This window comes from Mesorhizobium sp. CAU 1732 (assembly GCF_039888675.1).
Taxonomy (GTDB): Bacteria; Pseudomonadota; Alphaproteobacteria; order Rhizobiales; family Rhizobiaceae; genus Aerobium.
Genome location: NZ_JBDQQR010000003.1, coordinates 55,253 through 166,653, shown reverse-complemented (window position 1 = coordinate 166,653; position 111,401 = coordinate 55,253). Strand labels below are relative to the sequence as shown.

Genomic DNA, 111,401 nt, shown 5'->3' with positions numbered 1-111,401 from the left:
ACCTGACCGGTGTACTCGCCGGCCATCGGGAACGGACCCTTGCCGATCAGCTTCGTCGTGCCGCCCGCTTTGTAGAGCATCGACCCGAATGCCTGCTCGATGTAGTCCGGCTGGCCTTCCTCGACGACGAGAACGGCTTTCTTGTCTTTGCAGAAATCGAGGAATTCGCTGTCGATGAGAGGATAGGTGACGTTGAGCACGTAGAGCGGAACATCGGTCTCGCCATAGATGTCCGCCAGCCCGAGCCGTTGCAGGCTGCGCAGCACCGAATTGTACATCCCGCCTTGCAGCACGATGCCGACCGAGGATTTTTCGGGGCCGAAGAACTCGTTGAGCTTGTTTTGCAGGATGTAGTCGATGGCGGCGGGGAGGCGCTTCCCGATCTTTTCGTGCTCGTGTAGGAACGAGGCCGGCGGCAGCACGATGCGTTTGGTGTCGCGCCTCGGGTTTTCGAGCGCGTCGCCGACCGTCATCGGCGGACGAACATTGTCGCGGGCCGTGAACGAGCCATGCACGTGGCAGCAGCGGATGCGCACCTGCAACATGACCGGCGTGTTCGACGCTTCCGAGAGTTCGAAGCCGTGGCGCACGGAATCGACGATGGAGGGCAGGTTGGGGCGCGGATCGAGCAGCCAGATCTGGCTCTTCATCGCAAAAGCGTGGCTGCGCTCCTGCATGATGGAGGAGCCTTCGCCGTAGTCTTCGCCAACGATTACGAGTGCGCCACCCGTCACGCCGCCGGATGCGAGATTGGCGAGCGCGTCCGATGCGACGTTGGTGCCGACGGTGGATTTGAAGGTTACCGCGCCGCGTATCGGATAATGGACCGAGGCTGCCAGCATCGCGGCGGCGGTCGCCTCCGACGCGCTGGCTTCGAAATGGACGCCCAGTTCGCCGAGAATGTCCTGCGCGTCGGCCAACACGTCCATCAGATGGCTGATCGGAGCGCCCTGATAGCCGCCGACATAGCCGACACCGTTCTCCAGCAGCGCCTTTGTCAGCGCAAGAATGCCTTCGCCGTGAAAGGTTTCGCCTTCGCCCATCCGCAGCTTGCGGACTTCGGTCGCAAAAGAGCGTTCGGCCATGTCGTCTCCGGCTCGCTGCGGGTCCGGTCACCATGAGCGATGGCGGCAGGAACCTCTATAAATATGCAAATGCATATTCTGGGATATGCCTGGCCGCGTCAAGGGAAGAGCTGAGGAAACTCGCCTAGATGTCGTGTTTTCTGATGTTGCGCAGGATCTTATGAAGTGTGCCGACGAAGCGCTCGCGCTCCTCCACGTCGATGCCGGTGAACATGGCTTCCGACGATCTGAACATCGTCGGCCACAAAGCGGAGAACGTTCCCCGGCCTAGGTCCGTGATGAAGATGTGGCGAACCCGATTGTCGTCTGACGGGGCTTCGCGCCGGATCAGTCCCTCTGTTTCGAGCGCGTCGAGGGAGCGGCTGAGCGTCGACTGTTCGACGACCGCGTAGACCGCCAGTTCGTTGATCTTCAGGCCATCCATGATCGACAGGATCGCCAGCGCACGCATCTTCGGCGTGGTGAGGCCCGCGCTGGACAGTTCGTCGCGCAGCGTGTGGTTGTAGCGGCCCATGATGCGGTTCATCAGGTAGGGCGCAAATTGCTGCAGGCCGATCTCGCCCAGGCTTTTGGTGGATATCGGATCGGCGTCAGATGCGGCCCGTTCCCCGCCGTTCTGGCTCGAGTTCTTGTTCAGTCTCGAAGCTTTCGCGCCCGCCATGGCCGTTCCTTCTCACCTTGAGATTTCGATGCGTCAGCATCGCGGCTCCCCTGGCGATCCGGCTGGAAAAATCCGCTTGCATACGATTCCCCTATACGTCATCGCGCGGGCTCCTGTCGAACGCCACGGCCGAGGGCTGCGATCGCACGGAAGATCAGACGTCGTCGGATGGGCCTGAAATGCCCGCAGGGGGTGGATTCACAATCCTTCTCTTGGATGTATTTGGGTCTAACGTTCCGAAAATCGGGTGACAGCGGAATGTTCTTCTCTCTACCGGGATGCAAAAGCTCTCTAGCTTGGAATGCAGAGACTATCGCTTCCTCCGGAGACATCATGAGACACCTTCTTCTCGCTGGCGCCGCCATCGTCACGCTGCTTGCCTCACCCCTTCATGCGCAGGAGCCCGACAAAATCCTGAACGCGTCATACGACATTGCGCGCGAGCTCTTCGTCAATGTGAACGAGGCGTATGTGGCCGCACATCCCGGCAAGTCGATCGACCAGTCGCATGCAGGCTCGTCGCGACAGGCACGCGCCATCCTTGAAGGTCTCGAGGCTGATGTCGTCACGTTCAACCAGGTGACCGACATCGACGCGCTGGTGAAGGGCGGCTTCGTCTCGGCCGACTGGCAGAGCGAATTCGCCAACAACGCGTCGCCTTATTATTCGCTTCCGGCGTTTCTCGTGCGCGCGGGAAATCCGAAGGGTGTGAAGGACTGGAGCGATCTCGTTCGCGACGACGTCAAGGTGATCTTCCCCAATCCCAAGACATCCGGCAATGCGCGCTACACCTATCTGGCGGCCACTGCCTACGCCAAGGAAGCGTTCAACGATGACGCGGAGAAAGTCGCCAAATTCGTCGGCAAGCTCTTCGACAACGTGCCCGTCTTCGACACGGGCGGCCGTGCCGCGACGACGACCTTCGTCGAGCGTGAAATCGGCGATGTGCTGATCACCTTCGAAGCCGAAACGCGCGGCATCGCCAAGGAGTTCGGCGAGGATAAGTTCGACATCGTCGTGCCGCCGGCCAGCCTTCTGGCGGAATTCCCGGTCGCGATCGTCGACACGGTTGTCGACAAGCGCGGATCGCGTGAATTCGCGAAGTCCTACCTTGATTTCCTCTACACGCCGGAAGGCCAGAAGATCCTCGCCGAGAACGGCAATCGGGTGAACGACGAGGCCGTGGCCGCTGAATTCAAGGATCAGTTCCCGGAGGTTCGCCTGGTGACGGTCGAAGACGTGTTCGGCGGCTGGGACAAGATCCAGGAAGAGCATTTTGCGTCCGGCGCGCTACTCGACCAGATCTACGGCGAGCGCTAAGGTTCACCACACCTAACGATGAGCCGGCGGCCCTCTGGCTGCCGGCTCTCCTGCATTGAAAGACCGTTCCATTGAGACGCCGCGTCCTGCCGGGCCTGCCCTTGTCGCTCGGTATCACCCTCTTTTACGTGGCCCTGATCGTGGCGCTGCCGCTCGGCGCGTTGATCTTCAAGGCCGCAAGCCTCGGGCCTGAGGACTATTGGCGCATCGTGTCGTCCGCCCGCGCGGTGGCGAGCTATCGTGTCACCGTACTGGCCGCCGCCGCGGCGACGGCCTTCAATCTCGTCTTCGGGCTGGCGCTCGCGTGGGTGCTGGTTCGCTACAATTTTCCCGGCAAGCGCCTCGTCGATGCGATCGTCGATCTTCCTTTCGCGCTGCCGACCGCCGTCGCCGGTATAGCGCTGACGACCCTGTTCGCGCCCAATGGCTGGTTCGGCGGTCTGCTGGCCGAGGCAGGCATCCGCGTCGCCTACACGCCGCTCGGCATCATGATCGCCATGGCGTTCACCAGCCTTCCATTCATCGTGCGGACGGTTCAGCCCGTGCTGGAAGACCTCGATCCGGCGCTCGAGGAAGCCGCGCAATCGCTGGGCGGTTCCGACCGGACCATATTCCTGCGCGTGATCCTGCCGCTTCTGACACCGGCACTTTTGGCGGGCATTTCGCTGTCCTTCGCGCGCAGCCTCGGTGAATTCGGCGCGATCATCTTCATCGCCGGCAACCAACCCTTCCAGACCGAAATCACGGCCTTGCTCGCCTTCATCCGGCTTGAGGAATACGATTATCAGGCGGCGGCTGCGATCGCGTCCGTCCTGCTGATCACCGCCTTCGTCATGCTCGCCGTGACCAACATGCTGCAGGCGCGCGCCCTGCGCTACACGGCGAGGAATTGACGATGAGCACGAACCGCATCGGCAGGAAACCGCCGCGCGTCGGCGATTCACCGGCTGTCAGGCGAACCCTGATCAGCTTCGTGCTGGTGACCGGCGCCATCCTTGTCCTCGCGCCGCTGGTGGTCATCTTCACGCAGGCTTTTTCGCTCGGCGTGGATACGTTCACGTCGACGATCGGGCACCCGGATACGCGTCACGCGATATTTTTGACGGTGGCGACAGCCCTGATCGCAGTGCCTTTAAACACGGCGTTCGGCGTCGCGGCTGCGTGGGCGGTCACCAAGTTCGACTTCTGGGGAAAGCGCTTCCTGATCATCGTGATCGAGATACCGTTTTCGATTTCGCCGATCGTCGCCGGCGTCGCCTATCTCTTCGTCTACGGCCTGCAGGGCCTGTTCGGCCCGGCGCTTCAGGCGGCGGACGTCAAGGTTCTCTTCGCCTTGCCCGGCATCGTGCTTGCTTCGATGTTCGTCACCGCGCCGTTCGTCGCGCGCGAGCTCATCCCGCTGATGCAGGCACAGGGTCGCGATCTCGAGGAGGCCGCAACGTCGCTCGGCGCGTCGGGCTGGCGCACCTTCTTTTCCGTCACGCTGCCCAATATCCGCTGGGCGCTGCTTTACGGCGTGGTGTTGTGCAATGCGCGCGTCATGGGCGAGTTCGGCGCGGTGTCCATCGTATCGGGCAACATTCGCGGACAGACGAACACCCTGCCGCTCCATATCGAACTTCTCTATCACGACTATCAGACGGTGGGCGCCTTTGCCGCCGCGTCGATCCTGACCGTACTGGCTCTGGTGACGATCGTCGCCAAGGTCATCCTCGAACGGCGTGGCGCCGGGCGGGCAGGGCGGCCGGCGCTTGCCGGGGCGGCACCGCTGGAACAGGGAGCCAAGCCATGAAGATCACGCTCGACCATGTCGTGAAGACGTTCGACACGTTCCGCGCGGTGCGCAACGTGTCGCTGGAGATCGAGAGCGGCCAGCTCGTGGCACTTCTCGGCCCGTCCGGCTCCGGCAAGACCACGATCCTGCGCATGGTGGCCGGTCTCGAATATGCCGATGGCGGCCGCATTCTCTTCGGTGATCAGGACGCGACCGATATTCCGGTGCGCGACCGTGGCGTCGGCTTCGTGTTCCAGCATTACGCGCTGTTTCCGCACATGACGGTGGCCGAGAATATCGGCTTCGGCATGAAGGTCTCTAAGACCAGACGCGATCGCGGCCAGATCGCCGCGCGCGTCACCGATTTGCTGTCGCTTGTGCGGCTGGAAGGGCTGGGCGATCGCTTCCCCAGCCAGATTTCCGGTGGCCAGCGGCAGCGCGTGGCGCTTGCGCGCGCGCTGGCCGTCGATCCCAAGGTGTTGTTGCTCGACGAGCCGTTCGGCGCGCTGGACGCCAATGTCCGGCGTGATCTGCGGCGCTGGCTGCGCGAAATCCATGACGAGCTCGGCATCACGACACTCTTCGTCACCCACGATCAGGAGGAGGCGCTCGATCTCGCCGACCGCGTCGTGATCCTCGATCAGGGCCGGATCGTGCAGGAAGGCACGCCCGAGGAGGTTTGCCGACAGCCCAACTCGCCCTTCGTGACCCGGTTTCTGGGCGATGCGCACCGGCTCGAAGTCGATGTCCATCAGGGCGTGGCGAGGCTGGGAAGCGGAACGCTGCCAGTTGCGGATCTGCCCGATGGAAAGGCCGAAATTTTCGTGAGGCCGGCTGATCTGCGGTGGGATCAGAATGGCGATATCGCGGCCACGGTCGCGCGCGTCATCGACCGCCCGGAGGCCCGCCGCGTGCTGGCGCGGCTTGAGGATGGAACGATGGTCGAACTGGATGTCGCGCCCGAAGTGTCTGTCCGCAAGGACGATGCGGGGCGCATCTCGGTCGTGCGTGCCCACGCATTTCCCATCGCCTGACAGCGGGCGCTGAGGGGCGTAACTACCGGTCGATTGCCATCAAGTTGGCCGAGCAACGAGTGGCGCGACGTGCCTGTCGGAAGGCCGTTCGCTTGCGGCCAAACCACCCGCCACGCCCTCGCGATCGGCGGCGGGGCGGTTCTGGCTCATCTTGCGTTTGCCCTCGATACGGCTGATGGGAATCCTCAATCCGACGATGCCCTTGAGCTGCGACTTGATGAACATCTCGGGTGCGTCCGTCACCCCCCACGGAGCTTCCCGGCTTCCCTCGTGCAGGTCGGTGAGGCGGGTGACCATGTCGAGCAGGCGATCCTCGTCCTCGAAGAACTCGGCCTGCCCATAGGCATGGACAGCGACGTAGTTCCATGTCGGAACCACTTTGCCGTGCTCCTGCTTCGTCGCATACCATGACGGCGTCACATAGGCGTCCGGGCCGGAAAAGATGACGAGCGCCTCGCCTGCCGCAGGTGTTTTCCATTGCGGGTTGGCTTTTGCGAGGTGGCCGCACAGCACGCCATGCTCGCCTTCGTCTTCAAGAAACAGCGGCAACGGCGTCGCGAGGAGACCGTCGGCAGTCATCGTGACGAGCGTTGCCAGGCGCGCTTCGCGCATGATCCGGCGCAATTCCACCGGGTCGTCTTCACGAAAGGCTGGCGGCACATACATCGTCTTGTCCTTGCAAACTCATCCGGCGAACTGGCGGCTGCAGTACGGCAGCCGCCTCGCCACCATCGGCGAGGAAAGCTGCCCTTGCAACAGGATTGAGTCGCGAAGAGCCCGGAAGTCTCCTGGATGTGGCACGCCGCTACTGGTTGATCTCGGGCTCGACGAGTTTCGCGAGCTTGCGCAGGGATTCCTGCCAGCCGAGATAGCAGGCCTCGGCGGGGATCACATCCGGCACGCCTTCCTGCTTGATGTTGACTTCCGTGCCGACAGACACGGCCTTCAATTCGACCGTAACCTTCATTTCACCCGGCAAATTGGCGTCGTCGAATGTGTCGGTATAGACGAGCCGTTCACCCGGAACGAGTTCCAGGTAGGTGCCGCCAAAGGAATGGCTGTGCCCCGTGGTGAAATTCCGGAACGACATCCGATGCTTGCCACCGACCTTCGCATCCAGCTCATGGACGGTACAGACGAAGCCAAAGGGTGGAAGCCAGCTCGCTACCGCATCAGGTTCGAGGAAGGCGCGATAAAGCTTGTCGGGCTTGGCGGCGAAGACGCGGTGAAGACGGATCGTGCTGGGCATGGGTCTCTCCCTGGTTCGGTTTCGGTTGGATAGTTCGGTTCCGCGGGCGGCCATTCGCCGCCTGCTATAGTAACGACGAACGGAACTGCGGGAACCCGACACCAAGTCGGAAAAATACAGGGCGTCGGCTGACACGGTCATCGGTTCGCTCCCGACCTCGGATATTCGAGCTGCATCGCGACGATATCGGTGGTTCGTTCACCATAGCGTACCGCGATCGCGTCGAGCGTGAGATCAAGCGCGTCGGCGGGCTTGCGGTCGGGAAAGGTCGAGACGCGCCGCTCTTCGGGCATGCCGGCGTCGACACGGTCGGGAATAAGGCGTACGCCGTTGCGGCTCTCCACCGCGTCCGTCCCGGCAAAAACCGCCACATTCGAGCGATAGGTCCGCGACCACGCATCGGCCACCAATGCAAGCGACACCTCGTCCATGCCCGGCTCGAGGGAGATGCCGAGCTCTTCCCGGTTCCAGAAGGCCATTCTGTTGGCGAGCACCGTCGTCGCGAAGGGGCGTGTGAACCGGAACGCGCCACTCGCGTGCCGGGAATCCCACCTTTCGATGCCTAGGTCGCGCGCAACTGCTTCAGCCCTGGTGCGTCCGGCGATCGCCTCGATCAGCGTCAGCATCATGGGCATGGAGGCGGAGATTCCGGTCGTCGTGACCACGCTCCCGTCCGCGACCATGCGCCGGTCGGCGACATATCGAACAGTCGGGCTGCGCTTCAGCATCTCATCGAGATAGTACCAGTGCGTCGTCGCGCGCTTGCCGTCGAGCAGGCCAGCCGCCGCGACGACCTTGGCGCCGGCACAGATGCCGAGGATCGTCGCGCCCTTCTCCGCTTGACTATGCAGCCAGGCGATCACTGCGGGATCGTCGTCACGGCTCATGGCGGGCACGATCACATAGTCCGCGCCTTCGGGGTGCGCTGCATCGAACGCCGCGATGGTCGCGTCAGGTTCGACAATGAGCGCGGGGTAGAGCCGCACCGGTCCCGGTCCGGTCGCCAGCAGCGTCACGTCGGCCACGTCGGCGCGGCGCAGAATGCCGGTCGGCATCAGATAGTCGGTCGTCTCTGTGGCGTCGTTGATGCCGATTACCGCCACCAGCGGGCGCTCGCGTTTCGCGGGCTTGAGTGAGATGAGCATCGCGTCCGCCTCTTCCTGTGGTACCGGCGGCGCCTCGGCGGATGCCGTCGCGGACGGGAGGCTGAACACCCAGCCGCCGAAACCAGCCAGAGAAAGCGCAATGAGAGCGAGCCCACCCCAAAAGAAATATGATCTCGACATCACCGGGTCTCCTTGGATGAGACGGACTTTACGGTTCAATTGGCCGGCTGGTCTTTCCGGCGCTTGCCTATCTGGACTCTATCGGAAGCGACGCCTGGCAGAAATGACAAAGAGCTGGTAATTTCTGCCAATGCATCACGTCGCCTTCATCGTCTATCCGGGTTTCGAACTGCTTGACGTCTCAGGGCCTGCATCGGTTTTCAGCGGCGCCAATCGCGCTCTGAGCCAGCGCGGGAAGCCGGCATTCTACACGGTCTTGCTCGCATCGGCCCAGGGCGGCAGCGTCGAAAGCAGCAGTGGGGTCACGCTGGAGACACGGCCGATCGCAGACCTTCGACCCGTGGATGCCCGAACGGTGCTGGTTGCGGGAGCAGAACGCGAACCCGTCATGCGGGCGGCGGAGGATTCTGCCTTGCTTGAAGCCCTCCCGCGCCTCGCAGGGGAGGCGGAGCGCTTCGGCTCGATCTGCACCGGCGGCTTTGTCCTGGCCGGACTCGGGCTGTTCGATGGCCGCCGCGTCGCGACGCACTGGGATTCCTGTGAGCCTCTTGCGAAGACTTTTCCCAAGGCCGCGGTCGATCCCGAGGCGCTTTATGTGGTCGATGGCCGCCTCTGGACATCGGCCGGAGTGACCACCGGCATCGACATGGCTCTGGCGATGGTCGCGCAGGATCACGACGCCTCGATCGCCGGGGAGGTCGCCAAAAGGCTGGTGCTTTACGCCCGGCGCCCGGGCTATCAATCCCAGTTCAGCCCGGTTCTCAAGGCGCAGGTGAAGGGGGATAGCCCGTTCGCCGACCTGATCGGGTGGATGCAGGCGAACCTTGACGCGCCGCTGGACGTGCCGTCGCTCGCTGAACGTGCCGGTCTGTCGGAACGAACCTTCCATCGCAAATTCGTGGCGGCGATCGGCGAGACGCCGGCCCGCTTCGTGGAGGCCGCCCGGCTCGATGCGGCGCGCATGCTTCTGTCGCGTGGACTATCACTGAAGTCGGTCGCGACGCAGGTGGGACTGTTCCCGCCAACGCGCCTCGCGGAAGCCTTCGAGCGCTGCTTCGGCGTCGCGCCGCGCCTGTTTCGGGACATGCATGCCGAGCTGTGAGCCCGGCCTCTTCGAGCCGACGGGAGCTGCAGCATTTCAGCGGGATGTGATGAAATGCTCCAGTTTCCCCAGCGTTTGCAGGCCCAGTTCCACGGCACCGAAGCCCTTCGCGTCCTGGAACTCGGCAGCCGTGCTGAATACCATGCCCAGCGTGACTTTCGTCGCTCCGTCCTGAGCCTCGAGCGAGGCCCAGGCGTCGGCATGCTTCGGTCCATTCTCTCCCCATAGCAGCGTATAGCGGATTCTCTCCTCGGGCCTGACCTCGGTGTACAGGTGGTGGTTCGGGAACACCGTGCCGTCAGGTGCGATCATGTCGAACACCCATTCGCCGCCCGTTCGCAGGTCGATCCGCTTGGTCCGGCACGAAAACCCGTCTGGCCCCCACCATTGCGGCAGCGCCTCGGGGTTCATCCAGCTATTCCAGACGATGGATCGCGGTGCCCGTATCACCCGTTGCAGCACCATCGTTCGTTTGGCCGCCCCTGCGAGATTGTCCAATCCCGCATTGAAACCCTGCCGATAGCCGGCCTCCATGTTCTCGGCCTGTGCGGAAAGCTGCACCGTCACGACCAGCCGGCTGCGCTCGTCAGTGCCGGAGAAATCGGCCGTCACCAGCGCCGCCGATTGCGTCACTCCCTCGGATGAGATCACTTCGTAGTTCACGCTGCGCAACTCCGGCTGCAACTCAAGCCAGCCACACTCGCAGCGGATATCCGGCTGGCCCTCGCTTTTGCAGAGCGAGACTTCGCGTCCACCCACCCTGGTATCGGCCTCCAGAAACTCCACGACGACCGAGGGTGTGGGAGCGGACCAGATCGTCCGCGCGGCTGGAGCGGTCCAGACCTGCCAGAGTGCCGACAATGGCGCGGCCACCTCCCGCTCGAAAGTCAGCGTCGCAAAGCGGCTTTCCGCACGATCGTGTGCAGCAGGCGTGTGCTCAGGGTCCGATTTCGATATCATTTCGTGCTTTCCTTCATCGTCTTCATCGCAAATGCATCCAACCGGTCGAGCCGGGCCTCCCAAAGGGTGCGCTGCTCCTTGAGCCATGCGTCGACCATCGCGAACTTGTTCTCCTCGATGATGCAGGTGCGCACGCGCCCATGCTTTTGTGTGCGGATCAGGCCGCTGCCTTCGAGCTGCCGGACGTGTTTCATGAATGAGGGCAGGGCCATCTCGAACGGCTTCGCGAGGTCGGTAACGCTCGCTGGCCCTTTGCCCAGGCGCGCGATGACGGCGCGACGCGTGGGATCGGCCAGCGACTGAAAGATGGCGTCGAGGTTTTCCGTATACTGATCCATAAGGCTAAGTATCATGGCGCAAGACTTAGCGCAACGGCTAACTGTATGGATGGCCATCCGGGCATCGCTCACAAGCGCATTCTGTTCAAGAACGGCTCATAGTTCTGTCCTGAAGCGGCGCGCCGCGCCGTGCAATCAAATGGAACGCGGGCCGATCAACCCTCGCTTCGGTTTCAATGCCGCAGCGCATCGACGATCACCTTGAACGCGGGAAGATTCTGGCGGCGGCTCGGATAGTAGAGGAAATAGCCATCGAAGAAGGGCGACCAATCGTCCAGGACCTGCACGAGCAGGCCCGCAGCGATGTGCCGCTCGACGATGTTTTCTGGGACATAGGCGATGCCGTAGCCGTTCACCGCGGCATCGATCATCGCGTACGAGTTGTTGAAGGTCAATTGTCCGTTTACCCGGACACGCAACGCCTGCCCATCCTTTTCGAATTCCCAGGCATATAGGCCCCCGGCGGTCTCGTGACGCATGTTGATGCAGACGTGCCGGACCAGATTCTGTGGGTGCTCAGGCACACCATGCGCAGCAAAATAATCGGGAGAAGCCACGGCCACCAAACGCCAGTCCGGACCAATTCGAACCGCGATCATGTCCTTTTCGACGCTCTCCCCCAACCGCACGCCCGCGTCGAAGCCCTCTTCGACGATGTTGCGGAACATGCTGTCCAGGATCAGTTCGACGCCAATATCGGGATAAGCGGCGAGCACCGGCTTGAGCTTTGGCCATACGACGCTTTCCAGTGCGTGGTCGGACAGGGTCAGCCTGATCGAGCCCGATGGCTTCTCGCGAAAAGCCATCAAGGCGGCAATTTCGTCTTCGATTTCGCCGATACGTGGTGCGATCGTCTGGAGAAGTCTTTCGCCTGCAAGGGTCGTCGCGACATTGCGGGTCGTACGTGTCAGCAACCGTATCCCCATACGCTCCTCAAGTTGCTTGATCGCATGGCTGAGCGTTGATTGCGACACGCCGAGCTTCGCTGCCGCCTTGGTGAAGCTGCGCTCCTCGGCAACGGCTTGAAACCAGGTCAGTTGGTTAAGGTCGGTCTTGACCATAAAGGCCCTTCGCCTCTCTCACTGTGTCTTGATTGTTCGTCTGTGTCGATAAGTTCATGCGGATTTCTACGGCTAATCGCATGATGGCTCAAGGATTACCTTGACCCTGCACGTTCAAGCAGGGGCCGAGGATGCTCATCACGACCACATCCAACATACGCAGCGAGCCATCCACCGCCTGGGGGGCGGTGCTTTCCATGACGCTCTGCGTGGCGATGCTGATCGCTTCGGAATTCATGCCGGTCAGCCTGCTTACGCCGATGGCAGAAGGGCTAAACGCAACCACCGGACAGACGGGGCAGGCGATTTCGATCAGCGGCCTCTTTGCGATGGCGGCCAGCATGATCATCACCACGGCCGCCGGGACGCTGAACCGGAAATGGGTGCTGGTCGCGATGACCGCCCTGATGTTGCTGTCACTGGTTCTTGTGGCGACCTCGCCGAATTTCGCGGTGCTCATGATCGGCCGCGCGCTGCTGGGCATCTGCATCGGCGGCTTCTGGGCGTTGGCCACTGCCGTCATCATGCGGCTGGTTCCCGAGAGTGACGTGCCTCGTGCACTCGCCCTGATGTATGGCGGGCAGGCCATCGCGGCGGCCTTCGCTGCGCCGATAGGCAGCTATCTGGCCGATATGTTCGGCTGGCGCGCGGTGTTTTGGGCACTGACGCCGATCGTCGCCGGCAATCTGGTCTGGCATATGGTGGCGCTGCCGTCACTGCCCGCAAGCCGGCGCCAGGACTTCAGGACCATGACCGATCTGCTCAAGCGCCCTTACTTCCTGCGCGGGTTGATCGCGGCGATGCTGTCCTGGGGCTCCGCTTTCACCATGTTCACCTATCTGCGCCCGTTCCTGGAGCAGGTGACGGGCGTGGGGGTTGGGACGCTGTCGATCCTTCTGCTCTTACTGGGCTGCGCCGGTTTCGTCGGCACCTGGGCGGCGGGTCGTTTCGTGAGCGGCGATGTGGCACCCCTGCTGCGGCTGCCGGCGCTACTGATGGGCGGCTGCACGCTGGGACTTCTGCTTCTTGGCGGTTCGGTTGCCGCCGCCGGCCTGTTCCTCGCTCTTTGGGGCGCGATGAACACTGCCATGTCGGTCATCTGGATGACATGGATGTCGCAGAACGCGGCCGATGCGCCCGAGGCTGCCGGCAGCCTCATGGTTGCGGCCATCCAGGCCTCGATCCTGCTGGGCGCGGTCATTGGCGGGCTGCTTCTGGACGGCCTGACGATCATCGCGACCTTCATCGGCAGTGTGGTTCTCGCCGGCTTCGCAATCAGCCTCATCGGCACTGGGCAGCGGCTGCTCAAGTCTGACTGTTCACAGCCATAAGTCATCCAACCAAAGGTTCGTTCCAACCAGGCAGGAGATCCAAAATGCCTACGAATACCTCTGAAAAGAATCCATCGCCTCACGTCGTTCACCGACGCGAGCTTCTGAAACTGACTGGCGCGGGCGTCGCCGCATTCGGCGTAGCTTCGACGTTCAACACCCTCAAAGCAAAGGCTCAGAATATGTCAGACGAATGGGATAAGGTTTTTCCGCGCAGTGAGCGTGTCGATCACGAGAAGGTCACGTTCAAGAACCGCTACGGCATCACCCTGACAGGTGACCTCTATCTGCCGAAGGATCGTGCCGATAACCGCCTGCCGGCCATTGTCGTCAGCGGACCGTTCGGTGCGGTCAAGGAGCAGTCATCGGGTCTCTATGCGCAGACCATGGCCGAGCGCGGCTTCGTCACGCTGGCTTTCGATCCGTCCTTTACCGGCGAAAGCGGCGGTGAGCCTCGCAACGTCGCGTCGCCAGACATCAACACCGAGGATTTCATGGCGGGGGTGGATTATCTCGGTCTGCACGCTTCCGTCGACCGCGAGCGTATCGGTGTCATCGGCATCTGCGGCTGGGGCGGCATGGCGTTGAGCGCCGTAGCTGCCGACAAGCGCGTCAAGGCGATCGTTGCCAGCACCATGTATGACATGACCCGCGTCATGTCGAAGGGCTACAACGACAGCGTCACCCTGGAACAGCGCTCGGAGACGCTGGAGCAACTGAGCCGGCAGCGTTGGGAAGACGCAGAAGAAGGCACTCCCGCTTATGGTCCTGTCTCGCTGGAGCTGAAAGGTGGTGAGCCGCAGTTTGTCGTGGAATACGCTGACTACTATAAGACGCCCCGAGGTTTCCACCCGCGAGCCATAAACTCGAATGCCTCGTGGAGCCTGACGACTCCGCTGTCCTTCATGAACATGCCGATCCTGAATTACATCGCCGAGATTTCGCCGCGCCCGGTCCTCATCATTCATGGCGAGAAGGCCCATTCGCGTTACTTCAGCGAAACGGCCTTCGCCGCTGCGGCGGAGCCGAAGGAACTCATGATCATTCCGGGCGCCAACCACACCGATCTTTACGACAAGGTGGACGTGATCCCGTTCGACAAGCTGACCAGCTTCTTCAGTCAGCATCTCGCTGCGTAAGTGGCGAGTGAGCCTGCCCTGGTGGGCAGGCTCACTCTGAACAGGTCAGCGAACGCGGCAAAGCCGCGGCGCCGAAGACCGGCATCGGGCTGGCTTCACCAAGCACATGCATTGATTTGAAAGCGCTTTCATAATGTGCCCTCCCTGTGGTTGGCATCGGACCAGACGCGGAGATATTCACAAAGGCCGAACCCATGTCCGCTGTCGGGACCGGCGTGGATGAGGTGTGCATCCATCGTCCGCGTGGAACAACCCGCGGTTCCTTCGTCCCGTATCCTATCAGGATTTTCCCGAAAGCCTTATGCCTGCAGTTTTGAGGTGAGGCCCGGAGCGCGACGTTCGGTGCATCCGACGTCGCGCATATGGTGCGGCTAGCATGCGTGAAGCGATCAGCGGGGTCAGGCCCGCCAGCGACAGCGCCTCCGCGAGTTGCCGGTAGACCATTTCCCCGGATATGCGCGACAGGCACGTACTGGGCGCTGCGTGCTTCCAGGCAAAGGCAGCGCCCGCCTTCACCTCAGCTTGACGACGACCTTGCCTTTCGAGCGTCCCGTTTCGATGTAAGCCAGAGCTTCGTTGGCCGCTTCGAACGGGAAGACCCGGTCCATCACGGGGCGGATAGTGCCGGCTTCGATCAGCGATGTGATCTGGCTCAACTGCGCGCCGCTCGCGCGCATGAACAGGAACGAATAGCTGACCTGCCGTCCCTCGGCCTTTCTCCGGATGCCGAAGCTCAGAAAACGCACGACTTGCCGCGGCAACCAGTTCAGCCCTTGTTCTTTGGCAAAATCAGGGTCCGGCGGACCGGAGATCGAGATCAGCCTGCCGCCGGGCTTCAGCACGTTCAGGGACTTTTGAAGCGTATCTCCGGCCAGACTGTTGAGAACCACATCATAGTCGGACAGGATTTTTTCGAAGTCCTGGTTTTTGTAATCGATGACGACATCGGCCCCGAGGTTTTTGACCAGCTCGGCATTCGCCGCACTCGTGGTCGTCGCGACGGTCGCGCCGAGATGCTTCGCCAACTGTATGGCGAATGTCCCCACGCCGCCGGAACCGGCATGGATGAGAATCTTCTGCCCTTTCGCCAGCCTGGCTCGATCGACCAGCACCTGCCAGGCGGTCAAACCCGCCAAGGGAATGGAAGCCGCTTCCTCCATGGTCAGGTTTTTGGGTTTCAGCGCCATGTCGGCTTCGTTGACGGCAATGAACTCAGCCAAGGCCCCGATCCGGCCATCGCGCGGCCGGGCATAGATTTCGTCGCCCGGCCTGAAGCGCTGGACGTTCGCGCCGACACGAACCACAACCCCGGCCACATCGTGTCCGAGAATGAGAGGCAGTTTATATGGGAGGATGAGCTTGAACTCTCCATCGCGAATCTTGGAGTCCAAAGGATTGAGCCCAGCCGCGTGGACCTCGACCAAGACATCATCGTCGGCCAGCGCCGACTCCGGCATATCGCCGAAGCGCAGCGTGCTCTTCTTCTTGTATCGATCCAGGATGAAGGCCTTCATGATGATCCGCTCTCCGTTTTCCGCCAATGCCTACGACAGCGAAGCCATTGCGATGGCGGGGTAGTCAGTATAGCCGGCAGCGCCGCCGCCGTAGAGAGTTGCCTGATCGAATGCGGCGAGCGGTGCGCTGGTCTTCAGCCGTTCGACAAGGTCGGGATTGGCGATGAACGGGCGTCCGAAGGCGAACAGGTCGGCCTTGCCCTCGGCGAGCCGGGCCGCGGCGAGCCCGAAATCGTAGCCATTGTTGGCGATATAGGTGTTTTTGAAGCGCCGGCGGAGCGATCCGAAGTCGAATGGCGCAACATCGCGCGGTCCGCCGGTGGCGCCCTCGACGACATGGATATAGACGATGCCCAAGGCGTCGAGGTGATCGACGATATAGTCGAACTGCGCCTGCGGATCGGTGCTTGCGATGCCGTTCGCGGGCGAGACAGGCGAAATCCGGATGCCCGTGCGCTCGGCTCCGATCTCGTCGACGACCGCAGCCGTGACTTCCAGCATCAGCCGGGCGCGGTTCTCGACAGAGCCGCCATAGGCATCGTCACGGACATTCGCGCCGTCCTTGGCGAACTGGTCGAGCAGATAGCCGTTGGCTCCGTGAATCTCGACGCCGTCGAAGCCGGCCGCAATGGCGTTCGCGGCCGCCTTGCGGAAATCGTTGACGATTCCCGGAAGCTCTTCGAGCTCAAGCGCCCGGGGTTCCGACACCTCAACGAAGCCGTTGTTCACGAACGTCTTAGTCGCGGCTCGGATCGCCGAGGGGGAAACGGGCGGGGCACCGCGCTCCTGCAAGTCGATATGCGAGACGCGGCCGACATGCCAGAGCTGCAGGAAGATCCGGCCACCCTCGGCGTGCACGGCCTTTGTTACCCTGCGCCAGCCGTCGATCTGCGCTTGAGAGTAGATGCCGGGGGTGTCCTGATAACCCTGTCCCTGCTGAGAGATTTGCGTGGCTTCAGAAATCAGCAGGCCGGCCGATGCGCGCTGACTGTAATACTGCGCGGCGAGATCGCCTGGAACGAAGCCCGGGCCAGCGCGATTGCGCGTCAGGGGCGCCATGACGATCCGGTTGCGGAGCGTCAGCGAGCCGAGGGCATAGGACCCAAAGAGTGGATTGTTGGTCACGGGTTCACCTATTCGTTTGCGTTGCGGTGCTTCTCGCCGGCAGTTCGTCTCGATGGCTTAAGGGGCGGAGCGATAGCGCGCTGCTGCGTGGACCTGGGCAAATCCGGGGAGCATGGTCTGCCGTGCGGCCTGATAGGCGTCCCACTGACCGGCATCGGAAAGCACGGGGATAGTGACGGCTTCGCGGCGGTCGAAGCCGATGAGGGCGGCATCCACCAGTTCGCCGACGTCCATCATCGCCGGCAGCGCATTGGTGTCGGCGCCAGCACGCTCCCAGATTTCGGTGCGGGTTGCGGCGGGAAGCACCGCCTGCACGTAAACACCTTTCGGCGCGAGCTCGAAGCTTAGTCCTTGAGACAGGAACAGGACGAACGCCTTGGTCGCCCCGTAGACGGTCTGGCCGAATTCCGGAACGAGCCCGACCACCGAACCGATGTTGATGATGGCTCCTTCGCCCGCCTTCACAAAGCGCGGCGCCACGGCGCTTGCGAGCCGGACGACGGCGGTCGTGTTGAGCGTGACAAGTCGCTGTATGTCGTCGCTCGGCTGCTGCTCGAAGCCGCCCGCAAGGCCCGCCCCGGCATTGTTGACGAGAATCCCGATACGACGATCGTCGCGGAGCCGCGTCTCGACCGCAGCGAGATCGCCAAGGTCGGTGAGATCTGCCTGCAGGATGTCGACAGCCACGCCACTGTCCCGGCGCAGACGGGCCGCGAGCGTCTCCATGCGCGCCTTGTCGCGAGCAACCAGCACCAGGTCGTGGCCGCGCCGGGCGAAGCGTTCTGCATAGGCGGCGCCGATGCCGGAAGAAGCTCCGGTGATGAGGACGGAGGGAATGGAGGTCATGGGATTGTTCTCTTCTCTGATGAAACCTATATTCATGATGGTCGTCATGATTGATGACAAATATGATGACCATCATGAATGTCAATGGCGCAGTCGGAGAATTTTGAAATGAGAGTCAGTCGAGAACAGATGGCGGAGAACCGCCGCCGGATCTTGGATGAGGCTAGCCGGCTGTTCCGCGAGAAAGGTTTTGAGGCGGTCACTGTTGCCGAAGTGATGAAGGCCGCAGGCCTCACCCATGGCGGGTTCTATGGCCATTTCGGCTCAAAGGACGACCTTGTGGCCCAGTCTCTCGCCCATGTCCTAGCCCAGGACACAGCCGGAGGAGACGATCTTCGTGCCTATCTCGACGCCTACCTTTCGCCCAAACATCGCGACAATGCTGCCGATGGCTGCCCGATGGCTGGTCTAGCCGCGGACATACGCCACCAGACCGCGGCGGCACGCCTGGCGATGACGGAAGGTCTTCGATCGCAGATCGACCGTATCGGCGAAGCACTCCCGGATATGAACGTGGCCGACAGGCGTCGCGCGGCAATCGGAAGCTGGGCGGCGATGGTAGGGGCGGTGATCCTCGCGCGGGCGATCGACGACGCGGCGCTTTCCGATGAGGTGCTGGAACAGACGCGTGCCTGGATCGATGCCGGGATCGGCCAAGCGTCAGCCAGCTAGGTGGCTTTGTCCGGAGTCCGGCGACGGCCGAATCCGGCTCGAGAACTACGATGTCTACTGCACGGCGATAAAGTTCGTCGAGCAGATCAGCCGTATTGAGCCGACAGCTATCCCCAAGGGGCAGATCGAATGGTAGGGCATACGTTCACGACATCATTGGTAATGTCGAAAAGCCGCATCTTGTTGATTGTTAAGAGAAAGCAGATCAGCTTGTGAAGCAATCGGCGGTATTTGGCGCGCCGGCGCGGGTGCTTTCCCCCGCCGTGACCGACACATCGAGGGACCCCAGTCAGGCCTCTTAAGCCGCGTCGTAGTGCGTTTGGGCAATCTTGATGTCGTCGATCCGCCGGCCAATCCATTCCGATACCTGGCGCAAAGGTTCGGATACCTCCTCGCCAAGACGGGTGAGCTCGTAGGACACCTTCGGTGGCACGGTGGGTTCCACATGCCGCACGACCCTGCCGTCTCGCACCAGCGTCTTCAGGCTTTGCGACAGCATCTTCTCGCTTATTCCCTCCACGCGGTCCCGCAGCGCATGAAAACGCAATACGCCATCGCTGAGAGCCAGCAGCACGAGCAGAGACCACCGGCTGGTCAAATGATCGAATACCACTCGACATGGGCAGTCAGCGGTCAGCGGGCCGTCGTTGGATATGGCAGCGGTGCGGCTCATGGGCTTACCCTGAGGTACGTTCTTGCAAATTGTTATGACCATTTCCAATGGTTAGTCCATGCTGCCCCGAGCCATCGCGGGCGTGCCTGGAGAAACCGCATGGACAATCAATTCTATTCGATCATCGACTATAGCGTCGACAGCGCCGAGACCCAGGCGGCCGTCATATCCGCCTTTGCCGATATCCAGCGACAATGGGTTGCCTCATATCCCGGATACGGATCGGCCAGGTTCCTGGCCAGCCCGGACGGGACGCGCGTCCTTTGTATCGTCGGTTGGGCAAGCGAAGCCGACTTCGCTCATTTTGAAGCCGTATCGGACAGTGAAGGACGGACGGCCGCGATTCGGAATGCTTTGCAGGACCTGTCGTGCAGCGCCGGGCGGCAATCGTATCGGCTTGCTGAGACTGTCAAAGCAACAAGCGGGGAAGCACCGGCGCCTGGCGGCTGAGCACCACGGGCAGGTGGCACGTGAACGCCGTCTTCCTGCTGGTCGATCTGGAACCGACGTCGGTCGTCGGCGGCCGCTTGTCCGGTGGGCGCCCGAGGAATCTCGCCAGGCGTCCGATATCGCGGAGACAGTCGCGCTGTGTGCCTTTCTTCATCGACCAATAATAGCCGTAGGTGGGGCAACAGATGCGTTGCTCTTCCCCGTCCGCTTGATCGTTTCGCGCGATCTGGTCCTTGAGCCCCATGAGCGTCCGCAATGGCCAAGCTGAAACCGGCGAACCCGGATCTATGGCTTCTTTGCGTCTTGCACGCGGCGAGCATTGGGAAGACAAGGGGCGGACATATTCAAAGTTTGACTGCCAGTGGAGCCCTATGATGGACAGTGCAAAATTTTCCGCGGAGATCGAAACACATCTGAGGGAAATTCTGCCAAGCCTGGTGGAAACACGGCGCGACCTGCACCGTCACCCCGAAATCGGCTTCAAGGAAGTGCGGACGGCTGCCATCGTCGCGAACAGGCTGCGTGAGATGGGTCTCGAAGTGACGGAAGGTATTGGCGGGACAGGCGTTGTCGGCACACTGCGGGCAGGCACGGGCAACCGCGCCATCGGTTTCCGGGCGGATATGGACGCGCTGGCAATGAACGAGGCGACCGGCTTGCCGCACGCCTCTACCATTCCCGACATGATGCACGGCTGCGGCCATGACGGACATACGACAATGCTTCTGGGCGCCGCCGAGGTTCTGGCAAGGAACCCGGCTTTTTCGGGCACCATTCATTTCATTTTCCAGCCAGCCGAAGAGGGGTTGGGCGGCGCGCCGGCCATGATGCGCGATGGTCTTTTCGAGCGGTTTCCTGTCGATGCGGTTTATGGCTTGCATAACAAGCCGAACCTCCCGGAAGGGTCGTTCAACGTTACCATCGGTGCGATGCTTGCCGCAGCCGACACGTTCACGGTCACGTTCGGCGGACAGGGCGGACATGGCGGTTCCGGTGCCTACATGTCGGTTGATCCTACAATGGCCGCAGCACAGTTCGTGACCAACCTGCAGGCGATCGTCGGACGCAATATTTCGCCGTTCGACCAGGGTGTCATCAGTGTCGGCTATATCGGTGGCGGCAATTACGATGCGCCGAACGTGATCCCGTCGCGTGTGGTGATACGTGGCACGGTACGCAGCTTTTCGCCGGCAACGCGCGATCTACTTGAGCGGCGGCTGAACGAGGTGGCGAACGCCGCCTCTTCCGCCTTCAACACCACGCTGGAAGTAAACTATGAAAGGCTGTTTCCGTCGCTCCACAATCTGCCGGAGGCGACGAACAAGATCGTATCCGCGCTTCGCGCGCGCTTCGGCGAAAGCCGTGTGGATGACAAAATGGTGCCGGTCACCGGCGCGGAAGATTTCGCCTACATGTTGGAAGAGGCGTCCGGTTGCTTCTTCTTCATTGGTGCCGGCACCGGGCCTACGCTTCATTCAGACCACTATGACTTCAACGACAACCTCATAGCGGACGGCGTGCGCTACTGGGTTACCATTGCACAGGAAGAACTGGCCGCGTGAACCAGCGTCAGCTCATGGCATTCCGGGCAGCTATGGTGCTCGGATCCATCACAGCGGCTGCGAAGGAGCTCAACGTTTCGCAGCCAGCCGTGAGCCGCCTTATTGCCGATCTCGAGTTCAGTCTTGGCTTCCCCTTGTTCACGCGGCAGACCGGTCGCATCGTGCCGACGCGCGAAGCGCAGGAGTTCTTTCGCGAAGTAGACATGATGTTTTACAGCCTTGATCGGCTGGCGACTGTCGCCGGAGAAATCCGCACGCTTTCGCGCGCTACGGTGCGTTTTGCAACACTACCGATGTTGTCTTTTCAGATCGTGCCGCGAGCGCTGAAACGGTTCCAGATCCATTATCCGCGAGCACGGGTTCTCCAGGACGTGTTCACATCCGCTCGCGTTGTCGAACTGGTCGCCTCGCGGCAAGTGGAAATTGGCGTCGCCCAGACGAATGTGCGCCGCGAAGATATCGATATACTCCGTGCCTATCACGCGCGTTGCGTGTGTGTGCTCCATCCGGATCACCCGTTGGCAAATTCCAGCGTCCTAACTCCCGCCGAATTGCGCGGTGAGCTTCTGATCACGCTGGCTCGGCACACTATTTCGGCGAGCTACATCACCAATGCTTTTGCCGATTTTGGCATTGCTCCCAACATCATCGCGGAAAGCCAGCCATCATTTGCGGCAGCCTCTTTGGCGGCTGAGGGGTGCGGCATAGCAATCGTGGACGAATTCAGCGCCACTGCGATGGGCGAAAGGGTGGCAGTCGTGCCTTTCGAACCTATGATTCCGTTCGACATTTGCGTGCTCAAACCCCGTGAAATCCCGCTCTCGCGTGCTGCCGGAGCGCTACTCGACGAAATTACAGCCGAAATCGAAGGCTTTCTTCCCCAGCCTTGATGGTCATAGCATTTGTGCATGACCCTTTCCATTTTTTGTATTTGCCGGCCATCAATCACGGCCCCACAGTATCCGGCATGTCAGTGGAATTGCGCGAGCAAAGGTCCAGGAGAATACGATGACTCATAAGAAACCCGAAGGCTCTTTCGTCGCCCTCGTCACGCCTATGAATGCGGACGGAACTATCGACTATGAAGGGTTTCGTACCCTCCTGAACTGGCACCAGGAGCACGGCACCACCGCAGTGCTGATCATGGGGTCGACCGGTGAAGTGTCGATGTTGTCGCCGGAAGAGCGCCGCGAGATCGTCGAAACGACCGTCAAGATGCGCCCAGGAAACATGCAGATGTATTATGGCTGCACGGGCAACAATACCGACACGACAATCGGCTATGTGCGTCATGCCAAAGCTTCGGGCGCTGACGGCGCGATCGTTGCCGCACCCGCCTATATCGGAGCGGATAACGACGCGATCACCGATTTCATGTTCGAAGTGCTCGACAGCACCGATCTGGCGATGGGTTTCTACAACAACCCGCCGCGCGTGAAGACTGACCTTCACTGGACCGATGTTCTCAAGCTTGCGCGGCACGACAACATGGTCGTGCTCAAGGAATCGACCACCCGCGTCGGTCAGGTTGCGCAGGTCTGCGCGGCAAAGCCGGACATGTCGATCATGTGCTGCTGCTCGCCAAATCTCGGTCTGGTCGTACCCACGATGTCGCTTGGCGGACATGGCACGGCCAATATGACCGGCAACATCATACCGGCGGAAATGACCACGATTTCCACGCCGTGGCGCAAGGCTGGCGACGCCGATGCATTCCGCGACGCCTATCTGCGCAATCTGCCGATTCTGCACTTCGTGTATTCAGCAATCAATCCCGTCGCCACCAAGACGATCATGCGCGCGCTTGGGCTGCCGTCGGGACCGTTGCGCAAGCCGCTGAAGCCGCTGGCGCCAGCGGCGCTGGCGGCAGGGCTGGATGCGTATCGGGAACTCGGTCTCGATCGCAAATATGGCCTGAACATCCGCCCGGCGCTAGCTGCCGAGTAGCCCACTGCAGGGAAGGGCGCGACGCTCCACAGTGCCGCGCCAATGAGGACGAATGATGGATCTGGGGATTCGCGGGCGCAGAGCGCTGTTATCGGGAGCGAGCAAGGGCATGGGCAAAGCCTGCGCCCTCGAAATCGCGCGCGCCGGCGTCGACATCACGATCGTTGCGCGCACCGAGGCCACGCTGATCGCGGCGGCCGACGAGATCAGGAACGAGACGGGCGCACACATTACCACTGTCGTTGCGGACATCACCACCGACGAAGGCCGAAAGGCTGCGCTGAGTGCTTGCCCGGAGCCGGACATTCTCCTGAACAATGCCGGTGGCATGCCGCCGGGCGACTTTCGCGACTGGGCGCGGGAAGACTGGATCAAGGCCATCGACTTGATGATGCTGCCGCCGATCTTCATGATGCAGGCGACTGTGGACGGGATGATGGAGCGTGGTTTCGGACGGGTGGTCAACATTGCCTCGCGCAGTGTGAAGATCGCGCATGCCGAGCTTGGCTTGTCCAATGGCGCGCGCTCGGGTCTCGTCGGGTTCACTGCCGGTCTGGCGCGGCAGACGGTGGGCCGCAACGTAACCATCAACAACCTGTTGCCGGGCATATTCGACAGCGATGGTCAGCGCGAGCACGTTGCCAAAATGAGCGAGACGAGCGGCCGTTCCTACGATGAAATCTGGTCGCAGCGTGCGGGCAAGAACCCTGCGGGGCGTTATGGTCGTCCTTCAGAGATCGGGGCCTATTTCGCTTTCCTCGTCAGCGAGCATGCAGGCTTCGTCACCGGGCAAAATCTGCTGATCGACGGCGGTGAATATCCGGGGACATATTGAGATGACCCAATGCAAGGCACGCGCATGAAGATTGCGGTTGCCGGCTTTCAGCATGAGACCAACAGCTTTGCCGGCACGACAGCCGCGCGCAGCGATTTCGAGCGACCGGGCGGATGGCCGCCTTTCTGTGCCGGCGCTGAGATGATGGAAATCATCTCCGGGGCTGGAACGCCGGCATCAGGCGCTCTGGCCGCTGCTAACGCTACCTCCGTCCAGGTTCTTCCGTTGTTGTGGTGCATTGGCCTGCCTTCAGGCCCGGTGGAAGATGAAGCCTTCGAGGATATTGCCGAAGACATCTGCGCGCGCTTTCGCGTTGCGCTGTCAGAAGGTGCGCAAGCATTGTATCTCGATCTTCATGGCGCGATGGCAACGCCATCCTGGTCGGATGCGGAGGGCGAACTGCTCGCTCGCCTGCGTCGCATCGCACCTGCGCCATTCCCCATAGCGGCATCTTTCGACCTGCACGGCAATGTGTCCCAAAGCATGGTGCGCGACTGCACGCTGCTCGATTGCTACCGTACCTATCCTCACACCGATTTGAAGGAAACCGGCGCGCGGGTCATGAACCGGCTGATCGACATTTTACGCGGACGCCGGGCCCCCGCCATTGCGTACAGAGCAGTGCCCTATCTCGCCTCGATCAACGACCAATGCACATTCGTCGAGCCGACGCGCAGCCTTTTGGCCCATGGCGAGAGGCTTGAGGCGGATGACGGTATCGATTGCGTGAGCCAGTTCTTCGGATTTCCGCTTGCCGACGTGCCGGATGCCGGCCCGGCGCTCGTGGTTCAGGGACGCGATGCGAAGGCGGTCGAGGCCGCAGCCGACGCTCTTCTGGAGCGATGGATGGAAGCCGAAACGCTGTTTGCCACGCGCTTTCTTTCGGCGACCAGTGCCGTTGCGCAGGCCATGCTGCTTGCGGCCGGGGCGGGTACGGGACCAGTGGTCATCGCCGATACGCAGGACAATCCGGGTGGCGGCGGGACCGGCGATACGACCGGAATGCTGCGTGCTCTTGTCGAGGCTGGTGCAAGGGGCGCGGTAATGGTTCACATCGCAGACGCCGACGCGTCGGCAAGTGCCCACGAAGCTGGGGAGGGGGGCGTCATAGACCGGGTCATCGGCGCAAACCTCTCCGCGCAATATGGCGCGCCGCTGGAGGGGCCGTGGAAGGTCCTGAGGCTCGGCAGCGGCAGCTTTCCAGGTGTTGGGCCGATGTATCGCGGAAACCCCATCGTTCTCGGACCAGTGGCTCTTTTGGAGCGCGATGATGTGAAAGTGATCGTTGCCCCCCGCAAAATGCAGGCATCCGAACCCGGCCTCCTGTCGCATCTCGGCCTAGACCCGCAAGAATTGCCGATTCTGGCAGTCAAAAGTTCGGTACATTTTCGGGGTGCCTACCAGGAGATGGCCCGCGCCATCATCCCGGCCATAGCGCCCGGTGCCGTCGAAGCCGACCTGTCGAGCCTCCCTTATCAGCACGCGCTGCGTAGACCGGCGCGTTCCGTTTCTCCCCAGACCAACCCCGCTTGAAGAGGTCAATCGCATGATGGAATTCCGCAATCTCACTCGCATCCTTCCGCTCTGTGCCACTCTTCTTGCTGGCACCGCTCTCGCAGCGCCGGCATTTGCCGGCCCTGAAGATCAGTCGATCACCATCGGCATGGGTGAGGACTTCCCGACTCTGGACGGCTACATCAACACTGCCCGAGACGGCGTGGTGATAACCATGCACATCAACGACATGCTTATCTACCGCAACCCCAAGACGTTCGAATACGAGCCATTGCTGGCCACAGCTTGGGAACGCATCGATGACAAGACCATCGAGTTCAAACTGCGCGAAGGCGTGACCTTCCACGATGGATCGCCGCTGACGGCTGAAGACGTTGCCTTCACATACAACTACTGGGCCGATCCGGCCAACGGCGCGCGCGTGCAGGCATCGGTCTCCTGGATCGATCGTGCCGAAGTGGTTGACGAATACACGGTTCGGGTGATCTCAAAGACGGCGGCGCCCGCCGCACTGGAATTCGTCGCCGGTTCGCTGCCGATCTATCCTTCGGATTATTTCGAGTCCGTTGGCGCGGAAGCATTCGGCCAGAAGCCGATTGGCGCAGGCCCTTACAAGGTCGAATCCTTCGGCGACGGCCTGGTTAAGCTGGTGGCTCATGAGAGCTATTACGAAGGCGGCGCCAAGCGCACGCCATCGATCACAACCGTCAACTGGCGCATTATTCCGGACACCGCAACCCGCATCGCTGAAGTCATCGGCGGCGGCGTCGATTGGGTCTGGAACGTGCCTTCCGATCAGGTCGAACAGCTCAAAGTCGTGCCAACGCTCGACGTGGCGCTTGCGTCGACCCTGCGCATTGCAATGGTTACGCTGGACGCCGCCGGACGGACGGGTGACAACCCGCTTACGGATGTTCGGGTACGCCAGGCCGTCAATCATGCCATCGATCGCGAGACGATCGTCGCCAATCTGGTCGGCGGCGACGGCGAGGTCATCAACGCGCCTTGCCATCCGGTCCAGTTCGGCTGCGAACAGTCGGCTGCTGTGGTCTACGATTACAACCCTGAAAAGGCCAAGGAACTGCTGGCGGAAGCAGGCCATGCGGATGGCTTTTCGGTGAAGATCGGCAGCTATCGCGACCGCGCGCGTGCTGAAGCGGTGCAATCCTATCTGGCGGCGGTGGGCATCACCGCCGAGCTGGAAATGCTTCAGGCAAGCCCCTCGTTCTCGGGCTGGCGCGAGGGCAAGGTCGGCATGTGGTACGGTGACTGGGGTTCGCAGTCACTTGCCGACAGCTCGGCGTCGATTGGCAGCATGTTCGACGGCTCCAGCAATGACGGCGCACGCGACGAGACGGTGATCGCACTCGTGAAGGAGGCGGCTGCTGTCTCTGATCCAGAAGAGCGCAAGGCCAAGTATGCCGAGGCGATCAAGATCATCACCGAGCAGGCCTACTGGGTGCCGATGCATACCATCGTGATGGGATATGCGTACACGAACACGCTGAACTTCGAGCCGACGCTCGACGAACTGCCGCGCTTCTACGACGCAAGCTGGCAGTAAGTACGACTTGAAATGACGGGTGACCCCGCTCTCAGCAGCCATTCAGCTCATACAGAGCCGTTCGGCTGGCCAGGGCGCGGTCACCTGAACCTCTTGAAGAAACGGCAAGCGAAATGCTGACCTATCTGTTGAGGCGAGCCACCATGGCGATGGTGGTGATGGTGATCGTTTCCGTCATCTGCTTCATCCTGAGCAATGTTGCCTCGGACCCAGCTATGGGGATCGCAGGCGCGCAAGCGACCGACGAGGACTTGGCGGTCATCCGGGAGGCGTATGGTCTCGACCGGCCGCTTCCTGTTCGCTACGTTGAGTATGTCGGCGGTCTTTTGCAGGGCGATTTCGGTACGTCTTATCTGTCGAAGCGGCCGGCGCTGGACATGATCTGGGAACGGCTGCCGGTCACGGCTCTGCTTGCTGCGCTGTCGATGGCACTCGCGCTTGCTATCGCGGTGCCATTGGGCTGCGCGGCTGCCGTATGGCCCAATACAATCATCGACCGCCTGGCGCAGCTTATGGCGGTGACCGGCCAAGCCATTCCGAATTTTTGGGCGGGCCTGCTGCTGATCGTCGTATTCGGCGTGCAGTTGCGCTGGTTGCCCATTTCGGGTTCCGCCACATGGGCGCATTTTGTACTTCCCTCAATTACGCTCGGCACATTCGCGATGCCGCCTCTCATGCGCCTCATCCGCGCTGGCATGATCGAGGTCCTCGCCGCCGATTACATCCGCACGGCGCGCGCAATGGGCATCCGGCCCTTCCAGCTCACATTCAAATATGCCCTGAAGAATGCCGTACTGCCGGTAATCTCGCTGGCGGCCGTGCAACTCGGTTTCATGCTCGGAGGTTCGATCGTGGTTGAATCCATCTTCGCACTGAACGGCGTGGGTTATCTCGCATGGCAATCCATGTCTCGCTCGGACATGCCTGTCATTCAGGCGATCGTCTTGCTGATTTCGATGATTTACATCGTCCTGACATTGCTCGCAGATCTGCTCAACGGTGTGATGGACCCGAGACTTCGGACCAGCCGTAAATGAGACATCCCGAGATGATTCCCGACGCGCTGACCGAAGAAGAACCGCTGATCCACCGGCTGGGATTCTGGCGGAAGGCGATGTCTCATCGCACCTTTGTTTTCTCAGGCGTCATTCTCGTGGCGATCCTTCTGATAGCAATTTTCGCGCACCTGATCGCACCTTACGATCCTTTTGCGCAGAACATCGCCATGCGGTTAAAGACGCCTTTCTGGCATGACAACACCGTCGCCGAACATCTGCTGGGTACCGACCAGCTCGGGCGCGACTATCTTAGCCGGTTGATCTACGGCGCGCGCATATCCATGATGATTGCGATCGGGGCGACGGCCATGTCGGCGGTCATCGGCATCACGCTCGGCCTGCTCGCGGGCTACTACGGCGGGTGGATCGATACGGCGATTTCGACGGTAGTCACCACGCGCCTGTCGATGCCGATCATTCTCATCGCGCTTGCGGTTGTTGCCATCGTCGGGCCGTCTCTCACGGTGGTGATCGTCGTTCTCGGGTTGCTTTTGTGGGATCAGTTTGCAGTCGTCACCCGCGTTGCGACCCAACAGGTCTGTGCGCGAGACTATGTGACTGCGGCGCGGGTAGTTGGCAGCTCGCTGCCGCATATCCTGTTTCGCGAGATACTGCCCAATATCCGCGCGCCGCTGATGGTCGTTGCGACCGTTGAAATGGCTCAGGCCGTGTTGCTGGAAGCAGCACTTTCCTTCCTTGGGTTGGGCGTTCAGGCACCTCTGCCATCCTGGGGGCTGATGTTGTCCGAAGCGAAAACCTCGATGTTCTTCAGCCCTTGGCTCATCGTCTTGCCCGGAGCATGCCTCTTCATCCTCGCTCTTGCCATAAACCTGATGGGTGACGCCATGCGCGATCTCACGGCAGGAGGGCGTGGCTGATGTTGTTGCAGGTGCGCGACCTCCATGTGAGCCTTCCCGACCAAGGCCAGCGCCTGCGAGCCGTTCGCGGGGTCGACCTCGACGTGGCGGCGGGCGAAACGCTTTGTCTTGTAGGTGAATCGGGCTGCGGGAAGTCGATGACGGCGCTCGCCCTCATGCGGCTTTTGCCGCCCGGCGCTGAGCTGACGTCGTCGGAGCTAAAGCTGGGCGATACGGAGCTGTCGAAGCTTTCGGAAAGCAAGCTTTCCGCGGTGCGCGGGCGGCGCATGTCGATGATATTCCAAGAGCCGATGACGGCACTAAACCCCGTCTTCACGATCGGCGACCAACTGCGCGCGGTCTATCGCCGGCACGTCGGGAGCAGCGCTCGCGTGGCGCAACATCGCGCCATCGAGATGTTGGAAAGTGTCGGTCTCACCAACGCGGCCTTGCGCATGAAGCAGTTTCCGCACCAGCTTTCGGGCGGCTTGCGCCAGCGCGTGCTGATCGCGATGGCATTGATGTGCGAACCGGAGATGATGATCTGCGATGAGCCGACGACCGCGCTCGACGTGACTACACAGGCCCAGATTCTCCGTCTTCTCAAGGATGCGCAGACGGCCCGGCGGATGGGCATGATATTCATCACGCACGATCTGGGCGTCGTTGCCCGTATCGCCGATCGGGTTGCCGTGATGTATGCGGGACGCATCGTGGAACACGGATGGCGGCAGGCCGTTCTGAAGGAGCCGGCCCATCCCTATACAAGGGGTCTGATTGCTTCGGTGCCGCGGCCCCAAGGTTCGCAGCCTGGCAGCGGTCGCCTTGCAAGTATCCCCGGGAACGTGCCGGCTTTTCACCGCGAAGACGCGCGATGCCCGTTCTTGTCGCGCTGCCCAAAGCGAATGGAGATCTGCGCGAGCGAAGCTCCACCGATCAAACATGCTCCGGCAGGGCAACAGGTCGTGTGCCATCTCCCGCTGGAAAGCCAGGAAGCACACGGCGCATGAAACCACTTCTCGAAGCGCGCGACCTCACCCACGTCTATTCGATAAGGCGGGACATCTTTGGCCGGGCTACCCCGCTAAGGGCTTTGCACGGCGTCTCCCTCAGCGTGGCCCCCGGCGAGATACTCGGAGTCGTTGGCGAGTCCGGCTGCGGCAAGAGCACGCTAGCGCGGATACTGCTCGGTCTCGAAGCGCCGACTTCGGGCGAAGTGTTTCTGGATGGCGAACCGATCTCGAGCTTTCCACGCAAGGAGCGTGCACTTGCCGTTCAGCCCGTGTTTCAGGACCCTTACGGTTCGCTCAACCCCTCGATGTCCGTCGAGGACCTGATAGCGCTTCCGTTGCATGTCCACAACGTCGGAACGCGGCAGGCACGCCGGCAGAGCGTGAAAAAAATGGCCGATCAGGTAGGCCTTCCGCAGCGGGCACTTTCGGCGAGCCCCTCCCAGCTTTCGGGCGGGCAGCGTCAGCGTGTCGCGATTGCGCGGGCTCTCGTGGCTGGTCCAAAACTCGTCATCTGCGATGAGCCTACGTCCGCACTTGATGTGTCCGTGCAGGCGCAGATACTCAATCTGCTGCTCGACCTGCGCGCCGAGCACGGCATCGCCATGCTCTTCATTTCGCACAATCTTTCCGTGATAGAGCACATGGCCGACCGAATGATGGTGATGTATCTCGGGGAAGTGGTAGAGGCCGGTTCGACGCAGAAAATCTTCGCGAAACCGGAGCATCCTTATACGGCGGTGCTGCGTGACGCAGTCTTCAGCCCCGACGATGAAAGCGGCGTGCCCGATCTCGGCCTGCGCGGTAACTTCCCCAATGCGATGGATATTCCAGCAGGCTGCGTTTTTCATCCGCGGTGCCCGACCTCACGGCCAGATTGCAATCTGGCCGCACCGGTTCTGGACGTGAAAGGCGATCCGAACCGCGTGGTCGCCTGTCATTATCCACTCGCATTATAGTATGCGAATACCAGGGTATCGGACCGAAAGGTGGAATCCGGTTTTCGGGCTATTCCGATGCTCAAACAAAGAGAGATAGATCCGGCGCTTGATGCGTCGATGATCCTGCTGGAAAAAAAAGTTCATAGTTTTGAACCGAAATGGCGCACCCGACAGGATTCGAACCTGTGACCTTCGCCTTCGGAGGGCGACACTCTATCCAGCTGAGCTACGGGTGCACTGACGGGAAAACCCGGCAGACGGGCATTTCGATGCGCCGACGCTTCGGTTCTTACAGGATGGCGGGTGCGGCTTCAACTGCTGAACATCCGTCATCGTCCAATTCCACCAATGATGACATGCGATGAGGCCGGAGCGTGCGGAGGGGCGAACCGCCCGTGCATTCTGGCCGACACCGGATGCACGCCGATCGCCGGCCTTCACATCGCGAGCCATGTATCGTTGGCTTCACGAAAGAAGCGGCGCCGATGTTGCGCTGCCGCCTCTTATAAATCCCCGGGTGGGTTGCTCTACAGACCCGCGGAGTGTTTTTCGATCAGCGCGCGCGCATCGTCCACCATCGCGGACGCGTCCATGCCCTTGCCGTCCATCTCGGCGATCCAGGCGTCGATCAGCGGCGACGCGGTCTCCTTCCAACGCTCGGTTTCGGCCTCGTCGAGGGTGATGATGTTGTTGTTGAAATCCTCGGCGATCTTGAGGCCGGCCTTGTCGCCTTCGTCCATGACGCGGCCGAACTCGGCCGCCGTCTCGAGGCCGGAATTCGCGTCGATGACTGCCTTCAGGTCGTCGGGCAGATTGTCGTAGGATGCCTGGTTCATCGCGAAGACGAAAGTCTGGGTGTAGAGGCCGTTGCCGCCGGAAAAGCCGGTGTGGTTTTTGACAAGTTCCGAAACTTTCAGCGAGGGCGTGACCTCCCACGGGATGGTGGTGGCGTCGATGACGCCCTTTGAGAGCGATTCCGAGACGGCCGGCACGGGCATGCCCACCGGCGTTGCGCCCAGCGCCTCGAGCATCTGGTTGATGACGCGCGAGCCGCCGCGAATCTTCACGCCGCGCATGTCGTGGAGCTTCTCGATCTGTCCCTTGGAGTGGATGAGGCCCGGCCCGTGCGTGTGCCAGGCGATGACCCGCATGCCGCTGAACTCGTCGGCGCAGTGCGTTTCGCAGAATTCGTGGAACGCCTTCGAGGTCGCCTCTCCGGTCGTCATGATGAACGGCAGCTCGAAGGTCTCCGTTGCCGGGAAGCGGCCCGGCGTGTAGCCGATGACGGTCCAGATCAGATCGACGACGCCGTCCGATACCTGATCGACGAGTTGCGGCGGTGTGCCGCCGAGCGCCATCGCGTCGTATTTTTCGACCTTGATTCGACCGCCGGAGTCGGCCATCACCTTCTCCGCCCAAGGCGTCAGCGCCTTTGCGGGAATGGTGGCCTGCGGCGGTAGCATCTGGTGAAGGCGCAGCGTCACTTCCTGCGCGAAGGAGCTTGCCGTAAGCGCGGCGAGCGAGGCCGCGGCAAGCAGGGCAGTCCTGAATTTCAACATGTCGTTTCCTCCCGAATGACACGAATTGTTATATAGCAGAACTGTTTTGTGGAAAAGGGGTTTGAGGCAATGGCGTGAAGCCTTCGGCGGCTACCCCTGCAGTCCGCCATGTATACATTTGCGGCGCGGGCGGATGGCATTTGCCGCCGCTGCATGCTACCCGCGCCATCATTCATGATGCATTTACGAGGAGACGTCATGCCTGCCACGTCCATTGCCAAGCCACCCTATCGTGCGGACCATGTCGGTAGCCTTCTGCGCCCTCAGGCGGTGAAGGATGCGCGCAAGCGGTTACATGAAGACCATGCGATCGACGCCGAGGAATTACGCGAGGTCGAGGACGAAGCGATCCGCGACGTCGTCAGGATGCAGGAGGAAGCCGGCCTTCTGGCGGTGACGGATGGTGAGATTCGCCGCTCGTTCTGGCACTATGATTTCATGGGAGACCTGACCGGCTTCGACATGGAGACGCGCGACGAGGGTGTGCAGTTCCATGGCGTGAAGCTGCGGCCGATCTTTCCGACCATCAAGGAAAAGCTCGATTTTCCGGCCGACCACCCGATGCTGGAGCACTATCGCTACGTCGCGTCGGTGACGAAGGTCACGCCGAAAATCTCGATCCCCGGACCAAGCTGCTGCCACTTCCGTACGGCCAAGGCCGACATCCATCCCAAGGAGTATCAGGACCCGGACGCGCTTTTCGCCGATCTCGCGAAGACCTATGCCAAGGCCGTGCAGGCGTTCTACGATGCGGGATGCCGCTATCTCCAGATGGATGATATCTTCTTCGCCTATCTGTGCGATCCCAAGCACCGCGCGGCGAAGGCCGCGGAGGGCGACGATCCGGATTGGCTGATCCAGCGCTATGCCTGGATGATGCACGAGGCGATCAAGGACCGTCCCGACGACATGGTCATCGGTATGCATATGTGCCGTGGCAACTTCCAGTCGACCTATGCGGCGGAAGGAGCCTACGATCCGGCGGCGGACGCGATCTTCAACCAGACCGACGTCGATATCTACTTCATGGAATATGACAGCGAGCGGGCAGGCGGCCTCGATCCGCTTCGCCTGCTGCCGAAGGGCAAGAAGCGGGTTCTGCCGGGCTTCATCACCACCAAGACGGGCGACCTCGAAAATCTGGACGATTTGAAGCGCAAGTTCGACGCAGCATCGAAATTTGCGGACATCGACCAACTCGGCATCGCACCGCAATGCGGTTTCGCCTCCACCGAGGAAGGCAACAAGATCACCGTCGACGACCAGCGTCGAAAGCTCGATCTCGTCGTCAAGACCGCGGAAACGATCTGGGGCGGCGTGGACAAGTAGGGCTGTTTTCGCTCAAGGGCCGTTCCGCCGCTGCGCGGCCGGCCTCGCGGGGCGCCGGACGACCGGCGGCCCGCAGTTGCTGGCCAGGCGCGCGGAGAGGCGGCATCTCGCATCTTGCCAGTTCGCGCGCCATCGGCTATTGACGCCGGCATGAGTATCCGTCGCGCCCCTTCTACCATTCGTCCGGCAGCCTTTGCCGGCGAGACCGTGCGCGCGCTTTTCTCCACGCTTCTTCTTCTCGGCCTTAGCGGCGATCGCCGGGCTCGCTGAAGGAGCGCCCGGCGGTCGATCCGCCGACGCTGGCGCCCATGCTCCTTGCCTCAACAGACCAATGAACAGTTAGAGCGCTGCTTGCGCCGGTGATGCGATCACCGTGCGAGCGCCGGAGAAAAGACGATGAACGAACAAACCCGCATCGGTAACGTAAAACGCCGCGGCATGGCCGACGCCTCGCAGAAGTACGAACCTTATCCGCTGATCGATCTCGCGGACCGCACATGGCCGTCGAAGCGCATCGAAAAGGCACCGATCTGGTGCTCGGTCGATCTGCGTGACGGCAATCAGGCGCTCGTCGATCCGATGGGGCACGACCGCAAGGAGCGGATGTTCAAGCTCCTGCTGGAGATGGGCTTCAAGGAAATAGAGATCGGCTTTCCCTCGGCTTCCCAGACCGATTTCGATTTTGCGCGCTGGTGCATCGAGGAAGGCGGCATTCCCGACGATGTCGACCTGCAGGTGCTGGTCCAGTGCCGGCCCGAACTGATCACGCGCACATTCGAGGCGCTTCAGGGCGCGAAGACGCCGATCGTGCATTTCTACAATTCGACCAGTGAATTGCAGCGGCGCGTGGTGTTCGCCAAGGACGTCGCGGGCATCAAGCAGATCGCGACCGACGCGGCCAAGATGGTCGCCGACATGGCGGCAAAGGCTGGCGGCGGATACCGGTTCGAGTACTCGCCCGAGAGCTTCACCGGTACGGAACTCGAGGTCGCGCTGGAAATCTGCAACGCAGTGGCCGAGGTGATCAAGCCGACTGCGGAGCACAAGCTGATCATCAACCTGCCGTCGACGGTCGAGATGTCGACGCCAAACATCTATGCCGACCAGATCGAATGGATGTGCCGACAGCTCGACAACCGGGAGAACCTGATCATCTCGCTGCACCCGCACAACGATCGCGGTACCGGCATCGCGGCGACCGAACTCGGCCTGATGGCGGGCGCGGATCGTGTCGAGGGCACGCTTTTCGGGAATGGCGAGCGGACCGGCAATGTCGACATCGTCACGCTGGCGCTCAATATGTACACGCAGGGTCTCGATCCCGAACTGGATTGCACCGACATCAACCGGATGAAGGATGTCTACGAGTATTCGAACCAGATGAAGATCGCGGAACGGCATCCTTATGTGGGTGAGCTCGTCTACACCGCCTTTTCCGGCTCGCATCAGGATGCGATCAACAAGGGCATGAAGGCGATCAAGACGGCGAACAAGCCGCTCTGGGAAGTGCCTTACCTGCCGATCGATCCGCAGGATGTCGGGCGCTCATACGAGGCGATCATCCGCATCAACTCGCAGTCGGGCAAGGGCGGTATCGCCTACGTACTCAGTGCGGATTACGGCTTGAACCTGCCGCGCAACCTGCAGGTGGAATTCAGCCAGGTGATCCAGCAAATTTCGGATTCCGAGGGCAAAGAGGTGTCTGCCAAGCGCATCTACGAGCGGTTTCTCGAAATCTATGTCGACCAGCCCGGTGCTCGCCTCAAGTTCGTGGACCACAACACCTATCCGGATACCGAGCAGAAGGGACGTCGGCTCGTCGAGGCGGTAATCGTGGATGGTGGCAAGGAGGTCAGGATTTCCGGCTCCGGCACCGGTCCGATCGACGGATTCGTCGATGCGCTGTCGCGCCATCTCGGCGTCGACCTGTCGGTGCTGGATTATTCGGAGCATTCCATGCAGCGCGGTTCGAACGCGGCGGCGATCTCCTACATGGAGGTGGAGCATCCAGCGGGCCGGATTTTCGGTGCGGGGATCAACACCAACATCGTGGCGGCATCGCTGGAAGCGGTTGTCTCGGCGGCCAATCGCATTCTTCGCTAGCCGGCCGTTTATCCACGATTTTTTTCAGTCGGCGCAACAATGGGTTGCGCCGACATTCCCTGTTCATCGCGACAGACGCCTTGTGATGCGTCGCGCGTTCCGTAAAGTGCCCTCTCTTTACCGACCACTGAAGGAAGGTCGAGCTTGCGGCGCACTTTGCCCCCCGCCGAACAGGTTCGCGATGCGCTTGGCCGTGTTCTTTCGAGCGAGACTTTCGCTCGTTCCGAACGCGCCCGCGCGCTGCTGACCTATATTGTCGATCAGGATCTTGCGGGACACGCAGATCGCCTGAAGGGCTTTTCGATAGCTGTCGATGTCTTCGGCAAGGCGGAAACGTTCGATCCCGCCACGGACACGGTCGTTCGCGTGCAGGCCGGGCGGCTTCGCGATCTTCTGGATCAGCATTATGCGGGCGCGGGCGCTCGAGACCCGCTGCGGATCAGCATTCCCAGAGGAAGCTACGTTCCCGACTATCACGCGTGCGAGGGCGACGAAGCGCGGCGCGTGGAGCCGGATCGCCCCGTCGCCCCTGAGGCGGCTTTAGAGCCTCAGCACGATACGGTTCGACCAGCCGGAACACTGCCCTCGTATCTGATGCGGCGTGGCCGCAACGTCGCTCTCGCAGCGGTTGCGCTGTCACTCGTGCTCCTCGGAGCCTTCGGCTTCCGCTTTGCAAACCCGCCAGGGAGTGCGACAGCGCAGGCAGAGGCCGGCATAGCCAAGGACGAACAGACAGGAACCGTCTCGTTCGATCTCGTTCCCTCCGTCTATTTGAATGCGAGCGCCGCCGCCGACGTCGTGAACCGTGTCTCGGAGACGCTGCGACGCGGATTGTCCGGTTTCGATTCCATCACCTTCATCGGCAGGCCGCCCGGCCCCGAGAAAACCCATCGCCGGACGGATTTCGTTTTCGAAGTGAAGCCCGGCGACGATGCGGGCGAGGTGCATTTGGAACTCGCAAACGTCGCGAGCGGAAAGGTCCTGCTGTCGCGCACGATCCATGCCTTGCCGGAAGACCAGTCTGCGACCACGAATCAGGTGGCGGACCTCCTGTCGTCGGTCGTGCCTGTGTCCGGCGCGATCTACACGAGCCTTGCGAATGACGGTTCGTCATCTCTGCTCGTTCGGTGCCTCGACCTCAATGAACGCTACTACCGCGACCAGAAGCCGAGCGCGCATCGTGCGGCGTATCGATGCCTGGAGGATGCGATCGCCTCCGGCGTCACGTCGCCGCTGGTGTTTTCGGAACTGGCCTCGCTTGAGATGCAGGCTGTGCTTGGCAACTTCACCTATCCGCCAGACCCGTCGGTAGAACAGGCGCTGGCCCATGCGCGCAACGCGGTTCAACTGGCACCGAACAGCGCCAACGCGCATCGCTCGATGGGATATGTGCTGTCGCGCACGGCCAGCCCGGACGAGTCATTGCGCTGGATGCGCAAAGCCTACGAGTTGAATACGTTCGATCTGGGCATGGCCGCATCCTACGGCTATGCGCTTATCTTTGCCGGCAGGTACGAGGAGGGTACGCCCATATTGCAGCGCGCGGTATCGTCCGCCAGCGCGCACCCGACATGGTGGGACTACGGACTGTTTCTCGGGCATTTCATGCTGGGTGACATGCAAGCCGCCGCGGATGCGCTGAGTCCTCTCGGTGCGAGCAAGCGGGCACATTACATCGCGGCCCGTCTGGTCGTGGCGAAGGCGCATCGGGACGAAACCGAAGCGAAGGCGCTTCTGTCCGCGTTACGGGAAGGAAATTCGGCTTTTGCAGCCAATCCAGAAGGTTTCTTCAGGAAGGGCAATTACCCGCAGGACATGTCCGTGCGCCTTGTTCAATCGCTGCGCGAAGCGGGGCTCATCGGAGCAAGCTGACGGTCGCTATCGCTTTACGCGCGCCGCGCTTCATGAAACCGTCCCACCTGTTAGACGGATTCGGGGGAGCAAAACGACATGGATCTTTTCGCGCATCAACAGGGCGAGGGCGGGACGCCGGTCGTGTTTCTTCACGGCTTTGCGGGAAGCCACGCGGTGTGGGGGACCATCCAGGCCGAGATATCGCGCGCGCGGCAGACACTTGCTTACGACCTTCCCGGCCATGGGCGATCGTCGAATTTTCCCGATGCGGGACCGGCAAAGCGCGCGGCCGATGCCATCATCCAGGATCTCCAAGCGCGCGGCATCGAGCGCGCGCATCTGGTCGGTCACTCGATGGGTGGCGCGATCGCGGCGCTGATCGCGATTCTCGACGCTCCGCGGGTCGCGTCGCTCACACTGCTCGCGCCGGGCGGGTTCGGGCCCGAGATCAACCATCGCCTCTTGAGCCGCGTCGCTGCCGCGGACACGGCCGAAACGCTGCTGCCGTGCCTCGAAGCGCTCCATGGCTGGATGTCGCCGGTCACGGACGAGGCCCTGGCGAGGGCGCTCACCATGCGCTCCGCGCCGGGTCAGCTCGACATACTGAAGACCATCGCGCGCGGACTCGTGCGCGATGGTCGCCAGGGGCAACTCCCGCGTGAGAAGCTTGATGCGCTCGACATGCCGGTTACGGTCGCGTGGGGCGAGATCGACAATGTCCTGCCGGTGCGGCACGCCCGGAGCCTGCCGCCGCAGTTCGCGGTGCATGTCTTCCCGGACCTCGGCCACATGTTGCCGGAGGAAGCGTCGGACGCGGTGATCCGCATCGTGGAGCGGACGATCGCTGCCGGGGACGCGGTCTGAGTGCGACCGTGAAACCCGGTGCGCAATCTCCACGATTGCCGTGATTTTGCCTGCGCGCTGTGTTAATCAACGATTAACCACACCCAGGAGGCGAGCGATGAGCGAGCCAGTCGAGAAATCCGCATTCGCCACAAAGCCTGAAAGCCGGCTCGCCGACGCGATACGCGACATGAAGAACGCTGTCGCCGATCGCGACGACGTCGTTGTCGATATCCGTGAAGCGCAGCGCACGCGTCTCGAGCTTCTGGCTGAAGACCTTGGACCTGTGTTCGCCGACATTCCGGTGGATGACGATCGTTTCGACCTCGCGATCTCAACCGGCTCGCAGCCTCGCCTGTGGATCGATTCCGTTGCGCACGTCACCATGGCGCGCGACCGTCGCACCTATCGCTTCCTGCGCGACACGCGGCTTGGCCGCGTCGTTTTGGCGGAATCATCCGACCTCAAGCCCGTCGCGGAGCAGGTCACGCGCTACATCGCGGAACGGGTCATCGAGCGCCGCAGGATTCTTGAGGGCGACAGCATTCCTGTGGTGATCCACACGCCGACGAAAGCGGATAGCCCGGCTCGCCTGGAAGCACCGCAGGTGCCTGCGAAGCGCGGATCGTCGGTCTTGCGGGGCGTGGCCATGATCATCATGGGCGGCCTGTTCGGCGTCGGTGCGATCCTGTTTCTCGCATGGATGCAGACGGCCTGACGACGGTCAGCCGGGCTCGCCCGAAAGCTGCTCGGTCGTAATCGTATGAACGGCGGCGTTGGTGTCGGACAGACCGCGCCGCGTCAGCGAAATGTTCCACGCGCCCGCCTCGCCACCAATCCCGATCATGTTGTACTGCCCGGCCGGATGGCTGCCTTTCGGCCCCTGGCCGGCGGCGGCCACGCCCACGACGGGCACAGAACCGTGCCGCCCATCAATGCGATATGTCGTGGGCAGATGCGTGTGCCCGTGCAGAACGAGCTCGGCGCCGTGCCTGCGCATCGTGTCCTGAAACCGTCCGATGCCGAGCAGGCGCTTGTGGGATGCTGCCGCGCCACGCACCGGCGGGTGGTGGATCATGATGACACGGCAGAGATCGCGCTCGTGAGCCTCGTCGAGAAGGGTGCCGAGACGGTCCGCCTGCTTCTCGCCGAAGAAGCCACTTGCCAGAAAAGGCGCGGTGGCACGCGCCGAGGAGACGCCGATCAGCGCCATGGGGCCGCGCACGCGCATATAGGGGAACTCGCCGCGTCGAGCGGAGCGGTGCATCCCGTCGCCGTGCATCCATGGTCCCCATGCCGCGCACGCCTTGTCCAGCGCGCCGGGAACATAGGCGTCATGATTGCCGGGGATGACGGAGACGTCGTTTCCGGGGCCGAGCTCTTCGAGCCAAAGCCGCGAAAGCTCAACTTCACCGGACAGTGCAAGGTTCATCAGGTCGCCCGACACCGCGATGTGGTCGGGCGCTTGCGCCTTGATGTCGTCCACGATCTGGTCGATCACGCCTTCATGCAGGTTTGCACGGCGGTTTCGGCGCCAGTTGATGTAGCCGGTTATGCGCTTGGTGATGAGATCGCGATAGGCTAGGTCGGGCAGCGGGCCGAGATGGATGTCTGAGAGATGGGCGAGCCTGAACATACTGTTTCTTTAGAGCATCCCTCCGAAGGGTGGGAACCGCATTTCGAAAGAAATCGAAGCCGCGCGCCTTTGTTCCTTCGGCCAGATCGCCGACCAGCCTTCCGCGAACCCGCTTTCGGGCGACGCACCAACCGCGACGAGCATCCATGAGCGACGATCTGCCTCACTTCATGCGCGAGCCGCTGTGGCGCCGATTGCGCACCAGGCTCTTTCATCTTTGGTTCGTGCTGCGCCGTCCGATGACGTTTGGCGTGCGCGGCGTGGTCTATGACGAAGCTGCGAACGCGGTCTTTCTCATCCGCCATACCTACGTGCCGGGATGGCAGTTGCCCGGCGGCGGCGTGGAGGCTGGTGAAACGGCGTATGAGGCGCTGGCGCGCGAACTCGAGGAAGAGGGCAACATCGTCCTCGACGGCACGCCGGCGCTGCTCAAATCACTGCATTTCAACCGCAATGTCAGCCGGCGAGACCATGTCGCGCTCTATCTGGTCAAATCCTATCGCCAGACCTCGCCGAAGACACCGGACATGGAGATCGCGGAGGCGGGTTTCTTCAGTCTCGATTCCCTGCCGGACGAGACCAGCCCGGCGACGCGCCGGCGGCTTGCCGAAATCTTCGAAGGCAAGCCGGCCGACGCCTACTGGTAGGACACCCGCCGCGTCAGGCTGCCTTCTTGAACCTGTCGCGATCATGCGCCGACGTGAAGTCGAGTTCCGGACCCTTTGGAATGATGCGCGTCGGGTTCACGGTCTCATGGCTGGCGTAGTAGTGCGCCTTGATGTGCAGCATGTTGACCGTCTCCGCGACACCCGGCACCTGATAGAGATCGCGCAGGTAGTTCGACAGGTTGGGATAATCGGCGACACGGCGCAGATTGCACTTGAAGTGCGCGTAATAGACCGCGTCGAAGCGGATCAAGGTGGTAAAGAACCGCCAGTCGGCCTCCGTCATGCGATCTCCGACAAGGTAGCGGCTCCGGGAAAGGCGGCGTTCCATCTCGTCCATCGCATCGAAAAGCTCGTCGAATGCCTCCTCGTACGCACCTTGCTTGGTGGCAAAGCCGGCGCGATAGACGCCGTTGTTGATCGACGGATAGATGCGGTCGTTGATCGCGTCGATGTCGCTTCTAAGGTGTGAAGGCCAAAGATCGACGGACGCATCACCCCATTCGTCGAAGGCCGAGTTCAGCATGCGGATGATCTCGGCGGACTCGTTCGAGACGATCGTCTGCTCCTTCTTGTCCCACAGGACGGGCACGGTCACACGGCCGGAATAGGTCGGATCGGCCCGCGTGTATATCTGGTGCAGGAACGCGCTGTCGTACAGAGTATCGCCCGTCGCGCCGTCTTCCTTCACGAACGTCCAGCCGTTTTCGCCCATGAAATGGTGCACGACATCGACCGAGATGACGTCCTCGAGCTTCTTGAGCTTGCGGACGATCAGTGTGCGGTGGGCCCACGGACAGGCAAGCGAAACATAGAGGTGGTAACGGCCCGGCTCCGCCTTGAAGCCGCGCTCGCGCCCCTCGGCCGGTGTTCCGTCCCTGGTGATCCAGTCACGAAACTGCGACTGCGAGCGAACGAACTTCCCGCCGCTCTTGGAGGTGTCGTACCATTCGTTCTTCCAGATGCCGTCGACCAGAAGGCCCATCGTCTCGCTCCTTGTGTTCGTTCCTATCTAGGGGCTCTTCACGTCGGGCAAAACGTCTCCAGTGCTGAACAGTTCGTCACGGCGGGAAAAATCTCCGATTGCAGGCGCACATCTTTGATGGTAGCGGAATTTTCAGCCGGATTTCCGGCGGGAGAACCATGGCAATGATCATCCGCTTCGAGCGACGACGAATGAGCTGAGACGCCCCTGGTGGCGTTGCGGCGCAGCCGCGCAGACCATTCTTCCAGCCTGAACCCGGATTGACACCATGAGCACCGCCGACGTGGCCTACGCGCCCGAGACTGCCGCGCACGACCTTGAAATCGAAGACATCAACGCCGAAGCCTTCGGGCCGGGCCGGTTTGCACGCGCGGCCTACAAGATCCGCGAGGGCGGACCGCATCGCCGGGACCTGTCGTTCGTCGCCATCGTAGACGGCAAGGTCATCGCCTCCGTCCGCATGACGGAGGTCGCTGCTGGCGAGGGCAGGGCGCTTCTGCTGGGCCCGCTCGCCGTGCGACCCGCATACAAGAACCTTGGGATCGGAAAGCGCCTCGTGGCCATCGCGCTCGATGCCGCCCGCAAGGATGGCTGCAGGCTCGTTCTGCTCGTCGGCGATGCGCCCTATTATGCCCCGCTCGGCTTTTCGAAGGTCGTGCCGTTCGGCCAGGTGGTGATGCCGCGCCCGGTCGACCCCAGGCGGCTCTTGGCGGCCGAACTTCAAGCCGGTTCGCTGGATAGCTTTGCTGGCAATGTGGTGCATGCCGATGTAGTTGCCGGCAATCGGAGCGTGGAACCCAGGCGCGACGTCGCCTGAACAAGAGCGCTGACGATCGTCAGCGCCCTTCGCGATACCACATCGAACCCATCGCCATCAGTAGCAAGGCCAGGCCGAAGAAACCACCGAACAGCGGCGTGCGACTGACCGAGCGCAGCGTGCTGTCATTGGTGGTCTGGAGGCCGATCCAGTCGCGTCCCGAGGGCTGCCCGCCCGCGCGGATCGGTACGACGTTCGGCACGCCGACCCCGCCCGTCACCGTCTGCTGGAGACGCCGCACGCTGCCGCCGGTTGCCTCGGCTGTCGGGCGGAGAACTTCGGTCGTGGACACGGTGTCCTGAAATTCGGGCGCATTGATCGGACCGACATGGGCGAGTGCGGTCAGATCGCCGTTTCCGATCTGGTAGAGGCCGATTTCGTCCGTCTCGACACTGCCGGTGAAGAGGCCGGGCGACGTTGCCGACAACGTCACGTTGAGCGTCTGGCCCGAGGGCGAAATGACGGTGGCCTGGCCGGGGTCCTCGCTCATGGTCTGGCGCGCGATGTCGAGCGTCATGCCGCGGCCCTCGGCCGTGAGGCGCTCTTCCTCCAGCTCGGGCTCCTTCATCAGCCAGTGCGCCATGCGGCGGTAGAGCGAGACGTGCGGTCCGCCGCCCTCGAAGCCGCGCGCCCACAGCCAGCCTTGATCGGACAGAAGCATGCCGACGCGGCCCTCGCCCTTGCGGTTGAGCACGAGAAGCGGGCGGTCTCCGGGGCCGTCCATCACGACCTCGCCGGTCGGGTTCTCGATGTCGATCAGGCGGAACCAACGGCTCCATTGCGGCGGTTCGGCAGCCGATCCCTCAAGTCCGCGTGTCACAGGGTGGCGTTGCCCGAGTTCCGTCAGGCGCGGATAGAACGCTTCCTCGATGACGTTGCCGGTCGGCATCGCGGGCAAAGCGGACATGAGGGGTGTGCGCGAGATCGACTGGCTGCCCGCATATTCCGGACCTGCCGCGATAAGCAACGCGCCGCCATTCTCCACATATTCGGCGATGTAATCGTAATAGAGGATCGGCAGCACGTCGCGATGCTGGTAGCGATCAAAGATGATCAGGTCGAAATCGTTGATCCGCTCCACGAAGAGCTCGCGCGTGGGAAAGGCGATCAGTGACAGCTCGTTAATCGGCGTGCCGTCCTGCTTTTCCGGCGGGCGCAGGATGGTGAAGTGGACGAGATCGACCGACGCGTCGGACTTCAACAGGTTGCGCCATGTGCGCTCACCGGCATGCGGCTCGCCCGAAACGAGCAGGACGCGGAGATTCTCGCGAATGCCGTCGACCACGGCGATCGTGCGGTTGTTGGTGTCGGTGAGTTCGCCCGGCGCGGTTTCGATCGCGAGTTCGACGATGTTGCGACCGGCATTGGGAAGCACGAACTGCAACGGTGTTTCCTCGCCGACGACTGCCTGCTCGACGGATACCTGCTCGCCATTGACCAGAACGCGCACCGTCACCGGGCCGCTCTCCGCGTCGGTGGCGAGGACGCGGTAGGTCATGTCCAAGGGACGCCCGACGATGCCGAAGCGTGGCGCCTTCTCGAACCGGATGCGTCGGTCCATCTCGTCTTCGTCGCCCGTAACCAGCACGTGCAGGGGCGCATGCATGGATTCGAGCTGGGCGGGAACGTCGTGAACCTGCCCGTCCGTGACCATCATCGCACCAGCCACGCGCGACGGCGGTACGTCGCGAAACGCGCTGTCGAGCGCGCCGAACAGCCGCGTCTCGGTCCGATCGTCTGCAGCATCCGCGCGGCCGGCTTCGACCACGCGCACGTCGAATTGCGGGAAGCGGGCAAGCCGCGACTGGAGGTCTTCGACGGCACGGTCAGTGACCGCAGCGCGGTCGCCGATATCCTGGCTTTGGCTGCGATCGACGATCAGCGCGACGACGCTCTGGAGGGGCTCGCGTTGCTCGTCGAGCAGGACGGGATTGAGAAGCGCAAGCGCGAGCGCGGCAAAGGCGGCGACCCGGAACAACGCCCCGCGCTGCCGCAGTGCCAGCCCTGCCAGTACGATCAGGGCGACGGGAATGAGGACGGCGCCTGTCCAGACCCAGGACAGGAGCGGCTCGAAACTGACCGACCAATTCATCTCACTGCCCCAGCCGTTCGAGGAGGACGGGCACGTGAACCTGATCGGATTTGTAGTTGCCGGTGAGCATGTACATCATGATGTTGACGCCGCCGCGCATGGCGTAGATGCGCTGCATCGGGTCAGACGGCACTGTCGGATACATCGGGCTGCCGCTGGCATCGATGGCCCACGCGCCCGCGAGATCGTTGGCGGTGATCATGATCGGGCTGACGCCATCGCCTGTGCGCACCGGCCTGTTGTCGACATTCGTCGCGTCGAGCGATGCCTCGACCCAAAGGGGGCTTCCCGCAAACCGCCCGGGAAAATCGGGCATGATGAAGAAGGTCTTCGTCAGGACGTGATCCGGCGGCACCGGTTCGAGCGGCGGCACGTTCATGTTGGCGAGGATTTCGCGCAGCCGGGCCGTGGACGGGCTGGCGGAGCTCGAATCGAAGCCGGTGGAATATTGATCGCGCGTGTCGAAGAGAACCGTGCCGCCCTGCTGCATATAGGCATCGACGCGGGCGAGTGCTGCCTCGGATGGCAGCGTGCCATTCTCGTCGATCGGCCAGTAGATCAGCGGATAGAAGGCGAGTTCGTCGGTTTCGATATCGACGCCGGCGGGATCGCCCGGCTCGAGCGCGGTCTTTTCGACCAGGTATCGCGACAGGCCGGCAAGGCCGGCGCGGCTTGTCGCGTCGATCGAGCTGTTCCCGGTCAGCACATAACCGATGCGGGTCTGGGAGATCGCGGCGATGGCTTCCGCGTCACCCGGCTGTGCGTCCTGCGCCTGTGCCGAGCCCGACATCACGATGCCGCCCGCAAGGACTAACGCTGCCACCGTCGCAGCGGTCGCTGTCGCGCGCGATCCGGGCCTGCGCCTGCGGTTCATCACGCCACCCATCCAGAACACCGCCAGCGTATCCAGCACCATGAACGCGAGCGCGGCCGCGACCAGCCAGCCCTTGAGGTTTATCGCCTCGTCGAACGCGTAACTCGCCTGCGTGACGGGAAGCGTCGTATCGGGGCGAACGATCGGCTCGAACCGGGCATCTTCGGCAAGCAGATTATGCGCGACCACGCCTTCCTCGGTTCCGTAGAGGCCCGGCGGGTTTTCGATCGTCACGGCCGGGGCCGCACTGATGACGAGCGGGCGGGCGTCGGGACCAGGCGGGACCAACTGGCCGTCAGCCGCGATCATGCGGTAGGGCGCAAGCGATCCGGCCGCGCCATCGGCGCTCGCGTCGATGCGACCCTGATTGCGCGACAGTTGGACGATACGGCGAAGCATCTCGACGAACGTACCCGAAATCGGCAGATTCGACCATGTCGCTTCCGGCGTCACGTGGAAGAGCACGAGCGTCCCGTCGCCACGCGGCGCGCCGGTGACCAATGGCGTCCCGTCGGCGAGGTTTGCCCAGGTCCGCTCGACGATGTCGGATGTCGGCTCGGCCAGAACCTGCCGGGTCACCGTCACCTCCGTCGGTGGCGCGAGGTCTGCAAAGGGGCTGCCGGCGGGAAATTCGGTCACCGATTGCGGTTCCGTCCACGAGAGCGTGCCACCCAACGCGCGTTCGCCGACGCGCAGGCGAACCGGCAGCAATGCCTCGTCATTCTCCGATGCGGCCAGGCGCGAACCCGCGAAACGAACCAGCATTCCACCGCCTTCCATCCAGTCGATGAGCTGCTGGCGCGCGGTATCGGGGAGATTGCCGACGTCTGCCATGACGATCATCGCTGGCCGCTGCTCGAGGATTTGCGGGATCGCCTCGGCGAGATCCGGGCTCGACGCCTCGACGAGGTCGGAGAACGGTTCGAGCGCGCGGCGGATGTAATAGAGCGGCGACAGGAGCGGCTGCGCCTGATCCGCCTCCGATTGCGAGATGAGGCCGACGCGGCGGCGGCGGGAATTCTCGTCGAGCACCCGAACGCTTGCTGCCTGTTCCTGCCCGTCGACGGCGATCGACACGAAATCGTTGCGTAGTTCGAAGGGCACGCGGAACTGGCCGGTGGCTTCGGTTTCGCCGGCCCCAAAGGCGAGCGTCGTCTCCGCGATCCTGCGGCCCCTGTCATCGAAGGCCGCAGCCGCTGCCTGCCGAGGCAACGCGTCGGCCGCCGGGCGAATGGCGGTGAAGCTGAAGGCTTCGGGCAGGTTCTCGCTATCCTTCACGCCGATCATCGCCAGTGCGGCGGGCTCGACCCAGATCAGATTGGCCGCGCTGCCCTGGAGCAGGCTTTCAAACGCGGTCTCGTCTCCGGGCGCCGACAATCCGTCGGAAAGGACAGCGACGGCTGCGCCGGGAAGGGCTTCGAGCGTCTGAGCCACCCGCGAGAACGTCGCCAGCCGGTCGGTGGGAACCGGGCGTGGCTGCGCTGCATTCAGCCTCTCCAGCGCCGTGCCGGCGTCGAAGGGGCCGATATCCTCGTTGGCGTGCTCCGCCGTGAAGGCCAGAACGATGGGCGCGCCTGCCTCATCCGCATCGTTGATGAAGCGTTCGGCCGTAGCGATCCTCACGTCCCAGTCCGATGCGCTGGCCCAGCCATTGTCCATGACGATGGCCACGGCGCTGCCGCCGGTCGGCGTCGCCTCGCGGGGGTTCAGCACCGGGTCGGCCAGCGCGAAGATGATCAGAGCCGCCATCAGCAAGCGCAGCAACGTAAGCCACCACGGGCTCTGATGCGGCGTCTCTTCCTTCTTCAGCACGCGCGCCAGTATGCGCAGCGGCGGAAACACTTCGATCTGAGGCTTCGGCGGCGTGAGCCGCAGCAGCCACCAGATCGCCGGCAGAGCAAGCAGGCCGAACAGGATCGCGGGGAAGCCGAAGGAAAATGGCAGCCAGCCCATCAGCGGCCCCCAGCCCGTGCGTCGGCGGTCATCGCCATGTGCACCTTGACCAAGGCGTCGGAGGCGAGGCGGTCGGTGTGATTGACCGTGTAGCTCCAGCCGAGCTTTGCGCACCACGATGCGAGTTCATGCCTGCGGGCCGCGTAGAGGTTGCGGTAGTCCTGCGACACCGTTTCGGCGCGACCCGCGGTCAAACGCTCACCGGTTTCAGGGTCGCGGAACTCTGTGCGGCCGGAATAGGGGAAGGTTTCCTCGGCGGGATCGGCAATTTCAATCAGATGCGCGCGCACGCCGCGCCTTGCGAGTGGATCGAGCCATTCTTGCGTTTCCTCGACCGGATCGAGGAAATCACCGGCGATGACCATGTCGCTGAAACGGCGCAGCGGCCGTAAATCCGGCTTTGCTGCGAGGGTGCTCGCGTGGAGCAAATGCGATGCCAGCCGCTCCGCGCCGTTGCGCGCGCTGAACGGGTCAGTGAGCCCAGGCCAGGCGATGCGTTCGCCGCTGCGCGACAGCAATTCGGCAAGCGCCAGAACGAGCACCAGCGCGCGCGATTCCTTCGAGACGGATGCGCCTTGCGATTTGTAGAGCATCGACGGAGACGGGTCGGCCCACAGCCAGACCGTATGGGCGGCCTCCCATTCCTTGTCGCGGATGTAGATATGGTCGTCGCGTGCGGAGCGGCGCCAGTCGATGTTCGATACGGCTTCGCCGTCGACATAGGGCCTGAACTGCCAGAAATTCTCGCCGATGCCGCGTTTGCGGCGGCCATGCCAGCCGGCGATCACCGTGTTGACGACGCGTCTTGCCTCGACCAGCAGGTCGGGCACCAGCGATGCGCGAAGGCGCGCACGGGCTAGCGCGTCGCGCGAGGCTACCTGAGCGACCGCCTCGCCGATCTGCGCCATCAGCCGGCGGCTCGCGCCAGTTGCGCTACGACGTCTCGTACGCTCACGCCTTCCGCCCGAGCGGCAAAGGTCAGAGCCATGCGGTGCTGCAGGACGGGTTCCGCCAGCGCGCGCACGTCGTCGACCGAGGGCGCGAGGCGTCCGTCATACAGAGCGCGGGCACGGGCGCAGAGCGTAAGCGCCTGGCTGGCGCGCGGGCCGGGACCCCACGAGACGTGCTTGTCGGTTTCCGCATTGCCCTGACCCGGCCGCGCAGAACGGACAAGCGTGAGTATCGCCTCGACCACACTCTCGGGAACAGGCATGCGCCGGATCAGCGTCTGGATTTCGCGCAGGCGTTCGGCCGTGAACACGTTTTCCGCCGTCGCATTGTCCGTGCCGGTGGTTTCCAGAAGGATGCGCCGTTCGGCAGCTAGATCTGGATAGAGGATATCGACCTGCATCAGGAAGCGGTCGAGCTGCGCCTCGGGAAGCGGGTAGGTGCCTTCCTGCTCAAGCGGATTCTGTGTCGCCAGCACATGGAACGGCGCGGGAAGGTCGTGCCGCTGGCCGGCCACCGTCACATGATATTCCTGCATCGATTGCAGCAGAGCGGATTGCGTGCGCGGCGATGCGCGGTTGATCTCGTCGGCCATCAGCAACTGGCCGAAAATCGGTCCGGGAATGAAGCGGAAGGAACGCCGGCCGGTCTCGTCCTGCTCCATCACTTCCGAGCCGAGAATATCGGACGGCATCAGATCGGGCGTGAACTGGATGCGGCGGCCATCGAGGCCGAGCACGGTGCCCAATGTCTCCACCAGCTTGGTCTTTGCGAGGCCCGGCACGCCGACAAGAAGGGCATGGCCGCCCGCCAGAATCGCCACAAGCGTGCGCTCGACCACGCTTTCCTGGCCGAAGATGACCTTGCCCACCGCGTCGCGGATCGTCGAGATGTCGGCAAGTGCCTTTTCGGCCTCCGCGATCATCTGCGTTTCGCTGAGGGCGGGTTCCTTGATCATCACACTCATTGGGCTTCCGGATCCTCGTTTTGCGAGAGCATATCACGAGGCCATTCACATCCGGCCCCGGCAAGCCTTGCTTCCAGGTCGCGACTCGCGCCCTTTAGGCGGTGCGCTCGCGCTCAACTTAAAACACTGACCAAGGCTGACAAGCGGAACAACAGTGACTATTTCGTGACGATGACACCAACCACAGACGATGCCCGCAAGGGCCTCAGCGACGCTTCCGACGCCAAAGGGCTCGAAGCCCTCATCAGCCGTGCGGCGCGCGCCGGCAAGGGGGCTGCCCCGGTCGATCGATGGAACCCGGACTTCTGCGGCGATCTCGACATGGAGATCAAGCGCGACGGCACCTGGTTCTATCTCGGCACGCCGATCGGCCGCATGCCGCTGGTGCAGCTTTTCTCCAGCGTGCTGCGCAAGGACGAGGATGGAAAGACTTACCTCGTCACGCCGGTCGAGAAGGTGGGCATCCGCGTCGAGGATGCGCATTTCATTGCCGTGGAGGTCAATGCGGCCGGCAGCGGCGCGGAGCAGGTTCTGACGTTCCGCACGAATGTCGGCGACGTGGTGGAAGCAGGTCCCGACCATCCACTTCGCTTCGTCGATGAGGACGAGACGGACGGGTTGAAGCCCTATCTGCTCGTCCGTGGCCGCCTCGAAGCGCTCGTGTCCCGCGCCGTCATGTACGAACTTGCCGAACTCGGCGAGGAGATCGATGTCGATGGCATTGTGATGTTTGCCGTGCGGTCGAAGGGGGCGGTGTTTCCCGTCATGCCGGCCGATCAGCTCAGGCGCTTGAGCGAATGATGGACGCGCAAACCGTGCAGGCTTTTTCGATCGAGGATTTTCGTCGCCGCGCAGCACGCGAGCAGGCGCCGCATGACGAAACGGATTACGGTGATCACCGCCTCAATCCCGATATGCGCGACCTGATCGTGCGCGATGGGCTGCGTGATGCGGCCGTGCTCATCCCGGTGGTCGATCGCGATGGCGAGGCGAGCGTCATCCTGACCAAGCGGACCGATACGCTGCGAAGCCATGCGGGGCAGGTGGCTTTTCCCGGCGGACGCATCGATGCGACCGATCCGACGCCCGAATTCACCGCCTTGCGGGAAACCGAGGAGGAGATCGGGCTCGGACAGGAGTTCATCGAGATCGTCGGCCGCATGCCTGACTATGTTTCCGGCAGCGGGTTTCGTATCGTCCCGGTGCTCTCGATCGTGCAGCCGGGCTTCGTCCTGACGATCAATCGCGACGAGGTCGACGACGCCTTCGAGGTGCCGCTGTCGTTTCTGATGGACCCCGCGAACCACAACCGGGAAAGCCGCGTCTGGCAGGAACGGGAGCGGTTTTATTACACGATGCCGTTCGGCGACCGTTACATCTGGGGTGTGACCGCGGGCATCATCCGGACGCTTTACGAGAGGCTTTACGCGTGAGCGATGTATCAATCACTGACCGGGCCGAGTGGCTGAAAGACGAGTCGTTGCAGACACTTCTCGCGGCTCTTTGCGCTGATGGTGAAGAGGCGCGGATTGCGGGTGGCGCGGTGAGGAACACGGTTCTCGGCCTGCCGGTCACCGATATAGACATCGCGACGACGACGCTTCCCGATGAGACCGAGCGTCGCGCTCAGGCGGCAGGCTTCCGCACCGCTCCGACAGGCAAGGACCATGGCACGATAACCGTCATAGCGGACGGCCAGACCTATGAGGTTACGACGCTGCGCTCCGACGTCGAGACCGACGGGCGGCGCGCGCGCGTCGTCTTCGGCCGCGACTGGACCCGAGACGCCGAGCGGCGGGACTTTACGATCAACGCGCTCTACGCGACCGCCGATGGGGCGGTGATCGATCTCGTCGGAGGGCTCGCTGATATCGAGAGCCGCACGCTGCGTTTCATCGGCGATGCGGAGGCGCGCATCCGCGAGGACTATCTGCGCATCCTGCGGTTCTTCCGGTTTTTTGCCTGGTACGGACGCGGACGCCCGGATGCGGACGGCATACGGGCCAGCGCGCGGCTGAAGGATGGTCTCTCGACGCTCTCGTCGGAGCGGGTCTGGGCCGAATTGAGGAGGCTACTTTCCGCTCCCGATCCGTCTCGCGCCCTTTTGTGGATGCGCCAGTCCGGCGTTCTCACCGCGATCCTGCCCGAAAGCGAGAAGTGGGGCATCGACGCGATCCACGGCCTCGTGGCTGCGGAGCGCGATCTGGGCTGGACGCCCGACCCTCTCCTGCGTCTGGAGGCGATCGTGCCCCCGGATGCGGTTCGCATCGAGGCGATGGCAGCGCGTCTCAAATTGTCCAAGACGGAAACCGCGCGGCTGCTCGCATGGGCGGGAACGATGCCCATCCAGCATGCGACGAGCGAAATCGCCCTGGCGAAGATCGCGTACCGGGCCGAACCTACCGGTCTGGATGATCGGCTCAGGCTCGCGCTCGCAGCGTCACGCGCTCGCGCCGCGCAGGACGATTCCGCGATGATCGAAGCTGGCGGTTATTCCAAGCTGCTGCGTTATCTCGAGAGTTGGGAGAAGCCTGTTTTCCCGCTCAAGGGCGGTGATCTCGTCGTTCTGGGAGCGGAAACCGACAAGCGTCTTGGAAATACGCTGAAGACGATCGAGGACGAGTGGATGAATGGCGGGTTCAAGCAGGATCGCGACGCGCTTCTTGCCCGCGCAAAATCCCTGTTGAACGAAAACGCGTCGTAGAACCCCACCGCGTTGATTCAAGGTGGGGCTCCAAATCTTTTATTTATTTCGGTTTATGCGCTTCTAAGCCGCGTCGCGCTTGGTCTCGACGCGTGACCGGATCGCGTCGATCATCGTCTCGCGAATGATCGTCTCACCGTGTGTTTCGCGCATGTGTTCAACAGCGCGCCGCATGATCTCTGCTTCCTCGGAGTGACGGGTGTGCCAGTCACAGCCGGGAACGAGTGAACCGCAGTGAAATTCCTTCATGGGGTTTCTCCTCTGTCCTTTCTGTAGGGACAAAGGATAACACGAAACGTCCGAAAAAGGTTGCCGTGAATGCGCTAATTCGATGAGGCGCTGAGCCACTCCGAGACGATGCGCGCGTCCTCGTCGCCGATGCCGTGGCCAGTCTGGATGACGCGCGCGTCGACGTTTGCGCCCGAACCGCGCAACAGCGCCTCGAGTTTCGGCGCGAAGGGGTAGTACAGCTTGTCGTTCTCACCCGCGATCGTCAGGAAGCGGGAATCCGAGAGGTCTACCTTCGGCGTCTCCGCAAGCACCTGCATCGACCGCAGCAGCACGGCGCGGTGCACCAGATCGGGGTAGAGCATCGTCAGTGCGGCGATCAGGTTCGCACCGTTCGAATAGCCCAGAAACGTCGCGGTCGAGAGATCGAGATCGTTCTCGTTAGCGATCTTCGCGATGAACTCGACGAAGGCCGCCGCCTCGGCCCGCACGTCCTGCTGATCGAACTCTGTGGACGTCACGCGCTTGTACCAGCGTTTGACGCCGTTCTGGACGACGCGCCCGCGAATGCCGACGAGCGTGGCGTTCGGCGCGATCTTGGTCGCGAGCTTCACGAGCGTCGTTTCGTTGCCGCCCGAACCGTGCATCAGGATGATGGTTCGTCCGCTCGGGTTTTCTGGCTGGAACAGCTTGTAGATGAAGGCGTCCTCACGGGTCACCGTGTCGCCATCGATCGCGGCATCCGACAGGGATACCGGCTGAACGGAGACGGCGCTCGCGACGATCTCCGCCGCGTTGGCGGCGACCGCGGAGGTTGCCATTGCGATCGCCAGCGCGATCAAGAGGGTAGGTCTGCACGACATGGCGCAATCCTGATGGTTAAAGCTTTACCGAAACCTTACGGACGCAGCGTGTGAGTCGTTTCTTCACACGCCTGTGACCGAACGATACACACATCCGGGTCGCCCTCAATTCGACCGTTCGGATGTGAGGCGGCGCGTCTCTATCGGCTTCATGTCGGTCTGTCACGCCAGTGGATCGCGCGAGGCAATCACAGATGCGTGCGTGCAGGCCTGACGGTCGAAATTTCAGTATCTCGCACCACGAGAAGACTGAATCATTTCAGGCGCTTCGTGAGGCTCTGTTGCTGCGTTGCATCATCGTTGGAAATTGAGGCGGATGCGAGCATGCAGGCCGGTCACTCGGGGAAATCGTGCGTGATTTCCGATCGTATCCACGATTTGAAATGGTTGACCTTCGCCGGGGTTCGTCGCGTCGCGGACGTGACGAGATAGTAGCCGAGCCCGGTGATGGCGCGCTCCGGGAAGGGCGCGACGAGTTGTCCGACCGACAGCGCGTAATGCGCCAGCGTCTGCCAGGCGAGCATCACGCCCTGGCCGGCGATCGCCGCATCGAGGCAGAGTGCTGCATCCGTAAAGGTGTTGCCGTCCGCGAGCTGGCTCTCATCCATGCCGAAGCGCTCCAGCCAGAGATTCCAGCTCAACGTCGAGTTGGCGTCCCGGATGATCGGAGCGCCAAGCAGATCGCGCGGAGACGCCAGCCTCTCGGCTAGCTCGGGCGCGCAGACGGGAAACACCTCCTGCGGCAGCAGGAGTTCCCTGGTGATGTCCGGCCAGTTGCCGTCGCCAACCCGGATCGCGATATCGACGTCGGAGGTGTCCGGGTTCACCAGCCCGACGGAAGAATCGAGGCGGACGAGGATGTCCGGATGCAGCCGCGAATAGGCTGAAAGGCGCGGCACCAGCCATTTCGAGGCGAAAACCGGCGCGACCGAGATGGTGAGGATGCCATCCGAATGGCGGCGTGAGGAGCCGACCGCATCGTCGAGTTCACGAAATCCGGTGGTGAGCCTTGCCAGGAAAGTCGCGCCGAACTCGGAAGCGACCAGATTGCGACCGGTCCGATCGAAGACCGGACGTCCTATCTGCGATTCGGCTTTCAGCACGTGCTGGCTGACGGCGCCGACCGAGACCCCAAGCTCGTCGGCCGCTTTCTGCAGCGATCCCAGCCGCCCCACGGTTTCAAGCGCGCGCAAGCCGTTCAGATGGACCCGGTTCAGCTCTTTCATGTAGATTTTCTACAATGAGAACCAGGCAAACTCCATAGTCCCCAGCCCGAGAAACGCCAATAATGCAGGCCTTAGAAAGGCATTGGAGGCACTTCGATGTTCAAGGCAATCTTGACTGTTCCAGCGACTCTGCTGCGCCGGCTCTTAACCCTGGTGGAGCCGGACGCCACGGAAGACTGGCTGTCCGACCCGCTTGCACACCCGGAATTGCGCGTCATGAGCATGAGGGAACTGGCGGATATTCCGTTCCAGAACCTGCGCGTCCGGTGCGGCCGCTGAGACGGCGCGAACCCGCGAGGCCTGATCAGGGCCACTTCACCTCGGGCGGCAGGCTCGACAGGATCGAATCGACATTTCCGCCGGTCTTCAGGCCGAAGATCGTTCCGCGATCGTGCAGCAGGTTGAACTCGACATAGCGGCCGCGCCGGATCAACTGTTCCTCGCGGTCGGCCTCGGTCCAGTTCTCATTGAAGTTCTTGCGGACGATGTGGTTGTAGACGATCTGGAACGTGCGCCCGACATCCTGCGTGAAGCGGAAATCCGCATCCCACCCCCCGGCTTCCTCGGGAGATTTCTGCCAGTCGAAGAAGATGCCGCCGACGCCGCGCGGTTCGTTGCGGTGGGGCAGAAAGAAGTACTCGTCGCACCAGTCCTTGAACCGGGCGTAGTCGGCGACCGGGTGCTTGTCGCAGACGAACTTCATCGACTTGTGGAAGGCGAGCGTGTCGGGATCGTCCTGCGTGCGCCGGCGGTCGAGCACGGGCGTCAGGTCCGCGCCGCCACCGAACCACTGGCGCGTGGTGACGACCATGCGCGTGTTCATGTGGACGGCGGGCACGTTCGGATTTTGCGGATGCGCGATCAGCGAGATGCCGCTTGCCCAGAAACGCGGGTCTTCGTCCGCGCCGGGTATCTGGCTGCGGAATTCGGGCGAGAATTCCCCGAAAACGGTCGAGGTGTGCACGCCGACCTTTTCGAAGACGCGCCCCGACATCATCGACATCGTGCCGCCGCCGCCAGCGCCGCCATCGCGTTCCCACGGCGTGCGATCGAAGCGCCCGGGCGCCCAGCCGGCCTGCGGGCCGGTCAGATCGTCCTCGATCTTCTCGAAGCTGTCGCAGATGCGGTCGCGAAGTTCCTCAAACCACGCCTTGGCTGCAAGCTTCTTCTCTTCGATCCCGTCTGGAAGGCCGGCGGGCAATTCTGGACGCTGCATAGAGTTCTCCATTGCGGGCCGGCGACGCTTGCGGCAGTCGCGCCATCATGCGCGCTCCGGCCGCCTCATTCGTCCCAGCCAAAATGACTCGTCAAGTTCCGCGCCGATCCCTAATCTGTTGCCAGAGAGGGTCAAGGAGTTTCCTTGTGCGTGTACCCGCCAGACCACCACTCCAGGGCCTGAAACGCAGCCTGGACAAGCAGCGATCAGACGTCACCCGCAAGGTGCGGGACGGCTTCATTCGCGAGACGTTCATGCTGCCGCGTACGCAGGCCCGCGACAAGGCTCGGGAATGGTTCGATCGCTGGCCAAAGCAGGCCTACTGGACCGAAATCGAAAGCTGGTGCGAACGGCCGGATGACGTGATCGAGTTCACGATCCGACGCCTGCCGACTGCCGACTGAACAGGCCATGGCGAAGGCCCGTCAGGGACTGTCAGGGAAAATTCGTCGCAGCGCTTGACCTAAACTTTTGTTGAGGTCCTATACCGCAATCCTCTTCACATGAGAGGATATGAGATGACATCACACCTGCGACCGAAGAGAGACGCCGCGTCAGCCGAGTTGCCTGACGGCTTCACCCGCGACCATGGCGGCGGTGGTCGCCAGATTGAGGCTGCGGGCTCCGTTGCGCATCGGCACGATCAGCCGCTCATTGGCCGCGTCGTGAACGGTGTCCGGCACGCCGGCGGATTCACGGCCGAACAGAAGCACGTCGCCGGCCTGATACTCGAAGCGGGTATAGGGCGTCGACGCCCTAGTCGTGAGGAGCACGATGCGCAGGCGTTCAGTCCGTATCCATTCCTGGAAAGCCTCCCACGAGATGTGCCGGGTGAGCGCGGCCATTTCGAGATAGTCCATACCCGCCCGGCGCAGCGCACGGTCCGACATGTCGAAACCCGCAGGCTCGATGATGTGGACAGCGAGATCGAGGCACGCACCCATACGAAGTATGGTCCCCGCGTTGCCGGGAATGTCCGGCTGGTAAAGCGCGATGTGCAGGCTGATCGGCATGAACTGGTCTCTTTGTTTCAGAAGTTTCTAAATAGTGGCCCGAGCGCAACAGATGCCCGAGGACTGTTCCGCAGCGGCAGGTTGGACCTATCCAACGTGCAGTTGCGGGTCTATAGCGCGTCCATCGTCAACTCGAACCGAAGGGGGCTCAGATGGATTGCTCAATGTTCACTGATTTCTATTGGCCCCATTGTGGGCTCACCGCCTGACGGCGGAATCGGTTCGACGCGCTTTTCCCTTTTAGTCAGCATCGTCACGGTTTCCGCCGGATCGCCTTCTTCGATCCTCGAGGTTACTCGCCATGCGCCAGCATCACCGAAGCGGCCAATCCGGGCCGCACTCCATCCATGACGCGCGTCAGCATGCCTGGTCGCTGCTGATCTTCGGTCCCGGCCCGTCCGGGCCAAGGCCGCGGCCACATCCGGGTCATTTGCCGGACGTGATTGCGGACACGCCGCCGCCTCCGTCACCGGCTCGGCGGTCGCTGGTGACCATGCTGCGCACACTGTTTCGCACGGCTTCGGCACCGCCGGTGTCACCGGTGGGCCAGCATCCCGTGCACGCAGTGGCCGCGATGGCTGATGTCACGCCGTCAGGCGACGACAGCACTATAGATCAAATGACGGATCGGAAGGCGGCCTGAGGGCTGCCGAGTTCGATCAGAAAGGATACAGCCATGTCATCCAAGATTCGGAAAGCCGATGCTGTGCTACACCCGCTCACGATGCTGGCCAGACTGGGACATCCAGTCCCGTCGGAAGACAACGACGCGTCTCCTGACGCGGAGCTGTCAGTAGCGTTCAGACAAGCGCTTGGCGCGAAGCCCGCGGAAGCTCATCTTCCCGGGCAATCGACAGCCAGCGGACCCACCGCGAAGCAGGGGCAAGAGGCGCGCTCGAAAGGCGCCCCGAAATCCGCTTCGCGTCAGACGCAAATTGGCCCGCGTAGCGGGCACAGGTAATTTGAGAGAAGATACTGAACGATGTTCCGCTGGTTTGAAGAACGACTGAATCCTTTCCCGCTGGAGGAGCCGAGCGAGCCGCCGCGCACGCTCGCCGCCTTCTGCCTGCATTACACGAAAGGGTCGTGGCCCTTTCTGGTCCCGTCCGCCATCCTGATGTCGCTGATCGCGATCACCGAGGTCTGGATGTTCTCCTTCCTCGGCTCGATCGTGGACTGGCTCGGGGAGAAGGATCGCGCGACGTTCCTGGCCGAAGAGGGCTGGCGGCTCGCCGGCATGAGCACCGTCGTGCTTTTTGCTTTGCCTGCAATGGTCTGGATGCATTCGCTCATCAACCAGCAGACGCTGATGGGCAACTATCCCATGCGTATCCGTTGGCAGGTGCACCGGTATCTTCTCAAGCAGTCGCTGACGTTCTACCAGGACGAGTTCGCCGGACGCATCGCCACCAAGCTGATGCAGACGGCGCTCGCCGTTCGCGAATGCGTCATCAAGCTGATCGACGTCTGCAACTACGTCATCGTCTACTTTACGGGCATGGTCTTCATCGTCGCATCCGCAGACTGGCGGCTGGCGATGCCGCTCATCGGCTGGCTCGTCGGCTACAGCATCTTGATGTGGTACTTCATTCCACGCCTTGGCCGCGTGGCCGAAGAGCAGGCGGATGCGCGCTCGGTCATGACCGGCCGCGTGGTCGACAGCTACGCCAACATCCAGACGGTCAAGCTCTTCAGCCATGCCAAGCGCGAGGCGGGTTATGCCAGGGAAGGCATGTTCAGCTTCCTCGACACCGTCTACCGCTCGATGCGGCTGGTGACGGGGCTGTACGGTCTTCTCTACGTGCTCAACTCTCTGTGCCTGTTCGGCGTCGGCGCGCTCGGCATCTATCTGTGGCTCGGCGAGGCGGTGTCGATCGGCGCTATCGCGGTCGCTCTCGGCCTCGTCCTGCGCCTGTGGGGCATGTCCCAGTGGATCATGTGGGAACTGTCGGCGCTGTTCGAGAATGTCGGCACCGTGCAGGACGGCATCGCGTCGATCTCGCTCCCGCGCGTCGTGGAGGACAAGCCGAACGCGAAGGAACTGGTGGTCGAGCGTGGCGACATTCTCTTCGATCAGGTTCGCTTCCACTATGGCAAGCAGAAGGGCGTGATCGAGGAACTGAACCTGTCGGTCAAGCCGGGCGAGAAGGTCGGCATCGTCGGCCGGTCGGGAGCGGGCAAGTCCACGCTCGTCAATCTGCTGCTGCGCTTCTACGACGTGGAGGGCGGCAGCGTCCTGATCGACGGGCAGAACATCTCCGATGTCCAGCAGGACAGCCTGCGGGCGCATATCGGCGTCGTGACGCAGGATACGTCGCTGCTGCATCGCTCCGTGCGCGACAACATCCTGTACGGTCGACCGGACGCCACCGAGGAGATGGTGATCGAGGCGGCGCGGCGCGCCGAAGCACTCGACTTCATCGCAACGCTCGGAGACCCAAGCGGCCGCAAGGGGCTCGACGCCCATGTCGGCGAGCGCGGCGTCAAGCTCTCGGGCGGCCAGCGCCAGCGCATCGCGATCGCCCGCGTCATGCTCAAGGACGCGCCCATCCTCATTCTCGACGAAGCCACGTCGGCGCTCGATTCGGAAGTCGAGGAGGCGATCCAGCAGAACCTCTATCGCCTGATGGAGGGCAAGACGGTGATCGCGATCGCGCATCGCCTGTCCACCATCGCGGCGATGGATCGTCTGGTCGTCATGGATCAGGGCAGGGTCATCGAGGAAGGCACGCACGACGCGCTCATTGCCAAGGGCGGTCTCTATGCCCAGTTATGGCAGAGACAGTCCGGCGGCTTCCTGCTGCATGACGACCCTTCGGACGTGCAAAAGGAAATCGCCGCGGAATGACCACGTCACGCGAAGAGAGCGAGGTCCTGGATCAGAAGGACGATGGCTTCGCCGAGAGGATCTGGCGCAAGGCGGAAGGCGTTATCGAGCCTTTCGCCGATACGGAGCGCGAGGTTCTGCCCCGCGATGCCTGGCAGTTCATCCTCTTCTTCGCGCGTCAGGCCAAGGGGCCGTTCATCCTGTTGCTGCTCGTCGGCGGGCTTTCCGGCGCGATCGATGCAGCGCTTTACTGGTCGCTCGGCTGGCTGATCGACCTGCTCGACAACTCATCCCCCGCGCAACTCCTGTCCGACCATTGGCCAGAGCTGGTCGCGATGCTGGTTCTGGTTCTGGTCATTCGCGCGGGCGTGATGATCGCCAACTCGATCGTCGAACAGCAGATCGTGGTGCCGAGCTTTTACCAGCTCGTGCGCTGGCAATCGTTCCGGCGCGTGATCGAACAGCCCTATGCGTTCTACCAGAACGATTTCGCAGGCCGCATCGCGACCAAGATCCTGCAAGGCGGCGAAGCGACCGGCGACTTCATCGTCTCGTCGCTTCAGACGATGTGGAGCTTCCTGTCGTTCCTGGTGCTCGCCGCGACGATTCTGACCCTGCTCGACCCGATGATGGGCGTCGTGCTGCTGGCCTGGCTCGCGGCCTATGGCATTGCCGCCTGGTACCTGCTGCCGCCGCTGCGTGCGGCAGGGCGTCGGTCGGCCGACGAACGTTCCATTCTCACCGGGCGGCTGGTGGATGCGTTCACGAACATCATGGCGGTGAAGCTCTTCGACAGCGGGCACCGCGAGAACGATTATGTCCGCGACGGCATGGACCGCTATCTCGGTTCGGTGACGCGGCTGACGCGTGCGATCACGCTCGTTCGCGCGGCTGTCGCCATCATCAACGGTTTCATGATGGCTGCCATCATGGCGCTCGCGATTCGTAGCTGGATGGCCGGCGGCGCGACGACGGGCGAGATCGCGGCTGCGATGGGCCTCGTGTTCCGGCTCAACCAGATGTCCGGCTACATGATGTTCAACATCAACGGTCTCATCCGTTCGTTCGCGACCGTGCAGGATGCGACCGGCACCATTTCCGTGAAGCCCGGCCTCAGCGACAAGCCCGACGCCAAAATCATGCCGCGCGTCGCGGGCGACCTGAAATTCGATGACGTCACCTTCACCTACGGGCGGGGCAGCGGGATCATCGAGCATCTCACCTTGCATGTGAAGCCGGGCGAGCGGGTCGCGCTCGTCGGCCCCTCGGGCGCCGGCAAGACGACGGTCGTCAATCTCGCCTTGCGCCTGTTCGACGTCGAGGGCGGGCGCATCCTGCTCGATGGGCAGGACATCCGCGATGTGACACAGACATCGCTGCGCGCCCAGTTCGGCGTCGTCGCGCAGGATCCGATGCTCATGCATCGCTCGATCCGGGACAACATCGCCTATGGCAAGCCGGGTGCGACGGACGAGGAGGTGGTCGAGGCGGCACGGCGCGCTGCCGCGCACGAGTTCATCGTCGACGTGGTCGACCCGAAAGGACGGCGCGGATATGAGGCGCATGTCGGCGAGCGCGGCGTGAAGCTCTCCGGTGGGCAGCGCCAGCGCATCGCCATCGCGCGCATGATGCTCAAGAACGCGCCGGTTCTCATCCTGGATGAGGCGACATCGGCGCTCGATTCCGAGATCGAGGCGGCGATCCAGGAAAACCTCAATCGCCTGATGGAAGGCAAGACCGTGATCGCCGTGGCGCATCGCCTGTCGACCATCGCAGCGCTTGACCGCCTCGTCGTGATCGACGAGGGCCGCATCGTGGAAGAGGGGACGCATGACGACCTCATCGCCAGCGACGGCCTTTATGCACAGCTCTGGAAGCGGCAGTCCGGCGGTTTCCTCGCATCGAGCCTCGCCGCGGAATAGGTCGATGAGCCTGCGCCCGCCTTCTCGCTATTCGACTTCGGCGGTCGCGGGATCGTCCGCCGACACAGCCGGAATCAATCCGATCGACCACGAGATCGCGGCGGAGAAGGCGGCGTCGCTCGGCAGGGCCGGCGAACGCGTGGAAGCGGCGCTACGCCAGCTTCGTGAGAATGGGGAGAACGCGCAGCATCGCCCGGCGCTGGTCAAGCAGGCGGCCGACGCCGTTTATGCCTATTTCATCCAGCGTGAACTCTGCGGCCTGCGGCGTCATCACGATGCGATCGCGGATTACGGAATTCCCCGGGAGATTCTTGCGCGTTTGGGCGCTTCGTGATCCGCCAACCTTGGGGTTGAGCGCTCTGTCGGCGGCCTTTCAAGCGGCTTTGGGCGCGGTCGAACGTACCGTCAGCGCGCGTGTTGCGCGACCCCGTCTCGAACTGCCCGCGACAATCTGCCGTCACACCCTCGCAATACTGGACAATCGTACGGCACGCGCATAGAAACCATCGCCAAATGCAGGGGGAATCCGCCAGCCGTCGCCAGCCACCAGTGTATCGGGGTTTCGCGTCAGGCAGGACACAGGAAGCGGTCATGCGGGTTCCTTCCGGCGACAATGAGGCGAAAGGACCGTCTGCCCGTGAGCGCGAACGAATCGACCGAGCATAACCGCCGCGATTTTCTTTACATTGCGACAGGCATGGCCGGCGTGGTCGGCGTCGGTGCCGCCGTCTGGCCGTTCATCGATCAGATGCGTCCCGATGCATCGACACTGGCCCTGGCCACGATCGATGTCGACGTTTCGGCCATCGAGGCCGGCATGTCGGTGACCGCCAAATGGCGCGGCAAGCCCGTTTTCATTCGCAACCGTACCGAAGCCGAGATCGAGGAAGCACGCGCCGTCGAGCTCTCCGCGCTTAAGGACCCGGTTGCCCGCAACGACAATCTCGCCGCAGACGCGCAGGCGACCGACATCGATCGCTCTGCCGGAGAGGGCAAGGAGAACTGGATCGTGATGATCGGCTCGTGCACCCATCTTGGTTGCGTGCCGCTCGGCCAGGCCGGCGATTTTGGCGGCTGGTTCTGCCCGTGCCACGGCTCGCACTACGATACGGCCGGCCGTATCCGAACCGGTCCGGCACCGGAAAACCTGCATATCCCGAACTTCGAATTCATATCCGATACGGTCATCAGGATCGGCTGAGGCAAAGAGAGAGCATTAGACCATGAGCGGTGGACACTCGACCTATTCGCCCAAGACCGGACTCGGACGCTGGTTCGATTCGCGCCTGCCGCTGCCGCGGCTCGTGCACGACTCGTTCGTCTCCTATCCGGTTCCGCGCAACCTGAATTACGCCTACACGTTCGGCGGTATTCTCTCGATCATGCTCGTCGCGCAGATCGTCACCGGCATCGTGCTCGCCATGCACTATGCCGCGTCGACTGAACTCGCGTTCAACTCGGTCGAGAAGATCATGCGCGACGTCAATTCCGGCTGGCTCTTGCGCTACCTGCATTCCAACGGCGCGTCGATGTTCTTCGTCGCCGTTTACCTGCACATCTTCCGCGGGCTCTACTACGGCTCCTATAAGGCGCCGCGCGAGCTCCTGTGGATCCTGGGCTGCATCATCTACCTCCTGATGATGGCGACCGCATTCATGGGTTACGTGCTGCCATGGGGCCAGATGAGCTTCTGGGGCGCGACGGTCATCACCGGCTTCTTCACCGCCATCCCGCTCGTCGGAACCTGGATCCAGGAACTGCTGCTCGGCGGCTTCGCGGTCGACAATCCGACGCTCAACCGCTTCTTCTCGCTGCATTACCTGCTGCCCTTCATGATTGCGGGCGTCGTCGTGCTGCACGTCTGGGCGCTTCACGTCACAGGCCAGACGAACCCGACCGGCATCGAGGTGAAGTCCAAGACGGATACCGTCAACTTCACGCCCTACGCGACGATCAAGGACGGCTTCGCGATGATCGTCTTCCTCGCGGTCTTCGCCTACTTCGTCTTCTACATCCCGAACTTCATGGGCCATCCGGACAATTACATCCCGGCCGACTCGCTCAAGACACCGTCGCACATCGTTCCCGAATGGTACTTCCTGCCGTTCTACGCGATCCTGCGCGCCATCACCTTCAACATCGGGCCGATCGACTCCAAGCTGGGCGGCGTGCTCGCCATGTTCGGCGCGATCGCGGTCCTGTTCGTCGTGCCGTGGCTCGACACGTCGAAGGTGCGCTCGGCTGTCTACCGCCCGTGGTACAAGCTGTTCTTCTGGCTTTTCGCAATCAACGCCATCTTCCTCGGCTGGCTCGGTTCGCGGCCCGCAGAAGGCTGGTACATCCCGGCCATGCAGATCTCGACGCTGTACTATTTCGGCTTCTTCCTCGTGATCATGCCGATTCTCGGCCTCATCGAGACGCCGCGCCGGCTGCCGAACTCGATCACCGAGGCAGTGCTGGCAAAGAACAAGGGCTCCGCAACCGTCCAGCCGGCTGGCTCGAACGCCGCGCCGGAAACCAAGGGCTGAGCCTTCTCAGGCAGACAAGGACTTTGACAATGAACGCTTTCCTCAAAGGACTCGCCGCGCTTGGGATCGGGATGTCCCTGTCCGGGGCGGCACTTGCCGCCGAGGGCGAGACGCCACACTACCCGCTCGTCAAGCCGGTCGAGCAGGACTGGTCGTTTGCCGGCCCGTTCGGCACATACGACAAGGGCCAGTTGCAGCGCGGCCTCAAGGTCTACCGTGAGGCCTGTGCGGCCTGCCACTCGATGGATCTGGTTCCTTTCCGCTCGCTGCAGGACCTGGGCTATTCGGACGCACAGGTGCGTGCGCTCGCTGCCGAGTATGAAGTGCAGGATTCAGAGCCCGACGCGAACGGCGAGATGTTCATGCGTCCCGCGCTGCCGTCGGACCACTTCCCGGCGCCCTTCGCAAATCCGCAGCAGGCTGCGGCCTCCAACAACGGCGCGCATCCGCCAGATTTCTCGCTGATCGCCAAGGCGCGCGCCGTCGAGCGCGGCTTCCCGCTGTTCGTCTTCGACATCTTCACGCAGTATGCGGAGGGTGGCCCCGACTACATCTACAACCTTCTCGTCGGGTACGAGGACGAGGCGCCGGAAGGCGTCACTGTCCCGGAAGGCACCTACTACAACCCGCATTTCATCGCGGGCCCCGCCCTTGCCATGCCGCCCCCCCTCGCGGACGGCCAGGTGACCTATGATGACGGCGCGCCCCAGACGCTCGACCAGTACGCGCACGACGTGTCTGCCTTCCTGATGTGGGCTGCGGAGCCGCACATGGAGGCGCGCAAGCGCATGGGCTTCAATGTGCTCATTTTCCTCGCGCTGTTCGGTGGCCTCGTCTACCTGACCAAGCGCAAGGTCTGGTCGAACGTGCCGCACTGAGCGATCAACCGATCATGAAAGTTTTGGGCGGCCTCGTGCCGCCCTTTTCATTTGCGCCTTCGCCGGTCATGACTGTCGGCATCACAATTGGGGACCATGCTTTGAAATCCTCCCTCGAAGACACGCTTCTCGCCGCGATCCGCACAATTCCCGACTATCCGAAGCCGGGCATCCAGTTTCGCGACATCACGACCCTGCTCGGCAATGCACGCGCATTCCGCCGCGCGGTCGATGAACTCGTGCACCCATGGGCGGGGTCGAAGATCGACAAGGTTGCCGGCATAGAGGCGCGTGGGTTCATTCTCGGCGGCGCGATCGCGCACCAACTGTCGGCCGGCTTCATCCCGATCCGCAAGAAGGGCAAGCTGCCGCACGAAACCGTGCGGGTTGCCTATTCGCTCGAATACGGTCTCGACGAGATGGAGATGCACAAGGACGCGGTCCAGTCGGGTGAACGCGTGATCCTGGTCGACGATCTCATCGCCACCGGCGGCACGGCCGAGGGCGCGGTGAAGCTTCTGACCCAGATGGGTGCTGAGATCGTCACCGCCTGCTTCGTGATCGATCTGCCGGAACTGGGTGGCCGGGCCAAGCTGGAGGCGCTCGGCGTGCCGGTTCGCACGCTGATCAGCTTCGAGGGTCATTGACCGGAGATCGTACGGGCGGACCTCTGTGGCCCGCCCGTACGTGCTTCTATGCCGCTCGCAGAGCGGTGCGGCGCTTGCGGTGCCACGACAGCGCGACCAGCGTGATCGTGGCCAGCGTTGCCGCATAGCCCGCCAGCGGCCAGGCTGTCGCGCCGTCGAGCAAGACGACGAACACGGTTCCCGCGACGCCGACGATGATGCTCTGCACGCAGAAATGCAGCGCCACGGCGGTTCCGGCCACGTCTGCGAATTCCCCCAGCGCGCCGTTTGCGGTGACCGAGGTCGTGAAGACGATCCCGATCGAGATCAGCCACATCGGCAGGACGAAGGACCAGAAGGACGGCTCCAGCCAGAGCTGACCGAGCGCCAAAAGCACCGCTCCAGCCATCAGCATGGCCATACCGCGTGCGAGGCTGCCCGGAATGCCCCAGCCCTTCACGAAGCGCCCGGCGAAGCGTGTCGTGGCGATCATCACCAACGCAGCGGTGGCGAAGGCGAGGCTGAAGCCGATTTCGGAAAAGCCGGCGCCCTCGATCAGCACGCGCGGGGCTGTCGAGAAGAACACGAAGAACGTGCCCATCGCGGCGCTGAAGCCGAGCGTGTAAGTCCAGAAGGCGGGGCTTTTGAGGATCGGCCGGAAGGCTGCCTTTCGCGGTCCCTCCACAATCGGCCGCGTCTCATGCCATGCCGGCAGCGATGCCAGCAGAGCGAGGATGGCCGGCAGGGCGAGCGCGACGAAGATGCCGCGCCAGCCGAAGGCATGGGCGATGAGCGCGCCCGCGATCGGTCCCAGCGCCGGCACGAAGGCCAGCATCGCGTTCATCAGGCTGTAGACGACCGCGCTTTCGGGCCTTTCCGCATAGACGTCACGGATCGTGGCGAACACCGCCACGAGCACGGCTGATGCGCCGACCGCCTGGGTGAGGCGCAGCGCGACGAACAGGGGTGCCGAGGACGTGACGGACAGCAGCAGGGAGGCTGCCGCAAAGACAAGCGCGCCGCCGATCAGCACCGGCCGCCGGCCGACGCGGTCGGACAGCGGCCCGAACACGATCTGCCCGACGCCGAGCATGATCATGTAGACGGTGAGGGTGAGTTGCACCACCGCCGCGCTTGTGCCGAGGATTCCGGGCATTGCCGGCACCACGGGCAGGTAGATATCCATGCCGAGCGAGGCGAGGATGTTGAAAGGAGCCAGCAACATCAGCGCGGCCGGCATTCTATAGGTCCACATGCGTGGATTTCGGGTAGGCATGACTAAGCATCCGTTCAAACGGGTGACGTTCGACGGCGGTCCACTGTCATGGAGCGGGAAGCAACCGAGCAGACTGCCGCAACAACGAGGTGAGCGTCGTTGCGGCCTATCGGTCTGAGGTCTTGGCTTCCATGATCATACCTGCGGCACAAGGAATTGAGGCGCTGCCTCTATCAGGAGGCGTTTGCGCTGGCAACCTGCTTCGGCGTATGCGCCCGGAGCGAAGCCGCGTCGCTCTCAGGCGACCTTCACCAGCACGGCGCTTTCGAATTCCAGAACCTTCGTGCCGTCCTCGCCAAACGCCTCGCACATGATGCTCAGCAGGCGCCAGCCCGGACGGGAAGCGAGCGCACGATGGGCTATCGCGCGTCGGGTGAAGGTGATGGTGTCGCCGGCATAGACCGGCTTCAGCCATTTCAGGTTCTGGAAGCCGGGCGAGGGGCCGAATTCGGGACGCGGACCGGGTCCGTCCCACGGCCCGTCGCTGACATCCTCGCGCCGCTTCAGATTGTACTTCATCCAGGTCGAGGCCGTGTGCCAGCCGGAGGCGCACAGCTTGCCGAAGACGCTGTTCTCGGCCTCCTTCTCGTCCATGTGGAAGCGCTGTGGATCATACTTGGCGGCGAACGCCTTGATCTCGTCTGCACCGAATGTGTGCGAGCCGAGCGTGATCGTCTTGCCGAGCGCGAAATACTCGTCGAGGGTCATGCGGCTGCTCCCGTGGCGCGTTTCAGGAACATGCCGGTGTTCAGCAGTTCGAGGACGACCTCGCCCCGCTGGTTCTTGAGTTCATGGCGGCAGGTGACGAAACCGAGCGTCGGCCGCGACGCGGATTCGCGCTTGGCGGTGATGGTGCTCGTGCCCTTCAGCGTATCGCCGGCGAGCACGGGCTTCTTCCACTTTACGGAATCGATGCCCGGAGACCCCTGCGACGTGGAGTCCAGCAGAAAGCCGTCGCACATCATGCGCATGAACATGCAGCAGGTGTGCCACCCCGAGGCTGACAATCCGCCCAGAATGCTCGCCTTCCCGGCTTCTTCATCGAGATGCATCGGCTGGGCGTCGAATTCGCTGGCGAACGCGATCATCTCTTCGGCTGTCACATGCTTTTCGCCGAGGTCGATCGTGTCGCCCTCCGCGAAATCCTCGAAAGCCCATCGTTTCCCGGTCATGCAGAAATCCTGTTCATCCTTGAACAGGGTAGATGGATGGCATGGGCCGCAAACGCAATTCCCTGACGATTCTTTTTTGCTGTGCCACGGTATCGCAGCATCGACGGAGAGCACATCGAGGAATAGGCATCGAACGCTAGAGCCAGCCGCGCCGCTTGAAGTACAGATACGGCATGATCGCGGAAACGACCATGAGGCCGAGGGCGACCGGGTATCCCAGACCCCAGCGCAATTCCGGCATGATCTCGAAGTTCATGCCGTAGATCGAGGCAACCAGCGTCGGTGGCAGGAACACGATCGCTGCCACGGACACGATCTTGATGATCGCGTTCTGCTCGATATTGATCATGCCAAGGGTCGCTTCGAGGAGAAACGTGACCTTCTGCGACATGAACGCGACGTGGTCGCTGAGGGAGATGACGTCTCTCGAAAGGGTCTTCACCCGGGCGCGGGTGTCGCGTCCCGTCTTCTCCTGGGCGACGGCGTGGCCGAGGAAGCCGGTCAGGCGCTGGAGCGTCATCAGGCTATCGCGGATGTTGGAGGCCAAATCTTCCTTTCGCCCGATTTGCTTCAGGATATCCTGAAAATCGCTGTCACGCTTCGACGCCTTCTTGGCGGTGGGATGGAAGATGCCCTTTGAAATCAACTCCACGTCGCGCCCGGCGCGCTCAAGGATGTCGGCCAGCCGATCGACGATCGCCTCAAGCAGGCCGACCAGGATCAATTCGCCGGTGGTGCAGCCAGTCGCGGCTTTCTCGGCCCGCATCGGGAATGTCTGGAACGCGCGTGGTTCGTTATAGCGGATCGTCACGAGACGTTGCCCGGCAAGCACGAACGTTACGGGAGCCATCACCGGATTGTCGCCGTCCGTGTGGGCCGGAAGCGTCGCGGTCATGAAGTATGCGCCGTCTTCCACGTAGAGCCGGGAGGAGATCTCGATCTCCTCCATCTCCTCGCGCGTGGGAACGCCGATGCCGAGCCACTCCTCGATCATCCGCTCTTCCGCGGTGCTTGGCCCGAAAAGATCGGCCCAGACAATGCGGGCCTTGTCGGCGCTCTCCCAGGTCACGGGGCGCAGGCGATCGCCGTCGAGGTAATAGGCCTTGATCATGACACGCACCTTCGTATCCAGCACGCCCATCGGATCGAGGCGTATGCCGGGCCGCGATAGGCCTGCTCGATGACAAGATCAAGTCAACAGATGAGGGACACTATGTATTGAACTTGAAGAGCAGCACGTCGCCGTCCTGCACGACATATTCCTTGCCCTCGTCGCGCGCCTTGCCGGCCTCCTTGGCTGCCGTTTCGCCGCCAAGCGCGACATAGTCGTCGAAAGCGATCGTCTGGGCGCGGATGAAGCCACGCTCGAAATCGGTGTGGATCACGCCGGCTGCCTGTGGGGCTTTCGAGCCCTTCTCGACGGTCCAGGCACGTGTTTCCTTCGGGCCTGCCGTGAAATAGGTGATCAGGCTCAACAGCGCGTATCCCTCGCGGATGAGGCGATCGAGACCCGGCTCCTCGAGCCCCATGGAGTCCAGGAACTCCTTCGCCTCGTCGTCGGGCAATTGCGCAACCTCTGCCTCGATCGCGGCCGAGATGACGACGGTGCGCGCGCCCTGCTTCTCCGCCATCGCATCGACCGCACGCGTGTGCTCGTTGCCGTTGGCGGCATCCTCTTCGGAGACGTTGCAGACATAGAGAACCGGCTTCGACGTCAGCAGGTTGAGATCCTGCAGGATCTTGAGGTCTTCGACCGCGATGCCCTTGAGCATCATGCGGACGGGCTTGCCCTCCTGAAGAAGCGTCAACGCCTGTTCCATCACGGGGAGGAGGGTCATCGCCTCCTTTTCCTTGCTCGCCGCGCGCTTGCGCACCTGCAGGATGCGGCGTTCGAGGCTTTCGAGATCGGACAGCATCAGTTCGGTCTCTACCGTCTCGGCGTCGGCGGCCGGGTCGATGCGGCCCTCGACATGCGTGATGTCGTCATTCTCGAAGCAGCGCAGCACGTGGACGATCGCATCCACCTCGCGGATGTTGGCGAGAAACTGATTGCCCAGTCCTTCGCCCTTGGAGGCGCCGCGCACCAGGCCTGCAATATCCACGAAGGAAATGCGGGTCGGGATGATCTCCTTCGACTTTGCGATGCCGGCGATCGCCTGCAATCGCTTGTCGGGCACGGCGACTTCGCCGGTGTTGGGCTCGATCGTGCAGAACGGATAGTTTGCCGCCTGTGCGGCAGCGGTTCTGGTCAACGCATTGAACAGCGTCGACTTGCCGACGTTGGGCAGCCCAACGATGCCGCATTTGAAGCCCATGATGTAATCCTATCGGAAGCCGGGAATTTTCTCAGGGCTATGGGCGATGGCATCCACCATCGTCAAGCCCTGAGCGCACAAGACCCGCGCCACGGGCCCTAAGTCGCAAGATTCCACACCAGAAAGCCCGCCCCGCCAAGCACCACCAGGCCGAAGACGAGCAGAAGGCCGTCGCGCGTCACCATCGCCAGCGCGAACAGCGCGATCGCGGTGGAGATGATCGTCGACGACATGGGGACCAGTTCGAAGAACGGGATCACCGAAGCGGCGGCCACGCAGATCAGCGCCGGTATGATGCTGAGCGGCCAGCGGGTCAGCGCGCTGAGGCGCTTCTTGGTGACCCGGTCGAGGAAGGCCGCAGGGCGCTCGAGATAGCGAATGGCCTTGTCGAGCTTGCTTTTCGCCAAGGATCGGTTTCGCAGAAACGCTGGAAGCCAGAGCCGTCGGACGCCGATCGCCATCTGCAGGGAAATGAGGGCCATGATGAGCCCGAAAGCAGATGACAGGCCCGGTATGGCGCTCATCGGGCTGATCAGCACCAGGGCGGGAATGAGCAGAAGCGGCGCAAAAGCGTTGTCGCCGATCTCGTCGATGATATCGGCGACCGAGACACGCTCGCCGCCATTGCCGGCATTCCCCACACGCTTGAGAAGACCGGTCACGCTTTGCAGATCGTCGTCGGCCACAGGTGCCCCCAAACTGAATATGGCCACCAGGAGCCTGAGGGACCAACGGCGGAGATCAACCCTCCGCGCGGCGCGTCCTGACCCTGTATTGGGTATGCACGGCGCCATTCGCAAGTGGCGCAGCAAAATTCATGTCGAGCCAGATGTCGCTGTCCGGCGCTCCAAAGGCGGGCAAGCCCTTGCCGAGGATCACGGGAATCGTCCCGATCTCGATCGTATCGAGCAGGCCGGCGTCGAGAAACCGCCGTGCAAGATCGCCGCCGCCGAACAGCCAGATGCGCCCCGTCGCGCCACGCGCGCGCAGCCTGTCCAGAAGCTGTGCCGGGATGCCGCTCACCGCCTCCACGCCGTCCGGCGCGTCGTCGATCGGGCGGCTTGTCGCGACGACGCAGGGCCAGGCCGCGTAGTCCCATCCGCCGCTGCTGCGCGCTGCGTCATAGGAAGCGCGTCCCATAACGATCCCGGTCACGGAGGCAAGGAACGCGTCGAAATCGAAATCGGCATTGGCGGGATAGCTTTCCAGCCAATCGAAGGAACCGTCGGGGCGGGCGATATAGCCGTCGAGACTCATCGCGAACATGTAGATCACGTCATCCTGAGGCATGCTGGAATCACTCCTTGTTGCCAAAGAGCTTTCTTAGCATCGCGGCCATCGGACCCGTGTCAGGAACCTTGGCAGGAGACTGCGCCGGGCGCGCCTGGCGAATGTGGCTCTGCTGTTTCGGTGCAGGCTTCGGGGCCTTTTCCGGCTCGCCGCCGGGCAGGGCCAGGGTCGTCTTGTTCATGAAGCCGTTGTCGTCGCCGCGGACGAGATACTCCGCATTGTCGGCGATGGCGTCGACCAGTGGGTCCAGCCATTCATGATCCGCCTTCGAGAAATCGCCCAGCACATGGTGGGTGACCATTTCCTTGACGCCGGGATGGCCAATGCCGATGCGGACGCGGCGGTACTCCTTGCCGCAATGGCCGTCGATCGAGCGAATGCCGTTGTGCCCGCCCGCGCCGCCCCCGGTCTTGATGCGCACCTTGCCGGGCGCGAGATCGAGTTCGTCGTAGAGGACGATCAGTTGGGACGGGGTGAGCTTGTGGAAGCGCAACGCTTCACCGACCGACTGGCCGGATACGTTCATGAAGGTCTGCGGCTTGATCAGCAGGACCTTCTCGTCGCCGAGGCGGCCTTCGGAAATCAGGCCCTGGAATTTCTTCGACCAGGGGGAAAACGAATGGCGGCGGGCAATTGCCTCCGCCGCCATGAACCCGACATTGTGCCGGTTGTTCTCGTATTTTGAGCCGGGATTTCCCAGGCCAGCGATGATCAGCATGGCAGGTTCTCCCGGCTCGAAAGAGAGGATTACTCCTCGCCCTTCTCGTCTTCAGCTTCGTCCTTGGCCGTGTCGTCCGCCTCGGCTGCTTCTTCGTCTTCGCTGAGGAGCACGGCAGGAGCGGCGATCGTGGCGATGGTGAAGTCGCGGTCGGTGATCGTCGGCTCAACGCCTTCCGGCAGGGTCACTGCGGACACGTGGATCGAATCGCCGATTTCCTTGCCGGTGAGATCGACTTCGATGAAGTCAGGAATCTTGTTGGCCGGAACATGCGCTTCGATGTCGTGGCGAACGATGTTCAGGACACCGCCACGCTTGATACCGGGGGACTTCTCCTCGTTCAGGAAGTGAACGGGGATGTTGACCGTGACGACGGTGTTCTTGCTGACGCGCAGGAAGTCGACATGGACCGGGAAGTCGCGGACCGGGTCGAGCTGGTAGTCCTTCGGCAGGACCTGAATCTTCTTGCCGCCGACGTCGATCGTAGCAATCGTCGTTTTGAATGCGCCGCCATGGATCTTGTAGTAGAGTTCCTTGTAGGGCAGGGCGATGGCAAGCGGGGTCTGCTTGTCGCCGTAGATGACTGCTGGCACTTTGCCGTTGCGACGAAGTTCACGGGCGGACCCCTTACCGACCGTTTCGCGCGCTTCGGCCTTGAGCTCGTATGTCTCGCTCATGGCATTTCCTTTCGTTTCGATACTGGAGCGTCCCCGGGCGGCGTAGCCGATCCGAAAACGTCGAAAGCGGCCATTTGCTGGCGCATGATCTTGTCCGAAAACCGGTAAACCACTTTTCAGGATCACGCGACGTGGCCGCTCCCATCCGCGGTGCCTCCAAGGGTGTCTACGCGGGTGGCGGTCCTATAGCCGAAGAGGCTGTCAAGCGCAAGAAAGGTTGCTTGCGGGTATTCCCACTGTTCTGCTTGGCCCATCCGCCACGCAATGGCAAGGTGGGCCACGATTCCAGAACGAGGAACGACCATGGAACACTTCAAGAACGGATCCCGGCCCAACAGGCTGGCGCCGACGGACTGGTTTACCGGCAGGGTCTGGCAGGAGCCGATCGTCGAGGCGCCGGAGCCGGCGCGTCTGCGCGCGGTCACCGTCCGTTTCGAGCCCGGTGCGCGCACGAACTGGCACACGCATCCGCTCGGGCAGACGCTCCATGTCGTCTCGGGCTTTGGCCGTGCCCAGCGCGATGGCGAGCCGATCATCGACCTGCATCCCGGCGACACGCTCTGGATTCCACCCGGCGAGAAGCACTGGCACGGCGCCGGGCCGGACACAGCGATGACGCATATCGCCATGCAGGAGGCCCTCGACGGCACGGCCGTGGAGTGGATGGAGCCGGTTACCGACGAACAGTTTCGAGGATAGTCGGCCGCCGACACGAACCGCTCGCGGCGATACCGCTTACGCACGTTCGGACCCTACAGACACGGCCAGTTCATGGTTCCGCGTGTGCCGGACAAGACCGGGAGTTGTATGAATGTGTCTTAAATGTGGCCGAGACGCATTCCAATGTCGGCGCCGCGTTTGGGGCGGGTGTGAGCATAAGCTATTGAAAACGCTTTTTTCTTTTCCCTACGTTCCGGCTGACAGAACCGCCTGGGAACGTGGCTAAATTTCGTCAATTTTGTGGTTGCGTTGCATTCGATGCCGTGTGTAGTCTTGCCCTTGGGTAAGGCAGGTGCGGTACCAGCGTGAGCTGGACGTTGGTGGTGTTGGAAAAGGCCGATGCGGCATATCATCCTGCTTCCAGACACGCGCCCTACGATGGCGTGTTGTTCGCGAGCGCTACCTTCGTCCTCGCTTCCTCCGGCAACCGCGATTTCGTCAGCAGCCAACCGAAACCCGATGCCGTCATCATCCATGATCCGCTGAGGTCAGCGGATCGATGATCACAATGGAGGACTATCGATGGAAGCCATTATCGCGCAATTGATCGGCGGTGCTGTCGGCGGTACGGCCGGAGGCAAGGTCGTCAAGGATTCCGATCTTGGAAATATCGGCAACCTCATCGCCGGAGCGGTCGGCGGTGTCGGTGGCGGCCAGCTTCTGGGCGTGTTGCTCGGCGGAGCGGGTGCAGCCACGGCTGGAGCCGGCGGCTTTGACTTGGCGGCCATGGCGGGTCAACTTGTTGGTGGCGGCGTCGCCGGCGCCATCGTTCAGGTCGTCGTCGGCCTGATCAAAAACAAGCTTCTGACCGCGCGCACCTGATCGCGCACGGTTCAGAGCAGACATCAAGGAGGCTTTCCAATGGGAATATTCGACAGGATCAAGGGTGCGATCTTCGGTAGCGCCACCGCGGCGGCGGCGCCGACCTCAACACCAGGAGGAGCGCCCGAGGCCAAGTCCACCGCGCCAGCGCCGGGGGCGCCTGCCGGCCAGACTTCGGCGCAGGCTGCTCCCGCGCCGCAGGCACCAGCCGCTCCGTCGGGGCCGGTAGATGTCGCCGCGGTTCTCGAAAAAGCCGTGGCCGCGAAGGGCCAGAAGCTCAACTGGCGGACCTCGATCGTCGATCTCATGAAGGCGCTCGACCTCGACAGCAGCCTCGGTGCCCGCAAGGAGTTGGCGAAGGAGTTGAACTACACCGGCGATACCGGCGATTCCGCGACGATGAATGTCTGGCTTCACAAGGCGCTCATGAAGAAACTCGCGGAGAATGGCGGCAAGGTGCCCGCCGACCTGAAGGACTGATCGTATTTTGTGAATGAATGCAGACGTCGTCGCCTCGCGCGGGAGGCGACGACTGATTACGAGGATTGAAGATGCGGACAGGACGCTTCGCGGCGCCGCCTGCGCTGCTCGTGGCGATTTCGTTGCCTTCTCTGGCCGAAGCCGCCAACGCCTATACCACCGGAACGTGAACATGCGCGCCGGCCTCGGAACCGAATACGGACGGATGGCAACCATCCCGGCGGGGGCATCCGTCACCATTCGCGGCTACCGTCAGGCGGTTTATCAGAACCGCCGACGACCGATCATCCATGTCGGGCCACATATCGGGGTGACGATCATAGCGCGTGCCCATCGTCCACCTCATTGGCGTCTCGAACGTCAGAGACCTCCCGAGTGGGGCCATCGGCCTCGTCCTCCCTATGGCGGCCACCGACCCCGTCCGCCGCGTCCTCAACCCGTTGAGGGATTTGCCATGGGACCGGACAGCCTTGCGTCAAAAAACGGGTTCCACGTTTCGCTACGATCCTCTCGTGGCCAGATCGATACGGATTCGATCCTGAGCAGGCCCGCTTCGACCTCTCGTTCAACGGCCTGCCCGGATGTCCGACCACGTCATGTCCTTCCGAAGCACAGGGTGGTTTCAAGTCATGCGTCGCCCATGGATCGTGATTTCGACTCTTAGCCTCACATTGCTCTGGAGCCCCGGATCGGCCCTGGCCGATCGCTGCTCGAGTCTCGCAAGCCAGATTCGGGCGGCTGCAGGCGCTTCGACCTCACAGGCGACCCAACTTCGCGGACAGATCGCCGCCATCCGCGGACTGGAAAGACAACGCGGATGCACGGCGGAGAAAGTGGCTGCCGGCGGCTTCTTCAATGCGTGCCATGGGCTCGCACAGCGGCGCGCCAACATGGAGCGCAAGGCGGCGCAGAGCGGCGGCGGCGCGTCGGCTGCCGCGTTGCAGGCCAGATATCGATCGCTGGGATGCGAAGGGACACGACAGCCACGGCAACAGGAAAGGCTCGTCAAGGCGCCGAAGCAGCAGAGATCGGGCGGCGACCATACCGGCGCGCTTCATTACTGCGTGCGGCCTTCCGACGGCTACCTCTTCCCGGCGCCGCAATCGCAATTCAACAAGAGCGACTACGCCGAGGAGGCGTTGGACCAGTGCCGCTTCATCTGCCAGGACAAGACGATGGCGCTCTACCGGCTCGACAATGCCGAGCAGGAGACGGAGGAAATGGTCTCGGTCGAGACGAAGAAGCCCTATAGCGAGTTGCCGACCGCTTTCCGCTACCAGACCGATGAGGATTTCAAGTCCTGCAACTGGTCACGCTACTTTGCCCACGTCGATGAAATGAGGGCGCGAACTGTCACACCTCGCAATCTAGAGAACGCCATGATCCCGACCCCCACCTTCAGGCCGGCCGTCGACAGGCAGCAGGTATCGTCCGTCAAGGACGCCGATAAGCCGGACCGGAGCGCCGAACGGAAGGTCCGCCTGGTCGGCCCGACCTATCTGCCGGAGAAGGGGATGGAAGTCCAAGCGGAAGGCCGGCTCAGTCAGGAGCATGGTGAGGCGGCCAGCCAAGGCGAGTAACAGCCGGGCAAGCCGCGTCCCGGACGAAACGCGATGGCCGCGAAAGCCTATCGTCCCTGTAGAACCCGCACCGCTGCCGGTGTGACCTGTCCGCGCGCTGCCGCATTCATGTCGTCGCGCGTCATGCGTCCCGAGGTGATGCCATTCGTGACACGCCGGCAGTACACGCTGGGTGTGTTTCGCACGGACGTATTCATGAGCTTCGCCATGGCCTGTCGCTGGGCCAGGGACTTGCGGCTGATGTTCGAGACGCAGTTGTTGATGAAATCGGTGCGCAGGGCGGGGCTCCCCCGAAGCGCCTCGCGGCTCGTGTCATAGCTTGCCTGCGACACGCAGCCGGAAAGAACCACAACCGTTGCGCAGGCCAGCGCCGCCCTCATCGAAATCATGCGTATTCCTCCTTCGAACCTCTCCATTATCAATGAGGCAGAAGCAGGCAGCGGTTGCAAATGGATTCAACCAGAAATGGTTGCAAATCCCCAACATCGAGTCGGCGACGGGTGTTTTGGAATATCCGCATCATGAAAGACGCTGGCCTCAGGCAGGGCCAGCGCTCGAATGAAGTTCCTTCATGCTTGGCAGGAAGATGGTGAGCAGCCCGAGGAAGGGCAGGTACGAGCAGATCCAATAGACATATTCGATGCCCTTCGCGTCAGCCATCACGCCCAGGACGGCGGCGGCGATGCCACCCATGCCGAAGGCGAAGCCGAAGAAGATACCCGCGATCATGCCGACGCGACCGGGAACGAGTTCCTGCGCGAAGACCACGATCGCCGGGAAGGCCGAGGCGAGGATCACCCCGATGATGAACGACAGGATCCCGCTCCAGAACAGATCCGCGTAGGGCAAAGCGAGCGTGAAAGGCAGGACGCCGAGGATCGAGAACCAGATCACCGTCTTGGAACCGATCCGGTCACCGATCGGACCGCCCAGCACCGTGCCCAGAGCCATCGCGCCCAGGAACAGGAACAGCATCAACTGCGATTGCTGCACCGTCACGTCGAACTTCTCGATCAGGAAGAAGGTGTAATAGCTCGTCACGCTCGCCGTGTAGATGTTCTTGGTGAAGACGAGGATCGCCAGCACCACGATCGCGAAGATCACGCGCCTGCGGCCGAAGGGAAGTGTCATGTCCGGTGCTGGCCGTCCCGCATTGGCGATCTGGTAGCGGCTGTACCAGCCTCCCACACGCCACAAAATGAGCATGCCGATCAGCGCAATCAGCGAGAACCAGGCAACGCTGCCCTGTCCGCGCGGTACCACGATGAAGGCTGCGAGCAGCGGGCCGATGGCCGTGCCGAAATTGCCGCCGACCTGAAACAGCGACTGCGCAAGGCCGTAGCGCCCGCCGGAAGCGAGGCGTGCGACGCGCGACGCTTCGGGATGGAAGATGGCCGAGCCGATGCCGATCAGTGCGGCGCCGGCCAGAAGCAGCGGGTAGGTCGTCGCGAAGGCCAGCAGGAACAGCCCCAACATGGTCGAGGCCATGCCGAAGGGCAGAGACTGCGGCATCGGCCGCTTGTCCGTGTAGAAGCCGATTGCCGGCTGGAGCAGCGAGGCCGTGACCTGGAAGGTCAGGGTCAGCAGGCCGATCTGCCAGAAGTCGAGCGCGTAATCCTCCTTCAGCATCGGATAGATCGCCGCCAGGAGCGACTGCATCACGTCGTTAAGGAGGTGGCAGACGCTCACCGCAAGGATGATCGGGAAAACTGTGCTCTGGGCGGTGTGGCGGGAGACGCCCATCGTCGCGTCGGTCAAGATCGGTACTCCAGTATGGCGGTAGCTTGATATGCCGCTTGAAGGCGGCCGTCCTTCGTGGTTTGGTCGAGTTTCTACGCAAGTGGGCCAACATTTGGAGCGTGCCTTGCCTCTCACTCGCCCGACCCCGAGGAAAGTTTCGCACCCCTTCATGGATGCGGATCTCGATCATCGCCTGGCGATGGTCGAAGCAGCGACCGGTGATGTCATTGCCGCGGCGACCGATTTTCCGGACGGACATGCCGTCGCGCCGCACAGCCACAGCCGCGGACAGTTGCTCCATGCGTTGACCGGCGTGGTCATGATATCCACCAGCGAGGGCCGCTGGATGGTGCCGCCCGACCACGCGATGTGGATACCGGCCGGCGTTCAGCACTGGGTGGAGATGATGGGCGACGTGAAAATGCGGTCCGCCTATGTCCTGCCGCGCGCCGCGCCCGGACTGTCGACATCGCTGCGCGTGCTGGCGATGTCCGATCTGATGCGCAGTCTCATCGTCGAGGCCGTGTCGCTCGATGCGGAGGACGAGGAAGACGGACGCGCGGACGCCGTCATGCGGCTGCTCCTGCTGGAAATACCCAGGCTTGCCGAGCGTCCCTTCGCGCTGCCCTATCCCGCCGATCCGAAACTCGCCCGCATCTGCCGCGACTTCGTTGCGTCCCCGACGCCGCATGCGACGATCGATGACTGGGCCGCGCGCGCGGGTATGAGCCGGCGGGGCTTCACGCGGGCCTTCCTGCGAGAAACCGGCGTCAGCCTCTCGATCTGGCGGCGACAGGCAACGTTGTTCGCGGCCCTGCCACGGCTCGCGGAAGGCACACCCGTCACCACCATAGCGCTCGATCTCGGCTATGACAGCGCGCCGGCCTTCACGACGATGTTCCGACAGATGCTCGGTGTCTCGCCGCGCGACTACCTCCGGCAAGGACGACGTTTCTAAAGCGGGGCTTCAATCTCGCGCAATGACGGCCTATATGGTGGGTGAACAAAACAGGAGTGACACCGATGAACGACACCATGCGCGCCCTTTCCGCCCGCTCCGTGTCGTCTTGCCTGGTGTCTCATGCCGTTTCTGTCCGTTCACAATCTCTCCTTCGCCCTTCCTGACGGGCGCGTCCTCTTCGAACATCTCGACCTGTCCTTCGGGCCTGAGCGCGCCGGCCTCGTCGGCCGCAACGGCGTCGGCAAGTCGTCGCTGATCGCCATTCTTGCGGGCGAGCTTGCCCCGTCGCGCGGCACCGTTCATCGTTCAGGCCATGTGGCGCTGCTTCGCCAGATCGTCGATGCCGATCGCGGTGAGACGATCGCGGATTTGTTCGGGATCAGTGATGCGATCGCGTTGATCGACCGCGCAACGGCCGGCGAAGCCGATATCGACGAGATCGCACACGCCGATTGGACGTTGGAGGCGCGTCTCGAAAAAGCACTCGATGCGGTCGGCCTCGCCGGCGTCGCGCCCTCGCGCTTGCTGGCTTCCCTGAGCGGTGGCCAGCGCACACGGGCGGCACTCGCTGCGCTGTCCTTCGGCGATCCTGACATGATCCTGCTCGACGAGCCGACCAACAATCTCGACCGGGACGGGCGCGCGTTTCTGGGACGTTTTCTCGACAGTTGGAAGGGCGGGGCGGTCGTGGTGAGCCATGATCGTCAGTTGCTCAATCGAATGGATCGTATCGTTGAGCTGTCTCCGCTCGGCGCCCGCTTCTATGGCGGCGGTTTCGATGCCTATGCCGCGCAGCGCGAGGTGGAGCGGGAGACTGCCCAGAAGGCCCTCGATACCGCCGAACGTCACGCGAAGCAGGTTCAGCGCGCTGCGCAGGAGGCGCGGGAGCGGCAGGCGAAACGGGATGCGACGGGCCGCAAGGCGCGTGCGAACAGCTCCGACCCCAAAATCCTGCTCGATGCGCGTCAGCAACGCGCCGAAGCGACCGCCTCACGCACGACGCGTCTCAGCGCGCGGCTCGAGACCGATGCGCAGGACAAGCTCCAGCAGAGCCGCAATGCCGTCGAGCGGGTGACGCCATTTTCGGCGGGTATGGTTTCACGCGCCGTTCCAGCGGGAAGGCGTCTCATAGAGGCGCGCAATCTTGCCATCGGTTTTCCCGGCGCGTCGCCGCTGGCGACCGTCGATCTGGATGTGGTCGGGCCGGAACGGATCGCCGTGGAAGGCCCGAACGGGTCAGGCAAATCGACACTTCTGCGGACACTTGCAGGAGTTTTGCAGCCGCTGGGCGGCGTGATGCGCGTGGAGGCGCGGCTGGCGTATTTCGACCAGCAGGTGAGCCTGCTCGATGCCGACGCGTCCATTCTGGAGAATTACCAGCGTATCAATCCAGGCGCGACCGTCTTCGAGTGCCGTTCCGCGCTCGCACGCTATGTGTTCCGGGCGGACGCCGCATTGCAGATCGTCGGCACGCTGTCGGGCGGCGAGAGGCTGCGCGCCGGGCTGGCCTGCGTGGCTGCCGGCGACACGCCGCCAGAATTACTGATCCTCGACGAGCCGACAAATCACCTCGATCTCGATTCGATCCGGGAGGTCGAAGCGGGTCTCGGCGACTTCGAGGGAGCGGTCCTCGTGGTCAGCCACGACGAGGCATTTCTCAACGCAATTGGTGTGGAACGGCGTATTGTCATGGGCTGACTTCGCTTGTCATCACGCTGTAATGTTGGCCAGAATAAGCGAGACCAGTGTTACCGGCTCGCGGAGGCCCTGACGAATGGGGGAGCCCGTGCAGCCAGATCAAATGCCCAGTTTCGGTGAAGCCACGCGCACATTTGCGAAGATCGGCTTGCTGTCCTTCGGCGGGCCTGCGGGGCAGATCGCGCTGATGCACCGCGTCATCGTGGACGAGAAGCGATGGCTGAACGAACCCCGCTTCCTGCACGCGCTCAACTACTGCATGCTTCTTCCCGGCCCGGAGGCGATGCAGCTTGCGACCTATATCGGCTGGCTGCTGCATGGCGTGAAGGGCGGGCTGGTCGCGGGCCTGCTGTTCCTTCTGCCCGGTGCCGCGATCCTGATCGCCCTGTCGACAGTCTATCTCGTGTACGGCGAGGTGACGGTCGTGCAGGGGCTGCTGTACGGCCTCAAGGCTGCTGTTCTGGCTGTCGTTCTGGAAGCCCTGGTCAAACTTTCGCGGCGCGCGCTCAAAAGCGGATGGATGGTCGTGCTCGCGATCGTGGCGTTTCTCGGCATCGCGTTTCTGCAAGTACCATTTCCGGTCATCGTGCTTGGCGCGGCGGTTATCGGCGCGGGCGTGCATCTGGCGACGCAGACATCGATGGCCGACCGGGCAGATACGCTGGACGAGTTGGCCCTGCCGGAGTGGGCGCGGCCCTCGTGGGCACGATTTCTCACTACCACAGCCATATGGCTCGCCATCTGGTTCGTTCCGCTTCTGGTGCTCTACGTCACGCTGGGCGGCGGCAACGTCTACACGCAGGAAGCGTCCTTCTTCTCGGTCATGGCCACCGTCACCTTTGGCGGCGCCTACGCCGTGCTCGCCTATGTCGCGCAGCAGGCGGTCGAGGTCTATGGCTGGCTTCGGCCGGATGAAATGCTTACCGGCCTCGGACTGGCCGAAACGACGCCGGGACCGTTGATTCTGGTTCTGGTCTTTGTGGGGTTTCTCGGCGGAGCGCGGCTGTCCGGGTTCGATCCGGTGACGGGCGGGATCGCGGGCGCGATCGTGACGTTGTGGTTTACCTTCGTGCCGTGCTTCCTGTGGATTTTCGCAGGTGCGCCCTATGTCGAGCGCGTCCGCAATGTGCGCTGGCTGGCCTCCGCATTGGCTGCGGTAACGGCTGCGGTCGTCGGCGTCATCGCAAACCTCGCTCTGTGGTTCGCGATGCATGTTCTGTTCACCCGGATCACGGATGTGCGGGCAGGGCCGTTGGTGTTCCCTGTGCCGGAGTTGTCGACGTTCGACTATTCAGCGGCCATTATCGCAGTCGCCGCTGGAGTCGCGCTCATCCGACTGCATGCGAACATGTTTCTGGTGCTCGCCGGAGCGGCGCTGGCCGGTATGGTCCTTGCGGGGTTGTCTCCGGGTTAGACCGGGATTGCCAGGATCAATCCAGAATTCGGGCCATCCGAGCCAATTATCATCTAAATTGATGACGACCGAGCGCGCGTAAAGGTGCAATCTCAGGTCAACGTTCGCGATAGTGCGGACGTGGCCCTGAATACTCTTACACGGACGATAATCAGGTCGTCCGTGTTCTTTTTTGATCGAACAGCAGCGATCAGTCGAAGAGGCTCGACACCGATTCTTCGGTCGCGGTCCGCGAAATCGCTTCGCCGATCAGGTCGGCGATCGAGACGACGCGGATGTTGTGCGCGGCTTCGACGCCGGAGGTCGGCTGGATCGAATCCGTGATCACCAGTTCCTTCAGCTGCGACGCGGTGATGCGTGCGACGGCGCCGCCCGAGAGCACGCCGTGGGTGATGTAGGCCGTGACGCTGGTCGCACCGTTGGCAAGCAGCGCGTCCGCGGCATTGCACAGCGTTCCGCCCGAATCCACGATATCGTCGATCAGCAGGCAATCCTTGCCGCGCACGTCGCCGATGATGTTCATGACCTCGGATTCGCCGGGCTTCTCCCGGCGTTTGTCCACGATCGCCAGCATCGCATCGAGGCGTTTGGCAAGCGCGCGTGCGCGCACCACGCCGCCGACGTCGGGCGAGACGATCATCACGTTGGATGAGTCGTATTTCTTCTTGGCGTCGCGGGCCATGACGGGAATCGCGAAGAGATTGTCGGTGGGGATGTCGAAGAAACCCTGGATCTGGCCTGCGTGCAGGTCGAGCGTCAGCACGCGGTCGGCACCGGCCTGGGTGATCAGGTTCGATACGAGTTTCGCCGAGATCGGCGTGCGGCCCGACGCGCGGCGATCCTGCCTCGCATAGCCGAAATAGGGGATCACGGCGGTGATGCGACGCGCCGATGACCGGCGGAATGCATCGATCATGATGAGCATTTCCATCAAATGATCGTTTGCCGGATAGGACGTCGACTGAAGGATGAATACATCCTCGCCGCGCACGTTCTCCTGGATTTCGACAAAGATCTCCTGGTCGGCGAAGCGCCGAACGCTCGCCTTGCCGAGCGAGATATTGAGATACCGGGCGACGGCCTCGGCCAGCACCCGGTTCGAATTGCCCGCAAAAAGCTTCATGAAACGTCCTCGGCGAAGGATATGTGCGGGCTTTTAGCGGGGTGGGCTCGTATTGCAAGTGCGAAGGGACGATTCCGCGCGCTATTCCAAAGAAACGGTTGAATCCGTCGCCAAGTTTCGACGATGCCTCAACCCTGACGGGTCGTGAGCCAGCTTGCAAGCTGATCGACGGTCTGGTCGGCAATGGCTTCCATGGTTGGCCCCTGGACGCCGATCCAGCCCTCTCCGGTGGTCGAAGGCGCGCGGGCCTGGCCCTGTATGCGGTGAACGCGTGTTCCGGCCGGGTCGAGTACGTCCCAGACATAGATGACCGTGGTTTCGCCATCATCCGAAATGGCGGAGAAGTAGCCCTTCATGACGAGGGTTGCCGAGCTGTCGCCGGTGCCGACTACGGTCAGGCCACGCTCGGTGGCGCGTGTCACGATGCGCGATGCAAGCGAAGACGACGCGTCCGGCGTTGCGCCGATAGCGGGTGCGAACTGGACGCGTACGTCGGAGCGAGTGGCGGCCATCGTCGTCGGCGATGTCGACGCGGTTGCCTGCGGAAGCACCTCGGAGGGGGCATTCACAGCGGCATCGAGTGGAAAGGTCGGCTGCGGCGCGGCATCCGTCTGGGGATTGACCAGTGCGCTCGGCTCAAGAACCCGCGACGTGTTGGTGCAGGCGCCCAGCGCCAGACAGGCGCCAACAGTCCAGGCCACGGTCTTCAATCGAAGGGTCTCGTGCTTCATGGTGGAGTTCCCCAATTGCGGCGGATGTCATCCCGCCGCAGCCGCATGCTCCTCAGCGCACTGCCGAATCTTCGCCGGCATAATGCGCCTACTGGACGATCAAGTCGAGATCGCGTTTGGACAGGGGCTTTGGATCGCCGTCCGTGGTGAGGTAGGTGCGGCCGAGTGTCATCGCCGTTTCGGACTCGGAATCCATGATGATCATGTGCGCAAAGAGCGTCATGTCTGGCGCGATCGGCTCGGGATTGCCGGAGAAGAACATCGGCATGTCCATCCAGGACGGCGTGAAGCGTGCGCCGACCGAATACCCGCAGGCATTGAGCCGATGACGTGTCAGGCCATGCGTTTCAAGAACGCGCGCATGGGTGTCGAACACGTCGCCGAAGGTCTTGCCGGGCACCATCACCTTTTCGACGGCCTGCAGCGCGTCGCGCGCGGCCTCGAACAATTCCTGATGGCGCTTGGACGCCTTGCCGGTCAGGATCGTGCGCATCATGGGTGCGTGATAGTGATGGAACACGCCAGCCCATTCGAGCGTCAACTGATCGTTTTTGTTGAGCTTGCGGCGTCCCGCCTTGTAGCGGCACAGAAGCGCGTCCGTGCCCGATCCGATGATGAATTCGTTTGCGGGATAGTCGCCGCCGCCGGCGAAAATCGCGCCTTGCATCGCTGCAAGGATCGCGCCTTCGTCGCCGCCCTGCTTGATGAGCGGCAGCGCCGCTTCCAGCGCGGCATCGCCAAGTGCCGCCGCCTTCTCCGCCTTCGTGATTTCGGCGGCGCTCTTTAGCAGGCGAAGGCGCGGCACGATATCGGACGCGTCCTCGGACTTTCCGAAGGTTTTCAACTCCTCGTCCAGCAGACGACCGTTCTTGGCGGTGAGGCCATGCGTGTCGTATTCGACGCCGATGCGGCAGCCCAGAAGGTCTAGATCGTTCAGGAGATTACGCAGGTCCGCCGCCGGATTCGCGCCGTCGCGATCGGTCCACACGACGATGTTGTCGATCGTCGAGGTGTGGCGCGCCTGTCGCAGATCGGCCGAGCGCGTGGTCAGGACCATCGAGCCGTCCGCCTTCACGATCAGGCATTGGAAGAAGCAGAAGCCGAACGTGTCGTAGCCGGTCAGCCAGTACATGCTCTCCTGTGCGAAGAGCAGCATCGCGTCGAGCTTGCGGTCGGCCATCTCGATGACCAGACGGTCGCGTCGCGCATCGAATTCAGTCTTTTCAAAGTGAAGCGCCATCAGCGGTCCTCCAGAACGATCGCCGAAATCTGGCGTCCATAGTCGGGCTCCTTGCGGTGCGTCGTGCGCCGGTAGGAGAAGAAATCATTTTCGTCGGCATAGGTGCAGCGGCCGATCATGCTGGCCTGAACGCCTGCGCGCGCGAGCCGATCGACCGTATAGCGGTTGAGATCGAACATGGCATGGCCGGCGGTGGGCGATGCTTCGAAATAGGCGGCATTGGCGGGGTCGGCCTGCGCGAAGCGCTCGACGAACTCGGGGCCGACCTCGTAGTTTTCCGGTCCGATCGAGGGGCCGAGCACAGCCGCGATACGGTGGCGTTTCGCACCGAGACTTTCCATCGCCTCGATCGTTGCCTCGAGAACGCCAGTGAACGCCCCTTTCCAGCCGGCATGGGCCGCGCCGATAACGCCCGCTTCGCCATCTGCATAGAGGACCGGTCCGCAATCGGCTGCGAGCACGCCGAGCGCCAGGCCGGGCCGATCGGTGACGAGCGCGTCAGCCTTGGGGCGCGGCGTGGAAAATGGTTCGGTCACGATGAGCGCATCCGCGGAATGAACCTGATACAGGGTCAGCAGGCGGTCTGCATCGACGCCCATCCAGGACGCGACACGACGACGATTCTCGGTCACTTTCTCAATCGCATCCTGCGAGCCGACACCGACGTTGAGGCCTTTGTAGATGCCTTCAGACACGCCACCCGCACGGGTGAAAAAGCCGTGCCGGATACCGCTCTCGCCGAATCTTTCCAGCACCGGAGACCGGATCGGTTCCAGTCGTACAGTCTCTAGCATGGGTCGTCTTGTCCCTTCAGGCCGTCCGTCCTCGCGGGCGTTTCGCCTTCTCGTCGTCTTGGCCGATTTGCGCGCGGATGGTGATGCACCGGCAGGGTCAAGTCAACTCTCCGGGCTCCCGCCGCGCCTGCCGCTGGGTGAGTGTCGGGTCGGCCGAACGAGGCCGATCGGCTGGTTTGCGGCGATCCGAACCCTATGCGATCTGCGGCAATTCGTGGTGCGCCGCATGCACAATCAGAACCTTGAAGAGCGTGCCCATCGCGTCAGGCGCGGCCAGCCTCTCGACCTCGGCGCGCAGCCGTTCCTGCGCCGCGTCGTCCTTGCCCGATCCCAGCATCCCAGCGCGCTCCAGCAGGCCTGCGCCGACCAGAAAATCGCCCTGTGTGATGATTTTCGTGGCGAGGCCGTGGCTCTGGGCGACGCGTGCCAGTGCGGTGAAATCCACGTGTGTGGTCAGGTCGGCTTCGCCGGGACTGGCCAGCACATCCTCATAGGCGTGGCGGCGCAGCGCCTGAAGCGTGTCACCGAATGGCGGTGCGGTATAGCCGTAGTCGATGAAAAGCCCGACGCCGCCATGGCTGCGGATATGACTGCCGATCTCGTCCATCAACGCTTCCCGCGCCGGAGAGATTTCGATGATCGAACCTTCTTCCGCCGCATCCGCGCCCGCCGGCAGCAGGGCTGCGTCTATGCCTGCCGCGCCGACCGCGAACTGGAGATCGTCTTTGTCGCTCATTGTCACCATGCGCTCACGCCAGCCGGCTTTCGTCTTTGCGAACTGTCGTGTCGGTATCGCGTCGAACAGTTCGTTTGCGACGATGAGCGAGGGGTTTGGCATGTCGCCCAGCACGGACCGCCATGTGATGGCGCGTGGCGCGTTGCGCAGCGTTTCCTGCTGCACCGCACGCAGACGCGGGCTGATCTCGATCATCGACACGTCGAGCTGATCGACGAAGTCCGCGTCGAGCTTTTCAAGCGTGCGCAGCATGTCAGACATCAGCGTACCCCGTCCGGGTCCGAATTCGGTCAGGTTGAAGGGAAGGGGGCGGCCGAGCGTATCCCAGGCAGCCCAACCCCAACTGGCGATCACCTCGCCGAACATCTGGCTGATTTCGGGCGCCGTCGTGAAATCACCCGAGGCGCCGAATGGCTCCCGCGTGGTGTAGTAGCCATGTTCCGGGTCGAACAGGCACGTCGCCATATACTCTGCGACCGATATGGCTCCGTCCGCTTGGATCAGTCGCGTGAGGCGCTTCTTCAGAGGGTTCATGGCGCTGCGGGTGCGGCGCGCTTTGCCCTCATCATAGCCCATACGCCCAAGAGCACCATCGGCACCGACAGGATCATGCCCATGGTGAGCCAGCCGCCCGCCAGATAACCGAGATGGGCATCGGGTTGGCGGAAGAACTCGACGAAGATGCGCGCCGCGCCATAGAACGCGATGAACGCGCCGGCGACGAAGCCGGGCTGCTTCAACTTCAATCCGGAATGCGTCAGCAAACGCAGGAGGATGAACAGCACAAGGCCTTCGAGCAGCGCTTCGTAAAGCTGGCTCGGGTGGCGCGGCTCCGGGCCACCATTCGGGAAGACGAACGCCCATGGCACGTCCGTCGTGCGTCCCCAGAGCTCCGAATTGATGAAGTTCGTGACGCGGACGAGGCCGAACCCGACGGGCGCGCTGGCCGCGATCGTGTCGAACAGGCTCCAGGCGCTGATGCCGCGCTTGTAGGCAAACGCGATCATCGCGACCGTGACGCCAGCGAGGCCGCCATGAAACGACATGCCGCCCTGCCAGACCGAGAAGATGTCCAGCGGGTTCGCCAGATAGCGCGCGAAATCGTAAAACAGGATGTAGCCAATGCGCCCGCCCAGGACGACGCCTGCGGCGGCCCAGATGAGAAAGTCATCGACGTGCTCGGGCGTCATCGGGGCTTTCCCGCCCGCCCAAAGCCGCTCGTCTGCCAGCAGCCGACGCGAATACCACCACGCGAAAAGGATCCCGATAACATAGCCGAGGCCGTACCAGTGAATGGCGAGCGGGCCGATCTGGACAACGACGGGATCGATGTTGGGGAAGGGCAGGGCGGCCAGAGGAAGCAGAAGTTCGGTCAAGGCTTGGTGTCCGTGCGCCGTTCAGGTGTCGCGACCATATGAGCCGCGTGCCGAATGAGGTCAAGACAAGCCGCGCCTGCGGCGTCGGATCGCCTTGCATTCCGTGGGACAGGCCACTACTTCGATAGGAAGAACGAGCGAGGCAAAGCCATGTCGACCGGACCAAACCGCATTCTTGATGAATTCGCAAAGCTGATGACCGATGCAGCGGGTGCAGCGCAAGGCGTTCGCAAGGAAGTCGAGACGGCGTTTCGCGGGCAGGCGGAGCGGGTGCTCAACTCCATGGACGTGGTTCAGCGCGAGGAGTTCGAGGCGGTGCGTGACATGGCGCTGAAGGCACGTGCCGAAAACGAGAAACTGGCCAAGCGTATAGCCGAACTCGAGGCCCAGTTGGGTGCGACCGCGCCAGACACGACCGAAAAGGCTTCTCCGAAGCCGCGCGCGAAAAAAATATCGTAAGTTTTCGGTTAACTTATCCACATCACCTGATGGCTGAAAAACGCTTTGCCGAGAGTCGCTTAGGCTCCGGCGTTGAATCAGGCTTTGAATCTCTATCCACACCGCAAATGCCCCAGCCTCCAAAAAGGGGCTGTTCACGCGACTCTGCATCAATACACTGAATTTGTTGCATGATTCGGGAACGTGATTTGGCGAGGCTCATGCACTGGACGGCGGGTCCCGGCTGAGCCTTGTATGTGTTGCTCGCCATCCAGTCTTCCTCAGTAGCTGATTTTGGTACCGCGTGCATTCGGACGGGATGCGCGTGATCGCCTCCTCTTGACCGACGGGAAGAGCTTCTTCATGAGCCTGCTTGAACTGGACGTAGCCCGAGACCTCCACCCGGTGGATGTCATCGAACACGTCGCGAACATGAATGACTGGTCGTTCGAGCGTACGGGGGACGACGAGATCGCCATTTCGGTGGCTGGCACGTGGACCGACTACCACGTTTCGTTTTCCTGGATGGAAGACTTCGAGGCGCTGCATCTGGCGTGCGCCTTCGACATCAAGGTGCCGGATAACCGCGAACTCGAAGTGATGCGGCTGTTGTCGCTCATCAACGAGCAGATGCTGTTCGGCCATTTCGACCTGTGGGAGCAGGAGGGCGCGATCATGTTCCGCCAGGCGCTTTTGCTGGCAGGAGGGGCCGAGCCCACCAGCCAGCAGGTCGAGGTGCTCCTGTCGAGCGCGCTCGAGGCCTGCGAGTGCTACTTCCAGGCGTTCCAGTTCGTCGTCTGGTCCGGCTCGACTGCGCGTGACGCATTGTCGAACGTGTTGTTCGAGACCCAGGGCTCCTGCTGACCATGAGCGACGAACGCAGCGCCGAAATCACCTATGCCGATTTCGAGAAGATCGACATCCGCGCCGGGACGATCATTACCGCCGAGCCGTACCCGGAGGCCCGCAAGCCTTCGATCAAGATCCAGATCGATTTCGGTCCCGTGATCGGCGTGAAGAAATCCTCCGCACAGATCACGCGTCACTACGAACCCGAGATGCTGATCGGGCGGCAGGTCATGGCGGTGGTGAATTTTCCGCCACGCCAGATCGGCAAATTCATGTCGGAAGTGCTCACGCTCGGCTTTCCAGACGAGCACGGCGAGGTGGTGCTTGGCGCCATCGACAAGCAGGTTCCGAACGGCGGCCGATTGTTTTAAAGCGCCGCTCCTGCCTGCGTTGCGAGCAAGCGGATAGGTATGAACGCTCCTGCATCCGAAGAAGATGATTACGTGGCCGGCAACCCACACTGGGCAGGCAGCGATCGCATGGTCGTTCTGACCGGTTGCTCGGGCTCCGGCAAATCGACGCTGCTTGCCGAGCTTGCCCGGCGCGGTGTCTCGGTGATGCCCGAGGCGGGCCGGCAGGTCGTGCGCGAGCAGATGCATCTTGATGGCGATGCGCTGCCGTGGACGGATGTTCTCAAATTTGCGGAGCTCACCGCGTCACGCGCCATGCATCAGTTCAACACGGCAAATCCTGGCAACAGTGCTGTCGTGTTCGACCGGTCGATCGTCGACCTCGTTTCGCATCTCGAATTGCTGCGGCTGGACGTGCCCCCATATCTGAACCGCGCATTGGACCTTTACCGCTATGCGCGGCGTGTTCTCGTCACGGCTCCCTGGCCCGAGATCTATGTGGACGATGGTGAGCGCAACAAGCCGTTCGAGACGGCACTGCGTGAATATGAGGGACTCGTCGAAACCTATCGCAGGCTTGGATACGATCTTGTCGAGGTTCCGCGCGGGGCCGTCGAGGAGCGTGCAGCCTTCGTCATGGCGCAGATCGCGCCCTGACGGTCAGCCGTCGATCTGCTCTTCCATGTAGTGCAAGGTGAGCTGGTACTGCGCCGTCAGCCGCTCCTTGGCGAGGTCGATATCGCCATCCAGCGTCGCCTCCATGATCAGCCGGTGCTCCTCGTTGGAGTCGCGGCGCGGATAGCTGCTCGTCATCGAAATGTATCGATAGCGCTCGGCATGATCCATCATTTCGTTGCAGAAGCCGATGAGCCAGGTCGAGCCGCACGCCGCGATCAGCGCTGTATGGAATGCGCGGTGCTTCACCTCCCATTCCGAATTGTCGCCGCCGTCTTCCGGGCGCTGTATCTTGGTGCGCGAGAGGCGATGGAAGGTGAGGACGATGTTGTCCTCCCATTCCTGGGTACGATGAAGAATCGATTCTTCCAGCGCCTTGGTTTCCAGCCAGCAGCGTGTCGTGACCAGTTCACGCAGGCGTTCGAGCGAGAGTTGCGGCACGAAGAAGCCGCGTTGGTCCTTGCGATCGACGAGATGTTCCGACGACAGGCGGTTGAGTGCTTCGCGCACGGGGTTTGCCCCGATCTGATAGCGCGCGGCGACCTGGTCGATTTGCAGTTTCTGGCCGGGCTTCAGTTTGCCCTTGAGAATATCCTGCCGCAACTGGCGATAGACGAGCGTCGCCGCCGTCGCCTTCTCGGAGGATATCTCTGTCCCTGCCAATGCACCGAGTGCCATCTTGCCTTGACCCACTACCCGCCTGTCGCCCCGCTTACACTGGATTTATGCCAGTAGACCAGCTTGCGCTCCAGCAGGACGACGCTCCAGAACAGCATGAGGCCGAAGAGGCTGAGGAAGATGATCAGCGAAAAGACCCGTGGCGTGTTGAGCTGCGAGGCGGCCACGCGGATCAATTCGCCGAACCCCTTGCCGCCCCCCAGAAACTCTCCGGTGATGGCGCCGGCCATGACGCCGACGGCGGCGATCTTCAGGCCGGTGAACATCTGGGGCATGCCGAGCGGGATCTTCATCTTGAACAGCGTCTGAAGCCGGCTTGCGCCCATGGTCCTGAACAGGGCACGCGCGTTTTCGTCCGCGGCATGAAGACCCGCAGCCGTGCCCACGACGATCGGAAACGTCGCGATGAAGGCCGCGAGCGCCACCTTGGACGAGATGCCGAAGCCCAGCCATGCGAGGAAGAGGGGCGCGAAAGCGACCTTCGGCATCGTGTCGATCGCGACGAGGTAAGGCAGGACCGCACGTTCACCGAATGCGAATTCGCCGACGATGACCCCGAGCGTGAAGCCGATAGCGAGCGCGATGGCGAAGCCGAAGATCACCTCCTTGATGGTGATCCACAGCGCGCCGAGCATGTAGCCGCCTGATACGAGGTTCGTGCCGACCGTGATGATGTCCTTGCCGGTTTCCCATGGGCCGGGCAGGATGATCGGCGAAACAAGCCCGGAAATATGAATGAGTTGCCACAGGCCGATGAATGCGATCATCAGGCCCGTCATGCCGATCGATCGCGGGATACGATCGATAAAGGTGACGTGTTCGCTCCACACTGTCGGTGGGCGCACGGCGCGGGGTTCGGGGATCACGGTCACAGGAATGCTCCCTTATCCAGTCGAGCTCTGATGCGACGCACATAGTCGCCGAATTTGGGGTCGGTCATCATGTCGAGGGTTCGCGGACGTGGAAGATCGATCTCGACCGTCTCGACGAACGTGCCCGGTCGCGGCGACATCACATAGACGGTGTCGGACAGGATCACCGCCTCCTGAATGGAGTGGGTGATCAGGAAGGCGGTCGCGTTACGCTTGGTGCAGATGCGCTGCAGTTCCATGTTCATGAAGTCGCGCGACAGTTCGTCGAGCGCACTGAACGGCTCGTCGAGTAGCAGCACGGCCGGCTGCGTGATCAGCATGCGGCAGATCGCGGCGCGTTGCGCCATGCCGCCCGACAATTCGCTGGGGCGACGGTTTTCGAAGCCCTTCAGGCCGACCAGATCGAGCAGTGCCAGCGCATCCGCGTGCTTAGCCTTCGCCGCCGCCTTGCCGTCGCGGATTTCGATCGGCAGAACGATGTTCTCGAGCGTCGTGCGCCACGGAAACAGCGTCGCCTGCTGGAACATCATGCCGATGTCGGCGCGCGTACCGGTGACCGGCGTTCCCTTGAGATAGACGCCGCCTTCGCTGGGCGGGATCAGTCCGGCCATGATCTTGAGAAGGGTGGACTTGCCGCAGCCGGAAGGCCCGATGACGGACGAGAAACTTCCTTCGGTCAGCGTCAGGTCGACATGATCGAGCGCGCGTAGGTTGCCGCGGACATAGCTTTTCGCCACGCGGTCGAGTTCGTAGACGGGCCGGCCTTTCTGGCCGGCCGTCGCTTCTTCTATCCGCTGGATGGCGGTCATTCGGCGTTCCACGCTTCCACGAACTGGTTCGTGTACGCTGCTTCGAGATCGTCGAGCGGGGCCGGCAGCGCGCCGGTTTCAACAGCACTTTCGTGCCACATCTGCCAATGTTCCGGCGGCTGGTAGCCAAAGCCGTTCGACATATCGAGCGGCGTAACGCGATCCTGGATCGCGGCCAGCAGGGACGCTGCAAACTCGCGGTCCTCGCCCTCCTGGGGATTGCCCGCGGCGGCGTGGTCGAGCACCTTTTCCTTGTTGGCGGGATCGAGCCCGAATTTGGTGCCCTTCACGAGCGCCTTGCCGAACGCCTCGATCACGTCCGGCTTTTCTTCGAGGTAAGCCCGCGTGACGGCCCATCCATTGCCGAAGAAGGAAAGATACTCATCCGGCGTGATTTCGCGCAGCGGAATTCCGCGGGACTGAATGATAGCCGCGTCGCTGACTGCCGCGGCGTAGGACTGCACTTCGTCGTTGAGGAACGCCGCAGCCGCCGTGCCGCCGTCGCCGACGGCGAGGAATTCGTAATCCGTGCCTTCCGTGAGCCCGGCGCCCGACAGGATCGCGCGGCTGAATCCGACCTCGGCGCCATCCGCCGTGCCGACACCCACGACAGTGTCCTTGAGCTGGGATGGTTCCTGAACCTCGGATTCGTCCTTCACGACGAGGCCGAAGATGGATTTGGGGAACTGGTTGTAGATGAAGACGACATCCTCGCCACGCGAGCGCGCGCCAAGCAGGGGTCCGGGACCGGGATTGCCGATCTGTGCCTGTCCGGCCGCCAGCGATTGCAGCACCGATGCAGATCCGTTGACCGCCTCCAGCGTCACGTTCAGTCCGGCTTCCTCGAAATAGCCCTCGCCGATCGCGACGTGGAAGGGAAAGTTGTTGATCGCGGACGGGTTCGGAACCACGACCGTGATGTTCTCTTGAGCGTAGGCGCTTGCAGCGCCGCCGAGCGACGATACGGTGAGCGCAAGCGCCGCAAATACGGTGCGGGCCAGACCGGGACCTGTGGTCATGTCGTTTCCTCCCTGTTTGCTGCCAGACCTCCATCCGGCAATCGCTCATAATCTACATTTTTGCCGATGACTGTCAAAAACCGATTTTGACGGCTTCGACATGGGATTTTGTGCAGCGCGGCATGGCAAGCTTGTCGAGGAGCCGGCGCAAATGCCTTCAGAAACCGGAAATTCTAGGCAGTATTAGAGGTATGAACCCATAAGCAGGCTGGTTTTGCGCTGCACCAATATATCGATGGAACTGCAAAACATACAGGATCGTAGATTTTTTCGTGCGAATGCCGTTTCGATGTGCTTTATGTGCCGCCGAAATGATTCAACCAAGGAGGAGAGCATGGCGAGCAACGGATTTGTCATCGAGGCGCCAGAGCAGGCGAGCATCGCGGTCGATGGAAGCAGTGAGCGCTTTCCCGTCCGGCGCATCTATTGCGTGGGCCGGAACTATGTAGCGCACGTCCGTGAGATGGGCGGAGACGAGGAGCGCGACCCGCCGATCTTCTTCCAGAAGCCGACCGACGCGGTCATCGACAGCGGCTCGACCGTTCCCTACGCCACCATCACGGAAAACTTCCATCATGAGATGGAGATGGTGATTGCGCTCAAGTCCGGCGGCTACAACATCGCCGAGAAAGATGCGCTCGATCACATCTGGGGTTATGGCGCATCGCTCGACATGACGCGCCGCGACATTCAGGGCAGCGGCAAGCCGTGGGAAATCGCCAAGTCGTTCGACCAGTCGTGCCCCTGCGGGCCTCTGTCGCCGGTGGAGAAGGTCGGCCACATCTCGAAGGGTGCGATCAAGCTGACCGTGAACGGCGAGACGACGCAGGAATCCGACATCAGCCTGCTCATCTGGCGCGTGCCGGAAATCATCGCGAACCTCTCGACCTATTTCGAATTGAAGGCCGGCGACATCATCCTGACTGGCACGCCGCATGGCGTCGGGCCCGTGAAGCCGGGCGATACGCTCGTCGGCACGATCGATGGGCTTCAACCGCTTTCGATTACGATCGGTAAACGGCCGGCCTGATCTGGCCTGAAGGGTTCGGCCCTGCGTTTTGCGGGGCCGATCAGGCGGCCATGGCGTTACGCCGGAATGCGGATCACGGCGCGCAGCCCACCCAGCGGGCTGTCGTCCAGCGTGATGTCGCCGCCATGGCTGCGAGCGATGTCACGTGCGATGGAAAGACCCAGTCCCGTGCCCGTTGCGTCCTGATTGCGGGCCGCGTCCAGGCGCACGAAGGGCTTGAACACCTCTTCGCGCTTGTCCGCGGGGATGCCTGGCCCGTCGTCATCCACCAACACCACCAAAGAACCATCGGCATGTGTTGCGTCGATATCGACCGTTTTGGCGTAGCGGAACGCGTTGCCGATCACATTCGACAAGAGCCTCGCAAAGGCGTTCGGACGCACCACCACGTCCGGGCTTCCCGTAAGTGACGTGGTGAGCGTTCTCTTGCGCAGCTTCGCTTCCTCGGTCAGTTTCTCCAGGAACGCCTGCAGGTCGAGCTCGCCTGCGTCCTCTCCCGACTCGCCGCGCGCAAACGCCAGATAGCCCTCCAGCATCGACTGCATGTCGTCGATATCCTGGTCGAGCGCCTCGCGGTCCATTTTCGCGCCGCCCAGCGCGAGCTGCAGCTTGAAGCGCGTCAGGATGGTGCGCAAATCGTGGCTGACGCCTGTCAGCATCGCCGTCCGCTGTTCGATCTGGCGTTCAATGCGCTCGCGCATGAGAATGAAGGCGGCGCCCGCGCGGCGCACTTCGTCCGCGCCGCGCGGGCGGAAGTCGGTCGGCATGGGCCGTCCCTTGCCGAAACTCTCGGCTGCCTCGGCGAGGTGCAGGATCGGCCTGATCTGGTTGCGCAGGAAGGCGATCGCGATGGCGAGCAGAACGAGCGACGTGCCCACCATCCACAACAGGAAGATGTGCGTGTTGGAGGCATAGGTGTGGCTGCGCCGCGCAAACACGCGCAACACCTTGTCCTCCAACTGCACACGGATTTCGACGATGTTGGAATTGCCGACCGTATCCAGCCAGAACGGGCGGTTGATCTGGCGCGTGATCTGCTCGCTCAGAGACTCGTCCAGAACGGAAAAGAACGGCTTCGGGCCGGGCGCGGGCAGGGGATCGGGAGGCAGGATGTCGACCTTCATCTGAAGGCGATCCTGCGCGATGCGGATGACGTCGGCGTAGTTGTCGCCCGGCGGATAGGTCTCGATCATGTCGATGACCGCCGCGATATCGCGCGTCACGGCGGCCGACAGGCGTACCGTCACCGTCTGCCAGTGGCGTTCCATGAAGACGAAGGCGATGACCGACTGAAGCAGGAGCATGGGCGCGATCACGATGATCAGCGATCGCGCGTAGAGCCGCTTCGGCAGATAGCGCGCTACGGCACGCCACAGCTTGCCGAACCCGCCCGACCCGCGTGTTTGCGTGCGCGGCAGCGCGTCTGGATGGCCGGCCCCGTCCTGGTCGATCATGTCGGAAGTCGCCATCAGCCCTTTCCGGAACGCGTCAGACGCGTCCGCCCTTGCCCTTTCAGTCTATTCCACACTGAGCCTGTAACCAACACCGCGCACCGTCTGAAGCCAGACGGGGTTGGAGGGATCGCGCTCGATCTTCCTGCGCAGGCGGTTGATCTGGACGTCGATCGTGCGTTCGCCCACATCGGCATCGGAGCCGACGAGTTCGTGGCGCGGGATCGTGTCGCCCGCGCGCTCCGCGAAGATCGCGAGGATTTCCTGTTCGCGATCGGTGAGCTTCAGAATCTCGCCGCCGCGCTTGAGTTCGCGCCGCGCGATCTGGAACGTGTATGGACCGAAAACGATCTGCTCGACCTTCGGCGTCGGCTGCGGTCCGCCGCGGCGCAGGATGTTGTTGAGCCGCAGCAGGAGTTCGCGCGGATCGAACGGCTTGGGAAGATAGTCGTCCGCACCAGCCTCGAGGCCCGCGACCCGGCTGTCGGTTTCAGACAGCGCGGTCAGCATCAGGATGGGGACGGTCTTGTCCTGCCGCAAAGCTTCGGTGAGTTGCACGCCGGTTTCGCCGGGCATCATGACGTCGAGCACGATCAGGTCGAAATCGAGCCCCTCGAGCTTGCGTCTCGCCTCGGCGGCATTGCCCGCGACGGTGACGCGATAGCCGTTCTCGCTCAGGAACTGTTTGAGCAGGGTACGGATGCGCGTGTCGTCATCCACGACCAGCAGGTGAGGGGCGTCATCGCCCGGAACGGTCGCATCTTGCGTCATCGACAGTGTGTCCTTCGTCTCAAGAACCGGATCGTGGTGCCCCAAGCGCCCGAACTCTAGCCTGCCTCGCGCTGGTGGTCATCCCGATAGTCGGCGCTGCCCACGCCTGTCTGCGCGCGCGCCTCCGGATTCACCATCCCGATCAGGAACCGCTCGATGGCGGCGCGGTCCGTCGGCGCGGCCTCGGCCAATGCCGCAGCGATGCGGCGGGACTGTGGCGCGGCGAGCGCCAGCGCCAGTTCGCGGCCCCGCGCGGTCGGGTAGAGTTCGCGCTGACGCCTGTCGCGCGGCCCCTGCACCTGCACGATATGGCCGGTGTCGATCAGTTGCTTGAGGACGCGGGCCAGGCTCTGCTTCGTGATCTTGAGCACGTCGAGCAGTTCGGCGACCGTCAGGCCGGGGCGTCGATTGACGAAGTGGACGACGCGGTGATGTGCGCGGCCGAAGCCGTACTCCTCCAGAATCTGGTCCGGATCGGACGTGAAGTCGCGATAGGCGAAGAAGAACAGTTCGATCACGGCAAAGTCGATGCCGTCCTCGCCGCTCAGCGGTGCCTTGATGGGGTCGTCTTGGTGGTTTTCGATGCCCGTCATGACGCGTAGCCTAGCCCGTTCCCAAATTTATGTCAGCCTTGTTGACTTATATTTTTGGCATGGTAATTTTTGCCAATCTTTCGAGCCCAATGCGAACGAAAAGACAAGGAAGTTGCCGGTTTTCCGTTACTTCCTTCACCTCTTCCCGCTTTCGGACTAAAAAGTGCGATCAAGCGCATGCCGTAGGTCATAGCGCACGACGCTTCGAACAAGAACAGGGCGTCTTGCCCATAGGGAGAAATCGATGGCATCCGTTCCTTTCGACCAGCTTGATGGTCACATCTGGATGAATGGCGAATTCGTCAAATGGGCGGACGCCAAGATTCACGTACTCACGCACGGCCTGCATTATGCAAGCGCCGTGTTCGAGGGCGAGCGCGCCTATGGCGGCGAAATCTTCAAGCTCAACGAGCATACGCAACGCCTGCACGAATCCGCGCGCTTGCTGGGCTTCACCATCCCTTACAGCGTTGACGAGATCGACGATGCCTGCCGCAAGCTTCTGAAGATGCAGGGCTTCCAGGATGCTTATGTGCGCCCGATCGCGTGGCGCGGCTCGGAGATGATGGGCGTCTCTGCGCAGAACAACCGCATCAACTGCGCCATCGCGATCTGGCAGTGGCCGAGCTACTTCGACCCGGAGCAGCGGCTCAAGGGTATCCGCCTCGACATGGCGGAATACCGCCGGCCCGACCCGCGCACCGCGCCGTCAAAGTCGAAGGCCGCCGGCCTCTACATGATCTGCACGCTCTCCAAGCATGCGGCCGAGTCCAAGGGTTATGCCGATGCGTTGATGCTCGACTGGCGCGGCCAGGTTGCGGAAGCGACCGGCGCCAACGTCTTCTTCGTCAAGGACGGCAAGCTGCATACGCCAAAGCCCGACTGCTTCCTCGACGGAATCACGCGCCGCACGGTGATTGATCTCGCGAAGGCGCGGGGCATCGAGGTGGTCGAGCGCGCGATCATGCCGGAAGAGCTCGAGGGCTTCGAGCAGTGCTTCCTGTCCGGCACGGCGGCAGAGGTGACGCCGGTCTCGGAGATCGGACCTTACCGCTTTACCGTCGGCGATATCTCCAAAACGCTGATGAACGACTACATGGCCGAAGTGCAGCCCAAGCACGCTGTCGCCGCCGAATAGCCGTCGACTTCAGGAACTTCAGCAAAAAGCGGTCCCCAGGGCCGCTTTTTCTCTTGTGCACGACGGCTCTGCGCATTTGACTTTCGTCTAATTGAGGCCCTCATCTTGGATGCCGGCAGCATGCCGGTTCATCGGAGGGAATGACAATGGACGCACTTCTTCCCATTATCATACAGATCGTGACGGGAATCATCGGTGGCCAGGCCGTAGGCGCGGCCGTCAAACAGGCCGCGATGGGGCAGCTCCCCAAGATATTGAGCGGAGCGATCGGCGGCGTGGCAGGCGGCCAGATACTCGGCGCGCTCATGGGCGGTGATGCCGCCACGGGCGGTGCTTTGGGCGGGATGCTCGGAGACGTGGTCGGCGGCGCCGGCGGCGGCGCGATCCTGACGGGCATCGTCGGCGCGATCATGGGGTCGATGAACAAGCGCTGAGGCCGAGGCTGAATCGATCAGAGGAGGCGGTCTTCGGGTCGCCTTTTCCCTTTTGGCGCGGCGGTGTCGGGTGGACGTGGCAGGACCTTGCCTCTATCTGGATGGCTGAAAAAGGAGCTATCCCATGGGTGAACTGAGAGCGGGCATCATCCCGGTGACGCCATTCCAGCAGAACTGCACGATCCTCTTCGACGAAGCGGAGAAGCGGGGCGTGGTGGTCGATCCCGGTGGCGATGTCGATCAGATCCTGTCTGTCCTGAACGATAACGGCCTCACCATCGAAGCGATCTGGATCACTCACGGCCACATCGACCATGCCGGCGGCGCAATGGATCTGAAGGACGCGCTGGGTGTCGAGATCATCGGACCGCACGAGGCAGACAGGCCGCTGCTGGAACGCCTCGAAACGCAGGCCCAGATGTTCAACATGACCGGTGCGGTGCGCAATTGCGTGCCCGATCGCTTCCTGAACGAGGGCGAGACGGTCTCCTTCGGTGAACACGCGTTCGAAGTCCTGCACTGCCCAGGCCACGCGCCGGGCCATGTCGTGTTCTACAACCGCGCCGCGAAATTCGCCCATGTCGGGGACGTGCTGTTCCAGGGATCGATCGGCCGCACCGATTTGTTCGGCGGCGACCACGCGACGCTGATCCGATCGATCAAGGAGAAGCTCCTGCCGCTGGGCGACGATATCGGGTTCATCTGCGGCCACGGGCCGGGCAGCCGGTTCGGCGATGAGCGACGCGGCAATCCATTCCTCGTCGGTGAGGAAACGGCGTAGCGCCGACCCCAGCGCCCCGATCGGGACGCGACGACTGTGTGAGGCGGACCGAGGCCGCGTCAGCGGCCGCAGTCACGTAGGTGTATCGCGTTCATTGCCGGGGTCAGTTCGCCACGCAGAAGTGCCTGATCCCGTCATAGCCCATGAAGGTGCCGCTCCGCGGATCGAACGAGCGGTAGCGGTCTCCGCAATAGCGATACCATTCGCGGGTCCAGGGCTCGAAGCTCGCGTAAGGCTCGACATAGACCGGCTGCTCGTAGACGCGAACCGGAGGTTCATAGTAGCGAACCGGCTCCTCGTAGACGGGAGCGGGCGCATAGTACGGATCGTCATATCGGTAGACGACGTCGGGCCGGCGGTTGGCGCCGGCGATCAGCGCGCCGGCAGCGAGGCCGAGCACGCCGGCAGCGACCAGTTCGCCGCCATTGACGCGATGATGGCGACGATGATCGGCGCTTGCGGGGAGGGTGGCGGTCAGCGCCGTGGCGGCAACGAGTGCGGAAATGGCGGCAGTTTTCACAACGCGGTTCATCGTTCTTGCTCCTGGCCGGTACGAACCAAAGACCATTACCGGCGTTCGAAGGAAAATTTATGTCTCCCTTGATGAACGGGCGCTGAACGGCCGATCACACTGCGCAACAGCCGGAAACCTGCGCGTGCGGGGCTCTATGCGTGATGAGCCGCATAGGGGTTCATCACGACGGGTTGAATCAGCCGACAGTCAGGTTGATCGCTTTCGGTCCCTTGCCGCGCTTGTCCGGCTCGGTTTCAAACGTGACCTTCTGGCCATCTTCGAGACCTTGCAGGCCGGAAGCCTGGACGGCCGAGATGTGGACGAAGACGTCCTTCTCGCCGTCATCGGGCGTGATGAACCCGAAACCTTTGGCGTGATTGAAGAATTTCACAGTTCCGCTCTGGGGCATGGGAAGCTCCTATCTCCCAATGGTGATTGCTTTGCGGGTGTCGGTCCCGCTCAAACTCGTGCCTTTACTGGGGGAGAAGAAACAGTATCCGTCGCCGCGGGGCCTTGCCAAAACCCTCTTGTCTCGCGGTCGTCCCGATGAGCCATGCCAGTCATTGATTTGCAATTTAGAGACTGCACTGGGGCATCCTATTCCAGTCTCCGGGCCGGCAAACGCCCGAACAGCCAAAACTGTCCTTCATTTTTTTCGCATCGGCAAGCAAAACATTCGTGACGCAAGGTCGATCATATGACGGGGGTGGAACTTTACCATCGCGATTCAAGTCTGCTGGGCCATTGGTCCCGGCCGGCAGAGACTATTCCATCAGCCGCCTTGCAACGAATGGTTGGAAGAACACGAGTTCCGAGAAGGTATGATCGACGACGTCGCTCGGCTCGTTGCGGGTTGACTGATAGGGTGCCACGTCGCGGCGGAATATGGCGCCTGGAAAGCCCGCACTGGACTGTGCCTCGAACTCGAGAAACGCCAGCCGGTAGCGCAGCAGATGCCGTGCGATCGGTCCGAGCGCGTCCCTGATCAGGGTTTTGTCCCTGGCCAGGATCAGCCTCGCGCCCGGCGCGCCCCGCCGACGCGTCGGCGCAAAGATCACCGGGCTGAGCGACGTGTCGATCTCGACGGCGCCGCAGATGCAGCCGAGCTCGGCGTGACCAGTGAGCAGATCCGTATGGGCATCGGACAGGCGCAGCGGCGGTATCGCCTTCAATGGCACGAACCGCGCGCGCCGCGACGGCAGAAGTGCCGCCACGGGAAGCGGTATGAGAACGGACCCTTCGGACAGGTTGGTGAAGCCGTTCTTCAGATTGATCTGCCGCATGGTTGGGCTGGCGGTCAGGTCGGTGTATTCCACCGCACCGTCAGCAACCAGGCGGCGCATGGCCAGCGTTGCCTGCCACTGGTGCGCCTGCTCCAGATAGAAGCAGGCGATGTTCACGGCGAGATGCGGCTCTTCGTCGAAGGCGGTGCGCGTGGCGGGGATCGTCAGGCATATGCCGACCGGCTTGTCTCCGGCGATCAGGAACTGGCCGACCGGACGGCCGGGCATCGTCTCGCCATGCGCGACCAGCTTCAGGAGCGAGGTGAGCCACATATCGCGCGACCGTGTCGGAAAGCCAGCCGCGAGGAGATCGGCAGCAAGATCGGTGTCGTCCGCATCGATGGGGCGCAGCTTCATGGGTTGTACCGCATGCTGAGAGGTCCGGCCCTTGTGCTTCAAGGCGTCAGGCCGATCTCACGCAGCCGAGGAGAGGGGTGCTCCGGCCGTCGCGGCCAACAGCGTCGCCGCGACGAGGCTTTCGAGTTCGCCCAGCGTGTCGATGCGCGTGATGTCGAAATCGTCGCTGGCGAGATCGACGCCATAGTCGCCTTCGAGTTGCGCCAGAACCTCGGCTGCGGCAAGCGAGTCCAGCCTTCCCGTCGAGAACAGCGGTTCGGTCTCGCTGATCGACGTCACGCCGCGCTCCGACAGGATCGCGAAAATGGTTGCACGGACGCGCTCGCTCGCGAACTGCGTGGTCATTGGATTGTCTCCGCAAAGGATGGTTTCTGGGTCTCGATCGTCTTCCGTACGCCTTCCTGCAGGCGGTCCGCAAGCGCGCGCCGGTCGACCTTGCCGTTGACGTTAACCGGGAGTGTATCGACGATCTGGATGCTGCCCGGCACCATGTAGCGCGGCAGGGTTTTCAGAAGCGTCTCCGTCACCACGTCGGGCTGAAAGCTGCTGACGCAGAAGCCGACCAGCCCCTGTGCCGACCCGTCGATGACGGGCCACGCCACGACCGCGACCATGTCGCACTGCGCGGCCTGGCGTAGATGCATCTCGACTTCCTCGAGCTCGATGCGGTTGCCCTTCAGCTTGATCTGATTGTCGATGCGGCCGAGATGGTGGAGCGTACCGTCGCGATCACGAAAGCCCAGATCGCCCGTCAGATACCAGCGCTTTCCCCTCACATCGCGGAAGCGGTCCGCAGTCTGCTCGGGCGCGTTCAGATAGCCGGCGGCGAGCTGTGGACCGGAAATCGCAATCTCGCCTGGTTCGCCATCGGCAACCACCGCCTGTTCGGTGTCGAAGATCGCGACATCGATCGTGTCGAAGGCCGCGCCGAGCGCCATGATGTTCCGGCTTTCAGTGACCACCATTGGATCGGTAACGCGCTGGCGTGTGACGACAACCGTCGCTTCCGTCGGCCCATAGATGTTCTCGACCACGCCGTTGGGCGTCGCAGCCGCCCATTCGCGGGCGATGCTTGCGGGCAGGGGTTCCCCGCAGAACTGGGACACGCGAAGGCTCGGGAACATGCCCGGCTTGAGCGCGCCACCCTTCTGCATCATCGCCGCGAGTGTCGGCACGGACAGCCAGGCCGTGATCTCGCGGGACCGGATGAAGCGCGCGGGCGCGAGCATCTCCAGCGCCGAGAGAACGTGAAGCGACGCTCCTGCCTCGACGCAAAGGAAAAGGTCGTGCACCGACAGGTCGAAGGTGATGTCGCATGTCTCCGCGATGCGATCGTCCGGCGTGAAGCCGGTCCACTTGCGCGCCTGCTTCAGATAGCTGTGAACCGCGCCCGCGGAGACCATGACACCCTTCGGCATGCCCGTGGTGCCAGACGTGAACATGATGTAGGCGAGGTCGTCGGATGCGACCGAAACCGGCTCAATGAGCGCTTCGCAGTCGAGCGCGCCGAGGCGGGTGACGGTCTGCGCCAACCGTGGCTCGATCCGGCGCGCCGCGTCCGCGATGACGATTTCCGCGGGTGCGGCATCGAGCACGGCCGGTGTCAGCAGCGCCGCTCCTTTTTCATCGACCACCAGGGCATCGAGTTCGAGCATGCGCAGCAGCGCGGCGATGCGCTCTTCCGGCCATTTCAGGTTGATGGGCACATAGGCCGCACCTGCGAGCGCCGCGCCGAGGATGCCGGCATAGGCCTCCATGCTTCTCGTGCCGAGAATGCCGACTCGGCCTGGGCGGCCTGCCTTGAGAAGATGCGTTGCGAGGCGACCGGCCAGCGTTCCCATCTCGCGGTAGGTGCGCGATGAGCCGCTGTCGGCATAGCAGATGCGTTCGCCGTGTTCATGCACGGACCGGTAAAACCCGGCTGCGATGTTGTACGTCTCGCTCATGTCGAATCCTGCCCAATCCAGTCGCCATGAAAGGATACCCGCAGTTCGACAATGACCGTTCCGTCATGGCCCTGTCAAAGTTGAAGCTTCTTTAACCTTAATGCGGCGTGCGCCGCGAACCGCTGTCCACGACCACCTTTCGATAGAGATGCCACGTCGCGTGGCCGAGGACCGGAAAGACGACGACGAGGCCGGCAAAGAGCGGGAGGCTGCCGATCGCCAGCAGGCCCGCGACCATCAAGCCCCAGACGGCCATCGTCACGGGATTTTCCATCACCGCGCGCGCCGACGTCTGCATCGCGGCCCACGCCCCCACATCGCGGTCGAGGAGCAGCGGGAAGGCGATCACCGTGGCGGTGAGGACGACGACGGCGAAGACCAAACCGATCGCGTTGCCGATGACGATCAGAAGCCAGCCTTCGCGCGTGCCAAACACCTGATCGGCAAGTGCAGCGATCGATTGCGGTATCTCGGGCCCGAAAAGCAAGGTGTGCAGACCCTGCGCGACAAGCAGCCAAGCTATGAATACGGCAACGAGCAAGGCGCCCACGGCGGCGATCGACGGCAGTGCCGGGGAGTGTCTCAGCGCCAGGACGTGACGCCATGAGGTGTCCATGCCGCGCTCGCGCCGACGGCTGATCTCGTAGAGGCCGATGGCCGCGAAAGGTCCCAGCAATGCGAAACCGGACGCGAGCGGAAACAGCAAGGGCAGGGCGTTGGCGCCCGATGTCCATGCCGCCAGCACGACACCGATGACCGGATACAGGATGATGATGAAGATCACCTGGGACGGCTTCGCCAGAAAGTCGCTGTAACCCGCGCGCAGGCAATCGTAGAGATCGCCGATTTCAATGTGACGCACATCGGGATGGGCGGGTGCTCCGTCGGCACCTGCGATCACGTGGAAATTCGTCATGACCTGCAACTCCCTTTTCGTGGGAATGGTCATGCACCCCAGCAGCCGGGCCAGCTATGGACGAGGCGCGGTCGCTGCGGACACACAACCCTCAAGCCATCATCATACACCAAGCGGGGGCATTGTCGCGCCGCGTTGCATCGCCTGATCGGTCGATGCCAGGCTTGGCTGGTCTGAAAGGGCCGGAGTGCCCCGAGATCTGATGCTCGTCGATCCCTGCTGGCCGCTTCGGCTACATCTATCTGGACCATAGCAACAAGGCCTTGTGTCGCAGGCAATTCCATGCAATCAATACATACGTTCGGGCATTTGCTGACCCGGAGACTGGACCGTTGTTGGACGACCTTTCCCCGACATTGTGAACTCTCGACGATCGCGATCCTGAGCATGTTGCCCAGACGCAGCTTACAGTAGGGAATAGGAGCTTTTCCCAAATGGCCCAGACCGGCACCGTAAAATTCTTCAATGCAACCAAGGGCTTCGGCTTCATCACGCCTGATGGCGGCGCGAAGGACGTTTTCGTCCACATTTCCGCTGTCGAGGCGTCTGGCATGCGCACCCTCGTCGACGGCCAGAAGGTTTCCTTCGACGTCGAGCCGGACCGCATGGGCAAGGGCCCCAAGGCCGTGAACCTGTCCGCAGGCTGATTGCCGCTCGCCAGTTCGCTGGCGCTTGAATATTGAAGGGGTGGCGCGAGCAATCGCGCTGCCCTTTTTGTTGTTGGGCGGCTTGGTTTGTACGCCGAGAGCGTTCTGACGGCATGCTTTTAGGGTTCCGGATCTTGTCATGAACGTCAGCAGATTGCGGATAGCACGGCCGATTGCGGGGCCAGGACGTGGAAAGATGGGGGTTTCCGCCTCCTGAGGAGGTAAAATCGATCAAGAATTGTAACTGACGCTGCGTCAACCCTGAATCTCGTGATCGCGGCCTTGATGCAGTCGATATTGGGCATAAGCTGAAAGTCGAAGGGCAAAGACCCAAAATGTAGGCGGTACGAAGAATGCCGCTCGAAATAGGGAGCAGGACTATGTCATCGGCCATGTATTTCCGAAATCCGAAGTCGCAGTCGGTTTTCGCTCCCAGCGAGATCGCCAGCATGGAATCCGTGGTGGACGCTGTCTGCCTGGAACTCGGAGTGACCCTTTCCGAAAAAGCGCGGCGCAAGGCCGTGGCCCAGCGCGTCATCGCAGCCTATGAGCGCGGCAACAGGTTGCCTCTGAACATGGTCAGCGCCGGACTGGCGGAGTGCCACGTCTGACAACCGTCCCCTTATCCAAATTAATCCCGGCTTGAGCGCCGGCTGATTACTGGCGCGGTATGGTCTGGCTTGATCGGTTCACTGTCCGCACGGTGCAACGATCTCCGACATGGCGATGCGTCACCATATCTCCATTGATACGATGGGTGCGCACATCGCGGTGGCAATCGGCATATTGCCGTCGTTGCTGAACGCGCTCGCGGGGCCGCTCGAAATGATCGCGATCGCGATTCCGGTAAGTGTTCGTGCCTTGAGCCTGCACCATCACGACAGGCATCGAAACCTCGGGTGCCGGGGTTTTCGTGAGCGACATCGCGCTCCCGTCCGATGCTGAAGCGAGAAGGAGCGAGGCTGCGACTGCTAGGGTGATCGAAGACATCTTCATCATCACAACAGATGGCGCTGCGACCCGCCATGGTCAACCTGTGGTTGGCCCTCAGGACAAGCGAGGCGGTGGATAGCCCGACCTATGGTTAGGAAATGATTGAGGCGGGGCATCGCGCTCAGGAAACGCCGGGATAGCGGTCGGCCTTGAGGATGCGGGCGAGGTGAGCCGCATTCGAGGCCGCCATCGTCAATGTCTGCTCGACCTTTTCGGGAATACTCTTGAGGTCCTTATAGTCCGTCGATCCCATGGCTTCGCCGACCCAGTAGCAGCCGGCATTTGCGGGGATCGTGAACCCGACATCAGACAGCGCCTGAAAACACGCCGCGTGGCAGTGATGCGCGCCGTCCTCGTTGCCGACGACAGCCACAAGCGCGACCTTACCTGCCGCAGGCATGCGATCCGCATCGTCCGTTTCCGACAAGAAAGCGTCGAGCCGTTCGAGCACCCGTTTGGCGACGGACGAAGGCTGTCCCATCCAGATCGGCGTGCCGAGGACGAAGATGTCGGCGGCCACGATCCTGTCGCGAATGGCAGGCCAGCCATCGCCGTCACCCATATCGGACAACACGCCAGGCTTGATGTCATGGTCGAGGGCACGAACGCTCGAGCCGCTGACGCCATGCTTGGCAAGCTGCTCGAGGAGATCGTTGATCATCTTGTCGGTTGAAGAGGTTTCGTCGTCTGACGAGGACTTGAGCGTACAATTGATCGCAAAAGCCGAGAGCGCGCTGGCTGCCATTTCGGTCTCCGGTGCTGCTGGATCTGGCTGGTTATCAGCCTGATTGTTAACGTATGGCAGCAGCGGAGGTTGCCTGATCTCAGCGTTCCGAATCATCCTCGTCCATGCGGCACCTGTGCTGCTGCAGGAACTGTTCGAGTTGCTCCGTCGACATCAGGCTCACATGCAGTCTGATGTAGCCGATACAGCTATCGCGAGCGAGTTCATCCGCCGGCTGCCGAGCTTCGGCCGTGTGCGGAAGAGGGAGTGTCGCGCTGAGCGACACCACTGCAACCCCAACCGAAAGCGCTAGCGCAAGCGCTATCGAGACATGATGCATATGGGAATTCCGGACCGTTCAATGGGAGGATGGACTGTGGACGACACATCAACAACGCCCCTAAAGGTCTATGGTTCGGCTTTTCCTCAGCGCAAGGCAGGCATGGTTAACTGGGTTCAAAACCCCAGAAAACGACCGCTCTCCCGGTCGCTACCGTCCCGGCCTGCCGGTCTTGCGCGACCGACGCGATTCCTTCCGGACATCGGCAGGATCTTCGTACGATCCCGCGCCCGCCTTGTTTCGCTTGACCGCTTTCGCATCGTCCGCGGGCTTGTCGGGCACCTTGCCCGGGAGCGGCTTTTCAGTGCGCCGCACGGTCATCTCGTCGAGATCGTTCTTTCGGAATTTTGACGCTCCGGCGGGAACCGCATGGTCGCCCGACGTGCCCATCTCGTCGAGAGCCGGCTTGGCGAAGAGCGAGGTCTCGTCGACGGTGCGATGGCGGGCGCGGCCCTTGTTGTGCTTGCCCTTTTCGCGGCCGGAAGCGGGGCTCTGCATTTCGACCTCGCGCGCGAGGGGATCGTCGGAGATCGCCAGCTCCATCTCGCGCAGGCGCTTGACCTCGTCGCGCAGCCGGGCTGCCCGTTCGAAATCCAGGTCCGCGGCGGCGTTGCGCATTTCCTTGTCGAGATGCTCCAGATGCGCCTTGAGATTGGCGCCGACCATCTGCCCGTCTTTCGTGACGTTCGAGATGTCGGGCCGGACATGGTCTCGCTCGTAGACGGACGACAGGATGTCGCCGATGTTCTTCTTGATGCTTTCGGGCGTGATGCCGTGCTCGGTGTTGTAGGCTTCCTGCTTTTCGCGCCGGCGGCTGGTTTCAGCCATCGCGCGTTCCATCGAGCCGGTGATGTTGTCGGCATAGAGGATGACCTTGCCGTCGACGTTTCGCGCCGCGCGGCCGATCGTCTGGATCAGCGAGGTTTCGGAGCGCAGAAAGCCCTCCTTGTCCGCGTCCAGAATGGCGACGAACCCGCATTCGGGGATGTCGAGGCCCTCGCGCAGAAGGTTGATGCCGACAAGCACGTCGAACGCGCCGAGGCGAAGATCGCGCAGGATTTCGATACGCTCCAGCGTGTCGATGTCGGAGTGCATGTAGCGCACCCGCACGCCCTGCTCGTGCAGATATTCGGTCAGGTCTTCCGCCATGCGCTTGGTCAGCACGGTGCACAGCGTGCGGTAACCCTTGGCGGTCGTCTCGCGGATTTCGCCCAGCACGTCGTCGACCTGGCTCTTGGCGGGCCGCACCTCGACGGGCGGATCGATCAGCCCGGTCGGCCGAATGACCTGCTCGGCGAAGACGCCGCCGGCCTCCTCCATCTCCCACTTCGACGGGGTCGCGGAGACGGCCACCGTGAGCGGGCGCATCGCGTCCCATTCCTCGAATCGCAGCGGCCGGTTGTCCATGCAGGAGGGGAGGCGGAATCCGTATTCCGCCAGCGTCGCCTTGCGCCGAAAGTCGCCGCGATACATGCCGCCGATCTGCGGAACCGTAACGTGGCTTTCATCGATGAAGACCAGCGCATTGTCGGGGATGTACTCGAAAAGCGTCGGCGGCGGATCGCCCGGCCGGCGGCCTGTCAGGTAGCGCGAATAGTTCTCGATGCCCGCGCAGGAACCCGTCGCTTCGAGCATTTCCAGATCGAAACGCGTGCGCTGTTCGAGGCGCTGCGCCTCCAGCAGGCGGCCGGCATGTTCCAGCTCGACAAGGCGGTGCTTCAGCTCCTCCTTGATCGACTTGATCGCCTGGTTGAGCGTCGGGCGCGGCGTCACATAGTGCGAATTGGCGTAAATCTTGACCGATTTCAGATCCCCGGTCTTTTGCCCCGTCAGCGGATCGAACTCGACGATCGTCTCGATCTCGTCGCCGAACATCGAAATGCGCCATGCGCGATCTTCAAGGTGGGCCGGAAAAATCTCGATCGTGTCGCCGCGCACCCGAAACGAGCCGCGCACGAAATTGATGTCCTGGCGCTTGTATTGCTGGGCGACCAGATCGGCCAGAAGCTGGCGCTGGTCGAGGCGGTCGCCGACCTCCATCTGGAAGGTCATCGCCGTATAGGTCTCGACCGAGCCGATACCGTAGATGCACGAGACCGACGCCACGATGATCACGTCGTCGCGTTCGAGCAGGGAGCGGGTCGCGGAGTGGCGCATCCGGTCGATCTGTTCGTTGATCGAGGATTCCTTCTCGATGAACGTGTCGGTGCGCGGGACGTAGGCTTCCGGCTGGTAGTAGTCGTAATAGGAGACGAAATACTCGACCGCGTTGTTCGGGAAGAACGATTTGAACTCGCCATAGAGCTGGGCAGCAAGCGTCTTGTTGGGCGCGAGGATCAGCGCAGGGCGCTGCGTTTCGTTGATCACCTGCGCCATGGTGTAGGTTTTGCCCGACCCCGTAACGCCGAGCAGGACTTGCGTGCGGTCATGCTCTTTCACGCCAGACACGAGATCGGCGATCGCGGTCGGCTGGTCGCCCGCCGGTTCGAACTCCGACTCCATCCGGATGGCGATGCCGCCTTCGGACTTGTCGGGGCGCGCCGGACGGTGCGGCACCCACATCTCGCCATTCTTGTGCAGCGGATTGCCGCTCTCGATCAGCGCGGAAAGCGCTGCAACCGTGGCGGTCACACCCGACGATGACAGCGATGCAGCGTCTTCGAGGCTGACATCCATGCCGGCGACCGGATTGAGACCCGCCGCCGCGCGTTCCTTCGGCGAGGCCGCGCCGCCCATCGACGTTCCGCGGCCCGAGCGTGTGGGGGCCGACGACCGCTCCGGAATCTTCTTCGACGGTTTTGCGGCAGGCTTCTCGGCCTCGCGCGCGATCTGCTCGGCCCAGCCGGAAATGACGCCGGTCAGCGGCGCACCCTCAAACGGCGCTTGTGGCGCTTCCTCGAAGCCGCTGCCGCCGGGCATCGGCTCGGATGCGTCGAGATAGTCCGTCAACGGACTCTTGCGCGACCGCGCGCCGAAACGGCTGGTCTCGTCCGCAGACGCGGTCTTCTTTCCGGGTGTTTTGGCCATCGGCGGAATATGGGCAGAGTCCGAGCCGATTGGAAGAGCCGGCATGCATGGCAAGCGCGTTACCGGAGCTATCCTGACAGGAGGGTGTCAGGAGGCGCCAGCCGTTCACGCCGGGTTTCCGCCCGGTTCTCAATGTGCGCGCTGCGGTAGCATGAAATACTTCTTTTCGCGTCGCAGGGCGGATACATTTTCGACATGCGGCGTTGCTATGTCCGCAGCATGATCAATGAGGGACTGATTCCATGAAGATTGCGGTGCTTGGCGGTGACGGATTCATCGGTTGGCCCACATGCCTCCATCTGTCCGATGCGGGTCACGAGATTCATATCCTCGACAAT

The 111,401-nt window shown here is 62.6% G+C and carries 114 protein-coding genes and 1 tRNA gene (2 of these 115 running past the window's edge); 58 read left to right on the top strand and 57 right to left on the bottom strand.

Annotated features, from left to right (window positions below):
• Both AAFN55_RS22475 and AAFN55_RS22470 read right to left on the bottom strand, forming a co-directional pair.
• Positions 1–1,085, bottom strand: partial view of an indolepyruvate ferredoxin oxidoreductase subunit alpha gene (locus AAFN55_RS22475; protein ID WP_347801218.1) — the 5' portion only. Its footprint begins 1,069 nt before the window's first position; only the first 1,085 of its 2,154 coding nucleotides appear in the window; the start codon lies at positions 1,083–1,085; its stop codon lies off the left edge, out of view.
• A gap of 124 nt (positions 1,086–1,209) precedes the next feature.
• Positions 1,210–1,746: a MarR family transcriptional regulator gene (locus AAFN55_RS22470; protein ID WP_347801217.1), complete on the bottom strand. Its 537-nt coding sequence runs from the start codon at positions 1,744–1,746 to the stop codon at positions 1,210–1,212.
• Between the two features lie 333 nt (positions 1,747–2,079).
• On the opposite strand from AAFN55_RS22470, the gene cysP reads away from it, so the two are divergent.
• The 4 genes from cysP (at position 2,080) to AAFN55_RS22450 (ending at position 5,874) form a co-directional block, all read left to right on the top strand.
• The gene (gene cysP / locus AAFN55_RS22465; protein ID WP_347801216.1) at positions 2,080–3,066 is read left to right on the top strand and encodes a thiosulfate ABC transporter substrate-binding protein CysP; all 987 of its coding nucleotides are present in this window, start codon (positions 2,080–2,082) and stop codon (positions 3,064–3,066) included.
• 71 nt (positions 3,067–3,137) lie between these two features.
• Positions 3,138–3,959, top strand: a complete 822-nt coding sequence (gene cysT, locus AAFN55_RS22460) for a sulfate ABC transporter permease subunit CysT (RefSeq protein WP_347801215.1) — start codon at positions 3,138–3,140, stop codon at positions 3,957–3,959.
• A gap of 2 nt (positions 3,960–3,961) precedes the next feature.
• Positions 3,962–4,858 (top strand): sulfate ABC transporter permease subunit CysW, encoded by an 897-nt coding sequence (gene cysW, locus AAFN55_RS22455; protein WP_347801214.1) that lies wholly within the window; start codon positions 3,962–3,964, stop codon positions 4,856–4,858.
• Positions 4,855–5,874, top strand: coding sequence for a sulfate/molybdate ABC transporter ATP-binding protein (locus AAFN55_RS22450; RefSeq protein WP_347801213.1), 1,020 nt, complete (start codon positions 4,855–4,857; stop codon positions 5,872–5,874). Before cysW ends, AAFN55_RS22450 begins: the two co-directional genes overlap by 4 nt.
• Before the next feature lie 39 nt (positions 5,875–5,913).
• Here AAFN55_RS22450 and AAFN55_RS22445 read toward each other — a convergent pair whose 3' ends face one another.
• The 3 genes from AAFN55_RS22445 to AAFN55_RS22435 form a co-directional block, all read right to left on the bottom strand.
• Positions 5,914–6,540 carry an FMN-binding negative transcriptional regulator gene (locus AAFN55_RS22445; RefSeq protein WP_347801212.1) on the bottom strand — a complete coding sequence of 209 codons (627 nt, stop codon included), beginning with the start codon at positions 6,538–6,540 and terminating at the stop codon, positions 5,914–5,916.
• 139 nt (positions 6,541–6,679) lie between these two features.
• Positions 6,680–7,123 (bottom strand): SRPBCC family protein, encoded by a 444-nt coding sequence (locus tag AAFN55_RS22440; protein WP_347801211.1) that lies wholly within the window; start codon positions 7,121–7,123, stop codon positions 6,680–6,682.
• Positions 7,124–7,260: 137 nt separating this feature from the next.
• Entirely contained in the window at positions 7,261–8,409 is a 1,149-nt protein-coding gene (locus AAFN55_RS22435) for a DJ-1/PfpI family protein (RefSeq protein WP_347801210.1), read from the bottom strand.
• Between the two features lie 130 nt (positions 8,410–8,539).
• Between AAFN55_RS22435 and AAFN55_RS22430 the strand changes: the two genes are divergently transcribed.
• Complete coding sequence (locus tag AAFN55_RS22430; RefSeq protein ID WP_347801209.1) at positions 8,540–9,511, top strand: helix-turn-helix domain-containing protein; 972 nt, start codon at positions 8,540–8,542, stop codon at positions 9,509–9,511.
• Positions 9,512–9,547: 36 nt separating this feature from the next.
• Here the strand turns inward: AAFN55_RS22430 and AAFN55_RS22425 are convergent, their stop codons facing one another.
• The 3 genes from AAFN55_RS22425 to AAFN55_RS22415 all read right to left on the bottom strand — a co-directional run bounded on the left by AAFN55_RS22425 (position 9,548) and on the right by AAFN55_RS22415 (position 11,870).
• Complete coding sequence (locus AAFN55_RS22425; protein WP_347801208.1) at positions 9,548–10,471, bottom strand: SRPBCC family protein; 924 nt, start codon at positions 10,469–10,471, stop codon at positions 9,548–9,550.
• Positions 10,468–10,809 carry a metalloregulator ArsR/SmtB family transcription factor gene (locus tag AAFN55_RS22420; protein ID WP_347801470.1) on the bottom strand — a complete coding sequence of 114 codons (342 nt, stop codon included), beginning with the start codon at positions 10,807–10,809 and terminating at the stop codon, positions 10,468–10,470. Before AAFN55_RS22420 ends, AAFN55_RS22425 begins: the two co-directional genes overlap by 4 nt.
• 173 nt (positions 10,810–10,982) lie before the next feature.
• Positions 10,983–11,870, bottom strand: coding sequence for a LysR family transcriptional regulator (locus AAFN55_RS22415; RefSeq protein WP_347801207.1), 888 nt, complete (start codon positions 11,868–11,870; stop codon positions 10,983–10,985).
• A 131-nt stretch (positions 11,871–12,001) separates the two neighbouring features.
• Between AAFN55_RS22415 and AAFN55_RS22410 the strand changes: the two genes are divergently transcribed.
• On the top strand, positions 12,002–13,201 hold the full coding sequence (locus tag AAFN55_RS22410) for an MFS transporter (protein ID WP_347801206.1): 1,200 nt from the start codon (positions 12,002–12,004) through the stop codon (positions 13,199–13,201).
• A 44-nt stretch (positions 13,202–13,245) separates the two neighbouring features.
• The gene (locus tag AAFN55_RS22405) at positions 13,246–14,340 is read left to right on the top strand and encodes an alpha/beta hydrolase (RefSeq protein ID WP_347801205.1); all 1,095 of its coding nucleotides are present in this window, start codon (positions 13,246–13,248) and stop codon (positions 14,338–14,340) included.
• A gap of 512 nt (positions 14,341–14,852) precedes the next feature.
• Here AAFN55_RS22405 and AAFN55_RS22400 read toward each other — a convergent pair.
• Genes AAFN55_RS22400 through AAFN55_RS22390 form a run of 3 tightly spaced genes read right to left on the bottom strand, consistent with a single transcriptional unit; the run spans position 14,853 to position 17,825 of the window.
• The gene (locus AAFN55_RS22400) at positions 14,853–15,854 is read right to left on the bottom strand and encodes an NADP-dependent oxidoreductase (protein ID WP_347801204.1); all 1,002 of its coding nucleotides are present in this window, start codon (positions 15,852–15,854) and stop codon (positions 14,853–14,855) included.
• Between the two features lie 30 nt (positions 15,855–15,884).
• Positions 15,885–16,979 (bottom strand): alkene reductase, encoded by a 1,095-nt coding sequence (locus tag AAFN55_RS22395; RefSeq protein WP_347801203.1) that lies wholly within the window; start codon positions 16,977–16,979, stop codon positions 15,885–15,887.
• 57 nt (positions 16,980–17,036) lie between these two features.
• Positions 17,037–17,825: an SDR family oxidoreductase gene (locus tag AAFN55_RS22390; protein ID WP_347801202.1), complete on the bottom strand. Its 789-nt coding sequence runs from the start codon at positions 17,823–17,825 to the stop codon at positions 17,037–17,039.
• Between the two features lie 108 nt (positions 17,826–17,933).
• Here AAFN55_RS22390 and AAFN55_RS22385 point away from each other — a divergent pair, with 108 nt between their 5' ends.
• Positions 17,934–18,497, top strand: a complete 564-nt coding sequence (locus AAFN55_RS22385; protein WP_347801469.1) for a helix-turn-helix domain-containing protein — start codon at positions 17,934–17,936, stop codon at positions 18,495–18,497.
• Positions 18,498–18,795: 298 nt separating this feature from the next.
• Here the strand turns inward: AAFN55_RS22385 and AAFN55_RS22380 are convergent, their stop codons facing one another.
• Positions 18,796–19,170 (bottom strand): helix-turn-helix domain-containing protein, encoded by a 375-nt coding sequence (locus tag AAFN55_RS22380; RefSeq protein WP_347801201.1) that lies wholly within the window; start codon positions 19,168–19,170, stop codon positions 18,796–18,798.
• Between the two features lie 99 nt (positions 19,171–19,269).
• On the opposite strand from AAFN55_RS22380, the gene AAFN55_RS22375 reads away from it, so the two are divergent.
• From AAFN55_RS22375 to AAFN55_RS22325, 11 genes are all read left to right on the top strand, one after another.
• On the top strand, positions 19,270–19,620 hold the full coding sequence (locus AAFN55_RS22375; protein WP_347801200.1) for a hypothetical protein: 351 nt from the start codon (positions 19,270–19,272) through the stop codon (positions 19,618–19,620).
• A gap of 374 nt (positions 19,621–19,994) precedes the next feature.
• Positions 19,995–21,182, top strand: coding sequence for an amidohydrolase (locus AAFN55_RS22370; RefSeq protein WP_347801199.1), 1,188 nt, complete (start codon positions 19,995–19,997; stop codon positions 21,180–21,182).
• On the top strand, positions 21,179–22,072 hold the full coding sequence (locus tag AAFN55_RS22365; protein ID WP_347801198.1) for a LysR family transcriptional regulator: 894 nt from the start codon (positions 21,179–21,181) through the stop codon (positions 22,070–22,072). Before AAFN55_RS22370 ends, AAFN55_RS22365 begins: the two co-directional genes overlap by 4 nt.
• Before the next feature lie 118 nt (positions 22,073–22,190).
• On the top strand, positions 22,191–23,129 hold the full coding sequence (locus AAFN55_RS22360) for a dihydrodipicolinate synthase family protein (protein ID WP_347801197.1): 939 nt from the start codon (positions 22,191–22,193) through the stop codon (positions 23,127–23,129).
• Positions 23,130–23,184: 55 nt separating this feature from the next.
• A complete protein-coding gene (locus AAFN55_RS22355) occupies positions 23,185–23,964 on the top strand; it encodes an SDR family oxidoreductase (protein ID WP_347801468.1) in 780 nt (259 codons plus the stop codon).
• Between the two features lie 9 nt (positions 23,965–23,973).
• Positions 23,974–25,497 (top strand): M81 family metallopeptidase, encoded by a 1,524-nt coding sequence (locus AAFN55_RS22350; protein ID WP_347801196.1) that lies wholly within the window; start codon positions 23,974–23,976, stop codon positions 25,495–25,497.
• A 13-nt stretch (positions 25,498–25,510) separates the two neighbouring features.
• A complete protein-coding gene (locus AAFN55_RS22345; RefSeq protein ID WP_347801195.1) occupies positions 25,511–27,043 on the top strand; it encodes an ABC transporter substrate-binding protein in 1,533 nt (510 codons plus the stop codon).
• A gap of 113 nt (positions 27,044–27,156) precedes the next feature.
• Entirely contained in the window at positions 27,157–28,080 is a 924-nt protein-coding gene (locus AAFN55_RS22340; protein WP_347801194.1) for an ABC transporter permease, read from the top strand.
• Positions 28,077–28,979 (top strand): ABC transporter permease, encoded by a 903-nt coding sequence (locus AAFN55_RS22335; protein WP_347801193.1) that lies wholly within the window; start codon positions 28,077–28,079, stop codon positions 28,977–28,979. Before AAFN55_RS22340 ends, AAFN55_RS22335 begins: the two co-directional genes overlap by 4 nt.
• Positions 28,980–28,990: 11 nt before the next feature.
• Positions 28,991–29,968, top strand: a complete 978-nt coding sequence (locus tag AAFN55_RS22330) for an ABC transporter ATP-binding protein (protein ID WP_347801467.1) — start codon at positions 28,991–28,993, stop codon at positions 29,966–29,968.
• Positions 29,965–30,927, top strand: coding sequence for an oligopeptide/dipeptide ABC transporter ATP-binding protein (locus AAFN55_RS22325; RefSeq protein WP_347801466.1), 963 nt, complete (start codon positions 29,965–29,967; stop codon positions 30,925–30,927). Before AAFN55_RS22330 ends, AAFN55_RS22325 begins: the two co-directional genes overlap by 4 nt.
• A 141-nt stretch (positions 30,928–31,068) precedes the next feature.
• Here the strand turns inward: AAFN55_RS22325 and AAFN55_RS22320 are convergent.
• A tRNA-Arg gene (locus AAFN55_RS22320) sits at positions 31,069–31,145 on the bottom strand.
• A gap of 291 nt (positions 31,146–31,436) precedes the next feature.
• Positions 31,437–32,468, bottom strand: a complete 1,032-nt coding sequence (locus AAFN55_RS22315) for a TRAP transporter substrate-binding protein (protein ID WP_347801192.1) — start codon at positions 32,466–32,468, stop codon at positions 31,437–31,439.
• 198 nt (positions 32,469–32,666) lie between these two features.
• Here AAFN55_RS22315 and AAFN55_RS22310 point away from each other — a divergent pair, with 198 nt between their 5' ends.
• The 5 genes from AAFN55_RS22310 (at position 32,667) to AAFN55_RS22290 (ending at position 39,315) form a co-directional block, all read left to right on the top strand.
• Positions 32,667–33,797, top strand: coding sequence for a 5-methyltetrahydropteroyltriglutamate--homocysteine S-methyltransferase (locus tag AAFN55_RS22310; RefSeq protein ID WP_347801191.1), 1,131 nt, complete (start codon positions 32,667–32,669; stop codon positions 33,795–33,797).
• A 438-nt stretch (positions 33,798–34,235) separates the two neighbouring features.
• Positions 34,236–35,900, top strand: a complete 1,665-nt coding sequence (gene leuA, locus AAFN55_RS22305) for a 2-isopropylmalate synthase (RefSeq protein ID WP_347801465.1) — start codon at positions 34,236–34,238, stop codon at positions 35,898–35,900.
• Between the two features lie 144 nt (positions 35,901–36,044).
• On the top strand, positions 36,045–37,772 hold the full coding sequence (locus AAFN55_RS22300) for a hypothetical protein (RefSeq protein ID WP_347801190.1): 1,728 nt from the start codon (positions 36,045–36,047) through the stop codon (positions 37,770–37,772).
• A gap of 78 nt (positions 37,773–37,850) precedes the next feature.
• The gene (locus AAFN55_RS22295; protein WP_347801189.1) at positions 37,851–38,618 is read left to right on the top strand and encodes an alpha/beta fold hydrolase; all 768 of its coding nucleotides are present in this window, start codon (positions 37,851–37,853) and stop codon (positions 38,616–38,618) included.
• 97 nt (positions 38,619–38,715) lie between these two features.
• Positions 38,716–39,315 carry a hypothetical protein gene (locus tag AAFN55_RS22290; RefSeq protein ID WP_347801188.1) on the top strand — a complete coding sequence of 200 codons (600 nt, stop codon included), beginning with the start codon at positions 38,716–38,718 and terminating at the stop codon, positions 39,313–39,315.
• Between the two features lie 6 nt (positions 39,316–39,321).
• On the opposite strand, the gene AAFN55_RS22285 is transcribed toward AAFN55_RS22290, so the two are convergent.
• Positions 39,322–40,233, bottom strand: a complete 912-nt coding sequence (locus AAFN55_RS22285) for a metallophosphoesterase (protein ID WP_347801187.1) — start codon at positions 40,231–40,233, stop codon at positions 39,322–39,324.
• A gap of 146 nt (positions 40,234–40,379) precedes the next feature.
• Between AAFN55_RS22285 and AAFN55_RS22280 the strand changes: the two genes are divergently transcribed.
• Positions 40,380–40,880 (top strand): NUDIX domain-containing protein, encoded by a 501-nt coding sequence (locus AAFN55_RS22280; protein ID WP_347801186.1) that lies wholly within the window; start codon positions 40,380–40,382, stop codon positions 40,878–40,880.
• A 13-nt stretch (positions 40,881–40,893) separates the two neighbouring features.
• On the opposite strand, the gene AAFN55_RS22275 is transcribed toward AAFN55_RS22280, so the two are convergent.
• Positions 40,894–41,883: a glutathione S-transferase family protein gene (locus AAFN55_RS22275; protein ID WP_347801185.1), complete on the bottom strand. Its 990-nt coding sequence runs from the start codon at positions 41,881–41,883 to the stop codon at positions 40,894–40,896.
• Between the two features lie 268 nt (positions 41,884–42,151).
• On the opposite strand from AAFN55_RS22275, the gene AAFN55_RS22270 reads away from it, so the two are divergent.
• Positions 42,152–42,700 (top strand): N-acetyltransferase, encoded by a 549-nt coding sequence (locus AAFN55_RS22270; protein ID WP_347801184.1) that lies wholly within the window; start codon positions 42,152–42,154, stop codon positions 42,698–42,700.
• A gap of 19 nt (positions 42,701–42,719) precedes the next feature.
• Here the strand turns inward: AAFN55_RS22270 and AAFN55_RS22265 are convergent, their stop codons facing one another.
• The 4 genes from AAFN55_RS22265 to AAFN55_RS22250 are packed head-to-tail and all read right to left on the bottom strand — an operon-like array spanning position 42,720 to position 49,534.
• Positions 42,720–44,792, bottom strand: coding sequence for a hypothetical protein (locus tag AAFN55_RS22265; RefSeq protein ID WP_347801183.1), 2,073 nt, complete (start codon positions 44,790–44,792; stop codon positions 42,720–42,722).
• A 1-nt stretch (position 44,793) separates the two neighbouring features.
• Positions 44,794–47,619, bottom strand: coding sequence for a DUF4159 domain-containing protein (locus AAFN55_RS22260; protein WP_347801182.1), 2,826 nt, complete (start codon positions 47,617–47,619; stop codon positions 44,794–44,796).
• Positions 47,619–48,527: a DUF58 domain-containing protein gene (locus AAFN55_RS22255; RefSeq protein WP_347801181.1), complete on the bottom strand. Its 909-nt coding sequence runs from the start codon at positions 48,525–48,527 to the stop codon at positions 47,619–47,621. Before AAFN55_RS22255 ends, AAFN55_RS22260 begins: the two co-directional genes overlap by 1 nt.
• On the bottom strand, positions 48,527–49,534 hold the full coding sequence (locus AAFN55_RS22250; RefSeq protein WP_347801180.1) for a MoxR family ATPase: 1,008 nt from the start codon (positions 49,532–49,534) through the stop codon (positions 48,527–48,529). Before AAFN55_RS22250 ends, AAFN55_RS22255 begins: the two co-directional genes overlap by 1 nt.
• Positions 49,535–49,705: 171 nt before the next feature.
• Between AAFN55_RS22250 and AAFN55_RS22245 the strand changes: the two genes are divergently transcribed.
• The 3 genes from AAFN55_RS22245 to AAFN55_RS22235 are packed head-to-tail and all read left to right on the top strand — an operon-like array spanning position 49,706 to position 52,238.
• Entirely contained in the window at positions 49,706–50,335 is a 630-nt protein-coding gene (locus AAFN55_RS22245) for a DUF1285 domain-containing protein (protein WP_347801464.1), read from the top strand.
• Positions 50,335–50,967 carry a CoA pyrophosphatase gene (locus tag AAFN55_RS22240; RefSeq protein WP_347801463.1) on the top strand — a complete coding sequence of 211 codons (633 nt, stop codon included), beginning with the start codon at positions 50,335–50,337 and terminating at the stop codon, positions 50,965–50,967. The genes AAFN55_RS22245 and AAFN55_RS22240 overlap by 1 nt, the downstream gene beginning before the upstream one ends.
• Positions 50,964–52,238 (top strand): CCA tRNA nucleotidyltransferase, encoded by a 1,275-nt coding sequence (locus tag AAFN55_RS22235; RefSeq protein ID WP_347801179.1) that lies wholly within the window; start codon positions 50,964–50,966, stop codon positions 52,236–52,238. The genes AAFN55_RS22240 and AAFN55_RS22235 overlap by 4 nt, the downstream gene beginning before the upstream one ends.
• A gap of 63 nt (positions 52,239–52,301) precedes the next feature.
• Here the strand turns inward: AAFN55_RS22235 and AAFN55_RS22230 are convergent, their stop codons facing one another.
• From AAFN55_RS22230 to AAFN55_RS22220, 3 genes are all read right to left on the bottom strand, one after another.
• Positions 52,302–52,487 (bottom strand): DUF1059 domain-containing protein, encoded by a 186-nt coding sequence (locus AAFN55_RS22230; RefSeq protein ID WP_347801178.1) that lies wholly within the window; start codon positions 52,485–52,487, stop codon positions 52,302–52,304.
• Between the two features lie 74 nt (positions 52,488–52,561).
• Entirely contained in the window at positions 52,562–53,329 is a 768-nt protein-coding gene (locus AAFN55_RS22225; protein WP_347801177.1) for an alpha/beta hydrolase, read from the bottom strand.
• A 335-nt stretch (positions 53,330–53,664) separates the two neighbouring features.
• Complete coding sequence (locus tag AAFN55_RS22220; RefSeq protein WP_347801176.1) at positions 53,665–54,555, bottom strand: LysR substrate-binding domain-containing protein; 891 nt, start codon at positions 54,553–54,555, stop codon at positions 53,665–53,667.
• Between the two features lie 96 nt (positions 54,556–54,651).
• Between AAFN55_RS22220 and AAFN55_RS22215 the strand changes: the two genes are divergently transcribed.
• Entirely contained in the window at positions 54,652–54,834 is a 183-nt protein-coding gene (locus AAFN55_RS22215) for a hypothetical protein (RefSeq protein ID WP_347801175.1), read from the top strand.
• 25 nt (positions 54,835–54,859) lie between these two features.
• Here AAFN55_RS22215 and hemF read toward each other — a convergent pair whose 3' ends face one another.
• Positions 54,860–55,771: an oxygen-dependent coproporphyrinogen oxidase gene (gene hemF, locus AAFN55_RS22210; protein WP_347801174.1), complete on the bottom strand. Its 912-nt coding sequence runs from the start codon at positions 55,769–55,771 to the stop codon at positions 54,860–54,862.
• A gap of 83 nt (positions 55,772–55,854) precedes the next feature.
• Between hemF and AAFN55_RS22205 the strand changes: the two genes are divergently transcribed.
• Entirely contained in the window at positions 55,855–56,175 is a 321-nt protein-coding gene (locus tag AAFN55_RS22205; RefSeq protein ID WP_347801462.1) for a hypothetical protein, read from the top strand.
• 150 nt (positions 56,176–56,325) lie between these two features.
• On the opposite strand, the gene AAFN55_RS22200 is transcribed toward AAFN55_RS22205, so the two are convergent.
• Entirely contained in the window at positions 56,326–56,784 is a 459-nt protein-coding gene (locus AAFN55_RS22200; RefSeq protein WP_347801173.1) for a tRNA (cytidine(34)-2'-O)-methyltransferase, read from the bottom strand.
• A gap of 982 nt (positions 56,785–57,766) precedes the next feature.
• Here AAFN55_RS22200 and AAFN55_RS22195 point away from each other — a divergent pair.
• From AAFN55_RS22195 to AAFN55_RS22165, 7 genes are all read left to right on the top strand, one after another.
• Entirely contained in the window at positions 57,767–59,632 is a 1,866-nt protein-coding gene (locus tag AAFN55_RS22195) for an ABC transporter ATP-binding protein (RefSeq protein WP_347801172.1), read from the top strand.
• On the top strand, positions 59,629–61,533 hold the full coding sequence (locus tag AAFN55_RS22190; protein WP_347801171.1) for an ABC transporter ATP-binding protein: 1,905 nt from the start codon (positions 59,629–59,631) through the stop codon (positions 61,531–61,533). Before AAFN55_RS22195 ends, AAFN55_RS22190 begins: the two co-directional genes overlap by 4 nt.
• 4 nt (positions 61,534–61,537) lie before the next feature.
• Positions 61,538–61,867: a DUF6665 family protein gene (locus AAFN55_RS22185; protein ID WP_347801170.1), complete on the top strand. Its 330-nt coding sequence runs from the start codon at positions 61,538–61,540 to the stop codon at positions 61,865–61,867.
• Between the two features lie 279 nt (positions 61,868–62,146).
• Positions 62,147–62,734 carry a ubiquinol-cytochrome c reductase iron-sulfur subunit gene (petA, locus tag AAFN55_RS22180; RefSeq protein WP_347801169.1) on the top strand — a complete coding sequence of 196 codons (588 nt, stop codon included), beginning with the start codon at positions 62,147–62,149 and terminating at the stop codon, positions 62,732–62,734.
• A 22-nt stretch (positions 62,735–62,756) separates the two neighbouring features.
• A complete protein-coding gene (locus AAFN55_RS22175) occupies positions 62,757–64,061 on the top strand; it encodes a cytochrome b N-terminal domain-containing protein (RefSeq protein WP_347801168.1) in 1,305 nt (434 codons plus the stop codon).
• A gap of 29 nt (positions 64,062–64,090) precedes the next feature.
• The gene (locus tag AAFN55_RS22170) at positions 64,091–64,939 is read left to right on the top strand and encodes a cytochrome c1 (RefSeq protein ID WP_347801167.1); all 849 of its coding nucleotides are present in this window, start codon (positions 64,091–64,093) and stop codon (positions 64,937–64,939) included.
• 101 nt (positions 64,940–65,040) lie between these two features.
• Positions 65,041–65,586, top strand: a complete 546-nt coding sequence (locus tag AAFN55_RS22165) for an adenine phosphoribosyltransferase (protein ID WP_347801166.1) — start codon at positions 65,041–65,043, stop codon at positions 65,584–65,586.
• 46 nt (positions 65,587–65,632) lie between these two features.
• Here the strand turns inward: AAFN55_RS22165 and cml are convergent, their stop codons facing one another.
• The 9 genes from cml to AAFN55_RS22120 form a co-directional block, all read right to left on the bottom strand.
• Positions 65,633–66,841 carry a CmlA/FloR family chloramphenicol efflux MFS transporter gene (gene cml, locus AAFN55_RS22160; protein ID WP_347801165.1) on the bottom strand — a complete coding sequence of 403 codons (1,209 nt, stop codon included), beginning with the start codon at positions 66,839–66,841 and terminating at the stop codon, positions 65,633–65,635.
• Positions 66,842–67,078: 237 nt separating this feature from the next.
• Positions 67,079–67,549 (bottom strand): MaoC family dehydratase, encoded by a 471-nt coding sequence (locus AAFN55_RS22155; protein WP_347801164.1) that lies wholly within the window; start codon positions 67,547–67,549, stop codon positions 67,079–67,081.
• Positions 67,546–68,013, bottom strand: coding sequence for a MaoC family dehydratase (locus AAFN55_RS22150; protein ID WP_347801163.1), 468 nt, complete (start codon positions 68,011–68,013; stop codon positions 67,546–67,548). The genes AAFN55_RS22155 and AAFN55_RS22150 overlap by 4 nt, the downstream gene beginning before the upstream one ends.
• 136 nt (positions 68,014–68,149) lie before the next feature.
• Complete coding sequence (gene corA / locus AAFN55_RS22145; protein WP_347801461.1) at positions 68,150–69,124, bottom strand: magnesium/cobalt transporter CorA; 975 nt, start codon at positions 69,122–69,124, stop codon at positions 68,150–68,152.
• A 100-nt stretch (positions 69,125–69,224) separates the two neighbouring features.
• Positions 69,225–70,328 (bottom strand): redox-regulated ATPase YchF, encoded by a 1,104-nt coding sequence (gene ychF, locus AAFN55_RS22140; RefSeq protein ID WP_347801162.1) that lies wholly within the window; start codon positions 70,326–70,328, stop codon positions 69,225–69,227.
• Between the two features lie 98 nt (positions 70,329–70,426).
• Positions 70,427–71,014, bottom strand: coding sequence for an exopolysaccharide biosynthesis protein (locus AAFN55_RS22135; protein ID WP_347801161.1), 588 nt, complete (start codon positions 71,012–71,014; stop codon positions 70,427–70,429).
• A gap of 55 nt (positions 71,015–71,069) precedes the next feature.
• Entirely contained in the window at positions 71,070–71,618 is a 549-nt protein-coding gene (locus AAFN55_RS22130; RefSeq protein ID WP_347801160.1) for a dihydrofolate reductase family protein, read from the bottom strand.
• A 7-nt stretch (positions 71,619–71,625) separates the two neighbouring features.
• A complete protein-coding gene (gene pth, locus AAFN55_RS22125) occupies positions 71,626–72,336 on the bottom strand; it encodes an aminoacyl-tRNA hydrolase (RefSeq protein WP_347801159.1) in 711 nt (236 codons plus the stop codon).
• Positions 72,337–72,365: 29 nt separating this feature from the next.
• Entirely contained in the window at positions 72,366–73,013 is a 648-nt protein-coding gene (locus AAFN55_RS22120; protein ID WP_347801158.1) for a 50S ribosomal protein L25/general stress protein Ctc, read from the bottom strand.
• A 303-nt stretch (positions 73,014–73,316) separates the two neighbouring features.
• On the opposite strand from AAFN55_RS22120, the gene AAFN55_RS22115 reads away from it, so the two are divergent.
• From AAFN55_RS22115 to AAFN55_RS22095, 5 genes are all read left to right on the top strand, one after another.
• Positions 73,317–73,712, top strand: coding sequence for a cupin domain-containing protein (locus AAFN55_RS22115; RefSeq protein ID WP_347801157.1), 396 nt, complete (start codon positions 73,317–73,319; stop codon positions 73,710–73,712).
• 326 nt (positions 73,713–74,038) lie between these two features.
• On the top strand, positions 74,039–74,236 hold the full coding sequence (locus AAFN55_RS22110) for a hypothetical protein (RefSeq protein WP_347801156.1): 198 nt from the start codon (positions 74,039–74,041) through the stop codon (positions 74,234–74,236).
• Positions 74,237–74,255: 19 nt separating this feature from the next.
• Entirely contained in the window at positions 74,256–74,555 is a 300-nt protein-coding gene (locus AAFN55_RS22105; RefSeq protein ID WP_347801155.1) for a hypothetical protein, read from the top strand.
• Between the two features lie 39 nt (positions 74,556–74,594).
• Positions 74,595–75,035: a DUF3597 domain-containing protein gene (locus AAFN55_RS22100; RefSeq protein ID WP_347801154.1), complete on the top strand. Its 441-nt coding sequence runs from the start codon at positions 74,595–74,597 to the stop codon at positions 75,033–75,035.
• 890 nt (positions 75,036–75,925) lie between these two features.
• Complete coding sequence (locus AAFN55_RS22095; RefSeq protein ID WP_347801153.1) at positions 75,926–76,615, top strand: DUF2865 domain-containing protein; 690 nt, start codon at positions 75,926–75,928, stop codon at positions 76,613–76,615.
• 47 nt (positions 76,616–76,662) lie between these two features.
• On the opposite strand, the gene AAFN55_RS22090 is transcribed toward AAFN55_RS22095, so the two are convergent.
• Positions 76,663–77,004: a hypothetical protein gene (locus AAFN55_RS22090; RefSeq protein WP_347801152.1), complete on the bottom strand. Its 342-nt coding sequence runs from the start codon at positions 77,002–77,004 to the stop codon at positions 76,663–76,665.
• A 148-nt stretch (positions 77,005–77,152) separates the two neighbouring features.
• Positions 77,153–78,358, bottom strand: a complete 1,206-nt coding sequence (locus AAFN55_RS22085; protein WP_347801460.1) for an MFS transporter — start codon at positions 78,356–78,358, stop codon at positions 77,153–77,155.
• Positions 78,359–78,524: 166 nt separating this feature from the next.
• Here AAFN55_RS22085 and AAFN55_RS22080 point away from each other — a divergent pair, with 166 nt between their 5' ends.
• The 3 genes from AAFN55_RS22080 (at position 78,525) to chrA (ending at position 82,428) form a co-directional block, all read left to right on the top strand.
• Entirely contained in the window at positions 78,525–79,313 is a 789-nt protein-coding gene (locus AAFN55_RS22080) for a helix-turn-helix transcriptional regulator (RefSeq protein WP_347801459.1), read from the top strand.
• Between the two features lie 123 nt (positions 79,314–79,436).
• Entirely contained in the window at positions 79,437–81,014 is a 1,578-nt protein-coding gene (locus AAFN55_RS22075; RefSeq protein WP_347801151.1) for an ABC-F family ATP-binding cassette domain-containing protein, read from the top strand.
• Between the two features lie 103 nt (positions 81,015–81,117).
• Positions 81,118–82,428 carry a chromate efflux transporter gene (gene chrA, locus AAFN55_RS22070; protein ID WP_347801150.1) on the top strand — a complete coding sequence of 437 codons (1,311 nt, stop codon included), beginning with the start codon at positions 81,118–81,120 and terminating at the stop codon, positions 82,426–82,428.
• A 190-nt stretch (positions 82,429–82,618) separates the two neighbouring features.
• Here chrA and AAFN55_RS22065 read toward each other — a convergent pair whose 3' ends face one another.
• The 6 genes from AAFN55_RS22065 to lgt form a co-directional block, all read right to left on the bottom strand.
• Positions 82,619–83,551, bottom strand: coding sequence for a ribose-phosphate pyrophosphokinase (locus AAFN55_RS22065; protein ID WP_347801149.1), 933 nt, complete (start codon positions 83,549–83,551; stop codon positions 82,619–82,621).
• Between the two features lie 128 nt (positions 83,552–83,679).
• Positions 83,680–84,282: a hypothetical protein gene (locus AAFN55_RS22060; RefSeq protein ID WP_347801148.1), complete on the bottom strand. Its 603-nt coding sequence runs from the start codon at positions 84,280–84,282 to the stop codon at positions 83,680–83,682.
• Between the two features lie 88 nt (positions 84,283–84,370).
• Positions 84,371–85,522 carry a Xaa-Pro peptidase family protein gene (locus tag AAFN55_RS22055; protein ID WP_347801147.1) on the bottom strand — a complete coding sequence of 384 codons (1,152 nt, stop codon included), beginning with the start codon at positions 85,520–85,522 and terminating at the stop codon, positions 84,371–84,373.
• Entirely contained in the window at positions 85,522–86,316 is a 795-nt protein-coding gene (pgeF, locus tag AAFN55_RS22050; RefSeq protein ID WP_347801146.1) for a peptidoglycan editing factor PgeF, read from the bottom strand. Before pgeF ends, AAFN55_RS22055 begins: the two co-directional genes overlap by 1 nt.
• 193 nt (positions 86,317–86,509) lie before the next feature.
• The gene (locus AAFN55_RS22045; protein WP_347801145.1) at positions 86,510–87,586 is read right to left on the bottom strand and encodes a class I SAM-dependent methyltransferase; all 1,077 of its coding nucleotides are present in this window, start codon (positions 87,584–87,586) and stop codon (positions 86,510–86,512) included.
• A complete protein-coding gene (gene lgt / locus AAFN55_RS22040) occupies positions 87,583–88,428 on the bottom strand; it encodes a prolipoprotein diacylglyceryl transferase (protein WP_347801144.1) in 846 nt (281 codons plus the stop codon). The genes AAFN55_RS22045 and lgt overlap by 4 nt, the downstream gene beginning before the upstream one ends.
• 150 nt (positions 88,429–88,578) lie before the next feature.
• Between lgt and AAFN55_RS22035 the strand changes: the two genes are divergently transcribed.
• The 4 genes from AAFN55_RS22035 to AAFN55_RS22020 all read left to right on the top strand — a co-directional run bounded on the left by AAFN55_RS22035 (position 88,579) and on the right by AAFN55_RS22020 (position 90,722).
• Positions 88,579–88,887, top strand: a complete 309-nt coding sequence (locus tag AAFN55_RS22035) for an accessory factor UbiK family protein (protein WP_347801143.1) — start codon at positions 88,579–88,581, stop codon at positions 88,885–88,887.
• A 342-nt stretch (positions 88,888–89,229) separates the two neighbouring features.
• Positions 89,230–89,730, top strand: coding sequence for a YbjN domain-containing protein (locus AAFN55_RS22030; protein WP_347801142.1), 501 nt, complete (start codon positions 89,230–89,232; stop codon positions 89,728–89,730).
• A gap of 2 nt (positions 89,731–89,732) precedes the next feature.
• Positions 89,733–90,086 carry a tRNA-binding protein gene (locus AAFN55_RS22025; RefSeq protein WP_347801141.1) on the top strand — a complete coding sequence of 118 codons (354 nt, stop codon included), beginning with the start codon at positions 89,733–89,735 and terminating at the stop codon, positions 90,084–90,086.
• A gap of 72 nt (positions 90,087–90,158) precedes the next feature.
• Complete coding sequence (locus AAFN55_RS22020; RefSeq protein WP_347801140.1) at positions 90,159–90,722, top strand: AAA family ATPase; 564 nt, start codon at positions 90,159–90,161, stop codon at positions 90,720–90,722.
• Between the two features lie 3 nt (positions 90,723–90,725).
• On the opposite strand, the gene AAFN55_RS22015 is transcribed toward AAFN55_RS22020, so the two are convergent.
• From AAFN55_RS22015 to AAFN55_RS22000, 4 genes are read right to left on the bottom strand one after another with little or no spacing between them, the layout of a single operon-like run.
• Positions 90,726–91,418 carry a GntR family transcriptional regulator gene (locus AAFN55_RS22015; protein ID WP_347801139.1) on the bottom strand — a complete coding sequence of 231 codons (693 nt, stop codon included), beginning with the start codon at positions 91,416–91,418 and terminating at the stop codon, positions 90,726–90,728.
• Positions 91,419–91,432: 14 nt separating this feature from the next.
• Complete coding sequence (locus AAFN55_RS22010) at positions 91,433–92,290, bottom strand: ABC transporter permease (RefSeq protein ID WP_347801138.1); 858 nt, start codon at positions 92,288–92,290, stop codon at positions 91,433–91,435.
• Positions 92,287–93,099: an ABC transporter ATP-binding protein gene (locus AAFN55_RS22005; RefSeq protein ID WP_347801137.1), complete on the bottom strand. Its 813-nt coding sequence runs from the start codon at positions 93,097–93,099 to the stop codon at positions 92,287–92,289. Before AAFN55_RS22005 ends, AAFN55_RS22010 begins: the two co-directional genes overlap by 4 nt.
• Complete coding sequence (locus AAFN55_RS22000; protein WP_347801136.1) at positions 93,096–94,118, bottom strand: ABC transporter substrate-binding protein; 1,023 nt, start codon at positions 94,116–94,118, stop codon at positions 93,096–93,098. The genes AAFN55_RS22005 and AAFN55_RS22000 overlap by 4 nt, the downstream gene beginning before the upstream one ends.
• Positions 94,119–94,452: 334 nt before the next feature.
• Between AAFN55_RS22000 and AAFN55_RS21995 the strand changes: the two genes are divergently transcribed.
• Complete coding sequence (locus AAFN55_RS21995) at positions 94,453–95,148, top strand: fumarylacetoacetate hydrolase family protein (protein WP_347801135.1); 696 nt, start codon at positions 94,453–94,455, stop codon at positions 95,146–95,148.
• 56 nt (positions 95,149–95,204) lie between these two features.
• Here the strand turns inward: AAFN55_RS21995 and AAFN55_RS21990 are convergent, their stop codons facing one another.
• From AAFN55_RS21990 to AAFN55_RS21980, 3 genes are read right to left on the bottom strand one after another with little or no spacing between them, the layout of a single operon-like run.
• The gene (locus AAFN55_RS21990; protein WP_347801134.1) at positions 95,205–96,617 is read right to left on the bottom strand and encodes an ATP-binding protein; all 1,413 of its coding nucleotides are present in this window, start codon (positions 96,615–96,617) and stop codon (positions 95,205–95,207) included.
• Between the two features lie 48 nt (positions 96,618–96,665).
• A complete protein-coding gene (locus AAFN55_RS21985) occupies positions 96,666–97,376 on the bottom strand; it encodes a response regulator transcription factor (protein ID WP_347801458.1) in 711 nt (236 codons plus the stop codon).
• 50 nt (positions 97,377–97,426) lie between these two features.
• Positions 97,427–97,963 carry a MarR family transcriptional regulator gene (locus AAFN55_RS21980; RefSeq protein WP_347801133.1) on the bottom strand — a complete coding sequence of 179 codons (537 nt, stop codon included), beginning with the start codon at positions 97,961–97,963 and terminating at the stop codon, positions 97,427–97,429.
• Between the two features lie 244 nt (positions 97,964–98,207).
• On the opposite strand from AAFN55_RS21980, the gene AAFN55_RS21975 reads away from it, so the two are divergent.
• From AAFN55_RS21975 to AAFN55_RS21965, 3 genes are all read left to right on the top strand, one after another.
• On the top strand, positions 98,208–99,101 hold the full coding sequence (locus AAFN55_RS21975) for a branched-chain amino acid aminotransferase (RefSeq protein WP_347801132.1): 894 nt from the start codon (positions 98,208–98,210) through the stop codon (positions 99,099–99,101).
• Between the two features lie 140 nt (positions 99,102–99,241).
• Positions 99,242–99,535, top strand: coding sequence for a hypothetical protein (locus AAFN55_RS21970; protein WP_347801131.1), 294 nt, complete (start codon positions 99,242–99,244; stop codon positions 99,533–99,535).
• Positions 99,536–99,659: 124 nt separating this feature from the next.
• Complete coding sequence (locus AAFN55_RS21965; protein ID WP_347801130.1) at positions 99,660–100,316, top strand: MBL fold metallo-hydrolase; 657 nt, start codon at positions 99,660–99,662, stop codon at positions 100,314–100,316.
• 103 nt (positions 100,317–100,419) lie between these two features.
• On the opposite strand, the gene AAFN55_RS21960 is transcribed toward AAFN55_RS21965, so the two are convergent.
• The 6 genes from AAFN55_RS21960 to AAFN55_RS21935 form a co-directional block, all read right to left on the bottom strand.
• On the bottom strand, positions 100,420–100,848 hold the full coding sequence (locus AAFN55_RS21960; protein ID WP_347801129.1) for a BA14K family protein: 429 nt from the start codon (positions 100,846–100,848) through the stop codon (positions 100,420–100,422).
• 178 nt (positions 100,849–101,026) lie between these two features.
• Entirely contained in the window at positions 101,027–101,239 is a 213-nt protein-coding gene (locus AAFN55_RS21955) for a cold-shock protein (protein WP_347801128.1), read from the bottom strand.
• A gap of 355 nt (positions 101,240–101,594) precedes the next feature.
• Positions 101,595–102,470: a hypothetical protein gene (locus AAFN55_RS21950; protein WP_347801127.1), complete on the bottom strand. Its 876-nt coding sequence runs from the start codon at positions 102,468–102,470 to the stop codon at positions 101,595–101,597.
• A 57-nt stretch (positions 102,471–102,527) separates the two neighbouring features.
• On the bottom strand, positions 102,528–102,815 hold the full coding sequence (locus AAFN55_RS21945) for an acyl carrier protein (protein WP_347801126.1): 288 nt from the start codon (positions 102,813–102,815) through the stop codon (positions 102,528–102,530).
• Positions 102,812–104,416 carry an amino acid adenylation domain-containing protein gene (locus AAFN55_RS21940; protein ID WP_347801125.1) on the bottom strand — a complete coding sequence of 535 codons (1,605 nt, stop codon included), beginning with the start codon at positions 104,414–104,416 and terminating at the stop codon, positions 102,812–102,814. Before AAFN55_RS21940 ends, AAFN55_RS21945 begins: the two co-directional genes overlap by 4 nt.
• A 97-nt stretch (positions 104,417–104,513) precedes the next feature.
• Complete coding sequence (locus AAFN55_RS21935; protein ID WP_347801124.1) at positions 104,514–105,332, bottom strand: DUF2189 domain-containing protein; 819 nt, start codon at positions 105,330–105,332, stop codon at positions 104,514–104,516.
• 434 nt (positions 105,333–105,766) lie between these two features.
• On the opposite strand from AAFN55_RS21935, the gene AAFN55_RS21930 reads away from it, so the two are divergent.
• From AAFN55_RS21930 to AAFN55_RS21920, 3 genes are all read left to right on the top strand, one after another.
• On the top strand, positions 105,767–105,979 hold the full coding sequence (locus AAFN55_RS21930) for a cold-shock protein (RefSeq protein WP_347801123.1): 213 nt from the start codon (positions 105,767–105,769) through the stop codon (positions 105,977–105,979).
• A 380-nt stretch (positions 105,980–106,359) separates the two neighbouring features.
• A complete protein-coding gene (locus AAFN55_RS21925; protein WP_347801122.1) occupies positions 106,360–106,590 on the top strand; it encodes a hypothetical protein in 231 nt (76 codons plus the stop codon).
• Between the two features lie 109 nt (positions 106,591–106,699).
• Entirely contained in the window at positions 106,700–106,924 is a 225-nt protein-coding gene (locus AAFN55_RS21920) for a hypothetical protein (protein WP_347801121.1), read from the top strand.
• A gap of 169 nt (positions 106,925–107,093) precedes the next feature.
• On the opposite strand, the gene AAFN55_RS21915 is transcribed toward AAFN55_RS21920, so the two are convergent.
• Entirely contained in the window at positions 107,094–107,717 is a 624-nt protein-coding gene (locus AAFN55_RS21915; protein ID WP_347801120.1) for an NAD(P)H-dependent oxidoreductase, read from the bottom strand.
• Between the two features lie 469 nt (positions 107,718–108,186).
• On the bottom strand, positions 108,187–111,063 hold the full coding sequence (gene uvrB, locus AAFN55_RS21910; protein WP_347801119.1) for an excinuclease ABC subunit UvrB: 2,877 nt from the start codon (positions 111,061–111,063) through the stop codon (positions 108,187–108,189).
• A 242-nt stretch (positions 111,064–111,305) separates the two neighbouring features.
• On the opposite strand from uvrB, the gene AAFN55_RS21905 reads away from it, so the two are divergent.
• On the top strand, positions 111,306–111,401 hold the 5' end (the start) of the coding sequence (locus AAFN55_RS21905) for an NAD-dependent epimerase/dehydratase family protein (protein WP_347801118.1). Its footprint extends 1,125 nt past the window's final position; the window shows 96 of its 1,221 coding nt (coding positions 1–96); its start codon is at positions 111,306–111,308; its stop codon lies beyond the right edge, outside the window.

Excerpts from the sequence above, each read along its gene's own strand:
- AAFN55_RS22085 (WP_347801460.1), bottom strand. The coding sequence starts at position 78,358 with ATGGGCGTCTCCCGCCACACCGCCCAGAGCACAGTTTTCCCGATCATC.
- AAFN55_RS22275 (WP_347801185.1), bottom strand. The coding sequence starts at position 41,883 with ATGGGCCTTCTGGTCGACGGCATCTGGAAGAACGAATGGTACGACACC.
- AAFN55_RS22355 (WP_347801468.1), top strand. The coding sequence starts at position 23,185 with ATGGATCTGGGGATTCGCGGGCGCAGAGCGCTGTTATCGGGAGCGAGC.
- AAFN55_RS22105 (WP_347801155.1), top strand. The coding sequence starts at position 74,256 with ATGGAAGCCATTATCGCGCAATTGATCGGCGGTGCTGTCGGCGGTACG.
- AAFN55_RS22360 (WP_347801197.1), top strand. The coding sequence starts at position 22,191 with ATGACTCATAAGAAACCCGAAGGCTCTTTCGTCGCCCTCGTCACGCCT.
- AAFN55_RS22170 (WP_347801167.1), top strand. The coding sequence starts at position 64,091 with ATGAACGCTTTCCTCAAAGGACTCGCCGCGCTTGGGATCGGGATGTCC.
- AAFN55_RS22405 (WP_347801205.1), top strand. The coding sequence starts at position 13,246 with ATGCCTACGAATACCTCTGAAAAGAATCCATCGCCTCACGTCGTTCAC.
- AAFN55_RS21940 (WP_347801125.1), bottom strand. The coding sequence starts at position 104,416 with ATGAGCGAGACGTACAACATCGCAGCCGGGTTTTACCGGTCCGTGCAT.
- AAFN55_RS22115 (WP_347801157.1), top strand. The coding sequence starts at position 73,317 with ATGGAACACTTCAAGAACGGATCCCGGCCCAACAGGCTGGCGCCGACG.
- AAFN55_RS22450 (WP_347801213.1), top strand. The coding sequence starts at position 4,855 with ATGAAGATCACGCTCGACCATGTCGTGAAGACGTTCGACACGTTCCGC.
- AAFN55_RS21965 (WP_347801130.1), top strand. The coding sequence starts at position 99,660 with ATGGGTGAACTGAGAGCGGGCATCATCCCGGTGACGCCATTCCAGCAG.
- AAFN55_RS22440 (WP_347801211.1), bottom strand. The coding sequence starts at position 7,123 with ATGCCCAGCACGATCCGTCTTCACCGCGTCTTCGCCGCCAAGCCCGAC.
- AAFN55_RS22005 (WP_347801137.1), bottom strand. The coding sequence starts at position 93,099 with ATGACCGCCATCCAGCGGATAGAAGAAGCGACGGCCGGCCAGAAAGGC.
- AAFN55_RS22280 (WP_347801186.1), top strand. The coding sequence starts at position 40,380 with ATGAGCGACGATCTGCCTCACTTCATGCGCGAGCCGCTGTGGCGCCGA.
- leuA (WP_347801465.1), top strand. The coding sequence starts at position 34,236 with ATGGCCGACGCCTCGCAGAAGTACGAACCTTATCCGCTGATCGATCTC.
- AAFN55_RS21925 (WP_347801122.1), top strand. The coding sequence starts at position 106,360 with ATGTCATCGGCCATGTATTTCCGAAATCCGAAGTCGCAGTCGGTTTTC.
- AAFN55_RS22060 (WP_347801148.1), bottom strand. The coding sequence starts at position 84,282 with ATGAAGCACGAGACCCTTCGATTGAAGACCGTGGCCTGGACTGTTGGC.
- AAFN55_RS22430 (WP_347801209.1), top strand. The coding sequence starts at position 8,540 with ATGCATCACGTCGCCTTCATCGTCTATCCGGGTTTCGAACTGCTTGAC.
- AAFN55_RS22155 (WP_347801164.1), bottom strand. The coding sequence starts at position 67,549 with ATGACCCTCGACGAGTATTTCGCGCTCGGCAAGACGATCACGCTCGGC.
- AAFN55_RS21915 (WP_347801120.1), bottom strand. The coding sequence starts at position 107,717 with ATGGCAGCCAGCGCGCTCTCGGCTTTTGCGATCAATTGTACGCTCAAG.
- AAFN55_RS21935 (WP_347801124.1), bottom strand. The coding sequence starts at position 105,332 with ATGACGAATTTCCACGTGATCGCAGGTGCCGACGGAGCACCCGCCCAT.
- pgeF (WP_347801146.1), bottom strand. The coding sequence starts at position 86,316 with ATGCTAGAGACTGTACGACTGGAACCGATCCGGTCTCCGGTGCTGGAA.
- AAFN55_RS22345 (WP_347801195.1), top strand. The coding sequence starts at position 25,511 with ATGATGGAATTCCGCAATCTCACTCGCATCCTTCCGCTCTGTGCCACT.
- AAFN55_RS22220 (WP_347801176.1), bottom strand. The coding sequence starts at position 54,555 with ATGAAAGAGCTGAACCGGGTCCATCTGAACGGCTTGCGCGCGCTTGAA.
- cml (WP_347801165.1), bottom strand. The coding sequence starts at position 66,841 with ATGCCTACCCGAAATCCACGCATGTGGACCTATAGAATGCCGGCCGCG.
- AAFN55_RS22175 (WP_347801168.1), top strand. The coding sequence starts at position 62,757 with ATGAGCGGTGGACACTCGACCTATTCGCCCAAGACCGGACTCGGACGC.
- AAFN55_RS22295 (WP_347801189.1), top strand. The coding sequence starts at position 37,851 with ATGGATCTTTTCGCGCATCAACAGGGCGAGGGCGGGACGCCGGTCGTG.
- AAFN55_RS22055 (WP_347801147.1), bottom strand. The coding sequence starts at position 85,522 with ATGGCGCTTCACTTTGAAAAGACTGAATTCGATGCGCGACGCGACCGT.
- chrA (WP_347801150.1), top strand. The coding sequence starts at position 81,118 with ATGCCCAGTTTCGGTGAAGCCACGCGCACATTTGCGAAGATCGGCTTG.
- AAFN55_RS22250 (WP_347801180.1), bottom strand. The coding sequence starts at position 49,534 with ATGAGTGTGATGATCAAGGAACCCGCCCTCAGCGAAACGCAGATGATC.
- AAFN55_RS21975 (WP_347801132.1), top strand. The coding sequence starts at position 98,208 with ATGGCATCCGTTCCTTTCGACCAGCTTGATGGTCACATCTGGATGAAT.
- AAFN55_RS21950 (WP_347801127.1), bottom strand. The coding sequence starts at position 102,470 with ATGAAGCTGCGCCCCATCGATGCGGACGACACCGATCTTGCTGCCGAT.
- AAFN55_RS22290 (WP_347801188.1), top strand. The coding sequence starts at position 38,716 with ATGAGCGAGCCAGTCGAGAAATCCGCATTCGCCACAAAGCCTGAAAGC.
- AAFN55_RS22245 (WP_347801464.1), top strand. The coding sequence starts at position 49,706 with ATGACACCAACCACAGACGATGCCCGCAAGGGCCTCAGCGACGCTTCC.
- AAFN55_RS21970 (WP_347801131.1), top strand. The coding sequence starts at position 99,242 with ATGACAATGGACGCACTTCTTCCCATTATCATACAGATCGTGACGGGA.
- AAFN55_RS22195 (WP_347801172.1), top strand. The coding sequence starts at position 57,767 with ATGTTCCGCTGGTTTGAAGAACGACTGAATCCTTTCCCGCTGGAGGAG.
- AAFN55_RS22285 (WP_347801187.1), bottom strand. The coding sequence starts at position 40,233 with ATGTTCAGGCTCGCCCATCTCTCAGACATCCATCTCGGCCCGCTGCCC.
- AAFN55_RS22215 (WP_347801175.1), top strand. The coding sequence starts at position 54,652 with ATGTTCAAGGCAATCTTGACTGTTCCAGCGACTCTGCTGCGCCGGCTC.
- AAFN55_RS22410 (WP_347801206.1), top strand. The coding sequence starts at position 12,002 with ATGCTCATCACGACCACATCCAACATACGCAGCGAGCCATCCACCGCC.
- AAFN55_RS22370 (WP_347801199.1), top strand. The coding sequence starts at position 19,995 with ATGGACAGTGCAAAATTTTCCGCGGAGATCGAAACACATCTGAGGGAA.
- AAFN55_RS22310 (WP_347801191.1), top strand. The coding sequence starts at position 32,667 with ATGCCTGCCACGTCCATTGCCAAGCCACCCTATCGTGCGGACCATGTC.
- AAFN55_RS22445 (WP_347801212.1), bottom strand. The coding sequence starts at position 6,540 with ATGTATGTGCCGCCAGCCTTTCGTGAAGACGACCCGGTGGAATTGCGC.
- AAFN55_RS22225 (WP_347801177.1), bottom strand. The coding sequence starts at position 53,329 with ATGTCGTGCAGACCTACCCTCTTGATCGCGCTGGCGATCGCAATGGCA.
- AAFN55_RS22270 (WP_347801184.1), top strand. The coding sequence starts at position 42,152 with ATGAGCACCGCCGACGTGGCCTACGCGCCCGAGACTGCCGCGCACGAC.
- corA (WP_347801461.1), bottom strand. The coding sequence starts at position 69,124 with ATGATCAAGGCCTATTACCTCGACGGCGATCGCCTGCGCCCCGTGACC.
- pth (WP_347801159.1), bottom strand. The coding sequence starts at position 72,336 with ATGCTGATCATCGCTGGCCTGGGAAATCCCGGCTCAAAATACGAGAAC.
- AAFN55_RS22075 (WP_347801151.1), top strand. The coding sequence starts at position 79,437 with ATGCCGTTTCTGTCCGTTCACAATCTCTCCTTCGCCCTTCCTGACGGG.
- AAFN55_RS21945 (WP_347801126.1), bottom strand. The coding sequence starts at position 102,815 with ATGACCACGCAGTTCGCGAGCGAGCGCGTCCGTGCAACCATTTTCGCG.
- AAFN55_RS22230 (WP_347801178.1), bottom strand. The coding sequence starts at position 52,487 with ATGAAGGAATTTCACTGCGGTTCACTCGTTCCCGGCTGTGACTGGCAC.
- AAFN55_RS22265 (WP_347801183.1), bottom strand. The coding sequence starts at position 44,792 with ATGAATTGGTCGGTCAGTTTCGAGCCGCTCCTGTCCTGGGTCTGGACA.
- AAFN55_RS22205 (WP_347801462.1), top strand. The coding sequence starts at position 55,855 with ATGACTCGTCAAGTTCCGCGCCGATCCCTAATCTGTTGCCAGAGAGGG.
- AAFN55_RS21955 (WP_347801128.1), bottom strand. The coding sequence starts at position 101,239 with ATGCCCCAGAGCGGAACTGTGAAATTCTTCAATCACGCCAAAGGTTTC.
- AAFN55_RS22385 (WP_347801469.1), top strand. The coding sequence starts at position 17,934 with ATGAGAGTCAGTCGAGAACAGATGGCGGAGAACCGCCGCCGGATCTTG.
- AAFN55_RS22400 (WP_347801204.1), bottom strand. The coding sequence starts at position 15,854 with ATGAAGGCCTTCATCCTGGATCGATACAAGAAGAAGAGCACGCTGCGC.
- AAFN55_RS22185 (WP_347801170.1), top strand. The coding sequence starts at position 61,538 with ATGAGCCTGCGCCCGCCTTCTCGCTATTCGACTTCGGCGGTCGCGGGA.
- cysP (WP_347801216.1), top strand. The coding sequence starts at position 2,080 with ATGAGACACCTTCTTCTCGCTGGCGCCGCCATCGTCACGCTGCTTGCC.
- AAFN55_RS22065 (WP_347801149.1), bottom strand. The coding sequence starts at position 83,551 with ATGAAGCTTTTTGCGGGCAATTCGAACCGGGTGCTGGCCGAGGCCGTC.
- AAFN55_RS21920 (WP_347801121.1), top strand. The coding sequence starts at position 106,700 with ATGGCGATGCGTCACCATATCTCCATTGATACGATGGGTGCGCACATC.
- AAFN55_RS22095 (WP_347801153.1), top strand. The coding sequence starts at position 75,926 with ATGGAGCGCAAGGCGGCGCAGAGCGGCGGCGGCGCGTCGGCTGCCGCG.
- AAFN55_RS22080 (WP_347801459.1), top strand. The coding sequence starts at position 78,525 with ATGGATGCGGATCTCGATCATCGCCTGGCGATGGTCGAAGCAGCGACC.
- AAFN55_RS22315 (WP_347801192.1), bottom strand. The coding sequence starts at position 32,468 with ATGTTGAAATTCAGGACTGCCCTGCTTGCCGCGGCCTCGCTCGCCGCG.
- AAFN55_RS22030 (WP_347801142.1), top strand. The coding sequence starts at position 89,230 with ATGAGCCTGCTTGAACTGGACGTAGCCCGAGACCTCCACCCGGTGGAT.
- AAFN55_RS21960 (WP_347801129.1), bottom strand. The coding sequence starts at position 100,848 with ATGAACCGCGTTGTGAAAACTGCCGCCATTTCCGCACTCGTTGCCGCC.
- ychF (WP_347801162.1), bottom strand. The coding sequence starts at position 70,328 with ATGGGCTTCAAATGCGGCATCGTTGGGCTGCCCAACGTCGGCAAGTCG.
- AAFN55_RS22415 (WP_347801207.1), bottom strand. The coding sequence starts at position 11,870 with ATGGTCAAGACCGACCTTAACCAACTGACCTGGTTTCAAGCCGTTGCC.
- AAFN55_RS22000 (WP_347801136.1), bottom strand. The coding sequence starts at position 94,118 with ATGACCACAGGTCCCGGTCTGGCCCGCACCGTATTTGCGGCGCTTGCG.
- AAFN55_RS21995 (WP_347801135.1), top strand. The coding sequence starts at position 94,453 with ATGGCGAGCAACGGATTTGTCATCGAGGCGCCAGAGCAGGCGAGCATC.
- AAFN55_RS22035 (WP_347801143.1), top strand. The coding sequence starts at position 88,579 with ATGTCGACCGGACCAAACCGCATTCTTGATGAATTCGCAAAGCTGATG.
- AAFN55_RS22350 (WP_347801196.1), top strand. The coding sequence starts at position 23,974 with ATGCAAGGCACGCGCATGAAGATTGCGGTTGCCGGCTTTCAGCATGAG.
- AAFN55_RS22420 (WP_347801470.1), bottom strand. The coding sequence starts at position 10,809 with ATGGATCAGTATACGGAAAACCTCGACGCCATCTTTCAGTCGCTGGCC.
- AAFN55_RS22120 (WP_347801158.1), bottom strand. The coding sequence starts at position 73,013 with ATGAGCGAGACATACGAGCTCAAGGCCGAAGCGCGCGAAACGGTCGGT.
- AAFN55_RS22325 (WP_347801466.1), top strand. The coding sequence starts at position 29,965 with ATGAAACCACTTCTCGAAGCGCGCGACCTCACCCACGTCTATTCGATA.
- AAFN55_RS21980 (WP_347801133.1), bottom strand. The coding sequence starts at position 97,963 with ATGACGGGCATCGAAAACCACCAAGACGACCCCATCAAGGCACCGCTG.
- AAFN55_RS22255 (WP_347801181.1), bottom strand. The coding sequence starts at position 48,527 with ATGGCGCAGATCGGCGAGGCGGTCGCTCAGGTAGCCTCGCGCGACGCG.
- AAFN55_RS21990 (WP_347801134.1), bottom strand. The coding sequence starts at position 96,617 with ATGGCGACTTCCGACATGATCGACCAGGACGGGGCCGGCCATCCAGAC.
- AAFN55_RS22425 (WP_347801208.1), bottom strand. The coding sequence starts at position 10,471 with ATGATATCGAAATCGGACCCTGAGCACACGCCTGCTGCACACGATCGT.
- hemF (WP_347801174.1), bottom strand. The coding sequence starts at position 55,771 with ATGCAGCGTCCAGAATTGCCCGCCGGCCTTCCAGACGGGATCGAAGAG.
- AAFN55_RS22015 (WP_347801139.1), bottom strand. The coding sequence starts at position 91,418 with ATGGCACTCGGTGCATTGGCAGGGACAGAGATATCCTCCGAGAAGGCG.
- AAFN55_RS22390 (WP_347801202.1), bottom strand. The coding sequence starts at position 17,825 with ATGACCTCCATTCCCTCCGTCCTCATCACCGGAGCTTCTTCCGGCATC.
- AAFN55_RS22240 (WP_347801463.1), top strand. The coding sequence starts at position 50,335 with ATGGACGCGCAAACCGTGCAGGCTTTTTCGATCGAGGATTTTCGTCGC.
- petA (WP_347801169.1), top strand. The coding sequence starts at position 62,147 with ATGAGGCGAAAGGACCGTCTGCCCGTGAGCGCGAACGAATCGACCGAG.
- cysW (WP_347801214.1), top strand. The coding sequence starts at position 3,962 with ATGAGCACGAACCGCATCGGCAGGAAACCGCCGCGCGTCGGCGATTCA.
- AAFN55_RS22435 (WP_347801210.1), bottom strand. The coding sequence starts at position 8,409 with ATGTCGAGATCATATTTCTTTTGGGGTGGGCTCGCTCTCATTGCGCTT.
- uvrB (WP_347801119.1), bottom strand. The coding sequence starts at position 111,063 with ATGGCCAAAACACCCGGAAAGAAGACCGCGTCTGCGGACGAGACCAGC.
- AAFN55_RS22045 (WP_347801145.1), bottom strand. The coding sequence starts at position 87,586 with ATGAACCCTCTGAAGAAGCGCCTCACGCGACTGATCCAAGCGGACGGA.
- AAFN55_RS22190 (WP_347801171.1), top strand. The coding sequence starts at position 59,629 with ATGACCACGTCACGCGAAGAGAGCGAGGTCCTGGATCAGAAGGACGAT.
- AAFN55_RS22090 (WP_347801152.1), bottom strand. The coding sequence starts at position 77,004 with ATGATTTCGATGAGGGCGGCGCTGGCCTGCGCAACGGTTGTGGTTCTT.
- AAFN55_RS22470 (WP_347801217.1), bottom strand. The coding sequence starts at position 1,746 with ATGGCGGGCGCGAAAGCTTCGAGACTGAACAAGAACTCGAGCCAGAAC.
- AAFN55_RS22130 (WP_347801160.1), bottom strand. The coding sequence starts at position 71,618 with ATGCCTCAGGATGACGTGATCTACATGTTCGCGATGAGTCTCGACGGC.
- AAFN55_RS22375 (WP_347801200.1), top strand. The coding sequence starts at position 19,270 with ATGGACAATCAATTCTATTCGATCATCGACTATAGCGTCGACAGCGCC.
- AAFN55_RS22025 (WP_347801141.1), top strand. The coding sequence starts at position 89,733 with ATGAGCGACGAACGCAGCGCCGAAATCACCTATGCCGATTTCGAGAAG.
- AAFN55_RS22380 (WP_347801201.1), bottom strand. The coding sequence starts at position 19,170 with ATGAGCCGCACCGCTGCCATATCCAACGACGGCCCGCTGACCGCTGAC.
- AAFN55_RS22200 (WP_347801173.1), bottom strand. The coding sequence starts at position 56,784 with ATGCCGATCAGCCTGCACATCGCGCTTTACCAGCCGGACATTCCCGGC.
- AAFN55_RS22150 (WP_347801163.1), bottom strand. The coding sequence starts at position 68,013 with ATGACCGGGAAACGATGGGCTTTCGAGGATTTCGCGGAGGGCGACACG.
- AAFN55_RS22260 (WP_347801182.1), bottom strand. The coding sequence starts at position 47,619 with ATGGGCTGGCTGCCATTTTCCTTCGGCTTCCCCGCGATCCTGTTCGGC.
- AAFN55_RS22100 (WP_347801154.1), top strand. The coding sequence starts at position 74,595 with ATGGGAATATTCGACAGGATCAAGGGTGCGATCTTCGGTAGCGCCACC.
- AAFN55_RS21930 (WP_347801123.1), top strand. The coding sequence starts at position 105,767 with ATGGCCCAGACCGGCACCGTAAAATTCTTCAATGCAACCAAGGGCTTC.
- AAFN55_RS22340 (WP_347801194.1), top strand. The coding sequence starts at position 27,157 with ATGCTGACCTATCTGTTGAGGCGAGCCACCATGGCGATGGTGGTGATG.
- AAFN55_RS22335 (WP_347801193.1), top strand. The coding sequence starts at position 28,077 with ATGAGACATCCCGAGATGATTCCCGACGCGCTGACCGAAGAAGAACCG.